The 112,194-nt window shown below is 70.4% G+C and carries 106 protein-coding genes, 5 pseudogenes and 1 riboswitch; of the genes and pseudogenes, 59 read left to right on the top strand and 52 right to left on the bottom strand.

Features of this window, described 5'->3' with window-relative positions; genetic code table 11:
- Positions 1-237: 237 nt before the first annotated feature.
- The gene (locus AC0680_RS20260; protein ID WP_478630532.1) at positions 238-864 is read right to left on the bottom strand and encodes a TetR/AcrR family transcriptional regulator; all 627 of its coding nucleotides are present in this window, start codon (positions 862-864) and stop codon (positions 238-240) included.
- A gap of 812 nt (positions 865-1,676) precedes the next feature.
- Here AC0680_RS20260 and AC0680_RS20255 point away from each other — a divergent pair.
- The 4 genes and pseudogenes from AC0680_RS20255 (at position 1,677) to AC0680_RS20240 (ending at position 4,634) form a co-directional block, all read left to right on the top strand.
- The gene (locus AC0680_RS20255) at positions 1,677-2,477 is read left to right on the top strand and encodes a VOC family protein (protein WP_478630506.1); all 801 of its coding nucleotides are present in this window, start codon (positions 1,677-1,679) and stop codon (positions 2,475-2,477) included.
- A gap of 56 nt (positions 2,478-2,533) precedes the next feature.
- Positions 2,534-3,415 carry a GNAT family N-acetyltransferase gene (locus AC0680_RS20250; protein WP_478630503.1) on the top strand — a complete coding sequence of 294 codons (882 nt, stop codon included), beginning with the start codon at positions 2,534-2,536 and terminating at the stop codon, positions 3,413-3,415.
- A 631-nt stretch (positions 3,416-4,046) separates the two neighbouring features.
- Positions 4,047-4,271, top strand: a pseudogene (locus AC0680_RS20245) (IS5/IS1182 family transposase); the annotation flags it as partial.
- Between the two features lie 69 nt (positions 4,272-4,340).
- A complete protein-coding gene (locus AC0680_RS20240; protein ID WP_478630500.1) occupies positions 4,341-4,634 on the top strand; it encodes a PH domain-containing protein in 294 nt (97 codons plus the stop codon).
- 39 nt (positions 4,635-4,673) lie between these two features.
- On the opposite strand, the gene AC0680_RS20235 is transcribed toward AC0680_RS20240, so the two are convergent.
- The 6 genes and pseudogenes from AC0680_RS20235 to AC0680_RS20210 form a co-directional block, all read right to left on the bottom strand.
- On the bottom strand, positions 4,674-5,237 hold the full coding sequence (locus AC0680_RS20235; protein ID WP_478630499.1) for a dihydrofolate reductase family protein: 564 nt from the start codon (positions 5,235-5,237) through the stop codon (positions 4,674-4,676).
- A 273-nt stretch (positions 5,238-5,510) separates the two neighbouring features.
- Positions 5,511-6,233, bottom strand: coding sequence for a hypothetical protein (locus tag AC0680_RS20230; protein WP_478630496.1), 723 nt, complete (start codon positions 6,231-6,233; stop codon positions 5,511-5,513).
- A 277-nt stretch (positions 6,234-6,510) separates the two neighbouring features.
- Positions 6,511-7,013 (bottom strand): annotated as a pseudogene (locus AC0680_RS20225) (IS5 family transposase); the annotation flags it as partial.
- 263 nt (positions 7,014-7,276) lie between these two features.
- Entirely contained in the window at positions 7,277-8,692 is a 1,416-nt protein-coding gene (locus AC0680_RS20220; protein ID WP_478630495.1) for a DEAD/DEAH box helicase, read from the bottom strand.
- Between the two features lie 542 nt (positions 8,693-9,234).
- The gene (locus AC0680_RS20215; RefSeq protein ID WP_478630531.1) at positions 9,235-11,181 is read right to left on the bottom strand and encodes a beta-N-acetylhexosaminidase family protein; all 1,947 of its coding nucleotides are present in this window, start codon (positions 11,179-11,181) and stop codon (positions 9,235-9,237) included.
- 65 nt (positions 11,182-11,246) lie between these two features.
- Entirely contained in the window at positions 11,247-11,618 is a 372-nt protein-coding gene (locus tag AC0680_RS20210) for a hypothetical protein (RefSeq protein WP_478630492.1), read from the bottom strand.
- An 826-nt stretch (positions 11,619-12,444) separates the two neighbouring features.
- On the opposite strand from AC0680_RS20210, the gene AC0680_RS20205 reads away from it, so the two are divergent.
- The 3 genes from AC0680_RS20205 to AC0680_RS20195 all read left to right on the top strand — a co-directional run bounded on the left by AC0680_RS20205 (position 12,445) and on the right by AC0680_RS20195 (position 15,842).
- Positions 12,445-13,209, top strand: a complete 765-nt coding sequence (locus tag AC0680_RS20205; protein ID WP_478630489.1) for an AraC family transcriptional regulator — start codon at positions 12,445-12,447, stop codon at positions 13,207-13,209.
- A 202-nt stretch (positions 13,210-13,411) separates the two neighbouring features.
- The gene (locus tag AC0680_RS20200) at positions 13,412-14,833 is read left to right on the top strand and encodes an L-lactate permease (RefSeq protein ID WP_478630488.1); all 1,422 of its coding nucleotides are present in this window, start codon (positions 13,412-13,414) and stop codon (positions 14,831-14,833) included.
- A gap of 172 nt (positions 14,834-15,005) precedes the next feature.
- Positions 15,006-15,842: an MOSC domain-containing protein gene (locus tag AC0680_RS20195; protein ID WP_478630485.1), complete on the top strand. Its 837-nt coding sequence runs from the start codon at positions 15,006-15,008 to the stop codon at positions 15,840-15,842.
- A 135-nt stretch (positions 15,843-15,977) separates the two neighbouring features.
- On the opposite strand, the gene AC0680_RS20190 is transcribed toward AC0680_RS20195, so the two are convergent.
- A complete protein-coding gene (locus tag AC0680_RS20190) occupies positions 15,978-16,274 on the bottom strand; it encodes an ArsR/SmtB family transcription factor (protein ID WP_478630482.1) in 297 nt (98 codons plus the stop codon).
- 82 nt (positions 16,275-16,356) lie between these two features.
- Between AC0680_RS20190 and AC0680_RS20185 the strand changes: the two genes are divergently transcribed.
- Together AC0680_RS20185 and AC0680_RS20180 are read left to right on the top strand one after the other, a co-directional pair.
- Entirely contained in the window at positions 16,357-16,734 is a 378-nt protein-coding gene (locus AC0680_RS20185; protein WP_478630480.1) for a VOC family protein, read from the top strand.
- 191 nt (positions 16,735-16,925) lie between these two features.
- Positions 16,926-17,426 carry a ribonuclease FAU-1 family protein gene (locus AC0680_RS20180; RefSeq protein ID WP_478630477.1) on the top strand — a complete coding sequence of 167 codons (501 nt, stop codon included), beginning with the start codon at positions 16,926-16,928 and terminating at the stop codon, positions 17,424-17,426.
- Between the two features lie 41 nt (positions 17,427-17,467).
- Here AC0680_RS20180 and AC0680_RS20175 read toward each other — a convergent pair whose 3' ends face one another.
- The gene (locus AC0680_RS20175; protein WP_478630475.1) at positions 17,468-17,890 is read right to left on the bottom strand and encodes an ATP-binding protein; all 423 of its coding nucleotides are present in this window, start codon (positions 17,888-17,890) and stop codon (positions 17,468-17,470) included.
- Positions 17,891-18,053: 163 nt separating this feature from the next.
- Between AC0680_RS20175 and AC0680_RS20170 the strand changes: the two genes are divergently transcribed.
- The 8 genes from AC0680_RS20170 (at position 18,054) to AC0680_RS20135 (ending at position 26,069) form a co-directional block, all read left to right on the top strand.
- Positions 18,054-18,821, top strand: coding sequence for an IclR family transcriptional regulator (locus tag AC0680_RS20170; protein ID WP_478630473.1), 768 nt, complete (start codon positions 18,054-18,056; stop codon positions 18,819-18,821).
- Positions 18,822-18,859: 38 nt separating this feature from the next.
- Positions 18,860-20,374 carry a glycerol kinase GlpK gene (gene glpK / locus AC0680_RS20165; protein WP_478630471.1) on the top strand — a complete coding sequence of 505 codons (1,515 nt, stop codon included), beginning with the start codon at positions 18,860-18,862 and terminating at the stop codon, positions 20,372-20,374.
- A 97-nt stretch (positions 20,375-20,471) separates the two neighbouring features.
- Entirely contained in the window at positions 20,472-20,933 is a 462-nt protein-coding gene (locus tag AC0680_RS20160; RefSeq protein WP_478630469.1) for a hypothetical protein, read from the top strand.
- A 250-nt stretch (positions 20,934-21,183) separates the two neighbouring features.
- A complete protein-coding gene (locus AC0680_RS20155) occupies positions 21,184-21,822 on the top strand; it encodes a metal ABC transporter ATP-binding protein (protein WP_478630467.1) in 639 nt (212 codons plus the stop codon).
- Positions 21,816-22,685, top strand: a complete 870-nt coding sequence (locus tag AC0680_RS20150) for a metal ABC transporter permease (protein ID WP_478630528.1) — start codon at positions 21,816-21,818, stop codon at positions 22,683-22,685. The genes AC0680_RS20155 and AC0680_RS20150 overlap by 7 nt, the downstream gene beginning before the upstream one ends.
- Positions 22,643-23,446 carry a metal ABC transporter solute-binding protein, Zn/Mn family gene (locus AC0680_RS20145; RefSeq protein WP_478630464.1) on the top strand — a complete coding sequence of 268 codons (804 nt, stop codon included), beginning with the start codon at positions 22,643-22,645 and terminating at the stop codon, positions 23,444-23,446. Before AC0680_RS20150 ends, AC0680_RS20145 begins: the two co-directional genes overlap by 43 nt.
- A gap of 289 nt (positions 23,447-23,735) precedes the next feature.
- Positions 23,736-24,389, top strand: a complete 654-nt coding sequence (locus AC0680_RS20140; protein ID WP_478630462.1) for a hypothetical protein — start codon at positions 23,736-23,738, stop codon at positions 24,387-24,389.
- Positions 24,390-24,566: 177 nt separating this feature from the next.
- Positions 24,567-26,069 carry a PepSY-associated TM helix domain-containing protein gene (locus tag AC0680_RS20135; protein ID WP_478630460.1) on the top strand — a complete coding sequence of 501 codons (1,503 nt, stop codon included), beginning with the start codon at positions 24,567-24,569 and terminating at the stop codon, positions 26,067-26,069.
- Between the two features lie 94 nt (positions 26,070-26,163).
- On the opposite strand, the gene AC0680_RS20130 is transcribed toward AC0680_RS20135, so the two are convergent.
- Together AC0680_RS20130 and AC0680_RS20125 are read right to left on the bottom strand one after the other, a co-directional pair.
- Entirely contained in the window at positions 26,164-27,882 is a 1,719-nt protein-coding gene (locus tag AC0680_RS20130; protein WP_478630457.1) for a class I adenylate-forming enzyme family protein, read from the bottom strand.
- Positions 27,879-29,663: a CoA transferase gene (locus AC0680_RS20125; protein ID WP_478630455.1), complete on the bottom strand. Its 1,785-nt coding sequence runs from the start codon at positions 29,661-29,663 to the stop codon at positions 27,879-27,881. The genes AC0680_RS20130 and AC0680_RS20125 overlap by 4 nt, the downstream gene beginning before the upstream one ends.
- Before the next feature lie 165 nt (positions 29,664-29,828).
- On the opposite strand from AC0680_RS20125, the gene AC0680_RS20120 reads away from it, so the two are divergent.
- Positions 29,829-30,995, top strand: a complete 1,167-nt coding sequence (locus AC0680_RS20120) for an acyl-CoA dehydrogenase family protein (protein WP_478630452.1) — start codon at positions 29,829-29,831, stop codon at positions 30,993-30,995.
- A gap of 62 nt (positions 30,996-31,057) precedes the next feature.
- On the opposite strand, the gene AC0680_RS20115 is transcribed toward AC0680_RS20120, so the two are convergent.
- The 4 genes from AC0680_RS20115 to AC0680_RS20100 all read right to left on the bottom strand — a co-directional run bounded on the left by AC0680_RS20115 (position 31,058) and on the right by AC0680_RS20100 (position 35,087).
- Complete coding sequence (locus AC0680_RS20115; RefSeq protein ID WP_478630450.1) at positions 31,058-32,137, bottom strand: sugar ABC transporter permease; 1,080 nt, start codon at positions 32,135-32,137, stop codon at positions 31,058-31,060.
- Entirely contained in the window at positions 32,134-33,264 is a 1,131-nt protein-coding gene (locus AC0680_RS20110) for an MFS transporter (protein ID WP_478630447.1), read from the bottom strand. The genes AC0680_RS20115 and AC0680_RS20110 overlap by 4 nt, the downstream gene beginning before the upstream one ends.
- 342 nt (positions 33,265-33,606) lie before the next feature.
- A complete protein-coding gene (locus AC0680_RS20105) occupies positions 33,607-34,059 on the bottom strand; it encodes an acyl-CoA thioesterase (protein ID WP_478630444.1) in 453 nt (150 codons plus the stop codon).
- A gap of 107 nt (positions 34,060-34,166) precedes the next feature.
- Positions 34,167-35,087: an NADP-dependent oxidoreductase gene (locus AC0680_RS20100; protein WP_478630525.1), complete on the bottom strand. Its 921-nt coding sequence runs from the start codon at positions 35,085-35,087 to the stop codon at positions 34,167-34,169.
- A 131-nt stretch (positions 35,088-35,218) separates the two neighbouring features.
- On the opposite strand from AC0680_RS20100, the gene AC0680_RS20095 reads away from it, so the two are divergent.
- The gene (locus tag AC0680_RS20095) at positions 35,219-35,641 is read left to right on the top strand and encodes a winged helix-turn-helix transcriptional regulator (RefSeq protein ID WP_478630443.1); all 423 of its coding nucleotides are present in this window, start codon (positions 35,219-35,221) and stop codon (positions 35,639-35,641) included.
- 91 nt (positions 35,642-35,732) lie between these two features.
- Complete coding sequence (locus AC0680_RS20090; RefSeq protein WP_478630440.1) at positions 35,733-36,104, top strand: maleylpyruvate isomerase N-terminal domain-containing protein; 372 nt, start codon at positions 35,733-35,735, stop codon at positions 36,102-36,104.
- 26 nt (positions 36,105-36,130) lie between these two features.
- Here the strand turns inward: AC0680_RS20090 and AC0680_RS20085 are convergent, their stop codons facing one another.
- A complete protein-coding gene (locus AC0680_RS20085) occupies positions 36,131-36,538 on the bottom strand; it encodes a winged helix-turn-helix transcriptional regulator (protein ID WP_478630438.1) in 408 nt (135 codons plus the stop codon).
- A 257-nt stretch (positions 36,539-36,795) separates the two neighbouring features.
- On the opposite strand from AC0680_RS20085, the gene AC0680_RS20080 reads away from it, so the two are divergent.
- Positions 36,796-37,293 (top strand): SRPBCC domain-containing protein, encoded by a 498-nt coding sequence (locus tag AC0680_RS20080; RefSeq protein ID WP_478630435.1) that lies wholly within the window; start codon positions 36,796-36,798, stop codon positions 37,291-37,293.
- Positions 37,294-37,483: 190 nt separating this feature from the next.
- Positions 37,484-38,272, top strand: a complete 789-nt coding sequence (locus AC0680_RS20075) for an ATP nucleotide 3'-pyrophosphokinase (RefSeq protein WP_478630432.1) — start codon at positions 37,484-37,486, stop codon at positions 38,270-38,272.
- Positions 38,273-38,420: 148 nt separating this feature from the next.
- Here the strand turns inward: AC0680_RS20075 and AC0680_RS20070 are convergent, their stop codons facing one another.
- Positions 38,421-38,993, bottom strand: a complete 573-nt coding sequence (locus AC0680_RS20070; RefSeq protein ID WP_478630429.1) for a TetR/AcrR family transcriptional regulator — start codon at positions 38,991-38,993, stop codon at positions 38,421-38,423.
- A 99-nt stretch (positions 38,994-39,092) separates the two neighbouring features.
- On the opposite strand from AC0680_RS20070, the gene AC0680_RS20065 reads away from it, so the two are divergent.
- Entirely contained in the window at positions 39,093-39,380 is a 288-nt protein-coding gene (locus AC0680_RS20065) for a putative quinol monooxygenase (RefSeq protein WP_478630427.1), read from the top strand.
- A gap of 179 nt (positions 39,381-39,559) precedes the next feature.
- A complete protein-coding gene (locus AC0680_RS20060; RefSeq protein ID WP_478630425.1) occupies positions 39,560-39,955 on the top strand; it encodes a TOBE domain-containing protein in 396 nt (131 codons plus the stop codon).
- Between the two features lie 12 nt (positions 39,956-39,967).
- Here the strand turns inward: AC0680_RS20060 and AC0680_RS20055 are convergent, their stop codons facing one another.
- The gene (locus AC0680_RS20055) at positions 39,968-41,488 is read right to left on the bottom strand and encodes a PucR family transcriptional regulator (protein WP_478630423.1); all 1,521 of its coding nucleotides are present in this window, start codon (positions 41,486-41,488) and stop codon (positions 39,968-39,970) included.
- Positions 41,489-41,716: 228 nt separating this feature from the next.
- Here AC0680_RS20055 and AC0680_RS20050 point away from each other — a divergent pair, with 228 nt between their 5' ends.
- Together AC0680_RS20050 and AC0680_RS20045 are read left to right on the top strand one after the other, a co-directional pair.
- Complete coding sequence (locus AC0680_RS20050; protein ID WP_478630421.1) at positions 41,717-42,550, top strand: FAD binding domain-containing protein; 834 nt, start codon at positions 41,717-41,719, stop codon at positions 42,548-42,550.
- Positions 42,547-45,351: a molybdopterin-dependent oxidoreductase gene (locus AC0680_RS20045; protein WP_478630418.1), complete on the top strand. Its 2,805-nt coding sequence runs from the start codon at positions 42,547-42,549 to the stop codon at positions 45,349-45,351. Before AC0680_RS20050 ends, AC0680_RS20045 begins: the two co-directional genes overlap by 4 nt.
- Before the next feature lie 32 nt (positions 45,352-45,383).
- Here the strand turns inward: AC0680_RS20045 and AC0680_RS20040 are convergent, their stop codons facing one another.
- Entirely contained in the window at positions 45,384-46,091 is a 708-nt protein-coding gene (locus AC0680_RS20040) for a M24 family metallopeptidase (protein WP_478630416.1), read from the bottom strand.
- A gap of 291 nt (positions 46,092-46,382) precedes the next feature.
- Between AC0680_RS20040 and AC0680_RS20035 the strand changes: the two genes are divergently transcribed.
- From AC0680_RS20035 to AC0680_RS20025, 3 genes are all read left to right on the top strand, one after another.
- Positions 46,383-47,159 carry a class I SAM-dependent methyltransferase gene (locus AC0680_RS20035; protein ID WP_478630415.1) on the top strand — a complete coding sequence of 259 codons (777 nt, stop codon included), beginning with the start codon at positions 46,383-46,385 and terminating at the stop codon, positions 47,157-47,159.
- A 37-nt stretch (positions 47,160-47,196) separates the two neighbouring features.
- Entirely contained in the window at positions 47,197-47,886 is a 690-nt protein-coding gene (locus AC0680_RS20030) for a M24 family metallopeptidase (protein WP_478630414.1), read from the top strand.
- A 169-nt stretch (positions 47,887-48,055) separates the two neighbouring features.
- Positions 48,056-49,354 carry an erythromycin esterase family protein gene (locus tag AC0680_RS20025; RefSeq protein WP_478630411.1) on the top strand — a complete coding sequence of 433 codons (1,299 nt, stop codon included), beginning with the start codon at positions 48,056-48,058 and terminating at the stop codon, positions 49,352-49,354.
- Here AC0680_RS20025 and AC0680_RS20020 read toward each other — a convergent pair.
- Positions 49,297-50,184: pseudogene (locus AC0680_RS20020) on the bottom strand (AraC family transcriptional regulator). The gene AC0680_RS20025 and the pseudogene AC0680_RS20020 sit on opposite strands and share 58 nt — an antisense overlap.
- A 76-nt stretch (positions 50,185-50,260) precedes the next feature.
- Here AC0680_RS20020 and AC0680_RS20015 point away from each other — a divergent pair.
- Positions 50,261-51,124 carry an alpha/beta fold hydrolase gene (locus AC0680_RS20015; RefSeq protein ID WP_478630410.1) on the top strand — a complete coding sequence of 288 codons (864 nt, stop codon included), beginning with the start codon at positions 50,261-50,263 and terminating at the stop codon, positions 51,122-51,124.
- Between the two features lie 14 nt (positions 51,125-51,138).
- The gene (locus AC0680_RS20010) at positions 51,139-52,380 is read left to right on the top strand and encodes an FAD-dependent monooxygenase (protein ID WP_478630407.1); all 1,242 of its coding nucleotides are present in this window, start codon (positions 51,139-51,141) and stop codon (positions 52,378-52,380) included.
- Between the two features lie 68 nt (positions 52,381-52,448).
- Here the strand turns inward: AC0680_RS20010 and AC0680_RS20005 are convergent, their stop codons facing one another.
- Positions 52,449-52,736: a MarR family winged helix-turn-helix transcriptional regulator gene (locus AC0680_RS20005; protein WP_478630404.1), complete on the bottom strand. Its 288-nt coding sequence runs from the start codon at positions 52,734-52,736 to the stop codon at positions 52,449-52,451.
- Positions 52,737-52,756: 20 nt separating this feature from the next.
- On the opposite strand from AC0680_RS20005, the gene AC0680_RS20000 reads away from it, so the two are divergent.
- The gene (locus tag AC0680_RS20000) at positions 52,757-53,242 is read left to right on the top strand and encodes a YceI family protein (RefSeq protein ID WP_478630401.1); all 486 of its coding nucleotides are present in this window, start codon (positions 52,757-52,759) and stop codon (positions 53,240-53,242) included.
- Between the two features lie 13 nt (positions 53,243-53,255).
- Here the strand turns inward: AC0680_RS20000 and AC0680_RS19995 are convergent, their stop codons facing one another.
- Positions 53,256-53,420 carry a hypothetical protein gene (locus AC0680_RS19995; protein WP_478630534.1) on the bottom strand — a complete coding sequence of 55 codons (165 nt, stop codon included), beginning with the start codon at positions 53,418-53,420 and terminating at the stop codon, positions 53,256-53,258.
- Positions 53,421-53,466: 46 nt separating this feature from the next.
- Here AC0680_RS19995 and AC0680_RS19990 point away from each other — a divergent pair.
- Together AC0680_RS19990 and AC0680_RS19985 are read left to right on the top strand one after the other, a co-directional pair.
- A pseudogene (locus AC0680_RS19990) lies at positions 53,467-53,811 on the top strand (TIGR03086 family metal-binding protein); the annotation flags it as partial.
- A 179-nt stretch (positions 53,812-53,990) separates the two neighbouring features.
- Positions 53,991-55,073, top strand: coding sequence for a hypothetical protein (locus tag AC0680_RS19985; RefSeq protein WP_478630399.1), 1,083 nt, complete (start codon positions 53,991-53,993; stop codon positions 55,071-55,073).
- Positions 55,074-55,233: 160 nt separating this feature from the next.
- Here AC0680_RS19985 and AC0680_RS19980 read toward each other — a convergent pair whose 3' ends face one another.
- Positions 55,234-55,773 (bottom strand): putative immunity protein, encoded by a 540-nt coding sequence (locus AC0680_RS19980; protein WP_478630398.1) that lies wholly within the window; start codon positions 55,771-55,773, stop codon positions 55,234-55,236.
- A 243-nt stretch (positions 55,774-56,016) separates the two neighbouring features.
- Between AC0680_RS19980 and AC0680_RS19975 the strand changes: the two genes are divergently transcribed.
- On the top strand, positions 56,017-56,739 hold the full coding sequence (locus AC0680_RS19975) for an SMI1/KNR4 family protein (RefSeq protein WP_478630396.1): 723 nt from the start codon (positions 56,017-56,019) through the stop codon (positions 56,737-56,739).
- Positions 56,740-56,870: 131 nt separating this feature from the next.
- Here the strand turns inward: AC0680_RS19975 and AC0680_RS19970 are convergent, their stop codons facing one another.
- A complete protein-coding gene (locus AC0680_RS19970; protein WP_478630394.1) occupies positions 56,871-57,044 on the bottom strand; it encodes a hypothetical protein in 174 nt (57 codons plus the stop codon).
- A gap of 136 nt (positions 57,045-57,180) precedes the next feature.
- On the opposite strand from AC0680_RS19970, the gene AC0680_RS19965 reads away from it, so the two are divergent.
- Positions 57,181-57,837, top strand: a complete 657-nt coding sequence (locus AC0680_RS19965) for a class I SAM-dependent methyltransferase (protein ID WP_478630390.1) — start codon at positions 57,181-57,183, stop codon at positions 57,835-57,837.
- Between the two features lie 65 nt (positions 57,838-57,902).
- Here the strand turns inward: AC0680_RS19965 and melC2 are convergent, their stop codons facing one another.
- The 6 genes from melC2 to AC0680_RS19935 form a co-directional block, all read right to left on the bottom strand.
- A complete protein-coding gene (gene melC2, locus AC0680_RS19960) occupies positions 57,903-58,721 on the bottom strand; it encodes a tyrosinase MelC2 (protein ID WP_478630387.1) in 819 nt (272 codons plus the stop codon).
- A 40-nt stretch (positions 58,722-58,761) separates the two neighbouring features.
- Positions 58,762-59,238, bottom strand: coding sequence for an apotyrosinase chaperone MelC1 (gene melC1 / locus AC0680_RS19955; RefSeq protein WP_478630386.1), 477 nt, complete (start codon positions 59,236-59,238; stop codon positions 58,762-58,764).
- Positions 59,239-59,653: 415 nt separating this feature from the next.
- Entirely contained in the window at positions 59,654-61,552 is a 1,899-nt protein-coding gene (locus AC0680_RS19950; protein ID WP_478630383.1) for a glycosyltransferase family 39 protein, read from the bottom strand.
- 111 nt (positions 61,553-61,663) lie between these two features.
- Positions 61,664-62,146 (bottom strand): poly-gamma-glutamate biosynthesis protein PgsC/CapC, encoded by a 483-nt coding sequence (locus AC0680_RS19945; protein ID WP_478630380.1) that lies wholly within the window; start codon positions 62,144-62,146, stop codon positions 61,664-61,666.
- The gene (pgsB, locus tag AC0680_RS19940) at positions 62,143-63,480 is read right to left on the bottom strand and encodes a poly-gamma-glutamate synthase PgsB (RefSeq protein WP_478630378.1); all 1,338 of its coding nucleotides are present in this window, start codon (positions 63,478-63,480) and stop codon (positions 62,143-62,145) included. The genes AC0680_RS19945 and pgsB overlap by 4 nt, the downstream gene beginning before the upstream one ends.
- A 13-nt stretch (positions 63,481-63,493) precedes the next feature.
- Positions 63,494-65,836, bottom strand: coding sequence for a HAMP domain-containing protein (locus tag AC0680_RS19935; RefSeq protein WP_478630376.1), 2,343 nt, complete (start codon positions 65,834-65,836; stop codon positions 63,494-63,496).
- Between the two features lie 990 nt (positions 65,837-66,826).
- Between AC0680_RS19935 and AC0680_RS19930 the strand changes: the two genes are divergently transcribed.
- A complete protein-coding gene (locus AC0680_RS19930; protein ID WP_478630374.1) occupies positions 66,827-68,116 on the top strand; it encodes an alpha/beta hydrolase family protein in 1,290 nt (429 codons plus the stop codon).
- Between the two features lie 65 nt (positions 68,117-68,181).
- Here AC0680_RS19930 and AC0680_RS19925 read toward each other — a convergent pair whose 3' ends face one another.
- Positions 68,182-68,658 (bottom strand): hypothetical protein, encoded by a 477-nt coding sequence (locus AC0680_RS19925; protein WP_478630372.1) that lies wholly within the window; start codon positions 68,656-68,658, stop codon positions 68,182-68,184.
- A gap of 65 nt (positions 68,659-68,723) precedes the next feature.
- On the opposite strand from AC0680_RS19925, the gene AC0680_RS19920 reads away from it, so the two are divergent.
- From AC0680_RS19920 to AC0680_RS19900, 5 genes and pseudogenes are all read left to right on the top strand, one after another.
- Positions 68,724-69,188 (top strand): nucleoside deaminase, encoded by a 465-nt coding sequence (locus tag AC0680_RS19920; protein WP_478630370.1) that lies wholly within the window; start codon positions 68,724-68,726, stop codon positions 69,186-69,188.
- Between the two features lie 430 nt (positions 69,189-69,618).
- The gene (locus AC0680_RS19915) at positions 69,619-70,746 is read left to right on the top strand and encodes a PP2C family protein-serine/threonine phosphatase (RefSeq protein WP_478630369.1); all 1,128 of its coding nucleotides are present in this window, start codon (positions 69,619-69,621) and stop codon (positions 70,744-70,746) included.
- A 418-nt stretch (positions 70,747-71,164) separates the two neighbouring features.
- Complete coding sequence (locus tag AC0680_RS19910) at positions 71,165-71,398, top strand: EF-hand domain-containing protein (protein WP_478630522.1); 234 nt, start codon at positions 71,165-71,167, stop codon at positions 71,396-71,398.
- 129 nt (positions 71,399-71,527) lie between these two features.
- Positions 71,528-71,646, top strand: a pseudogene (locus AC0680_RS19905) (transposase); the annotation flags it as partial.
- A 133-nt stretch (positions 71,647-71,779) separates the two neighbouring features.
- The gene (locus AC0680_RS19900) at positions 71,780-72,328 is read left to right on the top strand and encodes a DM13 domain-containing protein (RefSeq protein ID WP_478630366.1); all 549 of its coding nucleotides are present in this window, start codon (positions 71,780-71,782) and stop codon (positions 72,326-72,328) included.
- A 32-nt stretch (positions 72,329-72,360) separates the two neighbouring features.
- Here the strand turns inward: AC0680_RS19900 and AC0680_RS19895 are convergent, their stop codons facing one another.
- Positions 72,361-73,812, bottom strand: coding sequence for a membrane-associated oxidoreductase (locus tag AC0680_RS19895; protein ID WP_478630365.1), 1,452 nt, complete (start codon positions 73,810-73,812; stop codon positions 72,361-72,363).
- Positions 73,813-73,845: 33 nt separating this feature from the next.
- Here AC0680_RS19895 and AC0680_RS19890 point away from each other — a divergent pair, with 33 nt between their 5' ends.
- Positions 73,846-74,040 (top strand): hypothetical protein, encoded by a 195-nt coding sequence (locus AC0680_RS19890; protein ID WP_478630363.1) that lies wholly within the window; start codon positions 73,846-73,848, stop codon positions 74,038-74,040.
- A 170-nt stretch (positions 74,041-74,210) separates the two neighbouring features.
- Positions 74,211-74,615 (top strand): hypothetical protein, encoded by a 405-nt coding sequence (locus AC0680_RS19885; protein ID WP_478630361.1) that lies wholly within the window; start codon positions 74,211-74,213, stop codon positions 74,613-74,615.
- Positions 74,616-74,718: 103 nt separating this feature from the next.
- Here the strand turns inward: AC0680_RS19885 and AC0680_RS19880 are convergent, their stop codons facing one another.
- Both AC0680_RS19880 and AC0680_RS19875 read right to left on the bottom strand, forming a co-directional pair.
- Entirely contained in the window at positions 74,719-75,132 is a 414-nt protein-coding gene (locus AC0680_RS19880; protein ID WP_478630359.1) for a VOC family protein, read from the bottom strand.
- A gap of 191 nt (positions 75,133-75,323) precedes the next feature.
- On the bottom strand, positions 75,324-75,815 hold the full coding sequence (locus AC0680_RS19875; RefSeq protein ID WP_478630357.1) for a MarR family winged helix-turn-helix transcriptional regulator: 492 nt from the start codon (positions 75,813-75,815) through the stop codon (positions 75,324-75,326).
- A gap of 75 nt (positions 75,816-75,890) precedes the next feature.
- Here AC0680_RS19875 and AC0680_RS19870 point away from each other — a divergent pair, with 75 nt between their 5' ends.
- Positions 75,891-76,838 carry a quinone oxidoreductase family protein gene (locus AC0680_RS19870; protein ID WP_478630355.1) on the top strand — a complete coding sequence of 316 codons (948 nt, stop codon included), beginning with the start codon at positions 75,891-75,893 and terminating at the stop codon, positions 76,836-76,838.
- A 97-nt stretch (positions 76,839-76,935) separates the two neighbouring features.
- Here AC0680_RS19870 and AC0680_RS19865 read toward each other — a convergent pair whose 3' ends face one another.
- Positions 76,936-78,411: an MFS transporter gene (locus AC0680_RS19865; RefSeq protein WP_478630353.1), complete on the bottom strand. Its 1,476-nt coding sequence runs from the start codon at positions 78,409-78,411 to the stop codon at positions 76,936-76,938.
- Positions 78,412-78,496: 85 nt separating this feature from the next.
- Between AC0680_RS19865 and AC0680_RS19860 the strand changes: the two genes are divergently transcribed.
- The 3 genes from AC0680_RS19860 (at position 78,497) to AC0680_RS19850 (ending at position 80,872) form a co-directional block, all read left to right on the top strand.
- Positions 78,497-78,883 (top strand): MarR family winged helix-turn-helix transcriptional regulator, encoded by a 387-nt coding sequence (locus AC0680_RS19860; RefSeq protein ID WP_478630351.1) that lies wholly within the window; start codon positions 78,497-78,499, stop codon positions 78,881-78,883.
- Between the two features lie 282 nt (positions 78,884-79,165).
- A complete protein-coding gene (locus AC0680_RS19855) occupies positions 79,166-79,876 on the top strand; it encodes a hypothetical protein (protein WP_478630348.1) in 711 nt (236 codons plus the stop codon).
- A gap of 375 nt (positions 79,877-80,251) precedes the next feature.
- Positions 80,252-80,872 (top strand): sigma-70 family RNA polymerase sigma factor, encoded by a 621-nt coding sequence (locus tag AC0680_RS19850; RefSeq protein ID WP_478630346.1) that lies wholly within the window; start codon positions 80,252-80,254, stop codon positions 80,870-80,872.
- Between the two features lie 139 nt (positions 80,873-81,011).
- Here AC0680_RS19850 and AC0680_RS19845 read toward each other — a convergent pair whose 3' ends face one another.
- Positions 81,012-81,887: a LysR family transcriptional regulator gene (locus AC0680_RS19845; RefSeq protein WP_478630344.1), complete on the bottom strand. Its 876-nt coding sequence runs from the start codon at positions 81,885-81,887 to the stop codon at positions 81,012-81,014.
- 156 nt (positions 81,888-82,043) lie between these two features.
- On the opposite strand from AC0680_RS19845, the gene AC0680_RS19840 reads away from it, so the two are divergent.
- The 4 genes from AC0680_RS19840 (at position 82,044) to AC0680_RS19825 (ending at position 86,083) form a co-directional block, all read left to right on the top strand.
- Complete coding sequence (locus tag AC0680_RS19840; RefSeq protein ID WP_478630343.1) at positions 82,044-82,739, top strand: SDR family NAD(P)-dependent oxidoreductase; 696 nt, start codon at positions 82,044-82,046, stop codon at positions 82,737-82,739.
- Positions 82,740-83,024: 285 nt separating this feature from the next.
- A complete protein-coding gene (locus AC0680_RS19835; protein ID WP_478630520.1) occupies positions 83,025-84,323 on the top strand; it encodes an SLC13 family permease in 1,299 nt (432 codons plus the stop codon).
- A 5-nt stretch (positions 84,324-84,328) separates the two neighbouring features.
- On the top strand, positions 84,329-84,829 hold the full coding sequence (locus AC0680_RS19830; RefSeq protein ID WP_478630340.1) for a universal stress protein: 501 nt from the start codon (positions 84,329-84,331) through the stop codon (positions 84,827-84,829).
- A gap of 69 nt (positions 84,830-84,898) precedes the next feature.
- Positions 84,899-86,083, top strand: a complete 1,185-nt coding sequence (locus AC0680_RS19825; RefSeq protein ID WP_478630337.1) for a PP2C family protein-serine/threonine phosphatase — start codon at positions 84,899-84,901, stop codon at positions 86,081-86,083.
- Between the two features lie 77 nt (positions 86,084-86,160).
- Here the strand turns inward: AC0680_RS19825 and AC0680_RS19820 are convergent, their stop codons facing one another.
- Positions 86,161-86,685, bottom strand: a complete 525-nt coding sequence (locus AC0680_RS19820) for a MarR family winged helix-turn-helix transcriptional regulator (protein ID WP_478630335.1) — start codon at positions 86,683-86,685, stop codon at positions 86,161-86,163.
- Between the two features lie 119 nt (positions 86,686-86,804).
- On the opposite strand from AC0680_RS19820, the gene AC0680_RS19815 reads away from it, so the two are divergent.
- The 4 genes from AC0680_RS19815 to AC0680_RS19800 all read left to right on the top strand — a co-directional run bounded on the left by AC0680_RS19815 (position 86,805) and on the right by AC0680_RS19800 (position 90,821).
- Positions 86,805-87,647, top strand: a complete 843-nt coding sequence (locus AC0680_RS19815) for an NAD(P)H-binding protein (protein ID WP_478630333.1) — start codon at positions 86,805-86,807, stop codon at positions 87,645-87,647.
- 50 nt (positions 87,648-87,697) lie between these two features.
- Positions 87,698-89,101: an MFS transporter gene (locus AC0680_RS19810; protein ID WP_478630331.1), complete on the top strand. Its 1,404-nt coding sequence runs from the start codon at positions 87,698-87,700 to the stop codon at positions 89,099-89,101.
- A gap of 18 nt (positions 89,102-89,119) precedes the next feature.
- Positions 89,120-89,530: a MarR family winged helix-turn-helix transcriptional regulator gene (locus AC0680_RS19805; RefSeq protein ID WP_478630328.1), complete on the top strand. Its 411-nt coding sequence runs from the start codon at positions 89,120-89,122 to the stop codon at positions 89,528-89,530.
- A gap of 139 nt (positions 89,531-89,669) precedes the next feature.
- Positions 89,670-90,821 carry an FAD-dependent oxidoreductase gene (locus tag AC0680_RS19800; RefSeq protein WP_478630326.1) on the top strand — a complete coding sequence of 384 codons (1,152 nt, stop codon included), beginning with the start codon at positions 89,670-89,672 and terminating at the stop codon, positions 90,819-90,821.
- A gap of 24 nt (positions 90,822-90,845) precedes the next feature.
- On the opposite strand, the gene AC0680_RS19795 is transcribed toward AC0680_RS19800, so the two are convergent.
- From AC0680_RS19795 to AC0680_RS19730, 14 genes are all read right to left on the bottom strand, one after another.
- On the bottom strand, positions 90,846-91,745 hold the full coding sequence (locus AC0680_RS19795) for a TauD/TfdA dioxygenase family protein (RefSeq protein WP_478630324.1): 900 nt from the start codon (positions 91,743-91,745) through the stop codon (positions 90,846-90,848).
- 127 nt (positions 91,746-91,872) lie between these two features.
- Positions 91,873-93,240, bottom strand: coding sequence for an LLM class flavin-dependent oxidoreductase (locus tag AC0680_RS19790; RefSeq protein WP_478630322.1), 1,368 nt, complete (start codon positions 93,238-93,240; stop codon positions 91,873-91,875).
- Between the two features lie 43 nt (positions 93,241-93,283).
- Positions 93,284-94,216: an ABC transporter permease gene (locus tag AC0680_RS19785; RefSeq protein ID WP_478630319.1), complete on the bottom strand. Its 933-nt coding sequence runs from the start codon at positions 94,214-94,216 to the stop codon at positions 93,284-93,286.
- A complete protein-coding gene (locus tag AC0680_RS19780) occupies positions 94,213-95,064 on the bottom strand; it encodes an ABC transporter ATP-binding protein (protein WP_478630317.1) in 852 nt (283 codons plus the stop codon). Before AC0680_RS19780 ends, AC0680_RS19785 begins: the two co-directional genes overlap by 4 nt.
- A 3-nt stretch (positions 95,065-95,067) precedes the next feature.
- Entirely contained in the window at positions 95,068-96,165 is a 1,098-nt protein-coding gene (locus AC0680_RS19775) for an ABC transporter substrate-binding protein (RefSeq protein ID WP_478630316.1), read from the bottom strand.
- A 327-nt stretch (positions 96,166-96,492) separates the two neighbouring features.
- Entirely contained in the window at positions 96,493-96,576 is an 84-nt protein-coding gene (locus tag AC0680_RS19770) for a putative leader peptide (RefSeq protein ID WP_478630518.1), read from the bottom strand.
- A gap of 233 nt (positions 96,577-96,809) precedes the next feature.
- On the bottom strand, positions 96,810-97,937 hold the full coding sequence (locus AC0680_RS19765) for an LLM class flavin-dependent oxidoreductase (protein ID WP_478630315.1): 1,128 nt from the start codon (positions 97,935-97,937) through the stop codon (positions 96,810-96,812).
- Entirely contained in the window at positions 97,934-99,325 is a 1,392-nt protein-coding gene (locus tag AC0680_RS19760; protein ID WP_478630313.1) for an NtaA/DmoA family FMN-dependent monooxygenase, read from the bottom strand. The genes AC0680_RS19765 and AC0680_RS19760 overlap by 4 nt, the downstream gene beginning before the upstream one ends.
- A gap of 18 nt (positions 99,326-99,343) precedes the next feature.
- The gene (locus AC0680_RS19755; protein ID WP_478630311.1) at positions 99,344-100,600 is read right to left on the bottom strand and encodes an LLM class flavin-dependent oxidoreductase; all 1,257 of its coding nucleotides are present in this window, start codon (positions 100,598-100,600) and stop codon (positions 99,344-99,346) included.
- 151 nt (positions 100,601-100,751) lie between these two features.
- A complete protein-coding gene (locus tag AC0680_RS19750; RefSeq protein WP_478630308.1) occupies positions 100,752-101,288 on the bottom strand; it encodes a flavin reductase family protein in 537 nt (178 codons plus the stop codon).
- Positions 101,289-101,337: 49 nt separating this feature from the next.
- A complete protein-coding gene (locus tag AC0680_RS19745) occupies positions 101,338-102,075 on the bottom strand; it encodes a GNAT family N-acetyltransferase (protein ID WP_478630306.1) in 738 nt (245 codons plus the stop codon).
- Between the two features lie 145 nt (positions 102,076-102,220).
- A complete protein-coding gene (locus AC0680_RS19740) occupies positions 102,221-103,246 on the bottom strand; it encodes an ABC transporter substrate-binding protein (RefSeq protein ID WP_478630304.1) in 1,026 nt (341 codons plus the stop codon).
- 104 nt (positions 103,247-103,350) lie between these two features.
- Positions 103,351-104,274, bottom strand: coding sequence for an amino acid ABC transporter ATP-binding protein (locus AC0680_RS19735; protein WP_478630302.1), 924 nt, complete (start codon positions 104,272-104,274; stop codon positions 103,351-103,353).
- Entirely contained in the window at positions 104,271-105,353 is a 1,083-nt protein-coding gene (locus AC0680_RS19730) for an amino acid ABC transporter permease (protein ID WP_478630300.1), read from the bottom strand. Before AC0680_RS19730 ends, AC0680_RS19735 begins: the two co-directional genes overlap by 4 nt.
- 348 nt (positions 105,354-105,701) lie before the next feature.
- A riboswitch (SAM riboswitch) is annotated at positions 105,702-105,810 on the bottom strand.
- A gap of 332 nt (positions 105,811-106,142) precedes the next feature.
- Here AC0680_RS19730 and AC0680_RS19725 point away from each other — a divergent pair.
- On the top strand, positions 106,143-107,990 hold the full coding sequence (locus AC0680_RS19725; protein WP_478630298.1) for a PIG-L family deacetylase: 1,848 nt from the start codon (positions 106,143-106,145) through the stop codon (positions 107,988-107,990).
- A 227-nt stretch (positions 107,991-108,217) separates the two neighbouring features.
- On the top strand, positions 108,218-109,477 hold the full coding sequence (locus tag AC0680_RS19720; RefSeq protein ID WP_478630296.1) for a pyridoxal phosphate-dependent aminotransferase: 1,260 nt from the start codon (positions 108,218-108,220) through the stop codon (positions 109,475-109,477).
- 133 nt (positions 109,478-109,610) lie between these two features.
- Here AC0680_RS19720 and AC0680_RS19715 read toward each other — a convergent pair whose 3' ends face one another.
- Entirely contained in the window at positions 109,611-109,970 is a 360-nt protein-coding gene (locus tag AC0680_RS19715; protein ID WP_478630294.1) for a hypothetical protein, read from the bottom strand.
- 474 nt (positions 109,971-110,444) lie between these two features.
- Here AC0680_RS19715 and AC0680_RS19710 point away from each other — a divergent pair, with 474 nt between their 5' ends.
- Positions 110,445-112,046 (top strand): alpha/beta hydrolase, encoded by a 1,602-nt coding sequence (locus AC0680_RS19710; RefSeq protein WP_478630291.1) that lies wholly within the window; start codon positions 110,445-110,447, stop codon positions 112,044-112,046.
- The last annotated feature ends 148 nt before the right edge of the window (positions 112,047-112,194 follow it).

The raw sequence follows: 112,194 nt of genomic DNA, 5'->3' as shown, positions 1-112,194 counted from the left end.
GGCCGGTCCGGGCGCCTGGGTATGGCTACGTCGCGCTCAACGGATCGACCGCGGTCGTGTGCGCCTGCGTGCTGAGGGGTGTGGCTGGTGGCGTTGGATGGTGCCGGCGTCATCCAGCCAGATGACGCCGGTTACCGCATCCGCGCTGCGCGGGGCTGCCCGTCGATTCTGGCGAACGCGACAGCGCCTCAGCCGTCGGTACCGGAGCAGAAGCCGTCTGACGCGAACGCGGCGGGGTCACGGGGCTGCGGTGGTGGGGTGGTTGCCGAGGGCGGCCAGGAGGGTGCGGAGGTGGTCGGCCTCCGGGATCAAGGTGGCCTCGATCTCGTCGTCGGAGTGGCCGGCCAGAGTGAGTTCCTGGATGCGCCGGAACAGCAGACGGTCCGCTGCGGCGATCAGGGCCGCGGCGGCCCGGGGCACGATCGCTGGGACGGGATCCTGGGTGACGGCGGCCAGGGCCGCGGCAAGCGACTCCTCTCGCTGCTCGTGCAGTTCGCGCAGCCGGGCGCTGAGGGTCGGGCTGTCGGCGACCATGCGGGCGAACGCGGAGCCGGTGAAGCCGACGACGGGGCTGTGTTCCAGCAGGGCGGCGCGAAACGTCCGCTCCAGGGCGGTGAGCGGCTCTTCGCCGGGCTCTCGCTCGGCGACGACTTGGGCCAGGCCCTGGGTGAATGCCTCGTGGTGGTCGAGGGCCAGGTCTTCCTTGCGGGGGAAGTAGTTGGTGACCGTCTTCTTGGCGACGCGAGCCGCGGTGGCGATCTCGGTGATCGTGGTCTGCTCGAAGCCCTGCGCGATGAAGAGCCTGGTCGCGCAGTCGGAGATCAGCTGCCTGGTCTCCTGCTTCTTGGACTCACGGAGCCCCATCTCGGTACCCATGGAGCAATCTTACACCCGCTGCAAAAATACGCTTGACCTAGCTACGCATGCCTGGCTAAAGTTACGTCCGTCGTAAAGTTCGCCCCGAACGAACGGAGACAGGGATGCGCAAGCTCACCTACGTCATCGGCACCACCATCCACACCTTCCTCGCCGCCCCGACGGCGACCTCGACCTCTTCACGCCGTATCTCACCGAGGACTTCGTGACTTCGCCCCGCACCTGGCCCCGCACCTGATCGCCGAGTACACGAACGCCCTACGCCCTTCCGCCCCCGGGCCGCGTGGCCATCGGAGTCGCCGACGCACCCACCACTCGCTTCGACACCGCGCTCATGGGCCGCGGCACCCACTCCCCCGGACTGACCGCCGACCTCACCAACCCGTACGCCCACCTGCAGCAGATCACCCTCTCCCGCTCGCCCACCACCAGCCCGGACCCGGCCGACGTGCTCACCGCGGAAAACCTGGTGACGCTGATCCGCCGGCTCAAGCAGGAGGAGGACGGGCTCGGTGTCTGGATCTGCGGTGGCGCCGACCTGGCCGGCCAACTCCTGCCCGAAACCGACGAGCCGATCGTCAAGCAGTACCCGATCGTGGCCGCCTCCGGCATCCCGCTCTTCCGCACCGACTTCTCGCCGTCACCTTCAGACTCACCGACAGCCACGTGTTCGAGGTCGGGAACCTCGGAACCTCGTCCTCACCCACGCGAAGCCGGCCGACTAGCAGCACACCGGCTCCGCACCCGCATCAGAGCACCCACCCCCTCAGATTCACCACCCGAACCTGCCAGGAGCCCCCTTGCACGTCACCACCTCCACCCTGTCCCTCACCGTCGCCGACGTAGACACCTCCCGCGACTTCTTCTGCGTCCACCTCGGCTACCAGGTCGCCATGGCCACGGACGGCTTCGCGTCCCTGACCCGGGGCGATGACGCCGCGGTCGACATCGTGCTGCTGCGCAGCGGTACCGAGGTCCTCCCGCCCGAGCAGCGCGACCAGCAGGCCACGGGTCTGATCGTCGCGCTCACCGTCACCGGCATCGACGCCGAGGAGCAGCGCCTGCGCGAGGCCGGCGCCCCCATCACCATGCCGTTGCGCGAAGAGCCCTGGGGCGAGCGGCTGTTCCAGCTGACCGACCCGAACGGAATCGTTGTCCAGCTCGTCGAATGGGCCACCCCCGACGAGCCGGCACAGCCCGAGAGGCCCGAGAGACCCGAGAGGCCCACCGTGCACGTGATCAGCCCCGCCGCCGAGAACGTCACCGAGTCCCCGAACGCCCTTATGACCGGCCTGGCCGCTCCCAGCCGGGGCAGCGCGGAGCTGAGCACCTGGACCGTCGCGATGGAGGCCGGCCAGAGCGGCCCCGAGCACTTCATCAGCCGCGAACAGGTCTGGACGGTGACCGCCGGCGTCCTCGAAGTCACTTGCGACGGCCGCAGCGACAAGATCTCGGCCGGGCAGACCTTCGTCCTCCCACCGGACGTACTCCGCCAGATACACGCTCCGCGGGTGGCCGAGGCACACGTCGCCATGCGCGCGGACGGCGTGGCCTCCGTCCCCGGCACCGAGGGCACCCGCGTCCTGCCCTGGGCCCAGTGACGGCCTCGCGCAGGACGAGTCCGCCCCTCGTACATCCTTCTCGTAACGGAGACACCTTGTCCGTACGCATTACCGCCCTCACCGACCCCGCGGAGACCTCCGCCTTCCACCGCCTGGCCTGGCTGGCCGCCGACCCCGAGGGCCACCCCGTCGGGTCCGCCTTCCTGCGCCTGTTCACCAAGGACGGACAGCGTCACCTCGCCGAGCTGGACGTTCAGGTCCACCCGGCCGAACGGCGCCGACGGGCGGGCTCCCTCCTGCTCGCCGCGGCCGTCGCCGCTGCCCGCGAGGACGGCCGGCGCGCCGTCATATCCCAGGCCGAATCCGACTCTCCCGGCGCCGACTTCCTCCTCGCCGCCGGATTCCGCGCAGTGCTGAGCCTGGTCTATGCCCGACTCCCGCTGGCCGACGCGGACCTTGCCGCGCTCACCGCCGTCGCGGAGAACCGGCATGCCGGCTACCGGCTGGCGGCATGGGAGGGCATGGTGCCCGACGAACTCGCCGACACCTTTGTGGCCTCACGTCGCGCCATGGACGACATGCCGATGGGCACCGTCGACTACGGCACGGCCGTCTGGGACCTCGAACGGGTACGGGCAGCGGCCGCGGCCGTCGCCGCACGCGGGGACGTTCTCCACACCGTGGCGGCCATCGACCGGTCGGACGGCTCCATAGCCGGGTTCACCGAACTCGTGGTCCCCGGCAGCGGCACGGGTGACGCCCAGCACTATGGCACGGCGGTACTGCCCGAACACCGAGGCCGCGGCCTCGCCCGCTGGATGAAGGCCGCCTCGATCGTCCGGGCTCGCGAACGCCACCCCTGCCTCGGCGGCCTGCTGACCGACACCGCCGACAACAACCCGTACATGCGGCGCGTCAACGACGAACTCGGATACCTCCCGACGCACACGGCCTACGAGTACCAGCTCGACCTGTAGACGAATCGCGCAGCGGCCTTGCACGCCCGACACAAGCGTGAAGCCCCTGGTAGGACGGGTCTCACCACAAGATCAGGTCCGTAGCCACCAGGGGCTTCACGTGGTCACCCATGCCGCCAAGTTCGACGACCCGTGCCGCATCGTCGAGTTCCTCGCCCGCCTCCTGGCCGCCCTCCGCCGTCGGATGCGCACCCGCATGGTTCTCGAGCGCTCGGCCCCTTCCGTCAGTTTCCGTCAGTCCGTGCTCGCACTGCACTGGTTCCGCGGTTCCGCGAGGGCGGCTACGTCCAGCCCCTGGCCCGCGACGCCAACATCTCCCAGGCCACCGGTTGCCGCTACCTGGGCGAGGGAATCGTCGACGTCCTCGCCCTCCAGGATCCCGGCCAGCACGAGGCCCTGACACGTTGCCAGGAGTCCGGGACGACGCACGTCGTACTGGACGGCACACTCATCGAGAGCGACCGCGTCGCCGGTGTCCGCGACAACGGAAACGGCGGGTGGTGCAGCCCAAAACACACGGCGTTCGGCGGCAACATCCGGTTCCTGTCCGCACCGTACGGCTCCCCACCGTGGGAGCCGACGTCGAACGGGGTCTGTCCCGGACATCACCGCGGCCCACCTCCACGCACCCATCCCCGAACCGAAAGGCCAACGGGCCAACCGCACAAGGCGCGGGAGCAAGGGCGGCAGGCCCACCGGCTTCGACCGCGAAATCTACAAACGCCGCAACGAGGTCGAGCGCACGATCAACCGGCTCAAGAACTCCCGGGCCGTCGCCACCCGCTACGACAAAAGGGCCTACGTCTTCCATGGCACCGTCACCATCGCCGCAACCCGGCTCTGGCTCCGCCCTTGATGCACCTGCACCGGGATACCCCAGAATCCCTCAGCCGCCGGCAGCGTGGTCCCCTACAGTGCCGAAGGCATGACAGCACTTGCATCCTTCACTTTCGTACGCCACATCGACGGGCTCCGCTACACCTTCGCACGCGACGGCGAACGCAACGGCCGCCCCGCCTACCGCCGAACGGACGGGAACGTGTGGTGTGTCTGGTCGCCGACCGACGGCTGGCACTGCGAGATCGCTGACGGCCTCGTCACTGCCCATCCCCTCAACAGCCACGCTGACGAACCCCAACCTCCGACCACCGTCTGGCGCAGCTTCAAGAACGACCGCTCCTACCTCTACGACCTCCAGCCGCTCGCCCCCGAAGCATGATCCGCCAGACAGTGCCTAGAGCCCAGCGAAACAAGCCGGCTAGCGCGCCACGCGGTAGCGGAGGTAGACGACTCTCGAGCCGAATGTGCGGGTCTCGACGAGTTCGAGATCCACCCGGCGCTCGCGCTGGGGAAAGAACGGAATGCCACCGCCGACCAGCACCGGGTAGACCCTGGCCCGGTACTCGTCGATCAGACCCAACGCGGCCGCTTCTGCGGCGAGAGTGGCGCCGCCGATCGCGATGTCGCCCTCCCCCGGCTCGGCTCGCCACCGTTCGATCTCCCTCGCCAGGCCGCCGGAGGCCAGGCGGGCATTGCCCTGCACCGCCGAAAGCGTGGTGGAGAACACCACCTTTGGAAGCGCCTTCCAAATCGCGGCCCACTCAAGCATCGAGTCGTCAAGCGATGGATCCTGGTCGGCGGTCTCCCAGTACAGCATCGTCTCGTACAGCCGTCGGCCCAACAGGTGGACGTCGACCCCTCGAATCTCGTCGGTGACGAAGCGGAAGACCTCCTCGTCGGGCGCCGTCCAGTTGAAGTCGCCGTCCGGCCCGACGATATAGCCGTCAAGTGAGACGCCCATCGAATAGGTCACGCTGCGCATCGGAAGTCCTCCTCGGTAATGGGGTCGACAGTACGAGACCGCCGGACGCCGCAGGCTCAACACGGCTCGCGGGGTCCCCAGGGCCGAGTCACCGCACGAGATGATCATTTCGTTGAGAAGACCTCATCGACGACGACGCCTGTCCGACGGATCAGGTCGAGGGAGTCGAGCCCTTTTCAAGTGATCGGTGATCGCATCCCGTGTCCTCATCATCAACCGCCGGGCAGCTGGTCGGCAGAGTCCAGCCGCGGATGCCGCCATTGTGGTCCGGCTTCAGGAGATGTGGAGTTCCGTGCACGCCGGCCCGTGCTGGGTTTTGGCTTCGCATGCTCCCGGCTCGGACTCGTCTGGGTTAACGGCCGAAACCGCGACCACAGACGTTCCGGCCGGAGGTGAGAGCGGGATGTCGATCTGCTGCGCGATCTTCCCCTGATCGTCAGGTCTGAGCACACTCCAGTAGAGGTCCCTGCCCCACTTCCCGGAGGACAAATTCATAGGGCTTACGGACACCTCGACATGTGACCACTTCTGGACGCCGTCGGCATGCACGCCGAAGTGCAGCCGCATGTTGGAGCGAGGTCCGTCGAGTCTGACGTCGGTGAAGGTCGGGCGGCCGTTTCCGCCCGCGGCCTGAGCGGCGCCGACCACGGCAATGCTCAGGGACGCCATGTAGAAGACAACACCGAGGACGAGCACGCCCGTCTCCCACACGACCCCGCGGCTCGTGGGGCGGATGAGCAAGGCGGCGATGCTGCAGACGATGGAGATGATGGCACAGAGCGAGGCCACGTAGATGGGCCACGACCTGTTGTTGAGGGCGACGAACACGAACTTGCTGTTGAGTCCCAATGTCGTCATGATGCCGGCCACCGCCACGAGGGCACCGGCCAGGATCTTGGCCACGTCGTCCAGCCGCTTACCCAGCGTGGCCTGAATCTCTCCGATGGTCGGGGTTGGAGATTCCGTCGACTTCGAAGGCTCGTTTGCCCCGCCCATTGCGCGCTTCCAATCGTTGAGCCCTGCGGGCCAGGACAACTGTTGGACGACGTCAGGTTCGCATACGGCCCGGGGCGGGGCGGAGATTGTGATCGCGGGAAGCCGGGCAGTCGGGGCATGTTCCCCTGGTCGGTCCAGAGCACGGCGCCCGGTCGGCCCTAAGGACTGTCGAGCGGGGCACGAGCGGAGCCAGAGCCGGACCGCAGTCACAGTTACGTCGCCGTGAAGGGCATAAGACCGCTTGTCGAAGCGGGTCGCTACCGCAGCTGCGGCGCATCCCCCACCGTCCGGGTGTGTTCAGGATCGCCAGCGGGCGGCAGGCGCCGTCACCCGCCAGGTGGATCTTGGTAGTGAAGCCGTCGCATGAGCGGCCCACCGCCTCGTCGGGCCGATGCCGCGGGGGCCGACTACGCTGTCGTGGCACCCGTGCCGGCCTGTGACGGGCCCCGGCCGCGTGCTGATGGGCACGACACACCGTGGAATCCACGCTCACCGCACTCCAGTCGATCCGCCCTTCCGCGTCGGCGTCCGCATGGACGGCCCGCAGGATCTTCTCCCATGTGCCGGCCGCCGACCACCGTCGGTGGCGATCATGAACGGTCCTCCACTCACCGAAACGGGCAGGCAGGTCACGTCACGCCACGGGATGCCGATCCGCAGGCGGAAGAGAATGCCGTTGATGACAGTGCGATGACTCCTCCAACGCCCGCCCCGTCCCCCGTACTTCGGAAGGTGCCGGGGTCCGAGGACCACCTTGGCCGCCGCCTTGCGCTCCTGGATCGTCTGCGGGCAGTCGCACGCCTGGCCCACCCGCGGGTCCTCAGAGTCCGTGAACTCCTCACCGTCGCAGGCACTGGATGGGCTTGGCTACGGCCGGCCGATCGCCCCGTGATTGCCCTCCCGCTCCCCCGTTGAGCACCGTCCGATGCCCGGCCGTAACCAGGGCCGGCTCGAACTCGGGTCTGCGCGGTGGCCGGACTCAGCGCGAGGCGCTGACTACATCCCGAGCAGGCCCGTGCGCCACACGCTGTAAGCAGTAGGTCTCAGTTTCCGCGGCGGACCCGGGCCGCTTTGCGGGCCTCGGCGAGCTTTCGGGCCTCGTTGGCCTTGCGGGACTTACCGCCGGTGCCGCGGGAGGCGTCCTTGCTGGTGCCCAGGCCGCGGAAGGGTGCATTGGTGTTCTTGGCCCGCGGCGCGGCGGGTCCGCGGTCGAGCGGGGTACCGGAGGGGGCCTTGGCGCCGGTGATCCGGCTCAGCTCCGCCTCGCCCGAACGCACCTTGGTGATCGTCGGCTCGATGCCGGCCCCGGCCATCAGCCGGGTCATCTCGCGGCGCTGGCCGGGCAGCACCAGCGTGACGACGCTGCCGGACTCACCGGCCCGGGCGGTGCGGCCCGCGCGGTGCAGGTAGTCCTTGGGGTCGGTGGGCGGGTCGACGTTGACCACGAGATCGAGGTCGTCGACGTGCAGACCGCGGGCCGCGACATTGGTGGCCACCAGGGCGGTGATCTGGCCGTTCTTGAACTGCGCGAGGGTCCGGGTGCGCTGCGGTTGGGACTTGCCGCTGTGCAGGGCCGCGGCGTGCACTCCGCTGGCCCGCAGATGCCGGGTGAGCTGGTCGACCGCGTGCTTGGTGTCCAGGAACAGCAGTACGCGGCCGTCGCGGGCGGCGATCTCCGTGGTGACGGCGTACCGGTCGGGGCCGTGCACGACCAGCACATGGTGGTCCATCGTCGTGACCGCGCCCGCGGACGGGTCGACGGAGTGGACGACGGGGTCGTGGAGGTGGCGGCGGACCAGGTCGTCCACGTCGCGGTCCAGAGTGGCCGAGAACAGCATCCGCTGGCCGTCGCGATGCACCTGGTCGAGCACCTCGGTGACCTGCGGCAGGAAGCCCATGTCGCACATCTGGTCCGCCTCGTCGAGGACGGTGATCCGTACCCGTTCCAGGCGGCAGGCCCTGCGCTCGATGAGGTCGTGCAGGCGGCCAGGGGTGGCGACGACGACCTCGGCCCCGTCGCGCAGCGCAGCGGCCTGCCGGCCGATCGACATGCCGCCGACGACGGTGGCCATCCGCAGCCGGAGCGCGTCGGCGTACGGCGCGAGCGCCTCGGTTACCTGTTGGGCCAGCTCCCGGGTAGGTACCAGGATCAGGGCGAGGGGCTGCTTCGGCTCCGCGCGCCGCCCGGCCGTCCGTGCGAGCAGCGGCAGGCCGAAGGCGAGCGTCTTGCCCGATCCCGTGCGCCCGCGTCCCAGGACGTCGCGGCCGGCGAGGGCGTTGGGCAGCGTGGCTGCCTGGATCGGGAAGGGCTCGCGCACGCCGCGCTCGGTGAGCGTTCGCAGTACCTCGGCCGGCAGTTCCAGGTCGGCGAAGGAGGCGACCGGCGGCACTGTCGGGGTGGGGGTCGCCGGCTGGGCGAGGTCGCCGTGCGAGGTGCCGGGGCGGTCCGGGTGGTTCATGAAGAGCCTTCCGCATGGGGAACGTACCGAGGAAGGCCCGGCAGGAATGAGCAGCCGACGGACAGTGGGAACCGGACGGCCGGAGTCGCCAGCCGTCACAGCCGACCAAACGGTTGAGGGTAACACAAAGTGATAGTTCGATCCGGTGTTGTGGTGCCGAGCACTCCGCCCTCGTCGGTGACGCGATGCAGTCGGTGACGCGATACGACTGAGAGCCCTTTCCGACGTGTTTAGCCGAGCTCCCTGTGCGAGAAACAGCGCGAGATCGTATCGAAGGGGACACCCGGCCCAGGAAAAGGAACGGCCCACACTTCACGTCTGAAGAATCTTGCGAAGCTGGCCGCAAGGGTGCCGAAGCGAAGCAGGAAAAGCCGCCACGTCCGAGTAGCGGAACACCTCTCAATCAAACCGATCAAGCCCCCGCCAGTATTGGCCAAGACTTGAATTATGGGGTGCCGCGTCAGAAATCTCGCCCGATGCGATGCTCACCTGCACGGGCGATGATTCCATCGGGCAATGGAGCAATGGAGTAATGGAGCAGATCAGCGGAGTGACGGGGCTCGTTTGAGGAAGGCGTCGAGTACGCCGTCGGCGACTTTGATGGGGCCTTGGGGTCGGGTGGCGCCTGGGATGGTGCGCAGGTCTGAGGCCTGGTTCGCCTTGGCTCGGGAGCGGGTCAGCAGTTCTTCGGCCTGCTCTGCGTTCCCGTCGAGGCGTGCCTGGAGTGCGTCGCAGGTGGTGGTGAGAGCCTGGCCCCACAGGGCGAGAGCGTCCAGCCAGGGCTTGGCTTCTGTGGCCAGACCTCGGTCTTCGACGTGGGTTCTGATGCGATCGGGCGCTGCGGCCATCAGGCGGGCGTACGACCGGAGTTGTTCCACGGCCTGGTGCTTGCGATCGCTCTCCCACTGCTTGTCGAAACGCTCCAGTCGGGCGGCCAGTGCAGGGGCCTGTGGTTGCCAGGGGGCGCCGCTCCAGCTGGGGGCCATGTGCTGGGTGTCGAAGAAGACTTGCAATGCCCGGGTGGTCGCGGCGTCTCCGCCGGCGAGGTGGTCGGTGGCTGCCCGTGCGCTGGTCGTCGGGTCGTAGGCGTGGGTGTTCCAGGCGTAGTCGGCGCCGGTGAATTCGGCGACCTTGCTGGCCGAGGCTTGATTCATCGGGTTGACCACAACGCCCGACAGGTGCTGGTCGAGTTCCCGGGCACGCTTGGCATAGGGGGCGAGCAGGAGGCGTCCGGTGGTCTGGTCGGAGTCGTTGACGGGGTAGTTGTCCCACAGCATGACGTCGCGGCCCCATACCGCGACCGCGTCGCGCGCCTGGTCTGCCGTGACGCTGGTGGGAAGCACGTCGGTGCCGGTCCACATCATGCCGATGCGCCTGTGCAGTTGGTGGCGCAGCGTCTTCTTGTACAGGGTGTCGGACAGGTCGCTGTACTGGGTGGGCACCATCTGCAGCGTCCGCATTGCGCGGTGGGGGTCGATGAATTCCTTCTGTACGCGGTTGAGCAGTTCCGCCTGGGCAGCGGCCAGGGCCTGTTCGGTGACCGTCCCCCAACGGGCGAAGTCCGCGGCACAGCTCCACACCGGCAGTGGATGGATGTCGTCGAAGGCGATGGCGAAGTCGCGTACTCCCAGGTCGTACAGGGACTGGAGCTTGTCGATGACGGCCTGCCGGTCGTCGGCGGAGTTGTTGCAGATGGACTTGCCCGGGGAGAGTACGTAGGTGAAACGCACATGGTGGGCACGGGCGGCCTTGACCAGGTCGGCCAGCCGGCCCGCCTCGGCAGCGGGGTAGCGATCGCGCCACCGGTCTCGCTCAAACGGGTCGTTCTTGGGCGCGTAAAGGTAGGTGTTGAGCTTCATCCGCCCGTAGAACGCCAGCTGGTCCAGGCGCGCTTGATGGGTCCACGGTGTGCCGTAGAAGCCCTCGACCACGCCCCGTTGCGGCATGGACGGATAGTCGACGACCGATGCTCCCGCGATGGCGGAACGGTGGATGAGCTGGGCGAAGGTCTGGGCCGCGTAGTAGACGCCATCGGTGTCCTTGCCGGCCAGCAGCACGCCCGGGCGCCCTCGCAGCGAACCCGTGGTGATCTGGTATCCCTCTGCGGGGAGAGCGCCACGGCCGAAGGCGTTGCTGCGGTTGAGCAGGCCACACACCAGTTCACTGTCGATCCGGCCGACGACGACGGTCAGGGACTGCCGGCCGGTGGCGGTCGCAGCCTTGGGAGTGGAGACACGCACGTCGGTGGCGCCCGCCGCGTGCAGTGCCTGGGTGATGCGTCGCACCGCAGAGCTGTCGACGCCGTCACCGCGCACCACATCCACGGAGGCGGGCACCGCCAGATCCGGTCCCGTGCGACGGATCTGACGGGGTGTGGGCGAGACCCGAGGGAGCTCGGGGCCGTCCTGTTCAGCGGCCGCGACCGTCGGCGGAGGGACGCCCGGCTCGGACGCATCCCTGTGCGGAGGCGGTGCGCATCCCGTGAACAGGGCCACGGCCATGACCAGGATCGTCACCGTGAGCGCGCCTTGCCTCCTTGCACGCCGCGCCCTTGTCACTGCGGCTCTCCGCCGCGCGGTGCGTCCGCGGCGCCCAGCAGCGTCCAGGCGGCCGTCAGCAGCAGAAGGAACCAACTGCTCGGCACCAGAAGGAAGAGGGACGTGGCGATGGAGGAGACCGGGTCGCCCAGGGGCAGGATCAGCCAGTAGGTGGCGGCGCTGGTGGCTACCAGGCCCAGTGTGCACAACGGCCAGACCAGCAGCCCGGCCGTCTTGCTCCGGACGTTCCACCCTGGTGTGAGCAGCCATATGACGCTGCCGATCAGCCAGCCCGCCACTGGCAGCAGGTACCCGCCGAAGATCAGCAGCAGCACCGCGACGACCTGGCGACGGCTGCGTCCTCTCAGGCCCGTCCCGGAGGCGGTCACTGCGCCTGCCCTGATACGGGCTGTTGGCGCTTGATGAGCGAGTTGTTCGTTCATGAAGCTCATTCCAGTGGCAGTTCTGTTGGGTGACGGTGCCGTTCGCACCCCGGCACGGTCGCCGCCATTCAGGCGCATATCGCCCCGCAAGACGCTAAAAGGCCCGATCCGGTTCCGGCAGGTCAGGAACTCTCAAGCCGAGGGCCAGCGGCGCACATCTACCGCTTCTGGGTGCTTCAAAGTCCGCCGGATCCCATGACATCCGGCGCGGCGGGCTGGACGTGAACCCAGCTCAGCGTCGAGGGGCATGACGGATGTCCGCACGAGAAGACGCTTGATGGTGTGCAGACCAAGCTGGGCAACGGCGGGGACTATTTCCCACTCCGGGAGTTCCGGTCAGGCCGGTATGTGACTTCGTGGGCATTCCGGGAGGCATACCCGAGCATTGGAGCCCGCAGCGAAACAGTTCTTCTTCGTCGACGACGAGTACGCGAATGGAGATATCGCTACCTTCACCGCGAGAACCCACGAGCAGAACCGGCAGCTGCCCCGTGGCTCACTGCAGTAAGAAGAGCTCTCCCAAGGACGCTGACCCGCTCACCAAGTCCGTTCAGGCCGTGCCCGCCGCTGGGCAGATCCCCAGCAGCGGCTGCACTGATGGGGCTCGCCGGAGCGGGCCAGCGCGGGCCAGAGCGGGCCGCGTGGGAGAAGACCACCGGATCCAGGGGACGTGAGCAGGGCCATACGCCGGCGGACGCTGGTCTGTGATCATGCGTTGATGGGATCGGGAGGCGAGCACGCTCGGCTATGGACCGCAGCCGGCAGTGCGCGGGTGGATCTGCTGGCTGCTCGTTTCGAGCGCTTCGCCTTCGACCGGCACAGCCACGAGGAGCTGGCCGTCGGCGTCATCGAGCAGGGCGCGGAGGGACTGCACATGGCGGGCGGCAAGGTCGTGGTTCCGGCCGGGCAGCTTGTGGTCCTCAATCCCGGGCAGGTGCACACCGGTTTCGCCGCCGACGAGTCCGGCTGGCGGTATCGGATGTTCTATTTCGACACGGCGCTCGTGGACGAGTTGGCCCACGAGCGCTTGGGCGCCGCGGAGGTCTGGTTTCCGGAGACGGCCGTGCGGGACGCCACGCTGTTCGCCCGGCTGCGCCGAGTCCACCGGGAGCAGGAGCACGCGGGCGATCCCTTGACCGCGGAGTCCCTGCTGCTCGGCGGCCTGGGCGCGTTGCTGCGGCGGCACGCCCGTACCGGCCGGGTGTCCGCCATCGGCACGCCGCAAGATGTGCGCCGCGGTCCGGATCTGGCCCGGCAGTTGCTGCATGACCGCTGGACCGAACCGGTCACCGTCGCGGAGCTCAGCGCGGCGGCGAACATGCCGCGGGCCTCGCTCATCGCCGCCTTCCGCCAGGCGTACGGGCTGCCGCCGCACGCCTACCTGCTGCGGCTGCGCGCCAACCGAGCTCGCCGCCTGCTGCTGGCCGGGCAGCGGCCGGCCGAGGTGGCGGCCGCTACGGGCTTCGCCGATCAGTCGCATCTGACCCGCGTCTGCAAGCGCTACTTCGGGGTCACTCCGGGGGCCATCCGCGCCTGAGCGCAAGCGTGCGGCGGGGCGCAGCGGGGTGCAGCGGCGTTCCCGCGACTTCCGTGACCGTGATCGTGGTCCCGCGACTTTCGTTCAAGACCACCGCCGGTCGCGCCGCGAAGCTGTGCTCCAGCCGTGCAACGAGACACGAAAGGCGGCTGGAACGATGGTGTGGGCGATAGCGGTGTCCCCTCTCGTCATGGTGCTGGGGATGATTACTGGGTTGCGTCGGCCGGCGCACTGGGCAGCGCTTGCGGGCGTCGCCCTGGCGGCGGTCCTGATCTGGTGGCTGCCGGACTTCGCGCTGCCTGGAGGCGCGTTGACGGCAGCGGCAGGGGGAGCCGGTCTGCTGGTGCTCAACGCCGCCGCGGTGATGCTGCCCGGCGTCCACCTCAGCCAGGTGCTCACTCGCCGGGAGGTACACCGGTCGCTGCAGGAGTGGGTGCGCGGGCTGCCACTGCCCGGCCCCGCGAAGGTCGCCCTGGTGGTGGCGGGCATCGCCCCCACGGTGGAGGCGCTCACCGGCTTCGGGGTCTCGCTTCTGGTCACCGTGCCGGTGCTGCTCGCTCTCACGCCGCCCGCGACCGCGCTGCGGCAGGCGATGCTCGGGATGAACATCATGCCGTGGGGCACCCTCGGCCTCGCCACGGTCATCGGCGCCGCGCTCGTCGGCACGGACACGGCCGTACTGGGCACCGCCACCGCGGTCACCAGCAGCCTGGTCTTCCCCCTGGTGACCGTCTGGGCGGCGCTGCTGGCCCGCCCGCAACACCGGCTCCGTACCGCCGTCGTGGCCGCGGGCGCGGGCGGGACGCTCTCGCTCGGGTTGCTGCTGCTCAACCGGGCGGGTGTGGTCCAGCCGGCCGGTGTTCTGGCCGGGCTGCTCACGACGGCGCTGGGGCTGGTGCTGTGTGCCGCCCGCCGGGCTCGTTCCGGTGCGGGGACCGAGTCCGCCGCCGGTCGGCTGTTCCCACCACGCGCGGTCCTGCATGCGTACGGCCTCGTCCTCGGCGGCATCGTCGTCACCCGTACGGCCACAGCCCTCGGCGTTCCGCCCTTGGAACTGCACGCGGGCAACGCGAGCTTCGCGCTGCTGTCCTCGCCGGGCCTGCCGCTGCTGGCCGCCGCCCTGCTGCTGGACCGTGGCCGACTGCGCGGCACGGACGCCCGCGCCGCGCTGATCCGTGTCGGCCGACCGCTGCTGGCCCTGACCGGGTTCGTCGCCCTGGGTCGGTTGATGGCGGACAGCGGCATGATCGGGGAGATAGGTGTGGCGGTCGCCGCGGCGCCGCCGCTGGTCATCGCGCTTGCCTCTCCCGCGCTCGGCATGCTGGGCGGCTTCATCACCGGCTCCAACGTCGGTGGCAACGCGCTGATGATGCCGCTCCAGGAGCGCCTGGCCCCGCACGGCGACGGGCTCGACGTATGGTTCGCGGCCCTGCAGAACAGCGCGGCGGGCCATGCCGTCTTCACCTCGCTCCCCATGATCATGCTGATCCTGGCGGTGGCCGGCGACTCCGCGAAGAGCGCGGGTGTCGTGGAGTACGGCCTGCTGCGCTTCGGCCTGCGAGTGGCAGCCGCGCTGTACGCCGCCCTGGCGACGACGGCCGTCGCCCTGGTCTCGTTCGCGTGATCCTCGGCCGGCCTCTTGGGCTCGTGGTTCGGCGGGTGGGTGCGCCGGGCCGGGGTCATCGATGGCGCACCGACCGCCTCAGTCAGTCAGCCGGCCAGTCAGTCGATCAGTCAGTCAGTCGGTTTCTCAGCGGCGAGCCAGGACGGACACACAACGCGATGAAGGAGACACCGTGAAGGACGAACTCGGCACAGTGGAAGCTCTATGGCGCTACCCGGTCAAGTCGATGCTCGGCGAACCGGTGCCCTCTACGGCGGTGACCGACCACGGACTGGCGGGAGACCGCTGTCTCGCGGTCGTCGACCGGGTCTCGGGGAAGGTCGCCAGCGCGAAGAATCCGCGGCTGTGGCGGGACCTGCTCAAGTGCACCGCGACTCTTGAGCAGAGCCGTCCGCGTATCGAACTGCCGAACGGCAAGCTGGCCTGGAGCGACGACACCGACATCGACGACGTCCTGTCGGCCGCCGTCGGCCGGAACGTCACTCTGACCGACACGCTGCCGTCACAGGGCACGCTCGACCGTTCCGTACCGGAGCAGGTGCTCCGAGCAGGCGTCGACGCCGAGGTCCGGGCGGACGTCCTGCAGCTCGGCTCGCTGGCGCCCGCCGGCACGTTCTTCGACTTCGCCCCCGTACACCTGATGAGCACCTCCACCCTGCGCCAAGTGGCCGCGCTCAGCCCCCGTGGGACCGTGGAAGCGGAGCGCTACCGCCCCAACGTCGTCATCAAGACGGACGGCGTGGGCTTCGCCGACCAGGCCTGGGTGGGCAGGGAACTGAGCATCGGCGACCGGTTGATCCTCCGCGTGGTGGCCTCCACCCCCCGCTGCGCCGTCCCGACGCTCGCGCACGGTGCACTGCCTCAGGACAAGGCCGCCCTGCGCACCCTCGCCGAACACCACCGCGTCATCGCGATGCCCGGACGCCGCCCCGAGCCGTGCGCCGGCGTCTACGCCCAGGTGATCCGGCCGGGGCACATCGAACTGGGCGACGTGGTGCGCCTGTCGTGACCTCTCGTACGACGCCGTCGTGGGCGCGCGGTGACCTCGGCCCATGCGCCACGGCACGCGCATTCGCCACAGGGGATCCCATAGCTTTTTCAGGCCCTCGCGGGCGGTCTGCAGGTTCTCTCCCTGCTGCGGCACTCACGTCCTGTCTTCGGCGAGCACGGCGGCGAGGAGGCCCGGGAAGCGGGCGTCCAGGTCGGCGCGTCGCAGAGACATCAGACGAGCCTTTCCGACCTGGCGGGTCTCGGTGATCCCGGCTTCGCGCAGGATCCGCCAGTGGTTGGACAGCGTCGATCTAGGGACGTCCAAGCCCTCCGGGCTGCACGCGCTCTCGCCGGCGTCGGCCATTCCGCGGACCAGCGCCAACCGAATCGGATCACCCAGGGCATGGAGCACCGCGGCCATGTCCGGGTCCGCATGGTCGAGTTGTCCCACCGGCCCTCCTCGTCCTCGCTCGCTCACACCCGTAGTATGCAGTTCACTTCGCCGATTCGGGAATATCGAAATGATCTAGGAGATGACCATGACGGTGCTCGCCACCCTGGCCCGTGTCTACGTCGACGACCTGGACGCGGCATTGCCGACGTTCGTCGAACTGACCGGAGAGCAACCGCGATTGCGGTTCACCTACCGCGACCTGGAGCTCGCGAGCGTGGGTGGCTATCTGCTTCTCGCAGGCTCCGAGGAAGCCCTCGCGCCTTACCGCGGCACCCACGCCACCACGATCGTCGAGTCCATCGACTGGGTCCTGCGCATCACCGAGCTGCACGGCGGGGAAGTCCTCGACGGGCCCAACGAGGTGCCCACCGGCCGCAACCTGACCGTCCGGCACGCCGGCGGGGCGACCATCGAGTACGTGCAGTTCCACGCAAGCGCGCGATCAGCACTCGCATGAGTAGTCCCGGTCGGACGGCTTCGCGGCCGCCGTCGCCGCGTCGCCCCGTCGGTGCGAACCGTGCCGGCTGCGGCCCTCGCTCGCGCGCGGGTCTCGGGGGTCTGCTGCCGAACAAATCACTGGCCCGACGCTCCTCCTCCGGGAGACCGTGTCGATGTTCGCCGGACGAAGCAGCGGAGTGGGGAGACAGCATGAGCAGGGGCACTTTCACCGTGGGCCAGGGAGTGACCGTCCAATTGGTGAAGGCCGGCAGCACCAAGCTGCGCTATCCGGCGGTCGTCGCGAGCGATGACGGTATCCACGCCGTCGTGCGCGCCCCGTGGGGAAGGACGACGGTCCGTGACTTCGGGTTCGTGCGGTTCGAGCCGGGTGATGTGTTCACCGAGCACTACTGGCGCGACCGCTGGTACGCCGTCAAGGAGGTACGGGCCGCCGACGGCAGGCTCAAGGGCTGGTACTGCGATGTCGCCCGCCCGGCAGACATCAGGTCGGACGGCATCGTCATCGAGGACCTCGAGCTCGACTTGTGGCTATCCGCCGACGGAACGGCCGTCCTGCGTCTGGACGAGGAGGAGTTCGCGGCGAGCGGCATCGAGAGCCACGATCCGGTTGCGGCGTCCATGGCGCGGCGAGCCATGGACGAACTGGAGACCCTTGCCCGGGCAGGAGGCTTCGCGGAGCTGCTCGGCTGATCACGTTCGAGACGACCGAGCCTGCCGTCGGGCTTACCCGCTCACGCTGCGAGAAGTTGCGCCCACCGTGTGGTACCGCCCGCGTGGACTCGCGTGCCGCACTCGGTCGCCAGGGCGGCGACGATGGCGAGCCCGCGGCCGTGCTCGCCCGCGCAGGGCTCGACGACCGGCCGCCCGTCGGCCACCGCGGGCCCCGCGTCGGTCACCTCGACGCGCAGGGCCTTGCTCCCGTCGGCGACCTGCGACAGCCGCAGCACCGCCGGCGGCAGGGCGTGGACGACCGCGTTGGTGATCATCTCCGAGATCACCAGGAGCGCGTCCTCGGCGAGGTCCGGGGCCAGGTTCCAGTCGGCCAGGACCGTACGCGCCCGCCGGCGTACGACCGAGACGGCCTCGGGGATGTGCGGCAGCGGAAAGACATGCTCGACCGCCACCCGAACCACCGCTTCAAGCTGTGCCGTCATGCTGCCTCCTCCGAGGCCCCCTACCGGCTGAACGCCGGGCTTGAAAGGGACGCTATGGGGAACGGTGGAGGCGGTCAATGAACAGCGGTCGGCATTACCGAACGGCAGCCTGTGGACGGCCTTAACTTCTGGCAGATGCCGACCGCGGGACTACGATTGCCTCATGGCCGGCCCGGTCCAGTCGATCGAACGGGCGGCGGCGATCCTGCGTCTGCTCGCCAGCGGGCCCCGTCGGCTCGGGCTGGGTGAGGTGGCCGCGTCGCTCGGACTGGCCAAGGGGACCACCCACGGCATCCTGCGCACCCTGCAGAACATCGACTTCGTCGAGCAGGACCCGACGACCGGAAAGTACCAGCTCGGGGCTGCGCTGCTGCACCTGGGCACCAGCTACCTCGACGTGAACGAGCTGCGGTCCCGCTCCATCAACTGGGCCGACGCCCTGGCCGCCCGCAGCGGGGAGGCGGTCCGGCTGGGCGCGCCCCTGGAGGGCAAGGTGCTCATCGTCCACCACGTCTTCCGCCCCGACGACACCCTCCAGACCCTGGACGTGGGCACCCTGCTGCCGCTGCACGCGTCCTCGCTCGGCAAGGTGCTGCTGGCCTTCGGCAGCGTGTCCATGGAGCCGGCCGTGGAGGCGGGGCTGGAGGCGTACACCCGGCACACCCTGGTCACCCCGGAGCACCTCACGCGGGCGCTCACCGAGGTCCGGGAGCTTGGATGGGCCGCCGAAGTACAAGAGATGATCACGGGCGAGGCCGGCGTCGCCGCGCCGATCCGGGGCCACGGCGGCCTCGTGGTGGGCGCCATCGGCGTATCCGGCACGGTCGAGCGGATCTGCGACTCCAAAGGGGTCCCACAGCCGGCCCTGGTCACCCAGGTCCGCCACGCCGCCCGGGCGATCTCCAGAGATCTGGGGGCCGCCCGCTGGTGAGCCCCGCCGCCCTTGCGCACCACAACGGAAGGCTGATCATGGTTGAGCGGTATGTGATGTCCATCGACCAGGGCACCACCTCCACCCGATGCATCCTGTTCGACCACCAGGGGCGGCTGGTGTCGGTCGCCCAGCGGGAGCACCAGCAGCACTTCCCTCAGCCGGGGTGGGTCGAGCACGACGCCGTCGAGATCTGGCACACCCTGCAGCGCGTGGTGCCGCAGGCGCTCTCCGACGCCGATGTCGGCCCCGACGAGGTCGCCGCCGTCGGGATCGCCAACCAGCGCGAGACGACCGTGCTGTGGGACCGGCGTACGGGCGCCCCGCTGGGCAGGGCGATCGTCTGGCAGGACACCCGTACGGCTCCGCTGGTCGAGGACCTCAGAAGCCGGCCCGGGGACGACTTCTTCCTCCGGCGCTGCTGCCTGCCCCCTTCCACGTACTTCTCCGCCCCCCGGATCCGCTGGCTGTTCGACCACGTCGACGGGCTGCGGCAGCGCGCCGAGGACGGCGAGGTGCTGTTCGGCACGATGGAGAGCTGGCTCATCTGGAACCTCACCGGCGGACGGGCCGGGGGCCTGCACATCACCGACGTCACCAACGCCAGCCGCACCATGCTCATGAACATCAGCACCCTCGACTGGGACGAGGAACTGCTGGAGTTCTTCGGGGTGCCCCGCCCGATGCTCCCGGAGATCCACTCCTCGGCCGAGAACTACGGAACCGCGCGTTCCGTCCTCCCGGGCGTCCGCATCACCGCGGCACTCGGTGACCAGCAGGCGGCGCTGTTCGGGCAGACCTGCTTCGCCCCCGGCGAGGCGAAGTGCACCTACGGCACCGGCAGCTTCCTGCTGCTCAACACCGGCACCGAGCTCATACCGTCCCGGCACGGACTGCTCACCACCGTCGCCTACAAGATCGAGGACCAGCCCGCGGTGTACGCACTCGAAGGCCCGATCGCCGTCACCGGCGCGCTGGTCCAGTGGTTCCGCGACCGGCTGGGGCTGATCAGCACCGCCCCCGAGATCGAGACCCTGGCACGCACCGTCGAGGACAACGGCGGCTGCTACATCGTCCCGGCGTTCTCCGGCCTGTACGCGCCGCACTGGCGCAGCGACGCCCGCGGTGTCATCGTCGGCCTCACTTCGTACATCACCAAGGGGCACCTGGCCCGCGCCGTGCTGGAGGCCACCGGCTGGCAGACCCGGGAGGTGGTCGACGCCATGAACGCCGACTCCTCGCTCGCCCTGAAGGTGCTCAAGGTGGACGGCGGGATGACGTCCGACAACCTGCTCATGCAGTTCCTGGCCGACGTGCTCGACGTGCCCGTGGTGCGCCCCATGGCCGTCGAGACGGTCTCCCTCGGCGCCGCCTACGCCGCCGGGCTCGCCGCCGGCTACTGGCCCGACCTGGAGGTCCTGCGGCGCAACTGGCACCGGGCCGCCCAGTGGCTGCCGGACATGGACCCCCGGCGGCGGCAGTCGGAGTACGAGAACTGGAAGCGGGCAGTCGAGCGCTCACTCAGCTGGATCGCGCCGCCGAGCCCACCCTGACTTCACGAAGGATCGTCGCCCGCACCACCAGACGGTGCTGTCAAGACCCGGGATCTCGGCGCTGGGACGCCCGTCGGCCACCGGCCACGGTGAAGGCATGAAAGACATCGCGAAGTACACCGTGAAGTACGCATCCGGCGTTCTGGCCGCCTCCCTGCTGATCATCCCCCTGACACTGACCGCCCCGGCGACTGCCGCTGTCCCTGCCTCGACCGCCGATCCGATCAAGAAGTCCTGCAGCCGTTGGGTGAAGGTTCCCGGCGTGCCCATCGAGGCGAAGACATGCGTCGAGCAGAAGACCGATGCGAGCGGCCCGCAGAGCAGGATCTCGACGGGAGCCCGCTACCACTACGACGGCGAACATCCGGTCTGGAGCATCTTCACCGAGCAGTACCTCAACCGGAGATCCATCAGCAGCTGGCATCTGTGGGTCACCAAGGAGGACCCGGAGGACTGGTACACGACAGGCTGGCAACCCAAGCCCGCCTTCCGCACACACTCCTACGTCACCGCCACGGGCGACGAGGACGCTCCGATCAACATTCCCGTGTTCTTCTGAGGGGACGGGTGACCGCGGCTTCGGTGAACACCAGGTCCCCGGGAACCCGACGACGACTCCGTACGACTACGTGAGAGAGGTCGGTCGGGGCGCCGCCGTCCAGTTGCGCGGCTCGGCCGAACGGCACTGCGTGCGCGAGGAGTTGTCGATGCACGGGAACCCGACGGGCCAGTCGTCCGACTACTGGCGCGTGGGGAGGCGGACAACGGCCGCCGCACCCGTTCGGTTACGGAGGGTCGAAGGGCGTGTGATGGGCGGGCTGGACATACGGATGCGGGAGGTCGCCTGTCGCCACGGCCGAGTCGCGGCGGTCAGCGACGTGGATCTGGAGATCGCCGCGGGTGAGCGCGTCGCCCTGACGGGTACCAATGGCTCGGGCAAGACGACCCTGCTCCGGGCCGTACTGGGTCTGCATCGCCAGGTCGCCGGGGAGATCCTGGTCGGAGGCCGGGGCAGCCGTACGCCGGCGGAGTGGGCCTGGCGACGGCGGGCCTGCGCCTGGATTCCGCAGAAGCCGGCCGCCGGCCGATTCCCTCTCCTGGGGGCGGAGTTGCTCGCCAGCAGTCACGCGCCTGCGGAGGCGGGTGAGGCAGCGGTCCGGCTCGGTGTCGGAGGGCTGACCGCGCGTCCTTTGCACACCCTCTCCGGGGGGCAGTTGCAGCGGATGTACCTCGCCCGTGCGATCGGCTGCGTGGCCGCCGGGGCCCAGGTGCTGCTGGCCGACGAGCCCACCGCAGCCCTGGACTTCTCCGGTCAGGAGGAGGCGGCGGAGGTCCTCGCCGGGCTGCCGGTGACACTGGTGGTGGTCACTCATGACCGGGCACTGGCCGAGCGCTGCGACCGGGTGCTGGAGATGGCCGCCGGGCGCCTGCGGGAGGTGGCCTGGTGACCCTCGCCGTCGCCGATCTCGGCGCGCTCCTCCAGCTCGTGCCGGTGCAACGGGCCGGGGTCGCCCTGCTGCTGGCCGCGATCGGGCTGCCGGTGATCGGCGTGGTGATCGTCGGACTCGACATCATGCCGGTGCGGTTCGCGATGATGCACGTAGCGCTGCTGGGCATCGCGATCGGCCTGCTGACCGGCCTCGATCCGATGCTGTGCGCGCTGGTGGCGTGCGCCCTGGCCGGCGCCGGCGTGGCGCCGCTCGCCCGGACCCCGGACGGCCTGTCAGGGGCGATGGGCCTGCTGATGAGTCTGGCCATCGCGGCCGCGCTGCTGGTCCTCGCGGTCTCGGGCGTCAACGCCTCGGGCGCGTTCGCGCTGTTGTGGGGGTCGATCCTGTCCGTGGGTACGGCGGATCTGGTGGTACTCGGGGTTCTGGCGCTCGTCGTCCCCGGCCTGTTCTGGTGGCGGCGCCGGGACGTGGCGCTGTTGCTGTACGACCGGGAACTCGCGCTGTGCTCGGGCGTCCCGGTCCGCGTCCTCACCCTGGTGCTGCTCGTACTGGTCGCGGTATCGGTCGCCGGAGCGATCAAGCTCACCGGTGCCCTGTTGGTCGACGCCTTGACGCTGCTGCCCGCCCTCGCGGCCCGCCGCCTGGGCACCTCGCTGAAGTCGATCACTTTCTGGGCGATCGGCGTCGGGATCACCGTGAACCTGACCGGGTTCCTCATCGCTCTCTGGCTGGACTGGCCGCCGGGGCCGGTCCTCGTCCTGACCGCGGGGACGGTCGTCCTCGCGGTTCACCTCATACCCGAACGGAGAATCAGCTCATGGCGCGCACCCGCGTCCGTATCGCTTCCCTCCTCGCACTGAGCGCGGCGCCGGCCCTGGTCGCGGGCTGCGGCAGCGGCGCCGACAAGTCGGCCGACAGCGGCTCCGAAGGTACGAAGGGGAAGCCGGTCGTCGTCGTGACCACGACTTGGGAAGGTGCCTTCGCGAAGGCCGCGGGCGCCAAGGACGTCACGGTCATCGTGCCCCAGTCCGTGCACCACGCCCCCGACTACGATCCCAAGCCCTCCGACCTCGCGGCCGTCGCCAAGGCCGACTTCGTGCTGTACGCGCCCTTCGAGCCGTACGCGGAGAAGATCAAGGACGCCGCGGGGTCCAGGGCGAAGCCGGTCGAGGTGAATCTCGACAACGACGCCGACAAGGTCAGGACCGAAGTGGCGCGGCTGGGCAAGCTGTTCGGTACCCAGAAGGCCGCAGCGAAGTGGACGACCGCCTTTGATGCCGAATACGGGAAGCTGGCCAAGGACCTGAAGGCCGCCTGGCCCGGCGGCAGGAGCCCGAACGTGGTCAGCCAGGTCTTCACCACCTGGTCGGCGAAGCTGGCGGGTGCCACCACCGTCGGCACCTACGGGCCCGAGGCCGTCACCCCGGCGCAGCTGGCCGAGCTGTCGAAGAAGAAGCCGCTCCTGGTCCTGGACAACGCACATATGTCGACCGGAACGGTCCTGCCCGGCTCCGGCGCCAAGCAAGTGAAGATCGTCAACTATCCGGGCAAGGACATGGACCTGCTGCCCGTCTACCGCGATGCGGCGGCAGAGCTGAAGAAGGCCATGTCCGGGTCCTAGAGGGTGTCTTGTCCGGGTCCTGGGGAGCTTTCCGAGTGACCGGCGCCGTCCCAGGCGGCCGGGGCCGTATGGGACTCTGACCGGTTCGGCCCACCGGCGCCCCGTGTGATTCCCCTCACGGGGACCGGCGGCGCCACACCTGTACGTGGCCGCCGGCGTACCTGCCGCGCGCACAACGGCCGCTACGGAGCGCGGAGATGACTTCCCGCCATGAGCGGTCGCCTCCGCTCGTCCGGCTCGCTGTGCTGTACATGCACCTGATCGTCCGCGTGTACATGCTGGATAGGTTGTGCCGGTGCGCGGACCGGGACGAGGGGCCGGGCGGACCGGAAGGGGTCTGCTCTGCGCTTCCGCGTGCCTGCTGCTGGGCGCTGGGAGCCATGTCGCGGCCGGTGGCCGGCTGCCCGGCGCGGGCGCGCTGGGTGTTCTGTTCGCCGTGCTGGCCGTGCAGGGCGCGGTGCTCTTCGGTGGGCGGCGGCGCCGCTTCGATGTGATGACGCTGACGCTGGGCGGGACGCAGTTCGCCCTCCACCTCGCGTTCCATCACCTGTCGATGCGCGAGGCCGGCCACGCCATGTCCGTCGGGCGCGCGGCGCACCGCATGTCCGGGAGCATGGACGAGAGCATGGCCGGCCCGCACATGGGCGGCATGGTGCCGGCGGACATGGCGGGAGCCGGTGGCGGGCACGCGATGTCCCCGGCCATGACCCTGGCCCACGCGGTCGCCACGCTCGGGACCGCGCTGTGCGTCGTCCACGGAGAGCGGGTACTGCGAGGGCTGGCCGCTCTGGTCGTGCCGGATGTCTGCTTCCGCGCTCCTGCGGCGCTCCCTTTCACCCCACGCCTTCGGCCGGCGCTCCCGTCGTCGGCGCATCCCCGGTTCGGCGTACTGCTCGCACGTTCCCGGCCCCGGCGGGGCCCGCCCTCAGCTGCCCCGGTCTGACGGGCCCCTCCCGCCGTTCTCTCGCGTGCTCGTGCAGCGGCGCCGATGAGGCATGCGCCGGGGCGGAGTCGGAACGGGGCACCCGTGTCGTCCACACCGCCACCCCGGCGGATTCCCCTTCACGGTTTCGCGGCGCCTCCGGCCCGTCCGGCGGATGCCGCCCTCTGAGGAACGTGCATGTCTTCCAGAATCGAAGAACCACCACAAAGCGACCACGGTCGGATCGACGCCCAGCCGGCCGAGAACGCGGTCGCGGTCGCCGTCGCCGAACCCGAGGCCACCCCCGCGCCGGAGGAGTCCCGGTCCGGCCGCTCCTGGCAGGGCGTGCGGGCGCTGCTCGTCCGGCTGCACTTCTACGCCGGCGTGTTCGTCGCCCCCTTCCTGCTGGTGGCCGCCCTGACCGGGCTGGCCTACACCTTCACTCCGCAGCTCGACCAGCTGGTCTACGGCGACCGGCTGCACGTCGAGCAGGTGGGCGACGAGCCGCGTCCGCTCGCGGACCAGATAGCCGCCGCGCGGGACGCCCACCCGGAGGGCAGCCTGGCCTCCGTCGTCACCCCGCCCGGCCCGGAGGACACCACGCGGGTGGTGCTGTCGGTGCCGGAGCTCGGTGAGAAGCAGCGGACCGTGTTCGTCGACCCGTACACCGCCGAGGTGCGGGGTCAGCTGACCACGTCGTGGGGCGCGACGCCGCTCACCACCTGGCTCGACGAACTCCACCGCGATCTGCACCTGGGCGAGGCCGGCCGCCTCTACGCGGAGGTCGCCGCGAGCTGGCTGTGGGTGATCGTCGTGGGCGGCCTGGTGCTCTGGCTCGGACGCAGCCGGGGACAGCGCGCCAAGTCCGTACGCGGTGTGCTGCTGCCGGACCGTTCTGCCCGGGGCGTGCGCCGCACCCGGGGCTGGCACGCGGCCACCGGTGTGTGGCTGGCTCTCGGCCTGCTCTTCCTGAGCGCCACCGGTCTGACCTGGTCGAAGTATGCGGGTGAGCGGTTCGGGCAGCTGCTGGACGCGGTCCGGGGTCATGCTCCGGAGCTGGACACCGCGCTGCCCGGCGCGAAGCCGTCCGCGGGAGACGGGGGCGGAGAGCACGCGGGGCACGGCGCGGGCCATGGCACGGCCTCGGCGGATCCGGCCGGCTTCGACGCCGCGCTGGCGGTCGCCCGGGGCGCCGGACTGGGCGGCAAGGTGGAAGTGACGCCGCCCGCCGACGGCGCCGGCGCGTGGACCGTGGCGCAGAAGGACGACGAGTGGCCGGTGCACTACGACCAGGTCGCCGTGGACGCGGAGAAGGGCGAGGTCACCTCCCGCAGCCGGTGGGCGGACTATCCGCTCCTGGCCAAGCTCAGCAAGCTCGGTGTGCAGGGGCACATGGGGGTGCTGTTCGGGGTCGCCAACCAGATCCTGCTGGCCCTGGTAGCGCTCGGCCTGGCCGCCGTGACCATCTGGGGCTACCGCATGTGGTGGCAGCGCCGCCCGACCCGCGACGACCGCAGGGCGCTGCTCGGCAGGGCCCCGACCCGCGGGACGTGGCGCGGGCTGCCGCTGCCCGTGCTCGTCCTGGGCGTACCGGCCGTCGTCGCGCTCGGCTGGGCGCTGCCCGTCCTGGGCGTCACCCTGTCCGGGTTCCTCGTCCTGGACGTGGTGACCGGTCTCGTCCGGCGGAGCCGGGCAGCCTGACGCGGGAGGGCGGGCACGCCTCGCGGGTGCCCGCCCTCGCGCTGCTCGTCGGCGGTCGGCGTCCGTAGGGGGTGCCCGCCCTGCGGGCCGCGCGTCAGCCCGTAGGGGCGAGCGGAGACGCGGGGGCCGGGTGCACAGGGGTCGGCAGGGCCGGTGGCAGGCCTCCGGCCAGTCGCCGGCGCAGCCCTGCCCGGTCGGGTTTGCCCGCCGGGGTCAGCGGAAGCTCCGCGACGACCAGGAGGCGCTCGGGGTGCTTGCGCTGCTCCAGTCCCCGTCGCGTGAGGTGCGCGCACAGGGAGTCGAGGGTCGGGGGGTCGCCGGGACCCGTGGCATCGGTGGTACGGGGCACGACGCAGGCCGCGAGCCGCTCGCCCATCACCGCGTCCGGCACGCCGACGCACACCACGTCGCGGACGAGGGGGTGGGCGGCCAGTTCCCGCTCGACCTCCGCGGGGCTGATGTTGGCGCCGCCGCGGATGACGATGTCCTTGAGGCGTCCCACGATGTGCAAAGTGCCCTCGCCGTCGAGGAATCCGAGGTCGCCGGTGCGCACCCAGCCGTCGGGGGTGCGGTAGCGGGCGTCGAGTTCCGGGGAGGCGACGTAGCACATGGGGGTCATCGGACCACGCGCGATGATCTCTCCGATCGCTCCGTCCGGCAGCGGCGCGTGGGTCTCGGGGTCGGCGATACGGATGTCGGCCACGCGGGGGTCGGGGCGGCCGGCGACCACGCCCTGGCCGTCCGCGGTGGGCGTGTCGTCGTCCAGCGCCGTGTGGCAGTTGACGCCGTCGGCCGATCCGTAGAGGTTGACTACCGGGCAGCCGAATGCGCGGGCGGCGTGCGCGGCCGTGGTCTCGTCCAGGGCCGCGCCGCCGAGGACGAGTGCGGTGGGGGCGGGCAGTTTCTCGCCCGAGGTGTCGAGCCGGTCGAGCATCATGCGCACCATCGTGGGCACGCCCAGGACGTGCGTGGGTTCGTGCTCCCGTATGGCGGCGAGTGCGGCTTCGGGGGTGAAGTGGTCGAGCAGGATGAGCGTTCCGCCGTGTCGGGCGAGGGTGACGGCGGTTCCGTTGGAGCCGAAGGCCGAGGCGAGCGGCACCAGGAACAGGCAGCGCGGCGGGGTCTGGTCGGGCATGAGCGAGGCGAGGACGTTGCCGCGGCCGCCGGCCATCGCGTTGTGGGAGTAGGCGACCATCTTCGGCTCGGCTTCGGAACCGGAGGAGACGAGGATGCGGGCCGCGCTGTCCGGGTGCGGTCTGGCGGGGACGAACGCGGTCGGGTCGGACCGCAGCAGCTCCGAGAGCGCAGTCGTCCCCGGTGGGGCGCTGCCGGGTCGGCCGGCCGCGATGACATGGCTGAGTGCGGGCAGGACCGGGGCCAGGGCCTGCAGGTCGGCGGCGTGGTGGTTGCCGCGGTGCTCGACGGCCGCGATGACGGCGACGGCCTCGGCACGGCGGAGCAGGTGTTCGGCTTCCAGCCTTCCGCGGCCGACCGGGAAGGGCAGCGCGACGGCGCCGAGCGCGGCCAGGGCGAGATCGGCGATGACGGCGTTGCGGCCGTTGGGCAGTTGGACACCGACCACGTCTCCCGGGCGTATGCCGAGGCCGCCGAGTCCGGTGGCCAGACATCGCACCTTCCGGTCGAGCGCGGTGTAGCAGAGCTTTCCCTTGGCGTCCAGGACGGCGGTGCGGTGCAGGTCCGCGATCTGGCGGGCCCGGAAGAGGCTGTAGAGGTCGAGGTCGGGGCAGGTGCCGTCGATCACCCAGGAGCGGCGGAGGTCGACGGGCAGCAGGTCGTGCAGGGCGACGGTCATGCGAAGCTCCAAGGGTCGGGAACGGCGAAGGCACCGTGTGCGTCCCGGCTGATCGCGCAGCCGGCGAAGCGCGGATCGCGGTGCAGGTCGGCCAGGTCCGTGGTGACGGCCGTCGCGGTCAGACCGTGCTCGCCCAGCCGCGTCAGCGCCTCGTCGGTGGGCAGCCCGCTCAGGTCGTGGGCACGGGCGGCGGCCGCGCAGGCGTCGGCGGCGGCGATCCAGCCGTCCGCGGTGCGCAGGGGGCGGCGGAATCCGCCCGGCCGTCGTGCGTTGCCTCCCGCTGCGGCCCGGCGCAGTGCGGGGGCGGTGAGGAGATCGGCGGCACCCAGCAGGGAGGATTCCACCCGCACTCCCCGGCCGGTGCGTTCGCGCAGCAGCAGTCCGGCGAGCAGGGCCTCGGTGCCGAGGAGTCCGCCCAGGACGTCGAGCAGGGTCATCAGCGAGGGGGCGGGCGGCTCGTCCGCCGGGCGGACGGCTTCGCCGACTCCGGTGCGGGCCTGCACCATGAAGTCCGTCCCCATCGGGGCGTTCGGGAGACGGCCGGCCCAGCCGCTGGTGTAGGCGTAGACGAGTCCGGGGTTGACCGCGGCCAGGTCGTCCGCGTCGAGTCCGAGCTGGGCGGCCTTGCCCGGCGCCCAGTTGTGCAGGAAGACGTCGGCCTGCGCCGCCATCTCCCGCAGCCGGCGGCGGTCGGACTCCGCCTTGATGTCCACCTCCTCGGCTTTCTTGCCCCGGTTCAGCGCGAGCCAGCGGGCGGAGACGCCCGATGAGGTGGGCGGCATCCCTCGCAACGGATCACCGCCCGGCGGCTCGATGCGGATCACCTCCGCACCGAGCAGTCCCAGCAGGTGGGCGGCGAGCGGGGCCTGGATACGGCGGCCTGCCTCCAGCACGGTCAGCCCCGTCAGCGGCCGTGCCGCGGCTGCCGGAGGTCCCGTGACCCGGTGTCCCGATCCGTGGGGTACGAGGGTCCACGGGGCGGCGCCGTCCTGTTCGGTGGTGCGTTCGGCGAGGGTGCGCAGCCGGCAGACCTCGGCGCCGGACATCGACGCCGCCTGGCGGATGCGCTGCCAGCCGTGGGCGAGCGTGGTCGCGTGCAGTGCCTGCGGGAACGGGGCGCAGGCGGTGGCGTACCGGAACTGGAACGGCCGCCATCCGGCGCGGATGGCGTCGGGCGGTGCGTCCAGGGCCCGCCAGAAGGCGGCCCAGGCACCCGGGTCCAGCGTCTCCAGCTCGAAGAGCGTGCCCCCGGCCGCGGTGAACGGCGGGCCGCCCGGGGCGAGTTCGGATGCCTCGCCCTCGTCGGCTCCGGCCGCGGCAAGGTACTGGGAGACCGCCAGCAGTCCGGCTCGGTCGGCGCTCGTGGACACCTGCGCCGTCGGCCCGCCACGTGCCTGCCACAGCAGCCCGGCGAGGAGTCCCTGCACGGTGAGTGCGGCGGTCGCGGTGGCGGCGTAGTCGACGGCCAGGCCGCGTGGTTCCCCGTCGCGTCGACCGTGCACGGACATCATGCCCGTGGCTGCCTGCACGGTGGCCTCGTCGATGACCCCGCTTCCGGGCGCCGCCCACCTCACCTGGGCTTCTTGGCGGGAGAACCCGCAGCCGCCGACCGTGATCCGTGCGGTCGGGGCGTCCGCCCGGGCTTCGGGCTCCTGGTCCGTACGAGCTCCCAGCAGACGCAGATGCCCGGTGACGAGGCCGGTCGATTCCGGCGGCCCCGAGGTGGCGAGCCGCAGCCCGTCGAGCGGTCGGACCGTCTGCGTGAGGGCTGGTGACGTCATGCCTCTCCTCTCCTGGCACGGCGGCGGCCGGCGTAGGGGAATGTGCGGAACCCGGGAACCCGGCAGCGCGCGCATCCGACCAGTTCCACGAACAGACAGTCGGACTGTCATCCGCACGGGTTCCCGGCAGACTGGAGAAAAGTGGTGGAGAGTGGTGGTCACGCGGTGGCCGACCCTGAAGAGGCGCTCGGAACAGTCGAGTTGACGCAGCGGGTGACGGACTTCGTACGTCGGCGGGTGATGCCGTGCGAGCCCGTACTGGACGCCGGGGGCCCCGCTGCCGCGGCCACCCTGCGCGAGCTGCGCAGCCAGGCCAAGGAGAACGGTCTGTGGGCCATGCCGTTGCCCGTCGAGCTGGGTGGCCAGGGCCTTCCCCTGCGGCGGTACGCCCGGCTGGCCGAGGCCGAGGGAGCCAGCGACCACGGACCGGTCGCACTGGGCTCCGCTCCCCTGCTGGACGTCACGATGCTGCAACGCCACGGCAGCACACGGGTACGTGACCACTACCTCGAGCGGCTGGTCTCCGGGGAGCTCCGCACCTGCTACGCGATGACCGAACCCGATGTCCCGGGCACCGACCCGTTCATGACCGGCACCCGCGCCGTCCGGGAGCCGGACGGAGGCTGGACCCTCACCGGCCGCAAATGGTTCACCTCCAGTGCCGCCGACGCCGATCTCGTCACCGTCCTCGCCCGCACCGACGGCGGCACCTCCGATCGCGACGGGCTCTCCCTCCTCCTCGTCCCCACCAACTCCCCCGGCTTCCGACTCGTCCGCGAACTTCCCGTGCTCGGCGCCGGCGGGCAGTGGGAGATCGCACTGGACCAGGTCACCGTCCCGGACGACCATCTGCTCGGTGAGCGCGGCCAAGCCCTCACCATCGCCCGCGAACGACTCCAACTGGGCCGCACCCTGCGCTGTCTGCGCTGGCTCGGCCAGGCGCAGCGGGCCTTCGACCTGATGTGTGCGCGGGCCAACTCCCGTACGGGCTCCCGCGGTCCGCTCGCGGGCCACCAACTGGTGCAGCAGCACGTCTTCGAGTCGCTGCTCGCCGTGCGCACCACCCGACCGCTGGTCCACGAAGCGGTGGGCCGCATCGCCTCGGGCCTGGACGCACACACCGAAGTGGGCCTGGCCAAAGTGGCCGCTGCCCGCATGCTCCAACAGGTCGCGGACGCGGCCGTTCAGGTCCACGGTGCGGCCGGTCTCGGTCCCGACACCCCGCTGCCCGCACTCTTCCGTACCGGCCGCACCGCCCGGATCCTCGACGGCCCGGACGAGCTGCACATCACGTCCGTCGCACGCCGGGTCCTGCGCGACTACCCGACGTAGCTCCCCGGACCACGCCATCGGCCCAGATGCGCGCTCGGCACGAGATCCGGGCTGCATCCGGGCTACACATGCCGGATGTCGACCAGTCCGGTGAGCGCGGCAAGCCCGAGCGCGAGGAAGAAATCGCCCCACACCAGTTCGTGTCGTGGGGCGGTTCCCCGTACGGCGTCGTAGCAGCCGTCCAGCAGCATGCCGGTCGGACGGGTCTCCCCTGGCGCGGTGACGTGCGCGGTGACGAGACGATGCAGGATCGCGACGGCGCGGGCGGAGTACTCGGCCGCCCGTGGCCCAGGGAGGCGTGCGAGCTTCAGCAACGCGACCGCCGTGATGGCGGCGGCCGAGGTGTCCGGCGGACCATCGGGCCGTGCGGCATCGGCCGGCGGAACCAGGCGCCCGGCAGCCTCCTCCTGCAGATCGGCCAGCTGCGCCGCCGCGGCCTCCAAGGGGGCCGGCCCCCACGCCCCGGCGACGTCGCCGCGGTGCGGCGCATCGGCCACGGCCAGCAGCAGCCACGCACGTCCCCGGGTCCAGCCGGACGGCGGATCCTCGCACGGCCGCCAGCCACCGTTCATGTCGAAGCGCCAGGAGGGAATGAACCCCCCTTCGTGCAGGCAGAGTTCAAGATTCCGCCACAGATGGGAGGCGGCCGCCCCGACGCCCTCCGCTCCCGCTTCGGCGAGCAGCGGCACCATGCCGGGCACACCGTCCGCCCTGGTCAGCAGCCGCGGCCCGCCGAACGCCGATCCCCAGGGCACCAGGCCGAGTTCGGGATCCAGCGACGACAGGCAGGCCCGTGCGGCACGGCTGCGCAAGGCGGCGGCATCGGCAGCACCGTCGGCCAAGACGGTCCCGTACCAGAGGATCAGCCCACGGGTCGCGGTGTCGGCAGTCACCCACTCCGCCAGCCGCCCGGTACACGCGGCGGCCGCGGCCCGGTCGGCTCGCCCGCCGGTGTGCCCGGCCCGCAGCCACAGCAGTCCGGCCCAGAACCCACCCGTCCACGCACCGCGCCGGGTGGTCGTCCATCGACCGCTCTCCGGATCGGCGAACAGCGGGAAACGGTCGCCCACTTCGGCCGCGGTGCCGGCGACCCGGTCGAGCACATCCGACAGCGCGCGTTCCGCCCAGTCTCCGGACGTCACGCCGCACTCGCCGCCGTACGCTGCCGGCGCTCACGCCGCGCCCATACGTACGCCACCGTGCCGGCCGCGGCGAACTCCCCTGCGACCAGCAGCCAGCCGGGCCCGTAGTGGCCGGCTTCCGCGAGCACGCCGAAGACCGGCGGTCCCACGGCGAAACCGGCGAAGAACCCGGCCGATACGAGCGCCGAGTCCTGACCTGCCCGGCCCGGAGCGGCGCGCTGCATGACCAGCACCATGGAGACGGCGTTCCCGGACACGGCGAACACCCCCACCGCCACGGCCGCCGGCCAGGCCAGCGGATGCACGAGCAGCGCACCCGCCAGCAACAACGCCGCTCCGACCGCTCCGACCGCGAGCCACCCCGGGAGACGTTCGGCGCGTCCCGGAGTGGCCGCCCTCGACCAGCCCACCCGGCCGACGATGCCCGCCACACCCAGCACCGCCACGAGAGCCCCGGCGGCAGTGGGCCCCATGCCGAGTTCCCGAGCCCCGAACAGCGCCAAGTAGGTGTTGACGGAGGCTATTCCGCAGCCCAGCAGCAGGGAGAACGCCGCCAGCCAGGCGATGGCCCCGCGCGGCACCAGTGACGAGCGCGCCCCCGCCCCCTTCGCCGGAGGATCGGCGGGCAGCGTGTACAGAGCACAGAGGGCGGCCACCACGGCCGCGGCAGCTGCCGTCCACATCGCCCACCGCCAGCCGACACCTGCGGCCAGCGCCGCCAGAGGCAGCCCGGCCGCGAACGCACCCAGCTGCACACCCGACTGCTTCATCCCGGTCACCGAGCCCCGTGCGGCGGGCGGCACAGCGGCCAGAATCGTCTTGTTGGTCGCCGGATTGGCCAGCGCCTGGGGCACTCCGCCCACGGCGACCGCCGCGAGCAGAAACCCGGCCCCGGGCGCCGCACCGATCAGCCCGAGCGCCACGGCCGATACGAGCAACAGCGCGACAAGCGCACGCCGCGGCCCGATCCGGTCCACGATCCGGCCGCTCGACGGGGACAGCACGGCCGCCGCGCCGAATCCGATCGTCGTCGTCAGGCCCAATACCGTGGCGGAGATACCCAGTTCGTCCACCAGGCGGGGGCCGAGCGCACCAAGCAGGAAGAGCTGCAGCATCGAGAAGGCCATGGCACATGTGAGCAGCGCCGTCAGCCCTGCCTTCGTTCCCGCTGCCGGCACCCCCGCAACCACCCGTTCTCCACTCAACGGCGTCTCCGTTCCCCGCGGTCGGATGCGCTTCGCCGGATGCCCTTCGATGAAGGTCCTTCACCGAAGGGCATCCGGCGAGGGTTCTTCGCGTCACGTCAGCAGTCGGCCGAGACGGCACGGGAGTTCCCCACGGGGTCCGTGACGCACGTCACACCCGCTCGATGCGTCCTCCGCCATGACCCACGGCGTGAGGGCGCGGCTCCGCGGCGGACGGCGCGCCGTGAACAGTGCACCGTGAGCGGTGTGAGAGCCCAGCGGTGGTCACCGGGTTGCGGAGTGCGTGCCGCGGTGCCGGTCCTCCTCCCCTGCTGAGGCGTAAGGCTGGAGGGCCGCACGAACCCGGGTGGGCATCTCCGTCTTGCGGTGGGTCGCGGGATCTACGAACACGTGGCGCACTTCGCCTTCCGCGATGAGCCGTTCACCGGCCTTGAACACCGGGCGCACGATCATGCTCGTCGTTCCGAGATGGGTGATGGGCATCTCGATATCGAGCAGCTCGTCGAAGCGCGCTCCCTGGCGATAGAGAATGCGCGATTCCGCCACGACCAGGTCGGCTCCACCCTCGACCGTGGACGCGTAGTCCCCGATGACCTCTCGCCACAGCTCGGTCAAGGCGACGTCGTAGTAGAAGAGATAGTGACCGTTGAACACCACGCCCTGCTGGTCACACTCGCTGTAGCGCACCCGCAAGCGGTGCGTGAATGACTTGGCCATGGCGCGATCATAGTTACCTGCCGCACTGACGACCGAGGCCGCACGGCAGTCAGCGAGCGCCGCCACCGCCCAGTGCGGCGTCGTCTGGCCGGTCGCGGAACCCCGTCCTAGGGAACGAGGACGATCTTTCCCTTCACTCGCCCGCTCTCGATCAGACGGTGCGCCTCGGCCACCTCCGTCAGCGGCATACTGCGTTGAACGTGTACGCGTAGCCGCCCCTGCTCTATGAGCGCGTTGAGCTTCTCCAACGAGGCGTAGTCAGGCTCGACGCCGAGGGCGGCGAAGCGCGTCCCCCGCTCGGCCAGGCCCGGTACGGCCGCCGCACGGGTGGCGCTCACCATGATCCCGCCGGGCCGCAGCGCCTCCACCGCCCGCGTCGCGTCGTCACCTGGGACCAGGTCGAAGAGCACGTCGACGTCCCGTACCGCCGCACCGACATCGGTCGTGGTGTAGTCGACGGTCTCGTCCGCGCCGAAGCCGCGCACGAACGCGTGTTTCTCCGCCCGCGCGGTGCCGATGACGTACGCCCCGAGTGCCTTGGCGACCTGTACGGCCAGGTGGCCCGTCCCGCCGGCCGCCCCGAGAACCAGCACCCGCTGCCCGCTCGACACCCGCGCCGTGTCCACCAATCCCTGCCAGGCGGTGAGCGCCGCCATCGGCAGCGCCGCAGCCTCGACGTGCGTGAGGGCGGCGGGCTTGTGGGCCAAGTGGCGGGGCGGGGCGGTGACGTACTCCGCGTAGCCGCCGCCGCGCCACGGGAAGTGCACCAGTCCGTACACCTCGTCGCCCGGCGCGAATCGGGTGACGCCGGGCGTGACGGCCTCGACCACCCCCGAGACATCCCAGCCGGGGATGAACGGCAGCGTCCCCCAAGGGACCACGCCTGCCCGGAACTTCGCGTCCACCGGGTTCACGCCGGCCGCTTCGACCCGCACCAGCACCTCGGTGGCCACCGGCTCCGGACGCTCCACCTCCGTTACGCGCAGCTCCTCGGAACCGCCGAAGGCAAGCTGACTGACGGCGCGCATAAGCACACCCATGACGTACACCTCTTACTGATCGTCTTGCTGATCTCTCACGGTCGCCGCGCGGCGCACACCAGCCTGCGCCACACGGTGACACTTGAGAAGAAGGCACCCTTCTGATACCCAGGTTCCCTATGGATACCTGCAATGACCTGCGGCAATACGGTGGCGCCGACGCCTACTTCCAGACCTGCCCGTCGCGCCCGGTGCTGTCACTGCTCACCAGCAAATGGGCCCTGCTCACGGTCGGCGCCCTCCAACAGGGGCCGCTGCGCTTCAACGCACTGCGCCGCCGCCTGGACGGCGTCACACAAAAGATGCTCACGCAGGCACTGCGGACCCTGGAGCGGGACGGCCTGGTCACCCGCACCGTCTACCCCACGATCCCACCGAAGGTCGTATACGAACTCACCGAGCTCGGTCACAGCCTCACCGGCCTGCTGACGGCGGTCCAGGACTGGTCCGAGGAACACCAAGGTGAAGTACTCGCCGCCCGCCGGTCCTATGACCGGCGGGCGGCGGCCGAGGTGGAGCCGATGCGACCTGCCGGCGACTAAGGGCTGTCCGGCAGACCCGCGGCCGACGCCAGGCCCACCACCGTGCGTCGGATGGCTTCGCCGCACGGAACCCTCTTCGCTACTCCGCCACTTGCGCCGGGAACTGGACGCATTCCGGCGCTGCCTCGACGGGGACCTCACCACGCAGGTCGCGCACCGCGGCGACTGGACGCTGCTGGATCTGGCGGAGCATGTGGGTCGTTCGAACCTCTCGGCGGCCGCCGCGGTCACCCAGAGGCGCGGTGGCTACGAACCCCCCGCGGCGCCGCGCGAGCGAGCCGCTTTGGTGCGCTGGTCCGACGTCGCGTCGCAGACGCTGTACGAGGCACTGGACACCGATCCATCCGCCCCCGCCTGGACGTTCCGCCCGCCGCACACCGTCGGCTTCTGGCACGGGGTGTTCGCCTGGGACGGCGACGAGAAGGCGGGCCGTCGGATCCTGCAGGGGCCCCTCACCCCCTGAAGGGTGCGGCGGTGTCGCCCGTTGCTTCACGGTGCGTCAGAACCGGTTCCGTCGAAGACCTCACGGTTACGAACGATCTCGGTCTGGTGGTCCTGCACCCAACGCACCACGTGCGTGACCGTGTCGCTGAGCGATCGCCCCAGTGGGGTGAGCGCGTATTCCACGCGAGGCGGCACTTCGGCGTAGGCCGTCCGCGTGACCAGTCCGTCGCGGGTCAGCGAGCGGAGCGTCTGGCTCAGCATCCGCTGGGACACCCCGGCGACCCGCTCGTGCAGGGTCGTGAAGCGCAGCGGTCCGTCGGCGAGCGTGGTGATGACCAGGACGGTCCACTTGTCTCCGACGCGGGCGAGCACGTCGCGCACGAGTTCGATGGTCGTCGCGCACTCCGGGGTGACGCCGGCGGCCGCCAACTGGGAGCGCAGTGCGGATTCCATGTGTCGGTTCCCTCCGAGTGCGTAGCTGACGTGAAAGTGCGTGAGCGCCAGACCTTGATCGCGGCGGCCGCACCCCATTACATACGGATGGTAACCAATGGGCGCTCGCCCGATCCGTCACGATGCCATGTGAGGAAGAGATGGCCACCAACGCCGTCGGGACCAGTGCCGCAGCAGCAGACACAGACGTAGCCACAGCCACAGCCACAGACGTAGCCGCAACCGCTGAAGAGCAGGCCGGCAGCGCGGCCCCAGGAGTGCGGCACGACGCCTTCACGGTCGAAGTCCATCTGACCGCGCCTCAGAGCGCGGTGTTCGGGGCCTTCGCCGACACTCCGGTCCGGCGCCGCTGGTTCAAGCTGCCGGGCCACCAGGTGTCGTACCGCCATGACTTCGCCGTCAACGGCGGCGAGACGGCGTCCAGTGTCTTCATGGTTCCGGACGCACCGCCGGAACGGCTGGCGTACACCTCTCGCTACCTCGACATCACGCCGGGGTCGAGGATCGTGTACGCGTACACGTCCCGCGTGGACGACGTGCCGCGCTGGACCTCACTGGTGACCGTTGAACTGCACCCGGAGGACGACGGTACGCACCTGAGGTGGACCGAGCAGGCGGCCTTCCTCACCCCTTCCGCGGAGCCCGACCACGATTTCCCCCACCTGCGGGGCGCCACCCGCCTGCGGTTGAACGGACTCGCGGTGGCTCTGATGGCCACAGGGAACCCCGGCACCGGTCCGCGCACGAGGGGTTGACCCCTGAGAGGCAATCCGGGGCCAGGGCGTCGCGCCGGGCGAAGCTCCTCCACCAGCCGGGGTGAAAAACGGCGCAATCAGGACACTTTGTGTCGGGTGAGGCATAACTCCGCCCCGGAAAAGCCAGGATCCCTTCCGGATCACGTGGCAGTCGTATGAGTGCCGTGTCTAGGAAGGAACGCCGCAGACGATGAGGATCACAGCCAAGGTGTCCCGGGTCGTCACCGCGCTGGCCCTGAGCGCCATTGTGGGACTGGGCCTGGCCAACGGGGCGCAGGCCACGTCAGCACAGGACAACACGGCCCACCCCAGCGCCCGGTCGACCACCGAGGACGGAGGTTGGCAGGGTGAGGGCGGGCTGTCGCTGAGCCCGGCGGACAACGCGCGCGTGGACGCCTATCTGGAGCAGGCCAAGAAGGCGGAACGGTCCATCAGCCCGCAGGTGCGGGCGGCCGCGGCACTCAGCGACGCCGAGGTCATCGGCTTCGACCGCCGCCTGAAGTCCCCGGATTCGCTCAAGCGCAAGGTCGCCACCTCGATGAAGGAGAACCCGGGCCAGAACGTCGGCGAGGCCCTGGCGAGGATCAGCGACTCGGTGCGCTACACCCTGCAGTGGCCCGACCACCGCTACAGCGTCGGCGTCACCATCGCCTCGCACACCCTCGCGGCCTGGGGCAACGACAGCTCCAAGTGGACGAACCGCTGGACCGGCGCGAAGGGCTACAAGGGGCTCAACACCGGCTGGCGCGCACCGCGTTCCGGTCATCCGTTCGAGATCCAGTTCCACACGCCGACGAGCAAGTGGGCACAGGAGGAGACGCACAAGCTGTACGAGGAGCAGCGACTGCCCACCACCACCCCCGAGCGCGCCAAGGAACTCCAGGAACAGCAGGACGCGATCTTCGCAATGGTTCCCGTCCCGCCCGGCGCCGACCGCCTGACCGCTCCGCGCGTACCCGCCACCGCCACCCGCCACTGATCCACTCGCCCGACACGGGACCTCGAAGCAGGACGGCCTCGCACAAGCGGGGCCGTCTCCACGTGACTGCGAGTGGGGCCGCCTCCACGTGACTGGTGCTTCTTGAGCACCCCGGCGAGTTCGGCGGTTGCCAGGGGCCGGGAAGGGATCACCCGCCAGGGTTGCCCTGCTGGACGTCGAGGATGATGTCGGCGGCGCGAGCGATGACCGGGGCGCGGGTGCGGCCGGGGTGGTCGGCGGCGAGGAAGTGGCTGCCGATGGCCGTGCAGAAGGCGAGCAGGGCGCGGGCCTCGACCTCCTCGGGGTCGGCGCAGAAGGTGCCGATCGCGTCGCGGGCCAGCTGCATACGCTTGTTGTCCACGCGGCGCAGGCGGTCGGCGACCGCGTGGTCGCGGCGGGCCCACTCGCGGATGGCCAGGTCGATGGGGAGCAGGCGGTCGCTGGAGAAGGTGAGCTGTCCGGCCAGGCGGACCTTGTCCCGTGCGTCGCCGCCCTCCCGCTCGATCCGGTCCACCACGTCGTCCACGCTCTCGCGCTCCCAGGCGTCCAGCATCTCGGTCAGCAGCGCGTCGCGGTCGGCGAAGTAACCGTAGAAGCCGCCCTTGGTCACCCCCAGCGCCTTGGCGAGCGCCTCGACCCGCACCGCGTCCACTCCGCCTGCGGCCAGCACCCGAAGCCCTTCCTCGACCCACTTCTCGCGCGGTGTGCGCAATGCGCCCATGCGTGGCCCACCTCACCCAGTCCCACCTGTTGTACGGCTACGTATAACAGGTCTACCCTCACCTTGTACGGCATCGTATAACCCGAGAGGGGACACGCCATGTCATTCGGTTTCGTTGCCTTCCACTACCCGGCCGCCGAGCACGTCGAGGAGTTCGTCGGCGAGTGCCACAAGGTCGCCGAGGCGTCGCGGCGGCAGCCGGGCTTTCTGTCCGTCGGAGTCTGGGTCACGCCGGACGGCGAGGCCGTCGTCACCACCGGCACGTTCGAGTCCGAGGAGGCGTTCCGGGCGGCGGCCGAGGTGGGACGCGAGATGGGCGCGACGCCCGACGGCTTGAGCGACCTGGAGGTCCGGCCCCGTGAGGTCCACTTCCTCGTGTCGCGCTGACGATCCGGGCGGGGTCAGCTCCCCATTGAGAGTCAAATCCCTGTTGGGACGGGGGGTTTGGCGTCACAGGACGCCGAGCCGCCGGGCCGCCACGAGACGCGGTTGACGGACCTTCCGCGGACCGCCACGGACGCCCATGTCCCGGCGGGCAGACGCCGGGCCTTGGCTAGAGTGCGAGGGTGCCGTCGTACAGCATTGGGCAGGCAGCAGGGCTGCTGGGCGTGAGTTCGGAGACCGTCCGTCGGTGGGCTGACGGCGGACGGCTGCGCATGGACCGGGACGGTTCGGGGAACCGGGCGATCGACGGGGTGAGCCTGGCGGGCTTCGCCAAGGAGCGGGCCGCGGGGATGCATCCGGTACCGGACGCGGTGTCCACCTCCGTGCGCAACTCGTTCGCCGGGATCGTCACCGCCGTGCACGTCGACGACGTGACCGCACAGGTGGAAGTGCAGTCCGGTCCGCATCGGCTGGTCTCGTTGGTCACCCGGGAGGCCGTCGAGGAACTCGGCATCGCGGTCGGAGTCACCGTCACGGCCAGGGTGAAGTCGACCAATGTGCACATCGACCGCCACTGACCACTGGACGATTCAGTGGCAGAGCAGCGCGGCGCGCAGGTCGAGCTTGTCGTCGAGGCGGGAGAGATTGCGGCCGGTGAGGGCTTCGATGCGCTGGATGCGGTAGTGGACGGTGTTCACGTGCAGATGGAGGGCCTCGGCGGTCCTGGTCCAGGAACAGTTGTGCGCGAGGAAGACTTCGAGCGTCTCCAGCAGCATGGTGTGCGAGGCCGGTGAGCCGAGCAGCAGCGGGCCCAGGGTCCTGCTGCTGTAGGCCTCTCTCACATGGTCGGGGTCACCCGCCAGCAGCGACTCCAGGGTCGACAGGTCCTCGACCGCCGTCACTTGGGCGGTCCGCGGTTCCGTGGTCCGGGCCGCGGCCAGTGCGTAGCGCGCCTCGGCGAGAGCCGTTCCCAGCCCTGCCGGGGTCGATGCGAGGGCGCTGACGCCGGCGTGCAGGGCGGTGTCCGGCCGGCAGGCGTGGAGCAGCGGCCATGCCTCGCTCAGCCGGGTCCGGAGGTCGTCGTCGCAGGCGGCGTCGACGACGGCGATCGCCTCGCCGTCCGCGCCCGGTCCGACGGCGAAGCCTGTGGAGGGTAGGTGGTTCAGCGCCTCGACGAGCGCGTCGCCGGCCCGGGGGTGCCCGTCGGTCTCCATGGTGGCGACGACCGCCCGGTAGGGCCCTTGGGCGGTGAGGCCGCAGGCCCGCAGCGCATTGTCCACGGCGTTGGTGTCCGGCGCGGCGGTGCCGGTCAGGGCTATGAGGTCTTCGTGTGCCTGCCGCCGCGTCGCCTGCCGGCGGTCGAGTTGGTGGCGGAGATGAGCCATGATCTCGGCGATCTCGTGCAGGACCCGCGGCGGAGCCGCGACCGCCTGCGGTAGATGGAGGTGCCAGGCGTCGTAGGGGGTGCCGTCGGCCTGGATGCGCAGCGTGGTGCCGGAGGTGCCGTGCAGGCTCTTCGCGGCCTGTCGCGCGGGGAGGGGGGAAGCGGACGTGGTGCGGGCGACGGTGCGTCCGCTGCTGGTGAGGAGGTAGCAGGGCGGCGTGCCGAGATGGGCGAAGGCCCGGTCCAGCAGTTCGACCGGGGGCGCGCCGCGCTCGAGCAGCCGACTGAGTTCGATGCGTACGTTCTCCGGCAGCGCGTAGTGGGGTGCGGGGCGGCGGCTGAGGTCTCCCCACTGGCGGAGATAGACCGCTTCGGTGATGGCCCGGAAGCTGGTCCGCGCGGGGACGGCGAGCAGCGCGATCCGGTGTTCACGGCAGGAGTCGACGAGGTCCTCGGGCACCGTGCCGTGCGTTTCCTCGCCGGCGAGGAGGGCGGCGACGCCGACGGCCCGCAGCGCGGAGACAAAGCGATCGGTCTTGGCGCGACCGTCGTCCGGCGTCCACCACACCAGTCCGCTCAGCACGATCTCGCCCGGCTGCAGAAACCTGGTCGGGTCCTCCAGATCGGTGGCGGTGACTCCGCTGACCTCTTGGCCGAGAAGTGGCTCATCGCCCCAGACGAGACCGAGGTCGAGGCTGTCGAGCTGGAGGAGGTCTTCGACGTGCATACGGTGGCTCCTTGCGCGGCTGTGGGACGACCCCAGATCTCACATTCACTAGGCGATTACGAGTTATCCCATCGTAAATGCCAAGGATTTTCCACTGAAATCCTCTTGGTTGATCATCCAGTTCACAGGTGTCGACGATGGAGGTTTTCCGTGTGCGCAACCAGTCGTTTTCCGTCCCCGCCCTGGCTTCACTGAGGGGGAATCAGTGGCCGAAAGGCGTGGGGAGACATGGATCTGAACACCGTGATGGACGTGCTCGACGCACGCCGTCGTGAGCCCTGGCGGCCGGGTGACGCATGGCTGGGCGGGGGGACGTATCTGTTCTCCGAGCCGCAGCCGCAGCTGCGCCGCCTGCGGGATCTGAGCCGGATGGGCTGGGACCCGGTGACGTACCGGGAGGACGGGGCGCTGGAGATCGCGGCGACCTGCACGATCGCCCAGCTCTCCCGCTGCGGACGGAGGCTCCGTGCGCAGGCGGCGCCGTTGTTCGAGCAGTGCTGCAGGGCCTTCCTGGCATCCTTCAAGATCTGGAACATGGCGACGGTCGGCGGGAATCTCTGCAACGGCCTGCCGGCCGGGCCGATGATCTCGCTGACCGCCGCGCTCGACGGCAAGTGCCTGCTCCAGTCGCAGACCGGCGCGCTGCGTCGCGTCGACGTCGCCGACTTCATCACCGGCGCGGGCCGCAAGGACCTCCGCGAGGGCGAGCTGCTCTGCTCCGTCACCCTGCCGGCCCGGGCGCTGGACTGCCGTACGGCCTTCCGTCAGGCGTCGCTGTACGGCCTCGGCCGCTCCGGCGCGCTGGTCATCGGCACCCTCGACCCCGTGGACGGCTCGCTGGCGGTGGCCCTCACCGCGGCGACCGTACGGCCCTTCCGTCTCTGGTTCCCACTGCCTCCGGGCGAGGCGGAGCTGCGGGACGCGATCGAGGCGGCCGTCGGCGACGACGACTGGTTCGACGACATCCACGGGCTGCCCGAATGGCGTCGGCACATGGGATTCCGCCTCGCCGAGGAGATCCGGCGCGAACTCACCCAGCTCCCCCAGGACGGCAGGCGATGAGCTTCCACATCGAGGTCAACAACCGACCCTTCGCCGACGAACCGCGCGCCGGCCAGTGTCTGCGCACCTACCTGCGCGAGCGCGGCTGGTTCGGGGTGAAGAAGGGCTGCGACGCCGGGGACTGCGGGGCCTGCACCGTCCACGTGGACGGCGAACCCGTGCACAGCTGTCTGTATCCGGCGGTACGGGCCGAGGGCCGCAGCGTCACCACCGTCGAGGGCCTGGCCTCCCCGGAGGGGGAACTCCACCCCGTCCAGCAGAAGTTCCTCGACGCCCAGGGATTCCAGTGCGGCTTCTGCACCGCCGGCTTCCTGATGACCACCGCGGCCCTCGAAGCCGAGCAGGGCACCGACCACGACGACGGCAAACTCGACGACCTTCCGCGGGCCTTCAAGGGCAACATCTGCCGCTGTACGGGGTATCGGGCGATCGAGGACGCGGTGCGCGGCGTCAAGCACACCGACCGGCCGTGCGCCGGCAAGGCGGTCGGGAAGAGCCTCGGCGCCCCGGCCGGCCCGCAGGTCGTCACCGGCACCGCCCGCTACACGTTCGACGTCGAAGTCCCGGGAATGCTGCACATGAAGCTGCTGCGCTCCCCCCACCCGCACGCCCGGATCACCGCCATCGACGCCTCCGCGGCCCTGCGGGTGCCGGGCGTGCACGCCGTACTCACCCACGAGGACGCCCCCGAGCGCCTGTACTCCTCCGCCCGCCACGAACACCCCACGGAGGACCCCGACGACACACGCGTCCTCGACCGCACCGTCCGCTACGTCGGCCAGCGCGTCGCCGCCGTCGTGGCCGACAGCGAGCAGGCCGCCGAGGAAGGCTGCCGGCGCATCGAGGTCACGTACGAGGAGCTCCCGTACGTCACCGACCCCGAAACCGCGATGCTGCCCGGCGCGCCGGCGCTGCACGGCGACAAGGGCCCCGAGGCCCGCATCGCCCGCGCCGAGAACAACGTCGCGGGCGAGGTACACGGTGAGATCGGCGACGTCGAAGAGGGCTTCGGCCTGGCCGACGTCGTCTACGAGGAGACCTTCCGCACCCAGCGCGTCCAGCACGCCAGCCTCGAAACCCACGGCTGCGTCGCCTACTTCGAGCCCAAGGAGGACGGCACGGGCGAACGCCTGACGGTCCGCTCCTCCACCCAGACCCCGTTCCTGACCCGGCGTGCGCTCTGCGCGCTGTACGACCTGCCCGAGGACGAGGTCCGCGTGGTCGCGGGCCGGGTCGGCGGCGGCTTCGGCGGCAAGCAGGAGATGCTGACCGAGGACATCGTGGCCCTGGCGGCCCTGAAACTGCGCCGCCCGGTGAAGCTGGAGTACACCCGCGCCGAGCAGTTCTACGGGGCCACCACCCGCCACCCGTTCACGATCACCATCAAGATGGGCGCCCGCAAGGACGGCACCCTGACCGCCTTCCACTTCCGGGTGGTGTCCAACACCGGCGCATACGGCAACCACGGCCCGGCGGTGATGTTCCACAGCGTGGGCGAGTCGATGGCCGTCTACCGGGCCCCGCACAAGAAGGTCGACGCCTTCTCCGTCTACACCAACTGCGTGCCGGCGGGTGCCTTCCGCGGCTACGGCCTCGGCCAGGTCACCTTCGCGGTCGAGTCGGTGGTGGACGAACTGGCCCGCCGTCTGGACCTGGACCCCCTGGCCTTCCGCGAGAAGAACATCATCGGCCCCGGCGAACGCCTGCTCAGCCCGATCGGCGAGGAGGAGGACCTCCACATCGCCTCCTACGGCCTCGACCAGTGCCTGTCGGTCGTCCGCAGGGCCGTCGCCGAGGACACCAGCGCCGACCCGGCTCCGGAAGGCTGGCTGGTCGGACAGGGCACGGGCATGGCGATGATCGCGACGGGCCCACCCGGCGGCCATTACGCCGACGCCCGGGTCTCCCTCCTCTCCGACGGCACGTACGACATCGCGGTCGGCACCGCGGAGTTCGGCAACGGCACCACCACGGTGCACAAACAGATCACCGCCGGCGCCCTGAACACCACGGAGGACCGCATCGCGATCCGGCAGTCCGACACCGACGTCGTACGCCACGACACGGGCGCCTTCGGCTCGGCCGGCACCGTGGTCGCGGGCAAGGCGGTCCTCCTGGCGGCGACCGCCCTGGCCGAGCGGCTGCAGACCTTCGCGGCCCGGCACACGGGCGTGGCCCGGCATCTGTGCGAACTGGGCGCCGAGGCCTTCGACTGCGCAGGCCGGGTCGTGCCCCTGAAGGAGCTCGTCGAGGCCGCCCACACGAAGGGCGCCGCGGAGGAGCTGGCCGCGGACGGCCACTGGGGCGGATCACCGCGCTCGGTCGCCTTCAACGCCCAGTGGTTCCGCATAGCCGTCGACCCCGGCACCGGGGAGATCCGCATCCTGCGCAGCGTCCACGCCGCGGACGCGGGCAAGGTCATGAACCCGATGCAGTGCCGGGGCCAGGTCGAGGGCGGCGTCGCCCAGGCACTGGGCGCCACCCTCTTCGAGAACGTCCGCATCGACGAGCGCGGCGAGGTCACCACCGCCGCGTTCCGCCGCTACCGTCTCCCCCAGTACGCCGACATCCCGCGCACCGAGGTCCACTTCATGGAGACCACGGACGCCATCGGACCGCTCGGCGCCAAGTCGATGAGCGAGAGCCCGTTCAACCCCGTCGCCCCGGCCTTCGCCAACGCCCTGCGCGACGCCACCGGCCTCCGCTTCACGGAAATGCCCCTCACCCGGGACCGTGTCTGGCGCGCGCTCGACCGCCACGCTCGTGCCTCGGCCGCCGAGGGTCCGGCGTTCGATGACTGAACCAGGAAGGTGCTCCCGACCATCAACGGAAGTCAGGCGAGGTCGAGGAGTTGTTCGTAGAAGCCGCCGAAGCCCCGTTCCCGGTCCACCAGATGGAGTTCGAGGATCCAGTGGCAGGTCCGCCCCGCGCGGTCGGTGCGGCGCAGCGGGTTGCCGTTCTCGGGGGTGATGTAGGACTCGGACTTGGCCCCGTCATTGGTCTCGTGGGGGAACTCGCCGACGAGGTGGCCGGCGTGCCAGATGCCGATGGTCCAGCCGGCCTCGGTGGCGAGGCGCTCGACCTCGGCGTGCAACTGTCGGCCGGTGATGGCGGGATCGGCGGCGAAGAAGGCGCGCCCGGCGTCGAAGATGCGTGGCAGGTCCTTCAGCAGGCGGTGCTTGTGCGGGTCGTCGCCGAAGACGTAGGTGCGGCCGAAGTCCGCCTCGTACTCCTCGAAGATCGGGCCGAAGTCGGCGAAGGCGATGTCGTCGGGGCCGATGGTCCGGTCCGGCGGGTTGTCCCGGTAGGGCCGGAGGGTGTTGGGGCCGGAGCGGATGATCCGCTTGTGCCAGTGCTTGGTGGTGCCGAACATCTCGTTGGCCAGGTCGCGGATCAGGTCGCTGGCCTCGCGCTCGCCCCGGCCGGGCAGCACCAGCCCGCGCGCCTCCGCCTCGGCGAACAGCTCGACGGCCTTCTGCTGGGCCGCTACCAGCCCCTCGACCCGCCGGTCCTCCGGCACGCCTGTCGTCCCTACCGTCACGAGGCCCTCCCTCGATTGCGGGCGAACGGCCCGGTCCGGCTCGGCGACCTGCGGATGTACATCGTCGCTACCTCCAACATCCTCTTCACAAATGCGGCGTCCTTTGGGGAAACACCCAAGCAATTGCCAGGAGATTGTCGAACCCCAGCCGCATATGCAGGATAGATCGTGTCGTGCCGCGGAGGAGTCCGGTCGTAGCACCCTCATCCATTCCCCGCGCTCCCACCGGCACAACCGATGGCGTGCGGGGATCCGTTCCCCTGTTCCTGCTCACGAGGCGAGGTAGGCCCCATGACCACACGCACCCAGGACGGCAGCGTCGGCGACGTCGACTACGGCACCTTCGGCTCCGGGTACTCCTCCTACCGCCGGCCGGACGAACGGATCGCCCGGTTCATCGCCGAGGCCCTGGGCGACGCCCGGACCGTCCTCAACGTCGGCGCCGGCGCCGGCTCGTACGAGAGCGCGGCGCGTACGGTCACGGCCGTCGAGCCCTCGGAGTCGATGCGCGCCCAGCGGCCGGCGCAGCTCGCCCGGGCCATCGACGCCGTCGCCGAGGAGCTGCCCTTCGCCGACGGCGAGTTCGACGCGGCCATGACGCTGTTCAGCGTCCACCAGTGGTCCGACGTCCGGGCCGGCCTGCGCGAGATGCGGCGCGTGACCCGCGGCCCGGTGGTCATGCTGACCTGCGACCCCACCCTGGTCCGGGACTTCTGGCTGTACCGCTACGCACCCGAAGTCCTCGACACCGAGGCCCGCCGCTACCCGAGCGTCGAGGAACTGTCCGCCGCGCTCGGGGGCACCAGCACCGTCCGGACCGTGCCCATCCCGCTGGACTGCACCGACGGGTTCAACGAGGCGTACTACGGGCGCCCCGAGATGCTGCTCGACCCGGCCGCTCGGCAGGCGTGTTCGGCCTGGAGCTTCGTCGACGACCGCGTCCGCGAACACTTCGACCAGAGCCTGCGCCACGACCTGGACTGCGGTGCCTGGGACGAGGAGTTCGGCCATCTGCGCACGCGGCCGACGTACGAAGGATCGCTCGTCATCGTGCGCGCGACCCCGTAACAGGAAGAGGGAGAGCACGAGGGCGGTACCCGACCGGATGGACGAACGGCTGCGCGCCCTGGGGCTGGTGGAGACGCAGCGGATGGCTCAGACCCTGTTCGCCGAAGTCACCACCCGCGGCCTGATCGCACCAGGTCGCCGGGAACGCGAGGCGGGCGACCGGATCGGGGAACTGGCGCGTGAGGTGTTCGGTTCGGTCGCGTGCCGGCCCTGGCGGGTCGTCCGTTCGGGCCCGAACTCCGTGTCGCCCTACGGGCAGGAGCCGCCGGTGGACCGGGAAATCGGTACGGACGACATCGTGGTCGTCGATCTCGGACCGGTGCTCCCCGGCTACGAGACGGGCTTCGCCCGTACGATCGTCCTAGGCGAGGACCCGGACAAGCGCCGGCTCGGCGAGGACCTGCCGAAGGTGTTCGCCACGGCCCGCGAGGCGTTCCACTCGGACCGGGCCGTGACCGGTCGGCAGCTGCACGCCGAGGTCCAGGCCCTGGCCGCCAAGGCGGGCTGGACGCCGGCCGGATGGCATGTCGGGCACCTGGCCGGAGCGGCACCGGCCGCGCACGCCCATGACGCCCGGGCCGGCTCGTACATCGGTCCGGACAGCGACCTGCCCCTCCGCCGCATCGACGAGGGCGGGTGGCAGTCCCACTGGTTCCTGGAGATCCACTTGGTCGACGAACACCAGGGCTTCGGGGGCTCGTACAAGGAGCTCCTCGACCTGGCGTGAGGCCGGCTGCCGTCAGCCGGGCGTCAGGACCAGTCCACCCCAAGGTGAAGGCCCTTCCACCCCGAGATGAAGGCCCTTCCATGTCGAGGACCGCGCCGCGGTGCGGTGCGCGGCCCTCGGACGTGATGCGGGGAGGATCGAGCTGCGGCCGACTGTTAGGGTCGCGATCATGGGCTCTAGTCATCCGCTCACCCTCGTTGAATGGACGACCCGCAACGCCGTCCGTCTCGCCGCCCCCGCTCTCGATGACCCGCTCGACGACCTGGAGACCCTGCGCTGTCTCGTCGGCGACGCACGAGTGGTCGCTCTGGGGGAGAACTCCCACCAGGTACGGGAGTTCGGGCTGCTGCGCGAACGGATGCTGCGCTTCCTTGTCCGGGAGTGCGGATTCACCGTCTACGCCGTGGAGTTCGGGGCCGCCTCCGGTCGGGCTGTCGACGCCTGGGTGCAGGGTGGTGACGGCGACCTCGACGCGCTGCTCATGCCCCGCGCGGACGGCTACCCGGGCCAGTCCGCCGAGGGGCGCGACACTTTGCGGTGGCTGCGCGCCCACAACGCCACGGCATCGCACCCGGTCCGCTTCGCCGGACTCGACATTCCGGCCGCCGGGGGCTCGCTGGCGCCCGCACTGGAGCCGGTCGCCAGGTATCTGGCCGAAGTCGACCCCGGCGCGGTGCGCTATGCCCGTACTGCCCTTGAGCTGTCGGAGCCGCTCGCGGGCGGCTCGGGTCTCGTCTCCGCCCACGCCCGCCTCGCCCTCGGCCCCGAGGCCCAGGACCGGCTCTCGGCAACGCTCGGCCGGCTGCTCAACCGTGTTTCGGTCATGCGCGAGATCTACCTCCGGCGCAGCGGGCAGCAGGCCTACGAACGCGCCCTCTCGGACGTCTGGGCAGCCTGGCGCACCGACCAGATGCAGCGCGCGATGTCCGAACTGCTCGGTGGTGCACCGGACGCCGCCGACCTCGCCGCCCGCGACCGTTACATGGCCGAGAGCCTGCTGGAGCTGCTCGACCAGTCGGAACCCGGCACCCGCATCGTGGTCGCCGCACACAACGCGCACATCCAGCGCACCGCCAACCCCCAGGACAGCCCGCTCCCTTGTACACCCATGGGGCACGTCCTCGCCCAGGAACTCGGAACGGACTATGTGTCCGTGGCACTGACCGGCGGCAGTGGCCGGACCGTGCGGAACGCGCCCGATCCGGCACACCCTGCCGGGATGCGCCAGAGTCCGGCCGACGCCCCCGAGGCGACACCCGACAGCGTGGAGGCCCTGTTCGCCGGAGTGCCGGAGGCACCCGCGCTGGTGGACACCCGCGCCCTGCGCGCGCATGCCCGGCACCACGGCCTGCCGGAGCCCACCCGCATCCGCATGGACGACGGCTTCCTGCCCGTTGCGGCTCTGAACGCCTACGACGCAGTGGTCAGCGTGCCGCGCACCACGCTCACGGCGGACCTCGGCGAGTAGCCCCGGTGGGGCCATGCGATGTCGTCGACGGCGAGAAGCAGCTCGCCGGCCACGGTCGAGGGGGTTGCCCCGGTGAATTCCCTGACGTCCCGGTGCAGATGGGACTGGTCGACATAGCCGGTTTCGGCCGCGACGCGGGCCGCGCCTTCGCCCGCGACCAGACGGTGGGCGGCATGGTCGAAGCGGACCAGCTTCGCGGCGCGCTTGGGCGGCAGGCCGAGCTGCGACCGGAACCGTGACCACAGCCGCTTACGGCTCTACCCGACCTCGGCCGCGAGTCCGTCCACGCGGACCAGGCCATGGCTTGCGACGATCCAGCGCCAGGCCCAGGCCACCTCCGGGTCCACCGGCTGCCGCGCCTCGTGCCGGCGGGCGAGCAGCGCGTCCGTCAACGCGAAGCGATCCTGCCAGGGCGAGACTTCGCCGAGTTGCTCGCGGATCCGTGACGCCTCCCGGCCCCACAGGTCGCTCAGCGACACCACGGTGCCGTCGATGTCGGCGAGGGAGACGCCCAGAATCGCGCGTGCGACCACCGGGGACAGGCGCACCTGCACGCACTCGATGTTCTGTCCCCGTGCCCGGACCGCGCCTCCGGACCCGAGCCCGGGTCCGGCGACGAAGCTTTCACGCTGCTGCCGCCCGGCGGCACAGTCAAGGACGGGCGAACCGTCACCGAACTCCAGCAGCAGCGTCACGGCCGGGTGCGGGACCATCCGGAGCGCTTCCAGGTCACGGACACTGAACCCTGCCATGGTGACCCCGGCCACCCGGCTGGGCCGCCGTGGCGACTCGACGCCCCACCTGGCTGCACCGCGCACGAAGGTCCGCATCGCCCCATGCTACGTGAGCCGCCCGAAGGGAACATTCGTCCAATCCACCGGCGCGTGGGGCGGGGACATTGGGCTCATGACTGCTTCTGACGGCGATCCGTACGGGAACGGCGGATCCGGGGCCACCGGGACTTCCACGCTGTCGCTGTACGACGGCGACATCCACGTGTGCCAGGACGGCCCCCGCGACGCCCCCGCGCTCCTGCTCATCCACGGGTCCGCATCCTCGGCCCGCTCGTGGGCCCCGATGGTTCCACTGCTGACGGGGGCTCACCGTGTCATCCGGCTCGACCTGCTCGGGCATGGCCGGTCGGCCAAGCCGGCCGACCGCAGCTACGCGATCCCGGACCAGGCACGCAGGGTCGGTGCGGCACTGGACCGGCTCGGCGTCGAGCACGCCGTGGTAGCCGGTCATTCCAGCGGCGGCGTGGTCGCCACCGCCCTCGCCGAACGGCGGCCCGACCTGGTGACCGCGCTCGCGCTCGTCAACACCGGACCCGGCCTGGGCGCCCTGATCGCCCCGGAGTCCGCCGCCATCGACCTCTCGCAGTGGCCGCCGACCGACGAGCAGCTCCGGTGGTTCGCGAGCACGGGCTTCAGCCGGGAGGGCTACCAGATCCCAGAAGAGCTCCTGGACGACGTGCGCGGTATGACCCCTCACACGCTCACCACGACGATGGGGGCCACCCGTGCCTACCTGGAGCAGCGGGCGCTGCCTGATCGGCTGACGGTCCTGGGCAGGCCGCTACTGGTGATCTTCGGCGAGGACGACCGTAGATGGCGATCCTCATCCGCCTCCGACTATCGGGCCGTTCCGGGCGCGAAGGTCGAGTTGCTGTCCGGACTCGGGCACTCGCCCCTGCTCGAGGACCCACCGCGGACCGCCACCCCCCTGCTGGCCTTCACCGCGATCCACGCGCCGTACGGGCGGGCCGAATGAAGAGGAGGAGTGCCATGCGGATTCTCGTCTCCGGTGCCGGCGTCGCCGGCCCGGTTCTGTCCTACTGGCTCACCAGACACGGCTTTTCCGTCACCGTCGTTGAGCGCGCGCCGGCGCTACGAAGGACCGGAGGCCATGCGGTCGACCTGTTTCGGCCGGCGATGAACATCTCGGAGAAGATGGGCGTGCTCCCGCTTGTCGAGGAGCGAGCCGTCGGCACGCACCGAATGACCGTCTATCAGGAGGGCTCACGGCGTCCCGTCCGGGCGGATCTCGCCAAGATCTTCAGCGCCGGCTCCGACCGGCACGTCGAGATCATGCGCGACGATCTGAGCGAGATCTACTACGACGCCGCACGCGACGACACCGAGTACGTCTTCGACGACTCGATCACCGCGATCTCGCCCGACGGCGAGGTCCGGTTCGAAAAGGCCGCGCCGCGCCGCTTCGACCTCGTCGTCGGTGCGGACGGGCTGCACTCCAACGTGCGTCGCCTCGTCTTCGACGAGGAGTCCCGCTCCAACTCCTTCATCGGGGCCTACCTCGGGGTGCTGACCCTGCCGAACGTCGACGGGCTCGACGGCGAACTCCTCCTCCACGTCGGCGTCGGCCGCACCGCCGGCATGTACGGCGCGCGGCACCTCGGCGACGCGCGGGCGTTGTTCCTGTTCCGCAGCGAGCGCGAACTCGCCTACCACCACCGCGACACGCTCCGGCAGAAGGAGCTGCTGCGTGGTGCGTTCGCCGGCATGCACCCCCACGTGGACCGCTGGCTGGACGAGCTCGACCGCACCCCGGCGTTCTACTTCGACTCGATCACCCAGCTCCGCATGGACACCTGGTCGCAGGGGAGGGTGACGCTCGTCGGCGACGCGGGCTACTGCCCCGGTCCGGCCGTCAGCGGCAGCACCAGCCTGGCCGTCCTCGGCGCGTACGTCCTCGCCGGAGAGCTGGCGCGGGCGGGCGGCGATCACGAGCGAGCCTTCCCCGCCTACGAGCGCGTGATGGCGGAGCACGTGCGCGGCAGCCGCGCGGTCGCGCTGAGCGCGGCGAAGACCCTGATTCCGACGTCCCGCCTCGGCGTGTGGGGACTGGCCCAGGGCGCCCGCCTGATCTCCGCTCTGCCCGCGGGCCCCAGCCGCGCCCTCGTTCGCCTCACCACCAAGAGTGCACGCCTCTACGACTCCATGGCCGTCGACGACTACCCGCCGTCGCCCGCCACCTCAGGAGACCGTGGCGGCCTCGGTGTGGAGTGAGGAGTGCTCGCCGCCCTGCTGCCACCGGACCGAGGTGGCGTGCGGGCGTGGTAGCCAGAGCCGGTTCTTCAACCGCGTTGGCGCAGTGTCGCGCCGATGGCCTGGCTGATCTCGTACAACTGCTCCGCCTGCTCCTGCGTGAGGCTGTCGAACAGGCACTCCCGCACCTCGGTGACATGGCCGGCCGCGGCGTTCCGCAGCGCCTCGTACCCCTCGTGGGTGAGCTGGGCCACCGCGCCGCGCCGGTCGCCGTCGACCGCACGGCGACTCACCCAACCGGACTTCTCCATCGCGTTCATGGCGTGCGAGAGGCGACTCCGGCGCGGCTCGGTCTTCGGCGTGGAGTCGGTGGCCATGCCGTCGAGCGTACAAGTGGTTGAGCTCTCAACACGTCGCCTTCTCCGTCAAGCACTTGGGGATCGCCAAGGTGCGCGGCCGTTTCGACTCCTTCGAGGGGTACATCGTCACCGGCGACAACCCGCTCGACTCCTCCGTCGTCGCGACCATCTCCACCGAATCCGTCTCCACCGGCAACGTCCAGCGCGACGACCATGTGAAGGCCGAGGACTTCCTGCACGTCGAGGCGTTCCCGACGATGGCGTTCTCCTCCACCGGCATACGGGCAGGCGAGGGCGGCTTTCTGATCGACGGCGACCTCACACTGCGCGGGGTCACCCGCCCCGTGACGCTCTCCCTGACACTCAACGGTTTCGGCACCGGATTCGACGGCGAGCCCGCCGTCGGCTTCTCGGCGACCACCGAGATCAGCCGTTCGGACTTCGGCGTGAGCGCCGGGCCTGCCGGAGCCGTCATCGGCGACGAGATCAAGATCTCGCTCGAGGCGGAGGCGAACCGGCAGTGACAACAACGTCGACTCAGACCGCGCAGACCACCGCGGTGGCCCGGGCCGCGGCCGCACTCCGCCCGCTGGTCACCGTCCCCTCCTTGAGGGCGACGGGGAACTGCCCACGCCGTGCGAGGAGTTCACGGTCGACCAGCTCGGCACGCACCTGTTGGACGTGCTCACCCGCGGCACGCACGCGGCGCAGCGCACCCCCTGGCGGGCCGGCTCCGCACGGCTCATGGGACCGGTTCGACGAGGTCGCCGGGCGACTCGCCGAAGCCTGGTCCACACCGGAGGCATGGGAGGGCGAGGTCGACTTCTACGGCTCTGCGCAGGCGGCCCGGTTCGCCGGCGGCATCATGGTCATGGAACTGGTCGTCCACGGCTGGGACGTTGCACGGGCGCTGGGCGTCCCGTTCGGCGCCGATGCCGACCTGATCGAGATGGCGTTCGACGCGGCCCGCCAGAACGAGGCCATGGGCGCCCGCGACTTCGGCGCCTTCGCCGTTGCCCGCCTGCCGGAATCCTCCTCCGCGCTGGATCAGCTGGCTGCCTTCACCGGGCGGGACCTGGACTGGAGCCGCTGAGGAAGCCCCTTCACCCACCGCCCCGGCAGGTCGGCGTCCTGCTCATGCGATTATGCGGGCGGCTCTCGGTGGACCTGTGCACGGTCAACTGATCAGACGGTCGAGCCATCGGGCATCGATCCATTGGGTGAGAACAGGGGTGTGGTGTGAGCGGGACTGGGGGGCAAGACGGGTCATCCGTGTCGGACGAGGAGTGGGAGCGGTTCCTCCGTGAATCGGTGAGGGATGTGGCCGGTGCCCCCGTGGAGCCGTCGGCACGTGCCCGTGAAATGGAGCGGCGGCTGCGGGAGCGCTCGGGGCAGCCGGAAGGCTGGCGTACGTACTCACCGGCTCGGCCCCGGCGCAGGACAGGCTGGTACGTGACCGGGCTGCTGACGGCCGTGGTCCTCCTGGTCGTAGGGCTCTTCCCGCAGCAGGTCGTCGACTGGTTCGGTGGCGACGACAGTGGGCAGGAGCCGTTGGCCGCCGAGTCGGAACGCCCGCGGGAGGCGCCCGGCGCCGAGCCGGATCTGCGCCCCACCTTCGCCGAACCCTTCCGGGGTTCGCCCGCGGCGCGTTGGGCCGACGGAGCGGCAGGGATCACGGTGCCACCGGCCAAGGCGACCGGCTGGATGGACACCGCCCAGGTCGAGCGGACACTGAGGCAGAGCCGGGACTTCCTGGTGGCCGCGGGGCTCGACTCCCGTGTCCTGCGCGGCGAGCGGCCCACGAAGGCGATCGCGCTGTTGAACCCGCACCAGAAGGACGTCCAGGACTATCTCCGGACCGCCCTGTCGTCGACGGCGCCCACTCCCCGGACCGACCCGCTGCTGTTGTTCAGCCGCTTCCGGCCGGGACAGGCCCGGCTGGTCGGTGACGTGGTCAAGACGCGCGGTCGGCTCACGTACCGGGAAGGGGAACGGGGGGCGGTCGAGGTGACGGCGGACGTCACCTTCGTGTACCCGGTCACCCCGGCGGGCGACGGCGGGCGGGACGCAGAGGTCGTCCGTACGATCGTGCGGCGCAAGGTGGTGATGAGCTGGGACGACCCGGAAAAGGTGATCACCGAACCCGGTACGATGTCCCTCGTCTCGTACGCGCTGGACATGACCAACGGCGGCTGCTCCGACCCGACCGGCTACTTCGTGCCGCCCTTCGGCAGGGCCGACGAGCAGCCCGCCGAGGCTCACCACGTCGATCCGTACGACCGCAGCAAGCCGATCGAGGCGAGCAACGGCACGACGGCCGGAGGCGACGGCTGCGCGACCGCCACCCGCTCGTAGACGTCTCGTGGTGGCGTCAGCCGGACGGGCCGATGTGCCACGTCCGGCTGTTCTGCCGCTCCCACGGGTCGTGCTCGGAACGCGCACCGCGTCCCGTCCCCGGTCGACCGCCCGGCTTCACGAGCCGACGTCCCGGGACAACGCACCTGACGGGGATTCCTCAGCGCGATGCGCGCAGGGAAGCGTCCAAGGTGCTCATGAGGTGGGCGACGCGGCCCTTGCCTGTCGGCGCGAGCGGATACCGGCAGAGAACATCGATCAGGACCGGCGTGGCGCGTCGCCTGGCCTGCTCGATGGCCTTGTCTCCGACGTCGGGATCGTCGCCTGCGCGCAACTCGGCCACCCGCGCCGCACAAGCAGCCCCGCGCAGGATGTGTCCTACCTGGGTGGCCTTCGCGATGGGGTGCAGGTATGCGGCAGCCGCCGCGTCTCCAGCGGCGCGCGCGGCAAGTCGTGCGGCTTCGGTGTCCGCTTCCTTCGCGGCGCGGTGTGCGTCCAACGCGGCAACGCGCTGCAGCTTGGTCCTTCTCGCGCCGTTCACGAACTCCCACGCGGCATCAACTGCTGCGCGAGGCCGCGAATCATCGGGAACAGCCTCCTCGAACGCCGGAAGGACTTCCTGAACACTCTCCACCACATAGCGCGTCACGACGCGCAGCTCGTCCATGGTCAGCTCGAAGTCACCGGCTCCGGTCGTCATGACCCGAGTCTCCCATCGGCGCGGTGGTCGACGGCGACGGGGTAGGCGTCACCGCTCGCGAGGAGCGCAACCGTGCGAATCGGCAGGGACGAGTGCTCACGGAGCATCCTTTCGTAGCGGCGCGACGTTCCATCAGGGGCTTGCGCATGCCACCAGCCCGGCTGGCGGTACGGATTCCAGGAGCACCTGGTCGACCGTCAGGGTGCGAAGAGGGCTGATGAGCGGGACGGATATCGTCCTGACATGACACAAGGGTTCGATCTTGCCGCGTCGCTCGCCAGAGGCGTCGAAGGCCGCAGTGGTGCATGGGCCTTCGTCCAGGGCTTCGCCGCCCACTGGGTCGGCGCCGCCCTGGGAGACGATGACGGCTGGACGGAAGCCGATCTCGACGCTGCCGAGGAGAGACTGGGTCTCCGGCTGCCGACGGCGTTGCGCGAGGCGTATCTGCTGTTCGGACGCCGGCAGGAGCTCACCAGCAACCACGATGTGCTGCTCGGTCCTGCAGCGCTGTATGTCGACGACGCCAAGGAGGCCCTGGTCTTCCGTCACGAGAACCAGGGAGCCGCGTCCTGGGGCATCCTCCTCGACGGCCTCCAGGATGCAGATCCTGCGGTGTTCATCCGGCTTGACCTTGCCGACAAGAGCGCCGAGCGGTGGGAGGGCTGGCTGGAGCGTCTTTCCCTCTGCTTCGTCGAGATCATCTTGTCGGAGTCCCTGCAGGCCGACGAAGAGCTCTGCGACTTCCTCGACCCGGATGACGACAGCCTCGGGCTGCTGGAGGCGAACTCCGTCCGGCTGCCGTTCCCGGCGTACCCCATCGGCGAGGAGACCCGGTGGTTCCTGGGCCACGACGTCCTTCTGCGCGATGACGACGGCTCGGCCATCCTGGCGCGCGGCCGGACGGCAGAAGACCTCGATCGCGTTCGTGACCTGATCCCGGGCGACTGGCTCAACGACGATCGCTGATCACGTCCCAGACCCCTGCCGTGCTGCGGTGCCCGGATCGCGGGTCATCCCGCATGGTGAGCGGTTCGCCTTGTCACGGTTCACGGTTGCCTGTGGGGTTGCGGCTGCTTCTCCGGCTTTGCGGGGTGCTGTCAGCCCAGTGCGGCCGGGGACTCGGCGTTGGATACCAGCAGGCGGGGAGCGCCGGACCCGTCGGCCGGGACGGACCAGACGCCGGGGTCGCCGCTGCTGTCGCGAACGGTGTAGGCGACGGTGGTGTTGTCCAGCCAGGCCGCCTGGTCGTCGATGGTGCGGGGCTCGGCCACCGCGGCCAGCCCCACCCTCCGTGTGGAACAGTGCGCGCGCCGGGCCGACGATGCTCCGGATCAGCCGGCCGCGGGTCGGACTGAGATCTCCTCCAACGAGGAGACGCCGGCACGAGGATCCTGATGAAGTGACCGCATGCCGACACCGCTGCACCGCTTCCTCCGGGTTCTTGAGCAGTTCAATGCCGCCCACCCGTGGGACCACAACGCCCACTACCACTCCTGGATCCTGCGGCAACTCCCCCGGCGCTTCGGCAGCGCCCTGGACGTCGGTTCCGGCAGCGGCGACCTGGCCAGGCTCTTGGCCGGACGGGCCGACAGGGTGCACGGCATCGACTCCGATCCGCAGATCACCGCTCGGGCACGGGAACTGACCCCTCCGGCCACCCCCGTCACCTTCACGACGGCAGACGCGCTGACCGGGATCCCCGCAGCCTCCTACGACGTCATCACGTGTGTCGCCACGGTCCACCACCTACCGTTCGCCGACGCCCTCGCGGTCTTCCGCCGGCACCTGGCGCCCGGCGGATCCGTGGTGATTCTCGGACTGTCGCGCCCGACGACGCCAGGTGACCACCTGCTCGGAACCATGGCCGGCCCACTCAACGCCGCCATGGGCTGGCTCAAGACCAGGGGGCGCATCACACCTCGTCCGGTCTCGATGACGGCCAGGACCCAGCCGGCGGACATGAGCTTCCCCGAGGTCGTCCGCGAGGCTCGTGCGGTTCTGCCCGGCGCACGCCTGCGCCGCCGGCTGTTCTGGCGCTACACGCTCGTGTGGCATCACCGCTGAGCGGCGAAGCCGGCCGAACGCATCGAGCGCCAGTCCAGGATCAACGCCGGATCGTCATGCGCATGTCATGCATAGGTGTAGAACCGGGTGTGGTCCAGCATGTCCGCCGGTGTGACGTCGTTCCACGGCTTCATCGTGTCGTGGAGGTCGACGACGTCGGGGGTGTTGCCGGTCGGCAGATAGCCCGACTTGGGGTGCCTGCGCTGCCAGTCGGCCCAGAGCTTGTCGACGAAGCAGTGGTGCAGCCAGAAGACCGGGTCGTTGGGCGAGGCTCCGGTCGTCATCTGGCCACCGACCCAGACGTGCACCCGATTGTGCAGATTGGGACCGCGCCAGCCCTCGATGTTGTTGCGGAAGCCGTCGGAGGAGCTGTTCCAGGGGGCGGTGTCGTAGACGTTCAGTGCGAGCACCCGGTCGACCTCGGCCCGGGTCGGCAGTTCGCGGACCCCGGTGCCCAGGGAGCGGCGCAGGAACGTCCGGCCGTCGACGCGTATGTTCATCGGCCAGTTGCCGCTGCCGAAGGCGAACGGGCCCGACGTCACCCGGCCGTCGCCGCTCCGTCCGTCACCGCCGAGGAAGTCGTCGGCCCACAGCGAGCTGCGCGGCGAACGGTCGACGGTCCAGTCCCAGTAGGGCAGCATGACCGACGGCGTGATGCTCTGGAGGGCTGCTTCGAACTGGAGCAGGAACCTGCGGTGCCAGGGAAGGAACGACGGTGACCGGTGGCCGGTCCGCTCTCCGTCGTCGGTGTCACCGATGATGAAGGCGTTGTGGGTGCTGATGAACTCGTCGTAGCGGCCGGTGCGCTTCAGCTCCAGCACCGCGTCGACGAAGTCCCGCTTCTCGGTGGCGGTGAGGTCCGCCTGGTTCTTCCGGACTGCCATGTCGAGGACTCCTCGGTGGGGGGACGGTCAGGGGCGGGCCTCAGCCGGTGACGACGGGGACCAGGTCGGCGCCCTGGAGTGCACGGACGGCGGCGCGTGCCAAGGCGCGGGGCGTGGTGAACGTCTCGTAGTGGTTCACCAGGCTGATCCAGGTGCCGTCCGCGTTGCGCATCACATGCAGGTCGTCGTTGTCGATGCGGACGACGAAGTCCATGCCCTCGTGCGGGCCGGCCTGGCCGGAGTGGTGCTCGGCCCGGCCTCCATCGCTCTGGTGGCCTCCGTTGTGGGCACCTTCCGCGTCTGCCGGCCAGCCCTCTATGTGGCGGCCCTGGTACATCTCGTCGAAGGGTTCCGGTATCTCGTGGCCGGCGGAGCGCATGGCTCGCGCCGGGTGTCCTTGGCCGTCCGCGGGGACGGCGGCAGGGCTGTCGGCGAAGGCTGCCGGTGCGGTGAGCGCCGCTCCGGCCAGGGCCGCGGCGCTGCCGTGCAGCACCTGGCGTCGGGTGGGACGCGACATGTTCCCCTCCTCTGTTCGTGCGGCTTCCCCTCCGGGACAGGGCGCGGAGGGCTGTGGAAGCCGGCGCGCCGAAGGTCGGCCCGCGCCGCCACATGCTGGCAGGGACGAACGGATCATCAAGTCGCACCGTCTGAACGAGACAACACCTGGGCGGAGGTGCAGGATTCAACGGCGGAGATCGTGCTCCTGCGCCCGCCACGCGTCTTCGCGGAACGGGAAATTCCGCGATGCGAGCCGCTCTTCGCCGTAGATCCTTCACTCCCCCGGTCGAGACCGTGGGCCCCCGTGCGGCCGGAACTCGGCGTGAATGCAGGGGGCTTGGAGCAGCACGGGGTTTGAGGGCGGAGCCCGGCGACGAGGAGTCCGCGGGAGGCATCGGTGGGTTCACGTACGGGGCGCAGCCACGTGCGCCAGGTCAGTTGGCCCGTCGGGCGCAGTCGTAGAGGGTGAAGCTTCCGTCCGAGGTACGGCCGTAGGCGCTCGGGGAGATGGGGGTGCAGTTGCTCTTCACCCAGGAGGATGCCGGTGTGGGTGGGCGGCGCGTGGTCAACAGGGCGTAGCGCAGTCGGTGGCTGGAGACCAGGTCGCTGAGCTGTCGCGCGGCCGGATAGGGGGTCAAGCCGGTGAAGCCGCCCATGACCAGCGTCGGTTGGGAGGTGGCGCGCAGCAGCGGCTCGGCGCCGTAGGCGGCTTGGGTGGCGAGCAGGTACTTCTCCCCGGAACGGTGCGCGGAGAGGTAGTTCAGCAGCGCGGCGTCCCGAGCGGACGGCTTGCTCAAGGGGTATCGCCGGAACGTGGGCCGATGGTGGTGCCTGTCGCGGTAGTCGGGTCCCACCGGTCCGGCCAGCGGCGACAGCGGTGAGCCGGCATGGCGCGGGTCCAGGCAGGAGATGGCCCAGACCGCCGGGGCGAGCAGTATGGACGCCAGGGAAGCCGCCAGGGCACTGTGCACCGCCCTTCGCGTCGTGCGTGGTCCGCGGGTGCACAGGCCGACGACCCCGCACAGGCCGAGCATCAGCACCACCGGTAGCAGCCAGGGCGCGAATTCGCTGTGCCGGCCTTCGATCGCCGCAGCCCACAGAGCCGTGACCCCGATTGCGAGGGGCAGCGCCGCTCGACGTCGTCCACCGGCGCGGTACCCCGCCCAGAAGAGGGCGACTCCGCCACCGGTCAGCGCGGCGAGGGCCGGGGCCAGTACGGTGGTGTAGTAGCCGTGGTTGCCGTTGGAGTTGCTGAAGACCACGACGTGCACCGCCAGCCAGCCTCCCCAGAGCAGGAACCCCGCCCGCGGCCCGTCGGTGCGCGGCTGTCCGTTGCGCCACCACACCCCCAGCGCCAGGGCCAGTACGGCGAGCGGCAGGAGCCAGGCGATCTGCGGGCCCACGTCGTGGTTGACCAGCATGGTCCAACCGGTGTTGTCGCTGGTGCGACTGGCCGCGGTGCCGGCGACGGCGCCCAGCGCGTTCGGGTCGTGGCCGAAGCGGCTCAGCCCGTTGTAGCCGAAGACCAGGGTGAAGGGGTTGTTGTTGGTGGTGGCGTCGATGTAGGGACGGTCCGGGGCAGGGGTCGCCCACACCAAAAGCAGCCAGGAGCAGGAGACGACGAGTGCGGTGGCTCCGGCGAGCAGCAGCCGCCAGGCTCGGTGCCGCCGGGAGCCGGGCGCCGCCATCTGGTACACCGCGGCGAAGACCGGCAGGACGAGCCACGCCTGGAGCATCTTGGCCTGGAAGGCCAGTCCCACCCATGTCCCGCACATGAGCAGCGGCAGCAGTCTCCCGGTGGCGACGGCCTTCTGCAGCGATCCCGCTGCGAGGACCAGCAGCAGGACGAGCAGGGTGTCGGGGATGGTGTGCCGGTCGAGTACGACGGTGACCGGCGTGAGCGTGAGTACCAGCGCGGCGAGCAGCCCCGCCCGGGGGCCGGCCCAGGCACGGACGATCCGGTGCAGGACCCAGACGGCCAGTAGGCCCTCCAGCACCTGCGGCAGCACCGCGGCCCAGTTGTACGGTCCCAGGAGCTTGACGGAGAGGGCCTGTGGCCACAGCGCACCGGGGATCTTGTCCACGGTGATCGAGCCGCTCGGGTCGAGCCCGCCGAAGACGAAGGCGTGCCAGTTCGCGGCCATCGACCGCACTGCCGCGCTGTAGTACGGGTGCACCCCGGCACGGTCGATGCCCCAGGCGTAGAGCACCGCGGCAGTTGCCAGGATCAGCAGAAGGGCCGGCAACTCCCAGTCGGTGAGGAGGCGTTGACGGAACCCGGTGGTGCGCCGGCGGTGGTTGGCGCGGTCCCGGGCGAGGGCGGTCGTGGCCATGGCGGGGTCTCTCATGGGACGTCGGGCGGGGGCGGGGGGTCATTCGTGGGCTTCACGGGTGGCGGACCCTGCGCACCCTCGGGCGCGGCGGACGCGGGCGGTACGGCGGGATCAGCCGATGGGCAGCGCCCCCAGCAGCAACCCGGCGACGAGCACCACGTACGTGCTGAGGGTCACGGCCGTGGTGGAGATCACCGTGGCGGCCAATGGTTGGCGGACCAACTGATATGCGATGAGTCCGGGCACGATGAAGCCCAGGGTCTGGGCGGTGTAGAGGAGCGGGAACTCGTGCTGGAGCGCGAACAGCACCGTGGTCTGGAGCAGCACCGCGGACAGCACCACGGCGGCGAACAGCCGCTTCCCGTAAAGGATCACATGGCGCTGAAGGACTTTGGTGGCGAGGAAGGTGAGCGCGGTGACCCCGATCACCATGGCGGCTCGGACCACGTCGGTGACGAGGGTCAGCGCCAGCCAGCCGGGGGTGATCATGCCGCCGGGAGAGAGGTTGGTGGTCAGGTAGCAGACCAGCGAGAAGACCAGTCCGAGGGCTATCCCCAGCGCGATGGTCTGCGGGGTGACGTTGACGGGGATCACAGGGGGTTCCTTGTCGGCTGGTACAGGGCGTCGGCGTGGGCGGATGCGGGACTTGGGAGCTGTGAGCCGGTCCTGGGGCGGTTCAGCGACGCCACCCAGCTGTACGGCTGCGGCTCGGGCGGGTGCGCGACCGGAAGCGGCTCGTCGGCGTCGTCAGCGGGGAGCCTGCCGAGGTGCTCCAGGAACAGCTCGCCCTGGCCGTGGATGTTGCCGACGGCCACCAGCGAGGAATCCGGGCCCAGTTCGGCGAGGATGGCGTGGGTCAACTCCTGTGCGTCGCGCCGGTCGCCGCCCAGGTCCACCACCCGTCCCGACGACCAGCCCGGCGGGATACCGTCGCGGGCACTCTTGGTCGGATGCCCGATGAGCAGGACCTTCTCCGGGGCCAGGGCGGGGATGATCGCGCCCATCTGCCCATTGCGTTCGACCCGGTCCGGGCGGCAGTTGACGACCACGTTCAGCGGGCGGCGGATCGCACCGAGTTCCGCCAGCTGACGGACGTTCATCAACGTCGACTCGGGGTCGTTGGCGGCAAAGACGTTGGCGAAGCGCAGCCGTTTGCCGTCCGGTGTGCGGTAGCGCTCGACGGAGAGCACGCCGGGGTCCGGCGGTGCGTCCCACATGCCGCGCAGTGCGGTGGCCCGGTCCACACCGAGAAGTTCGGCCACGGCCAGGGCGACGGCGACGTTCTCCTTGAAGGTGAACCAACTGAAGCCGCGCAGCTCCTCGTCCGTGACAGACTCCGGATCCACCGCGATCAGGCGGCACCTCCGTTTGTCCGCCTCTTCCTGGAGTATGTGCAGCCGTTCCCTCTCGGCGGTGACACAGACGCCGCCGACCGGCATCGACCGGGACAGCGAGCGGGCCACATCGTCCAACGTCGGGCCCATTTCGGCAAGATGGTCCTCGCGAACGTTGCACAGCACGCCGATGGTGGAGCGGATCAGCTTCTCCTGATTGATCTCCTGGAGTGCGGGCATCACCGCCATGCACTCGATCACCAGAGCGTCCGGCCGGTATGCCGCCGCACGCCGGACGATGCCGATCTGCTCGACGACGTTGGCGATGCCCAACTTCCGGTAGACCGGTTCCTCGGTGGCGTCCGGGTGGATGAACCGGGCCGCGGTGCCGGTGGTCTTGGCCACGGTGACCAGGTCACCGCCGCGCAGCGCCCCCGCGCACAGCCGTGTGATCGAGCTCTTGCCGCGAATGCCGTTGACCAGCACCCGAGTGGGGATCTGCGCCAGCGCGGCGTAGTGGCGCCGCTGCTCCAGCACGCCGGCGACCAACAGCGCGGCACAGCTCAACAGCAGCACAACGTAGAGGAAAAGCACGTCAATTGGTCCTTCACTGCTGCGGCGGGACGCCGCTCCGGAACGATCGGGCAGGTACAGCGGCCGCGTAGGGTCCTTTGCCGTCGCGGTCCCGCTCCACCAGCGCGTGCCGGAGCAGTTCCAGACTGCGCGTGACCGAGCCGCACTCATCGTGGTGGACGGGGTACAGCACGGTGCGACGGTCACCGCCGGCCAGCCGCTCCGCGCACCTGGTGACGGCGCGCAGCGGCCTGACCACCACGATGTGCAGCCAGCCCAGGCAGGCCGCAGCGACGGACAGAGCCAGCAGGCCGGCCAGCATGGTGCGTGCCCGCACCTGAAATGCCGCCAGTTTGAGTGCGGCGGCAGGCTCGGCGGAGACCACTTGCCAGCCGAGTCCGGCGACCGGCCCCTTCTGTGCCAGTGGCGCTGCGGCCGCGACCGATGGGCCCTCGCCGGGGGTCGTCCCCGCGTGCAGTACGGCCGATGCCGGGCGGCCCGCGCTGCCGGAAGCTGCCTCGGTCCGGGCCGCCAGACGGGTGAGGCCCCGGTGGGGCAGAGCCTGGAAGGCTTGAAAGCCGACGCTCGCCGCGAGCACCCTGTGGCGCTCGTCGGTCAGCCACACACGGCCGAGTCCCGGCCGCGCGACCAGGGAGTTCAGTGCGTTCGCCGCGATCTCGGCGACGACGACGGCCGGGGCGGTGTCCGTGGCGTTGCCGGCCTTCCCGGACGCCGGGATCTGGGCGTAGGCGGCGATCGTGGGGATCGTGCCCGACGTGTTGACCTGGGTGATTCCGTCGCCGTGGGGCGCATGGACGAGGGCGCGCACCGGCTCCTCACCCACCCGCACCACGATGGCTCCGGTACGGTCCAGCACATACAGCGACCGGTACGTGGGGTGAGCGGCGCGTTCACGCCGAAGGACCTCCGTCGCCCGCTCGCGTGGCGCACCGGAGAGGGCCGACGCCGCCGCCGCGAGGTCGGTGCAGCTCCGGCCGAGGGACCGCCGCACCCGGTCAGCGGCGGCCTCGGTGCGTGCCTGCTGGTCGGCGACGGCGGCCGCCGGTACGGCCTTGGCTGCCGGTACGCGGTTGAGCAGGAACAGCAGCGGCACGCCCCATGCGGCGATCACGAGTACGCAGACGAGGAGCAGAGCCCGGACGCCGGGGCGGCGCCGCGCCGGCCGCACGGGCTCCGGTCCCGTCTCGCCGAGCAGTTGGCGGCGTATCGACTCCAGCGCCCGGCCGACCCTGCCGGGCTCGCCGAACGCGGCGACCGGCACCGGCCGTGCCAACTCCTCGCGGTCGCCGGGCGCCACGCCGACACTCCTGGCCAGCCGGGCGGCGGACAGGTGCAGCCGCAACAGCGGACGCTGCATGCTGCTCCACAGCGCCAGGGTGACCAGCACGGCGATCACCACCAACGCCCCCGCGGCGGTGAGGGCGAACCACGTAGGGTCGGCTCCCTCCTTCGCCGGGGGTACATCCCTGACCGTGAGGACGGTCAGCCCCAGGCCGGAGGTGTCGTCCTTGCCCTCCTCGTCGTCCTTGCCGTCCGCCGCGGCGACCGATGCCCACCCCGTGACCCTGCGCAGCCCTTCGTGACCGTCACCGAGCACGCTGCCCGAGACGTCGCCGGTGGGGAGACCGGCGTGCGCGGCGTTCGCCGCAGCGGCGGGCAGAGCGCGGTGGCCGGTGTGGGGCGCCGAGGCCGTGCCGGCGGCGCTGGCGGCCAGCACCTTTCCGTTCCGTTCCACCAGTTGCCCGGTGCGCCCATCCCCGTACACCACTGGAGCCGCGACCTTCTCCGAGACGACGAGCAGGAGTTCGCGCTCCGCGGCATCCTGATCACCTGTCAGGTCACCGGTCTGGTCGTGGTTCTCGTCCTGCTTGCCGCCCGGAGCGGCGACGGTCACCCGGGCGAAGAGCAACACCCTTGGCTCGCCACGGCCCGAAAAGGCCAACCGGGGCGCGATGTTCGCGGTACCGGCCCGCGCTACCGCCGCCACATCCACCCCGGACAGGGGCACCTTTTCCCCACTGGCGGCCAGCGGTCTGCCGGTGTGCGGGTCGAGCAGCACACCGCCGCCCGCAGGGTGCCCGGACGGAAGAAGGGACCGCAGCAGTGCGGCCGGATTGCTGCTGCCGGTACGCGGGTCCGAAGCCGCGGAGCGGCGCACCGCCGTGGCCCTCGCGTGGAGGGAGGTCCCGACCGAATCGGCGGCATCCTCGGCGATCTGGCGTTCCGCATCGCGTAAGGCCTGGGGGACATCCTCTTCGTGGACGGTCCCGAGACCGAGTGCGGTGAAACCGGCAACTGCCAGCAGGGCGCAGAGCAGTGCGGCGATCGGTGGGCGGACGCCTCCGAGCAGAGGCATGTCGGCGCGGCGTCGAGTGCGGTGCGGACGGGGAGCGCGGGCAACGGCGTGCAGGACAACGTCCTCTCGGCATGGGGGGAATGGCCGTGCGGCAACTCGACCAGAGTGAATACGGGAAGCACAGATAATCACAAGCCCGTTCGTGCTGGGTGCTTGTATACCGGCTCACGGGAACTTCGCTCAACTCCCCCTCGGAGGAAGTTGCTTATAAGACACCGCCTCATGCCGGGCGTGTCGAAATTCCCAAGTCCACTGCCGGGCCAGGGCGATTGCCCGCACGTTTCCGGTATGCATTCACCGCGTCACGCACAGTCGCAGGACCACTGGAGACCACGCCTGCAACACCCCCTTCTCAAGGGATCCACAAACTCGCAGGGGATGAGCGTCGAGGGCTAGATGATCACGAACTGGCGCGTAACAAAAACGCTCAGTGAAAACGGAGAGCAACGCCGGTGGAATTCCGGATCCGATGTCCGCCATCCGGCGGTGGCGTGAATCAGTCATGTCCCACAGAGGTCCGCTGACCGGGGAAGGTCCCCCGACGGCCGCCGCGCCGAGGCAACCGAACCGCCGCTCACCCAGGCACTCTTCCGGCTTGTGCCTTTGCTGCTGCGACCGGTTTCCTGAGGCTGCCGAGCCGCCGGTCACTGACAACTACGACCGCCCACATCAGGCCACTTCCCCGGCGCGTGTCCCGTATTGGCACTCGACACCGCTCGCCCCGATGACATACTCCACGAGCGCCGACAGGACGTTCTCGGCACATCCGAGTCCCGGGAAAGGCCGGTCGCAGACGCCCGGAAACGGACGGGACCCGAAGCCGACACCGCGCATTTCCGTACGCGTCGGCAGCGCTCATCTCACCAAGTATCGCGGGGGGAACTCCCCGCGAAATCAGGTGGGTTGGCGCGACCATGGCAAACTGCCTATACGATGCTCGCCAGCCGATCGCCGGTCCCATGGCGATCACCACCATGGAGGGGGCCGCCCATGAAGCATGCACGAAGGCGCCAGAGCCGGTTGCGCGCCCGGGTCGCCGGCACCACAGGACTACTGACCCTCGCCCTGGGCGCCGGGATCGCACCGGCCACCGCCGCGGAGAGGACTGCCAGTACGCCCATGGCCACGGCAGCGTCCCTGGATGCAGCGGCGCCCTCGGACACAGCGGCGCCCATCAACACGGCGCCGGCCCCGGGCGAGCTGACGCTCCCCGCCCCGACCGGCCGCCATCGCGTCGGAACGGTCGACCTCCACCTGCGCGACTCGACACGGCCGGATCCGTGGGTGCCGGGAAACCAGCCGCGCGAGCTGATGGTCTCGGTGTGGTACCCGGCCACCGACACCGACCGCCATCCCGCCGCGCCCTGGCTGCAACCCGCCGCCGCCGCGCACTTCTTGGCCCGCTCCCAGGTGCCGCCGGGCTCGGTGACCCTGCCCACCACTGCCGGGCACATCGGCGCGCCGGTCGACCGCAGCGCCGGCAAACTCCCGGTGCTGCTGTACTCGACCGGGCTCCACTCGCCCCGCGCGATGGGCACCGCACTCGCTCAGGACCTGGCCAGTCGCGGCTACATGGTCGTCACCATCGACCACACCCACGATGCGAGCGAGGTGGAGTTCCCCGGGGGACGGGTTGAGGTGAACACCATGCCGCCGGGTTCCCACTCGTCCGACACGATCGCCGTCCGGGCGGCGGACACCCACTTCGTGATCAACCAGCTGGCGTCGCTCGCCCGGGGCCACAACCCGGATGTGGACCACAAGCCGCTCCCTCAGGGGCTGTCCAAGGCCGTGAACGTGAACCGCATCGGGATGTTCGGCGCTTCCCTTGGCGGAGGAGCGGTGCCCGCGGCCATGCATGCGGACTCCAGGATCGACGCCGGCGCGAACCTGGACGGCCAATTCTTCGGGCCGTCGACCACCCAGCCGCTCAAACGCCCCTTCCTGCTGTTCAGTTCCCAGAACCACAACCGCAATACCGACCGGAGCTGGGCGAAGTTCTGGGACCACCTGCACGGAGAGCGCCTCGACCTGAAGCTGCTCGGCTCCGGGCACAACTCCTTCGTCGACAACCAGGTCCTCTTCCCCCAGGCAGCAGGCGCTTTCCGGCTGACCCCTGAGCAACTGGTGCAGATTCTCGGCACGATCGACCCCAACCGCTCCATCGAGGTCCAACGCACCTACCTCGCGGCCTTCTTCGACAAGCATCTGCGCCACCGGACCAGCCGCCTGCTCGACGGCCCCTCGCGTCATTTCCCGGAGATCGACTTCGTGCGCTGAACGCCGTTCCGAGGCACCGCGTCAGGTCTGGTCTGTTGGTGAGCCCGATCCGTGCTGCTCCGCGGCTACTCAAGCGGGGTGCCCACGATGAGGAGCACCGCGGCAAGGTGAGCTATCACCCAGGCCATCCGGTAACTGATCGTGCGCCGATTCCTGATCACGAGCAGACGCCTGAAGGAGTCCTCCGCTCGTTCGAACTCGTCCGTGTCCGTCCACTGGACCCAGACGACCGGCAGGCAGAGCACGGAGGAGGCGCCACTCGTCGCGAGCGCCGCGACGATCAACGCCTTGCCGGCGGAAGCGCCGTCCGGGACGACGGAGAGCACGATGGAGGCGGCGGCCATGAGGAGCGCGTCATAGCCGAGGAGGACCTGGGCCTTCGCATCGAGGACGCTCAGGCATGAGTAGAGGTACTCGTGCTCGTAGACCTCTTCCCTGCGTGGCTCGAGCCGTCGGATGGCGGCGAGGTGCAGTGGCAGATCGGGCCCCCGGTAAGTGCCTTGGAAGAGCCAGGACATCCAACGACCGCTCGAGTTCCGCACAGCGCTGTCCCCCTTCAGCCGCTGGCTCCATTGAGCACGAATCCCCCGAAGAGCACAATGGGGGCATGGATCTCATCCGTGAACGGGCCCTGCTCGCCGTCGCACTGGAGGAGGCCCGCAGTGGGCTGAAAGAAGGCGGCATCCCGATCGGGGCCGCGCTGTACGGCGCGGACGGTGCACTGCTCGGGAGTGGGCGAAACCGGCGTGTGCAGGACGGTGATCCCTCGATGCACGCCGAGACGGCCGCTTTCCGGGCAGCCGGACGGCAGCGCACCTACAGCGGAACGACCATGGTCACGACGCTCTCCCCCTGCTGGTACTGCTGCGGACTCGTGCGTCAGTTCGGCATCTCGCGAGTGGTGATCGGGGAGGCCCGGTCCTTCGACGGTGGTCAGGCATGGCTCGCGGAGCACGGTGTGCGGATCGTGGTGCTGGACGACGCGGAATGCGTGGCGCTGATGCGCGACTTCGTCGCGACCAGCCCGGAGCTCTGGCGGGAGGACATCGGGGAGCCGGAGCTGAAGCCGTAATCGACGCGGCGACCTCAGGCTCGACCTGGCCACGGCGGGCACGGCTACGCGGGGGGCGGCCTGATCGCCCTGGGCGCCCCGGTCCGCCCCGCCCCGGCGCCCTCCCCATGCAGGCACCAGGCGTGCCGGGCGGGGCCGTCCCCGCACTCCGGGCACGGATCGGACCCGCCGGCCAGGTAGTCGGCATCGACGTCAGGACCGGGTGCGCGACATCGACGTCGCGGCCAGGTACTCGGCATCGACGTCACCCGGCCATGCGGACGGCCGCCGCCCGCCACGCCCCCACTCGCCACGGTTACCCGCTGGCGGCCGGCCGCCCCCGGCCCGGCCTCAGCACCATCGCCCAGCAGGGTGCACCGTCAGGACGCAGGCGGCCGACTCCGGCTCAGCGGTCACACCATGTCCGCTTTGCGCATATATCCTGCGAAGTGTGATCAAGCCTGGACAGCTGCGCCTCCGCCGTCGCCACGGCCGGGGGCCACTTACTCTGCTGTCTCCGGTCATCCTGACTGTCATCATCGCCAGCCTGGCGTACGCCACTCCCCCGGAACTGGCTTTCAGCCGGCTCCTGCCCGCGGCCCCGACCCTCGCCGCCGCCATGTGGCCCGTGCTCCCCACCGTCCTGCTGGGGACGGTCTGCCTTCTCCTCATGATCGGCCTCAGCCTCGTCTTCCCCGGCCTGGGGACATGGTGGACGGCGGCGGGCATCGTCGCCGTCACCGTGGCGGCCGCGTACGGAAGCCACGTCCGGCTCCGGCGGGAGCGGACCCTGTTCCAGGTCCGGCTCGTCGCCGACGCGGCGCAGCAGGTGGTCCTGAGCCCGATGCCGCGCCGCTTCGGGGCCATCGAGATCGAGGCGCTGTATCTCGCTGCCGCGGCGGAGGCCAGTATCGGCGGCGACTTCTACGAGGTGGTCGACACGAAGTACGGGGTCCGGCTGCTCATCGGCGATGTGCGGGGAAAAGGGCTGCCGGCGGTGGGCTCGGCCGCGGCGATGGTCAACTCCTTCCGGGAGGCAGCCTACGACGAGGCCGACCTGGTCAATATCGCCCGTCGCCTGGAGGCCAGCAGTACCCGTTACAACGCCGCCTTTCCCCCCGAGGGCATGATGGAGCGCTTCGCCACCGCGCTTATCGCCGAGATCCCACGCGGGGGCGGCAGTATCGGAATCCTCAACTGCGGACATCCCCCGCCGCTGCTCCTGAACCGCGGGGAGGTCCGCGCCCTGGAGCCCACCGCTCCCTCGCCGCTGCTCAACCTCGCGGAGCTGATCGGTGATCACTACAGCATCGACACCTTCGACTTCGCCCCTGGTGACCTGCTGCTCCTCTATACCGACGGTGTCGCCGAGGCCCGCGACCGCGACGGCGAGTTCTTCCAGGTGGCGGCCTGGTTGCGCGAGCAGGCCGCAGAGCGACCCGGCGAACTGCTCAACGCTCTTCACCACGACCTCCTCCACTACAGCAGAGGACGCCACGACGACGACATCGCCGCCCTCGCCGTGCACTGGTACGCCTCTCCGGAGCCTCTTGACGGTCAGAGGGATCAGCCCGTTTAGCCTGGATCCGCCGGTCGCGATGCGGATGACCACAGGGCGGACGACGCCGCCCTCCTCTCGCCCAGGCGTACGGCTCCTTCTCCGTTCACTCGTGAGGCGGAACCGGGCGCCGGGTCGTCCGCTGCCGGGGCCTGCGCCTGGCACGCTGCGGCGGTATGACCACTACCAGCAACAACGCGCTCGTCGAGGAGTTCCGGCGGATGGACGCCGACAGCGACGGGGTCGTCGACCTCACCGACTTCCTGCGTGCGCCACGTAAGCTCCTCACCGCCCTCGGCATCCCGGAGGACTCCCCCAAGGCCCAGGCCCTGATCCGGGCCAACGAGACCCAGTGGGGCTCCCTCCTCTCTCTGGGCGACACCGACGGCGAAGAGGTCCTGACCGCTGACGAGTACGTGACCATCCGCACCTCGCCCGAATTCCGTTCCCCGAACCGTCCGGGCAAGGGGAGGTCTGCCAGACCCTCTTCGCCGTCCTCGACGGTGATGACGACGGCACCATCAGCCAGGACGAGTTCCTCCGCGCGGCCGACTTCCTGTGCATGCCACCGGCCGAGGCGTCGGACTACTTCGCGACGCTCGACACCGACAACGACGGGCAGCTGAGCGACAAGGAGTTCCTCAAGGCGGTCAAGCGCTTCTACACGAGCTGAACCGGACATCAGCAGTCCATGGAGGCCCCTCTCACAGGGGGCCTCCATCCTGTGGGCCTCCTGTGGGCCCCCTGTGGGGTGTCTCCGCGCCCGGCAGCCGAGCCGGAGCGTGAGGCGACGGGGAGCCGGATGGAGCCGTTGATGCCAGCCGATCCCGTGGGCGGCGGTGGGCCGACCACCGGCGCCCACTTGAAGCCATCCCGTGGAAGTACCGCACATGTTCGCCCTGGCGGGACTTGCCTGACGAGCCCCGCGGGACGCGATTACCGGAGTCTTACGAGGGACTCCGCAGCGGCCCCCGGCAGGGCCAAGCCTGGTTTCCTGGGCGCACGATGACGGGGTGGCCGCCGGGTCGCCCCGCCCGCACCTCAGGAGGCCCTTGTGCCGCGCCGTCTTCGGCTGTCCCGCCGTACCCTCGTGCCCACACTCGTCGTGCTGCTGCTCGCCGCCGGCTTCGGGCTCTACCTCTTCCAGCCGTGGAAGGCGTTCACCAGCACCACCGTGGACGAAGCGCTGCCGAGCGCCTCCGCACGCTCGATGAAAATGAAGGAGCCGGGCACGTCCGCTGCCCCATCAGCACAGCCCCGGGACCTCGCCGAGGGTCGCTTCGTCACGCATGAGCACGCCACGAGCGGTACCGCCCGCACCGTGCAGCTGGCGGACGGCGGTCAGGTGCTGCGCCTGGAGGACCTGAAGACCTCGGAAGGGCCCGACGTACGGGTCTATCTCTCGCCCCGGGACGCCTCCGCGGTGAAGACGGGACTCGGCGAGGGGGCCATCGAGCTGGGAAAGCTCAAGGGCAACCTCGGTAACCAGAACTACGCCGTTCCGAAGGGCACGGGCCTGTCGGAGTTCCGCTCCGCCGTGATCTGGTGCGCGAGGTTCTCGGTCCCCTTCGGCGCCGCCGATCTCGCTCCGGCTGCGAGCTGACGTCGCGTGGAGCGCATGCACGCATGCGGCCGCTACTGGCGGCTGAGGGTGCGGGTGATTCCGGTCGCGACGGTCGTGGCGAGAACCCAGCCCACGGCGATCAGCAGGTAGGACAACCACTGGTAGAGGCCGGTGGGTGCGAAGGCACTCTGCTGACCGAAGTCCACGATCGGCAGCAGGAGGTCCAGGGCGTACACGGGGGCGTTGAACCCTGGGCCTTTGCCCTGCTCGACCGGGGGTGGATGGTGCATGCCAAACACGACCGAGCCCAGGAGGAGCAGGGCCAGGAGCCAGCCGCCGGCCCGCGTGGGACGGAAGCCGTAGCCCACGGTCGCGTCCTGGAGGTGGCCCCACAGTCTGGCGTACCAGGGCAGAGTGGCCCGGCGTCGACGCTGCTTGGCCAGTTGGACGGTGCGGGCTTCGACGTCATCACCGACGCGACGGTAGGAGGCCGCGAGCTGCTCGTAGCTGTGAGGCACGAAGCCGTCGGAATCGCGTCGCAGCAATGCGAGCCGGTCCACGGCGGGAAGGCGTGGAGTAAGCGTCTCGTACGTCAGTCCCTCCAGGCGTACCTTGGTCGGCCAGACCTGTGGCTCCGCCTCGATGACCTTGAAGCCGGCGTGGTGCATTGTGACGTCGCCGGAGACTGGTGGGGCATCCCGCAGTGTCAGTTGTGTGGCTTCGCAGCTGCTGATGCCCAGGGCGACGCCGCCCGGGTTGCTGAGTCTGGCCTCGATGAACGAGATCCAGCCTGCGACCTTCGCGCCGGTGAGCCTGACCCGGCCCTCAGCCGTGAGGCCACCGGCGTTGAGGACGGTTCCGACGGTGAGCCGTGCGGCGTCGAGGGCATCGCCGTTCGCGTTTCCGACCCGGGCGTCTTCCAGATCGACGGCCCCTTCGACGCGCGCCGTGCCGAGGCGGATCCCACCCTGGGCCACCAGGCCGGGTGCCCATACATCGGCACCCACAGAGGCGTGATCGAGTTGGAGCGCCCATCCGTCACCAGACCCGAGATGTGCGCCGTCCAGGAAGATCCCGCCGGAGATCTCGGCGTTGCTCAGGCGGACGCTCCCGGCCGTCCGGCAGTTGGTGAGGCGGAGTGCGCCGTCGACGCGAAGGGATGTGGCCGCCATGGCCGGAAGGTAGGACCCGCTGAGGTCGAGCTGGCGGGTCTGCGCCCCGTCGAGCTCCACGCAGTGCTGGAAGTGGCACGAGGTCAGTCGGATCGGATGGCGTATCTCTGCGTGCTGGAGGTCGAGGGCACCGGTGATCCTCACCCCGGCGACGCGCAGAGCGGGCGCCTCACCGGGTTCGGACGAACCGCCCAGGAGGAGGGTCCGGATGACCTCGGCCCGAACGGTCCGTTCCGCACCCTGAAGAGTGGTGGGGTCTTCCTGCTCGTCGCGGCGAGCGTCGATCGCTGCACCACGTGGGAATGCCTGCCAGATGCGCCGTTCCAGAAGCGTCAGGTCGGTGATGTCCATCCGCAGGACCCTAGCCGTGGGTAGCCTCCCGCCATGACGCTCGCGTACTGGGAACGGCACCGCTTCGACGACGCGACGACGGCGGCCGACCGGGACGAACTGCTCAAGTCGGCGGACCAGCACCCGGACCCGTGCACCGCCTTTCTCAACCTGCTGCGCTCCGGGCAGCGGGACGCGGTGTGCACGGCGCTGGAGTACTTCCACTACGAGGACCGGCAGGCCCGGTGAGGCTTCGGCAATCCACTGGACGAGCACGCTGAGGAGGTGCTGGAGCGCGCCCGGTGGGTGCTGCGCGGGGCACCGCTGCCTGAAGCGCGGGGGCAGGACCGGGCCAGCGCGCTGTGGGCGATCCAGAATCTCGCCGAGGCTGCGGACGCCCCATTGATCACCGCCGCGCTGTGCGCAGTGGACGCGACGTCGTCGACGACGGCGCCGTGTCCGCCGCCGGGCAGTGTCTCCACGCCTGCGATGTGCCCGAAGACCCCGAACTTGTCGCCCAGCTCGGCGCGATGGCCCTGGACGAGAACCGCGCCCTGCGAGTCCGCGTGGCGTGCGCAGGGGCGCTGGCCTCGGCGGAGTCCGACCGGGCCGCCGAGATCGCGCTACGGCTGACCGGCCTCCCGGAACTCGAACTCCAACTGGCCGGCGCCCTTGTCCTGACCGCCCACCTCAACACGCACCGCCCCCTCCTCGAACGCCTGCTGGCCACCTGGCCCCCCGACACTCCCCAGGCGGACGACATCCGCGATGCGTTGGAGGAGGACGAGGTGGGTCGGGTGCCAATGCGCCAACTCGGTGAATGACCAGTCGAGTTGGCTCCGACAAATGCCGGTGCAGATGCGATGGGACAGGGCCACGCGAGCAAAGGCTGCGGTTCAGGACGTGCGGGGTCCGCCGGCCGTTCGTTCAGGCCTGCTCGCTGATGTTGACCAGCCAGGTGACGCCGAAGCGGTCCGTACACATGCCGAAGACGTCGCCCCACATCTGCTTTTCCAGCGGAACCGCGACCGTACCGTCCGCGGAGAGCTTGTCCCAATAGCCGCGCAGTTCGCCGACGTCGTCCCCGCTCAGGCTCACGGAGATGTTGTTGCCGGGCTTGTACTCCATCCCCGGCGGAGTGTCGGCGCACATGAGCGTGAAGCCGCTGTCGGTCTCGAGCATGCTGTGCATGATCTTGTCGGCGGCGGCTCCGGCCTCCTTCCCTCCGAAGTCACCGAAGGTGTTCATCGCCAGGGTGCCGCCGAAGACCTTCTTGTAGAACTCCATGGCCTGCCGGGCGTCGCCGTCGAAGCTGATGTACGGGTTGAGTCGAGAAGGCACAAGATCTTCCTTTCATGATGGGGCGTCACTTCTGGCACATTAAGGGCTGCACCGCCTGGGGTCGGGGCGACTCCCCGGGGCGTCGAACGCCGGACACGGGGGGGGCGACGGCGGCAGCGTGCGCTCGGCCCGGCCACGCACGGACCGGGCGCATGCGCGAAGCCCGCTGCAAGCCCGTGGCGGTCGCGTGCTCAGCTGGCGGGCGGGGCCGTGGCATGGCGTGTCTGCTGGACCAGGACGGTGGTGGCGCGTTCCAGAAGTTCGCAGAGTGCGGCGTGTTCGGAAGGCGTGAACGCGTCGGTGAGCGCGCGCTCAAGGACGACCACCTCCTGGTAGGCGCGGTCCAGCAGGGCTTGGCCCTCATCGGTGAGGGTGGCGATCTGCACCTTGGCGTGCACCGGGGACGTCTCGCGGCGGATGAGTTCCTTGTTCTCCATATTGGCCAGCACGCTGCCCATGCTCTGCTGCGTCACCCCGCAGGAGCGGGCCACTTGGGCGCCGGACATGCCGCCCTCGCGCGCGAGGGTCAACAGCACGGTGTACTGCGTCATGGTCAGCCCGTAGGCGCGCAGCACCGCCTCGTGGTGTGCCATCAACGCCTGCTCCGACCGCCTGATCCGCGTGCAGAGGTCGTTCTCAATCGGGGCTTCCACCGCGCACTCCCGCTCCATTGACAGGTCCATGGGTTGACTCAGGGACCTTATATACCTACCGTTGCCAACTATAAGGATACTGAGTCAACACAGGGGGCTGTAATCATGAAGGCTGCCGTTCTCGACACCGACGACCACTACCGGGTCGCCGAACTCGACGAGCCCACGCCCGGCCCCGGCCAAGTGGCGATCCGCGTCGCCTACGCCGGGATCCAGTGGGGCGACACCATGGTCCGGGACGGCCACTTCCCCGTGCAGCACCCCTTCGTCCCCGGCTTCGAGGCGTCCGGGCACATCGCCGCGGTCGGCGAGGGCGTCGACGCACACCGCGTCGGTGCGCCCGTCACCGCGCTGACCACGGCAGGCGCCTACGCCGAGGTGGTCCTGGCGCCCGCCGTGCTCACGTCGGGCATCGGCGACCTGCCGCTGCGGACGGCCGCGGGTCTCGGGTGGGGCGCACCGACCGCCTACGACCTCGTCAACACCGCCGCGCAGGTGCGGCCCGGCGACAGCGTGCTGATCCACGGGGCCGCCGGGTCGGTCGGTACGCTCGCCGCCCAGTTCGCCCGACTGGCCGGAGCAGGCCGGATCGTCGGCGTGGTCGGCAACGACCTCAGGGCCGACTACGCCGCCCAGTTCGGCTATGACCAGCTCCTGCTGCGCGAAGAGTTCCCGATCGGGCTCGGCGACGAGAGGTTCGATGTGATCCTCGACCCGGTCGGCGGCTCGACCCGTCACACCGGCCTGGAGCAACTGGCAGAGCACGGCCGACTGGTGGCATACGGCAACCTCAGCGCTGACGAGCCTGTGCCGGCCGACACCAACGACCTGCTCATGCACGGCACATCGCTCGTGACCTACAACAGCAACCTGCTCGGCCGGACCCACCCCGAGCGGCTCGCCGACAGCGTCCGCCGTGCGCTCGACCTCGTCGCCGACGGCCGGGTGCGCGTGGACATCACCGCGGAGTACGACCTGGCGGACCTGGCCATCGCCGTGCAGCGCCTCGCCGATGGCACAACCGTCGGCAAGAGCGTCCTGCGCGTCGCCTGACGGCACACGGGAAGCACCACGAGGACGGCGCATCCCGGCTTCGGCTGATGCCTCAGCCTCACACCGGGATGCGCCGCGACGGGACGGGTTGGACGGGTCAGTCGACGAGGGCGAGTTCCGGCTCACGCGATGAGTTCTCCGTCGACTCGTCCGCCGGGTTGTCGGTCTTGCGCCGTCCGAGCACTCCCGACAGTCCGATGACCAGGCCGATGGCCGAGAGGATCGTGACCGTGAGCAGCGCCGGGGTGAAGCCGGCGAGCAGGGCGTCGGGGCCGGTCTTGCCTTCCCCGCCGGCCGTGAGGACCGCGGTGACGACGGCGAGGCCGATCGCTCCGCCGACCTGCGTGGAGGTGTTCAGCAGGCCGCCGGCCAGGCCCTGCTCATGGTCCGGGATACCGGCGGTGGCTTGGATGTTGAAGGACGCGAAGGCCAGGGTGAAGCCGATGCCGAGCAGGATCATGCTGGGCAGCACACCGACGGCGTAGGGGGCGTCCCGGTCGATGACGAGGAAGAGCACGTAGGCGACGAGGTGGGCGATGACGCCGCCCGCGATGGTGCGCGAGGTGCCGATCCGCGCGATCAGCGGCTCCATCTGCGGCGAGCCGAAGGCGACGATCAGCGCGGCCGGAAGGAAGCCGAGCGCGGTCTGGATGGCCGACCACTGCAGCACCGACTGGAAGTAGAGCATGACCACGAACTGGAAGCCGATGTAGCCACCGAAGAACACCGATATGCCCAGGTTTGCCCGAGCCAACGAGGACGAGCGGAGGATTCCGAGACGGACCAGCGGATGTGCACTGCGGCGTTCGATCAGGACGAAGGCGAGCAGCAGCACCGCGGCGACCGCGAACTGGATCAGCGTGTTCGGTGCGGCCCAGCCGGCCTCCGGCGCCTCCACGACGGTGTAGACGAGCAGCAGCATCGCGCCGACCGAGGTGATCGCGCCGGGGATGTCGTAGCCGCCGGAGGAGCGGGGGCCGTCCTTGGGCAGCAGGCGGTTGGCCGCGATCCACGCGATCACCGCGACCGGCACCGGCAGGAAGAACGTCCACCGCCAGCCGACCTGGGTCAGCAGGCCGGAGAGCACCAAGCCGGCAGAGTAGCCACTGGCTCCGAAGACGGAGAAGATGCCCAGCGCCCTGTTGCGCGCGGGCCCTTCGGCGAACGTGGTGGTGACGATGGACAGCGCGGCGGGCGCGGTGAACGCCGCCGCCATGCCCTTGAGTATGCGGGTGGCGATCAGCAGGGCTCCGTCGTCGACCAGGCCGCCGAGGACGGAGGCGGCGGCGAACACGGCCACCGCGGTCAGGAACACCCGGCGGCGTCCGAGCAGGTCGGCGGCGCGTCCACCAAGCAGCAGCAGCCCGCCGTAGCTGAGGACATAGCCGCTGACGATCCACTGCAGCGCGCTGGTGGACAGGCCCAGGTCGGCCTGGATGGAGGGGAGCGCGACGCCCACCATCGAGACGTCGAGCGCGTCGAGGCCGATGACGAGGGAGACCGTGAGCAGAACTCCCCAGAGCTTTGCGTTCCACGTGGATGTGGAGGCGGACAGAGGTGCGGACGAAGTCATGCCGTGACTCTCACATGCACACGCATCGAATGCAAGCGCATTTAATCTTCGTGCATCAAATGCTGGCGCATGCTAACCTGGCCGCATGATCGGTGGCACGGAACAGGAATTGGTCGAGGAGTGGCACGGGCTTCTCGCCCGCCATGCCGCCGTGCACAACGCTCTCGAGCACGATCTGCAGGCACAGCACGGCATCAGCGTCAGCGAGTTCGAGGCACTCGAACTCCTCGCCTCCTCCGACCACGGCAAGTGCCGGGGCCAGGACCTCACCCATGTGGTGCACCTGAGCCAGAGCGCCGCATCCCGTCTGGTCGCCAGGCTGGAGCGAGGCGGTCTCGTCGAGCGCGTCATGTGCGATCTCGACCGCCGCGGCATCTTCGTCGTCCTGACCGACGCGGGCCACAAGCGTTACAGCGACGCGAAGCCGACCCACCGCTCCGTACTCGCACGGACGCTCCGCGGCGACGGCTAACCGGCCCCGCCCCATGACGAGTCGGTGACGGGGCAAAGGTCTGGGGCCCAAAGGCCCCTGGAGGCGGCGGGGTGTAGCGGTCGAGCCCGCGTCGGCGGTGCGGGCGCGCCGGGGGGGCGCAGAGGAGATCCGACGTGCGGAGGCGCAACGCCGGCCCTCCCCCTCAGGCGGTCTGGCACTCAACTGACCGCCCACGAGGCGCTTTAGCCGATCTTGACAACAACTGGGCCGACGCACCATGCCCTCTCCCGCGCGAGCGAACCGACTGGCACGATGTCGAACATGACTGCCGGGTCGGTTTCACGCGCCGTGCGCGCCGCGATCTTCGTGGCCGTGTGCGTGACGACCGCCGCCCTCGGGCACGCGCTGATGTCCTCTCAGCCCCTGCCCTGGTGGGCCCTGGTCGCCGCACTCGGCGTGACGGGCTCGGCTGCGTGGCGGCTGGCAGGGCGGGAACGCGGTGCGTTGGTCGTGACCGGTTCCACCGTCGTGGCCCAACTCGGCCTGCACTCCCTGTTCGGCCTGGCGCAGTCGTGGCGGGGCGGCCTCGACTTGGGGACCGTCCATGCGCCGCTGCCGACCCCACTGGGTGACGTGCCGGGGATGAGCGGTTTGGCGGGCATGGCCGACGCGGCCGCGGCCTCCGTCGCACAGGCCGGCGATATGGGTGCCATGCACCGCCACATGAGCCAGATGCCGATGATGCACTCCGGCCACGGCACCCTCGGCATGTTCTTCGCCCATGCGCTGGCCGCCCTGGTGTGCGGCTTGTGGATGTGGCGCGGCGAGGCGGCCGCGTTCCGGCTCGCCCGCAGCGTGGCCGCGGTGTGGTTCGCGCCCCTGCTGCTGGTCCTGGCGACGCTGGGCCGGACCGGTCTGAAACCGGCCACTCGCCCGGTGGCCGGTGCCGGTCATGTCCTGTGTCTGCGTGGGGTGTTCCTGCACCATGTCCTCTCGCGCAGGGGCCCGCCGAAGGTCTCCCCCTCCTGCTGACCGCCCGTCCTGGGACCTTCCCGGCACCGTCCGGGAATCCGCATTGCCGTCGTTGACGCCGATGCCGTCGACGACGCGATGTTGCCGATGTCGTCCGGGATCCCCCACTCCCCTGTTCCGCAAGGCGCATTGAATCGGTGGCGGGCGGAGTACCGGCGTGTCCGCACGGCTGCCTTCCTCATACCTCCGTGAGCACTGCCGTGCCCTGTACGCCGGCCCTGGCCCCGCGGCCCTCCGGCCTGCCCGTAGACGCACCCCGTCGGCCGTTGCCCTTGACGTCGACACCGCCCCTCCTACGGGTGCTCGGAGCGCCGCTCAGCGACGGGGACGTGCCATGCCCTGGTACGGCCCGCATTCTCCGAAGGACATGTGGCGATGATTCCTGCCCTTGTTGGTCCGGCCCGTGGCACGCGGACCACCGTGGACGATGAGCGGCTGACCAGCCTCGCGCTGGCCGCGCGGGACGGTGACCACGACGCCGTCGAGAGCTTCATACGCGGCTCCCACCACCATGTGTGGAGATTCGTGGCGCACCTGAGCGGGGACACCAACAGCGCCGACGACCTGGCCCAGGAGACCTTCCTGCGCGCCCTCACCAGCCTGCCGAATTTCGCCGGCCGCTCCTGCGCCCGCACCTGGCTGCTGTCCATCGCCCGCCGTGTGGTGATCGACCGCTACCGATCCGCCGCCGCCCGTCCGCGTATCGCCGACGTCGACGACTGGCAGGCGGTCGCGGAACACCGCCAGCCCAGCGGTCTTCCGGGCTTCGACGACGGCCTGGCGCTGCGCGAACTGCTCGACGCGCTGGACGGCGAGCGGCGCCAGGCATTCGTTCTCACCCAGTTGGTCGGGATGCCCTACGCGGATGCCGCGGCGGTGGTGGGCTGCCCGGTCGGCACGGTGCGCTCTCGGGTGGCCCGCGCCCGGGCCGACCTCACCAACTGGCTCAGGTCCGCAGAGACCTGCGCGCGGGCCTCCCAGGTGGTTGCGGCGTGACCGACCCCGGTCCGCACTGACATCACGCGCGTGGGAGTGCCTCGGCCAGTCGCCCTCGGACCGGAGGTGAGCCACCGGCGGGTAGGGCTCGTACTCCAGGGAGCGGACCCTCGTTCGTTCCCTGGAGCGCGGCTCTCGATCAGTCCGTGGACGCCACCTGCGCCAGGCTCGCGGCCCTGGCTTCCTCCCCGCTCTCCGAATCGCCGGCGGGCCCGCGTAGCGTTGCGGTGGCGATGTCCAGGAAGTCCGGTACGGGGCCGGCGCAGCTGCCCTCCGGTGCCGCCAGGCACGTCTCGACGGGCAGGGCGTCAGTGACCGTCAGGTAGACGAGGTCGGGGCGGGAGTACGAGCCCGCGACGCTGACGGGGACGAGTGCGATGCCCTGGCCGGAGGCGATCAGCTCGAACTTCTCCTCCAGCGAGGATGTCCGCCGCGTCCTGCCGTCGAGGATCGGTTCACCGTCGAGATCGGCCAGCGTGAGGGTGCGGCAGCCGGCGAGCGGATGCGTCACGGGCAGGCACGCGACCTTGGTCTCGTGGCCGATGGGGACGATGCGCAGCCCCGACTCGTCAAAGGGGCGCCGGAGGTACCCCACGTGTGCGCGGCCGTCGCGGAGCGGCGCGTCCCGTTCCCACCAGCGCAGCGGAAAGACATCGATCTCGACCTTCGGATGGCTCGCCGTGAACGCCCGGATCGCGTCCGACACGTGCAGGCCGGGCGAGAAACCGACGACGAGCCGCTGCTCGCCCCGCTGGGCTTCGTGCACGCGCCGTAGTGCCAGGTCCACCACCGTGGTGATCCTTGACGCCTCGTCATACAGCTGTTTCCCCGCGGGGGTCAGCTCAACGCTGCGCGTCGACCGCGTGAACAGCGGACATCCCAGCTCCTGCTCGAACGCGCGGATCTGCCGACTGAGGACCGGCTGCGCGATGAACAGCGCCTGTGCCGCCCGGCCGAAGTGCCGGTGCTCGGCCACCGCGACGAAATAGCGGAGCTTTCGCAGATCCAGATCCATACCGTGACGGTATCAATGCGGTCCGAAGGGTATTGGACGCGCGGCCGAACCACTCGGATGCTTGCAGCACGATCGCCACCACCACTCCGCCGGCCGACGACGGCTGTGAAAGACGCATCACGAAAGTCCTGACGCCCGGCCCTTGAGAGGACTCACATGCACAGCACCCGCAAGACAGCCGTCATCATCGGGGCTTCACGCACCCTGGGCCTCGGGCTCGCGGCCGAGTACCTCCGTCGCGACTGGGACGTCATCGGCACGGTCCGCGGCAGCCGGCGCACCGGCCTCCACGACCTGGCCGAAGCATCCGGAGGCCGGCTGACCGTCGAGTCACTGGAGATGACCGAGCCGGAGCAGATCTCGGCACTGCGCGACCGGCTGGCACGGCACACTCTCGACCTGCTCTTCGTCAACGCCGCCATCACACGCGGGGATTTACCCATCGGCGAAGTACCGACGGACATGTTCACCGAAGTCATGATCACCAACGCGCTCAGCCCGATGCGTGTCGTGGAGACCCTCGGCCCGCTGGTCGCGCCGACCGGGACCATCGGCGTCATGTCCTCCGATCAGGGAAGCATCGCCCTGAACACCGAAGGCGGGCAGGACCTGTACCGGGCCAGCAAGTCCGCGCTGAACCAGCTGATGCGCAGCTACGCCGCCCGCCACGCCGAGGACACGCGAACGCTGCTGCTCATGGACCCGGGCTGGGTCCGCACCGAACTCGGCGGACCCGACGCCGATCTCAGCGTGGAGGAGAGCACACCCGGCGTGGCCGAGACGATCGAGCGCCACCAGGGGGAGCCGGGCCTCCACTTCCTCGATTATCAGGGACAGGTCGTGCCCTGGTAGCCCGGGGCCCGCTGCGGCCGTACCTCTTCCCTCGCTGAAGGAGCACGGCGAACCCCGTGGAGGGGGAAGCGGTTCGTCGCTCCCCGCGCCCGGTGGCGGCGATGCCGCACACGCCTCCGCGTGGCCCGGCGGTTCCCGCACCGTCGGGCCACGTACGGGTCAGGCGAGGCCGATCTGCTGGCAGAAGGTCAGGTTGTCCCAGAAGAGGAACCGAGGGCCGTCGACCATCCCGATCGGGGATCATGCACAGGTAGTGGCCATCGTCGGTGCGGGACGCCGGTGGACATGGTCTGTTGTGGCGCCGCGCTCCCTGGAAAGGCCCGAATCCTGAACGTCTCCTGGGCGGAAGCCCTGTCTGTTGTGTTGCTCGTGGTGGTGCTGGGATGTGCGGTGGTGCGCCCGTTCGGCTGGCCGGAGGCGGTGGTCGCCGTCCCGGCAGCGGGTGTGGTCGTCGCCACCGGTGCGATCTCGCTGGAACACGCCCGCGCGGAGGCCGAGCGGCTGGGACCGGTGATCGGCTTTCTTGCCGCTGTGCTTGTCCTTGCCCAGTTGTGCGACGACGAGGGGCTGTTCCATGCCTGCGGGGCCTGGATGGCACGCACCGCCCAGGGGCGGCCGCGCCGGCTGCTGTTCCAGGTGTTCGCCGCCGCGTCGCTGATCACCGCGGTGCTCAGTCTGGACGCCACGATCGTGCTGCTCACCCCGGTGGTCTTCGCCACCGCCGCCCGTCTCGGTGTCCGGCCCAAACCACACGTCTACGCCTGCACGCATCTGTCGAACACCGCTTCGTTGCTGCTGCCGGTCTCCAACCTGACCAATCTGCTCGCGTTCACGGCCAGCGGGCTGAGCTTCACCCGCTTCGCCGCGCTGATGGCCCTGCCCTGGGTCGTCGCCATCGCCGTGGAATTCGCGGTGTTCCGCCGGTTCTTCGCCGCCGACCTGGACGCCGGCGCCTCGGCACCGGCCACCGCCGGGCACCGCGAGGTGCCGGTGTTCGCGCTGGCCACGGTGGCCGGCACGCTGGCCGGGTTCGTCCTCACCTCCGCGATCGGCCTCGACCCGGCCTGGGCGGCGCTGGCCGGTGCGCTGGTGCTGGCCGTGCGCGCCCTGGCCCGGCGCCGCACCACCCCCGCGGCGATCACCCGGGCCGCGGCGGTGCCGTTCCTCGCCTTCGTCCTGGCGCTGGGCATCGTGGTCCGCGCGGTGGTCGACAACGGCCTCGCCGACGCCCTGGGCAATGTGATCCCGTCCGGCACCACGCTCCCGGCTCTGCTGGGCGTCGCCGCGGTGGCCGCTGTCCTGGCGAACGTGATCAACAATCTGCCCGCCGTGCTGGTGCTGCTGCCGCTGACCGCGCCGAGCGGGGCCGGCGCGGTCCTGGCGGTGCTGCTCGGGGTGAACATCGGCCCCAACCTCACCTACGCCGGATCGCTGGCCACCTTGCTGTGGCGGCGCATCGTGCACCGCCACGAGCAGGAGGTGAACCTCGGCGAGTTCACCCGCCTGGGGCTGCTCACCGTGCCTGCCGCCCTGGTGGGTGCGGTGGTGGCACTGTGGGCCTCGCTGACCGCCATCGGAGGCTGATATTCGTGACCGTCATCGCCTGGATCACCGAGGGCACCTGGCCCGCCTGCGTGGATGCCGCCCGTGCCCACGCACCCGAGGACGCCGAGATCGTGCTGCTGCACGTCACCGGTCCCGAGGTGTCCGGCGCCGCGCACGGCGCCTACGCCGGTCTTCTCGGCCGGGCACGCCCCGAACGCGACCCCGGCACGGCGCTGGAACACCTGGCCGCCGCCTCCGCCGAACAACTCCTGACCGACGCGGCGGCGCGCCTCGGACGCCCCTGCACGCGCCGTGAACGATCCGGCCGCGCCGAACGCGAGGTCGTGGCGGCTGCCGACGGCGCCGACCTGCTCATCCTCGCCCGCGACGGCGACCACACCCACCTCGGCCCCCACAGCCTCAGCCCCGCCGGCCGCTTCATCGTCGACCACGCCCCCTGCCCCGTCCTGCTGGTCTGGCCGCAGCCCGCGCCGGGCATCGCCACCATCCCCCCGCCGCCTCCGCACCCGCCCCATCACCACTAGCGAGGGACATCGGGCCAGTGGTCCCGAAGCACGCTCGTCAGCCGCGCCCGAATGGTGCAGGGTAGAGAGGTGGCCGCCCGGCAGCGTTTCGCCGGACTGTGGCAGCCATGGCAGTCGAGCCACGCGCTGTTGCTGATCCCGCTCGTGCTCATAGTGGTGATCACGGTCGTCGACCTGCTGGTTCCGGCCGATGTCCACCTCGGCCCGCTGCTGGTCATCGCCCCCGCGATCACCGCGTCGTTCGCCGGTCCCCGCCTGACCGGGGTGGTCGGGGGCCTCGCGGTGGCGGCCCAGGCGTTCATCGGGTGGCACTTCGGCGTGCTGTTCTCCCGGAACGTGCTGGTGCAGATCCTCGCCCTGGCGGTGCTGTCCTTCCTGATCGTGTGCTTCTGCGTGGTGCGCGAGCGACGGCGCAAGGAGCTGGACCAGGTGCGGTCGGTCGCCGAGGCCGCCCAGCACGTCCTGCTGTGGCCGCTGCCCGAACAGCTCGGCCCGCTGCAGGTCGCCTGCCTGTACCTGGCGGCGGAGGACGAGGCGCAGATCGGCGGGGACCTGTACGCGGCCACCCGCATCGACGGCGGGGCCCGCGTGATGATCGGAGATGTGCGGGGCAAGGGCCTGGACGCCATCGGAGAGGCCGCCCTTCTGCTCGGTGCCTTCCGCGAGGCCGCCCACAAGCACGTCACCCTCCCCGAACTGGCCGCCGGCCTGGAACAGAGCGTGACCCACTACCTGCCCGACTTCGAGCGCGAGGAGGAGGCCGGGGAGCGCTTCGTGACCACCTTGCTGCTGGAGATCCCCGATGCCGACCCCCTGACCCGGATGACCAGCTGCGGCCACCCACCGCCCCTGCTGCTCCACCCCGGCGACGCCGACCCCGTTCCCGTCCACCCCGCACCGCCACTGGGGATCGGCTCCACCAGGCCCGAGGACTACACGCTGGACGTGTTCTCCTTCGAGCCCGGCGACACCCTCCTGCTCTACACCGACGGCGTCATCGAAGCGCGCGACGCCCGCGGCGCGTTCTACCCGTTCACCCAGCGCGCCGCCCAGTGGACCGACCACAGCCCCGAGAACCTCCTGCACCACCTCCGGCGCGATCTCCTCGCCCACGTCGGCGGTCGCCTCGCCGACGACGCCGCCCTGATCGCGATCCGCCGCACGCTGCCCGGGCACCCGGGCCGCCGCCACAGGAGGGCCCTCCACCCCGACGGGATCCGGCACCGCTCCCAGGCCGAACCGCCATCGCGCTGATCAGCTGCAACATGCCCCCCGCCCACGCTCGGCGGGCAGGCTGAGCCGTACGCCGTCCGGACAGGCGCCGGGACGGCTCAGTGCGGAGCGTTCCTGCCCGGGCTCCGGTGGCGGAGGGCGTCCTGGGAGTCGACGTACTTGAGCATGAGGCGGGCGAAGTCCAGGCGCTCCTGCTCGGTCCAGTCGGCGGTGATGGACTCGAAGGCCGAGCGCTGGTGGCGGGCGAAGCGGGCCATCAGCTCACGGCCCTCGGCGCTGAGGTGGAGGACGGTGCGGCGGCCGTCCCGCTGGGAGGCCGCGCGGATCAGATAGCCGGCCGAGATGCAGTCGGAGACCATGCGGCTGGCCACCGACGGGTCGACGCCCAGGTGCTGGGCGACCGCGCCGACGGTGATCTCACCGGCGTCGGACCCCTCGTCCGACTCGCCCTCCGTGGCGTCCTGTTCGGCCTCCAGGACGACTCTGAGCACCAGCGTACGGCTGAGGTCCTTCTGGGAAATCGGGTCCTCGACCTCCAGGAGCGAGGAGCGCCGCAGTCTCCCGAAGGCCGGGCCCACGGCGTCCAGCAGCTCGTCGGCGGTCTTCGACTCGCGCTTCGTCATGCCCCCATCGTACAGACATGAATGTCTCCACGAAGGCATGTGTTGACTTGCAATTGTGTGCGTGTCAGCATGCATATGCCTTCAGGCATCGAACTCCGAACATCGAACGGAGCACCTTCATGACCACCCTCATCACCGGCTCCCGCGGCAAGGTCGGTCAGGCCGTCATCAGCCGCCTGCACTCCGCCGGTCTCACCGTCCGCGCCGCCAGCGCCCACCCCGCCGAACTGACCACCCCGGACGGCGTCGAGGTCGCCGAGCTCGCCCTCGACCGACCCGAGACCTTCGACTCCGCGCTCCGCGGCGTCCGCCAGGTCTTCCTCTACCCCCAGCCGGCCGGCATCCGGGAGCTGGTCAAGGCCTCCGAGGCCGCCGGCGTCGAGCACATCGTCCTGCTCTCGTCCTCCTCGGTCCTGGGCCCGGACGCCGAGAACGACCCGCTCGCCGGCCACAGCCTCCACGTCGAGCGCGCCCTCGCCGACTCCGACCTCACCCGCACCTTCCTGCGCCCGGACGCCTTCGCCAGCAACTCCCTCGGCTGGGCCTACTTCATCGGCCGGTCGATGCCGATCCAACTCGCCTATCCGGACGCACACATCGCGCCCATCCACCCCGACGACATCGCCGACATCGCCGTCGAGGCGCTGACCGGCACCTCCCTCACCGGCCGCTCGGTCACCCTGACCGGCCCCGAGTCGCTCACCTTCCGCGAGCAGATCGCCGTGCTGGCCGAGGCCATCGGCCACCGGATCGCGGTCGAGCACATCAGCCGCACCGAGGCCGAGCAGCAGATGGGCCGCCACATGCCCGCGCCGATGGTCGCCTCGCTGCTCGACCTGTGGGAGGCCGCCAACCACGGTCCGGCGGCCATCGCCGACACCACCCAGACCCTCCTCGGCCGCCCCGCCCGCACCTTCCGGCAGTGGGCCCAGGAGAACGCCGGCTCCTTCACCCGGCACTGATCCGGACGGGCCGGCACCACACCGGTCCGTCCCCTCACCCAAGGAATTCCATGTCCACGGCCTTGAACCAGGCCCCCGCCACCCCGCAGAACAAGACCGACCGCCGACGATGGGCCGTCCTCGCCGTCGTCCTCTTCGCCGCGGTCCTCGACCTCCTCGACGCCACGATCACCAATGTCGCCGCCCCGACCATCGCCGACGACCTGCACGGCGGGGACACCCTCGTCCAGTGGCTGGGTGCCGGTTACGCGCTGGCCATGGGCGTCCTGCTGGTGGTCGGCGGCAGGCTCGGCGACAAGTTCGGCCGCCGCCGCCTGTTCCTGATCGGCCTGACCGGCTTCACGCTCGCGTCCGTCGCCTGCGGCCTGGCCGCGGGCCCCGCCTCCGTCATCGGGTTCCGCCTCCTCCAAGGAGCCTTCGGCGCCCTCGTGATCCCCCAGGGCTTCGGCATCCTCGGCGCGGTCTTCCCCCCGAACGAGATCGGCAAGGCGTTCGGCGTCTTCGCCCCCTGCCTCGGCCTGTCGGCGATCGGCGGCCCGGTCCTCGCCGGGGTGCTCATCGACAGCTTCGGCTGGCGCTCCATGTTCCTGATCAACATCGCACTCGGCGGCCTCGCGATCGCCCTGGCCGCCCGGCTGCTGCCCCGCGACGCAGGCGACCGGACGGTCACCGTCGACGTTCCGGGATCCGGACTGCTCGCCGCCACGATGCTCGGCCTGCTCTACGGCCTGATCGACGGCTCCAGCCACGGCTGGACCCTCGTCCCGCTCCTCTCCCTCACCGCCGGCGCCCTGCTCTTCGCGCTGTTCTGCCGGCGTCAACGAAGCGCCGCCGGCCCGCTCATCGAACCCTCGCTGCTGAAGAACCGCGGCTTCACCTCCGGCCTGATCCTCGGGCTCGTCTTCAACGCGGCGGTCACCGGTCTGCTCCTCGTGCTCTCCCTCTTCCTCCAGGACGGGCTGCACCGCACCCCGACCCAGACCTCCCTCGGCCTCGCCCCGGTCGCCGCCGGCATCATCGTCGCCTCGATCGCCGCGCACCGCCTGATGGCCCGCCTCGGCCGCACGCTCATCCTCATCGGACTGCTGCTCACGCTGACCGGCACGCTGTCGCTACTCGCCCTGCTCCACGCCACCGGCCCGACGACGTGGACACTCGTCGCCCCGGTGTTCGTCACCGGCCTGGGTCTCGGCACCTGCTTCGGCACCGTGTACGAGGTCACCCTCGGCGACGTCGGCCCGAAGGAGTCGGGCAGCGCCAGCGGTGCCCTCTCCGCCGTCGGACAACTCGCCAACAGCATCGGCGCCGCGGCCATCACCACCGTCTACTTCCACACCGCCGGCGCCCCCGCGACCGCGGCCGTCCACAGCCTCGCCGTGGTCGCCGTGGCCACCCTCGCCTGCTGCGCCCTCGTACGGCTACTGCCTCGCCGCGCCCGGGCCCGGCACCACTGACCCGCTCAGGAGCACGAGATGAAGCCCATCGGTTACTGGCTCAACCGCACCGACCACGCTCTCACCTGCCATATGAACGCCATGTTGGCCGAGTTCGGCCTCACCCGGATTGCCTGGCAGGTCCTCAACATCGTCGAGGACGATCCGACGGCCACCGACACCGAAGTGCTGACCCTTCTGGCCGCCAACGCCGACGCCGGCTGTCTGACCGCCGCCGTCGAGACGGTCGTCACCGACGGCTGGGTCGCCCGCCCGGAGCCGGGCCGGCTCGCCCTGACCGAAGACGGCCGCACCCGCCTCGCCCGCGTCGCCGAACGCGTCCACGCCTTCCGTGAGTTGTCGACGGCCGGTATCCCCCGTGACGAGTACCGGACCGCCGTCAGCGTCCTGGAACGGATGACCCGCAACCTGGAGGGCTCGGCTCGGTAGATGTCGGGACCGAGGTGCGGTGTCGGTCGTCTATCAGGGGCTGTCCCTCCGGTGTCGGCGGCCCGTCGGCAGGGCCTGACACCTTTCTGGGGACGGCCGGCCGGAGCCCACCGGCCGGCTCAGATCCCGAGGAGCCACCATGCACACCCCTGTCACGATCGTCGGCGCGGGGCTCGGCGGACTCACGCTGGCCCGCGTCCTGCACGTCCACGGAATACCGGTGACGGTCTACGAGGCGGATTCCTCCCCGGCCGCGCGTTCGCAGGGCGGGATGCTCGACATCCACGACTACAACGGGCAACTCGCCCTCGAGGCGGCCGGTCTGGTGGACGAGTTCCACGCCATCGTCCTGGAGGGCCGTCAGGCGATGCGGGTCCTCGACCGGGACGGAACCGTGCTGCTCGACCAAGCCGACGACGGCACCGGGGGACGTCCCGAGGTGCAGCGCGGCGAGCTGCGACAGATCCTGCTCGACGCGCTCCCGGCCGGCACCGTCCAATGGGGGCACAAGGTCAGCAGCACCCGCGCCCTCGGCGAGGGGTGCCATCAGGTGGCGTTCGCCGACCGCGGCAGCGTCGTCACCAGTCTGCTGGTCGGCGCGGACGGCGCGTGGTCACGGGTCCGGCCGCTGCTCTCCACCGCCACACCCGAGTACACCGGCACGTCGTTCGTCGAGACCTACCTGTTCGACGCCGACACCCGGCACCCGGCCGCCGCCAAAGCGGTCGGTGGCGGGATGCTGATGGCGCCCGCGCCGGGCAAGGAGATCTTCGCTCACCGGGAACGCGGCGACACCCTGCACACCTACGTGGCGCTGTCCAGGCCGCTGGACTGGTTCGCCGCCATCGATTTCACCGATGCCGCGGCGGCCACGGCGCGGATCGCCGGGGAGTTCGACGCCTGGGCACCGGAGCTCACCGCGCTGATCACCGACGGCGACACCGAGCCGGTCCTGCGCCCCCACTACGCCCTGCCGACCGGGCACCGGTGGGACCGGGTGCCGGGGGTGACCCTGCTCGGCGACGCCGCCCACCTCGCGGCCCCGAACGGCGAAGGCGCCAACCTGGCCATGCTCGACGGCGCCGAACTCGGCAAGGCCCTCGCCGCGCACCCCGACGACATCGAGGCCGCGCTCAGCGAGTACGAGCAGGCCATGCTCCTCCGCAGCACCGAGGTCGTCACCTATGAGGGTGCCGAGCTCCCCGCGATCGACTCCGACGACAACACAGCCCAGGGCCTGATCGACCTGTTCGCCGACAAGGGCCGATCGGCCGACCAAGCCCGGAACTGATGCTCTCCTTCCGGACCGCGGGCCTCAGGCCGCGGCTGGTGTGTAGTGGTCCGCGTCACCGCCTTCGAGAGCACGGCTGGAGGTGCCGTCGATGCCCACCGGGGCGTCCCCGGCGACGGTCACCCGGTGCAGCAGGCGCGGCAGGTCGCCGTAGTCGTCGGGGGCGTAGTGCTGGGTGCTGCGGTTGTCGAAGAGGACGAGGTCACCCGGTGTCCAGGCCACCCGGACGATGTTCTCCGGCCGCGTCACGTAGGACTGGAAGATGCGCAGCAGATCCCGGGACTCGGAGGGGCCGAGGCCCTCGATGGTCTGCGCGAAGCCCCCGATGAACAGGCCGCGCTCCCCCGTCTCGGGGTGCACGCGTACCACCGGGTGCGCGGTGCGGTACCTGCGCGAGACGAACTGCTTGCGGTGCTCGGCCGCCTTGTCGTTCTTCGGGGCGGCGTAGTCGTAGTCGTTGGTGTGCACCGCCCACAGCCGGTCCGCCAGCTCGCGCAACGCCTCGGGCAGGTCCTGGTAGGCCGCGGCCGAGTTGGCGATCAGCGTGTTGCCGCCGTAGGGCGGGACGACGATGCTGCGCAGCGTCGATGCCTTCGGGGGTGTGCGGACGAAGGTGACGTCGGTGTGCCAGTGGTTGGCGCGGATTCCCTCGTCCCCGTCGACGGGCAGGATGTTGGGCTGCCCGTCGACGGACGGGACGGTGGGGTGGGCGGTGGTGAGTCGGCCGAAGAGGGAGGCGAAGCGCAGCTGCCCGGCGTCGTCCAGCTGCTGGCCGCGGAAGACCAGCGCCTTGTGTTCCAGCAGCGCCGCGTTGATCTCGGCGACGATCGCCGGGTCGTGGTCGGCGGAGAGGTCGACGCCGACGACCTCGGCGCCGATGCGTCCGCCGATCCGGCGGACGTCGAAGCCTGCGTTGGTGCTCATGTGTGGGTTCCTTTCAGGAGTTTCGGCAGGTCGGAGGTTTGGGAGTGTGGGCGGGTCGGGAGTTCGCGGTCGCGGGATCCGGCGGTCTCAGGAGGGGGCGGGACGTCCGTGGTGAGGTCGGGCCCGGTCATGCCGGCTGTCCCTCGGCGGCGCCGACCGAGGGGGCGAGCCGGCCCGCGGGGCGGGGCAGGCCGTAGTGCTCGCGCAGGGTGCGGCCGGTGTACTCGGTGCGGAACAGGCCGCGCTCCTGGAGGATCGGCACCACGTGGTCGACGAAGTCCTCCAGGCCGCCCGGCAGATGCGGCGGCATGACGTTGAAGCCGTCGGCGGCTCCCTGGGTGAACCACTCTTCGAGATGGTCCGCGATCTGCTCCGGCGTCCCGGCGAGGACGCGATGGCCGCGCCCGCCGCCGAGGCGCGCGATCAGCTCGCGCAGGGTCAGCCCGTCGCGCCGGGCCAGTTCGGCGACCAGGGTGAATCGGCTCTTGTTGCCGTTGATGTCCCGTTCCTCGGGCAGCACGGGCAGCGGACCGTCCAACGGCAGGCCGGTCAGGTCGGTGCCGAGCATCCCCGACAACTGGGCGAGTCCGTACTCCGGCACCTGGAGATCGGTCAGCTCCTGCTCGAAGGCGCGGGCCTTGGCCTCCGTCGAGCCGATGACCGGGCAGATGCCGGGCAGGATCTTCAGGTCGTCCTCGGACCGTCCGTAGCGGGCGAGGCGGTTCTTCAGGTCCTTGTAGAAGGCCTGCCCGTCGGCGAGGGTCTGCTGTGCGGTGAACACGGCCTCGGCGTACTGGGCGGCGAAGTCCTTGCCGTCCTCGGAAGAACCGGCCTGCACCAGCAGCGGGTGCCCCTGCGGGCTGCGCGGCACGTTCAGCGGCCCCTGTACGGCGAAGTGCTCGCCGCGGTGATCGATGGGCCGGACCCTGTCGGGGTCCGCGTAGATCCCGCGCTCGCGGTCGATCAGGACCGCGTCGTCCGCCCAGCTGTCCCACAGCTTGGTGGCGACGTCGACGAACTCCCGCGCCCGGTCGTAGCGCAGGCCGTGTTCGAGGTGTTCGTCCTGCCCGAAGTTGCGGGCCTCGTCGACCGTGCCGGAGGTGACGATGTTCCAGCCGGCGCGCCCGCCGCTGAGGTGGTCGAGGGAGGCGAACTTCCGGGCGGTGTGGAAGGGCTCGTTGAAGGTGGTGGAGACGGTGGCGATCAGGCCGATGCGCTCGGTCGCCGTCGCCAGGGCCGAAAGGAGGGTGAGCGGTTCGAAGCCACCGAGCACGTTGTGCTGGACCTTGCCCCACAGGGCCAGGCCGTCGGCGAGGAAGACCGAGTCGAGCTTGCCGCGTTCGGCGGTCTGCGCGAGGTGCTGGAAGTAGCGCCGGTCGGTGACGCATTCGGGCTGGGTGCGCGGATGGCGCCAGGCGGCGTCGTGGTGGCCGGCGTTCATCAGGAAGGCGTTGAGGTGAAGGTGGCGGGGACCATGGGTGCTGGTTGCGGGCATGGAGGATCCTTCCGGGTTCCTTGCGCGGGGGCGATGAGGGGCGTCAGCTCGTCGTGGGGACGCGCCACGAGCTGAGCCGCTTCTCCACGGCCACCAGCAGCTGGTTGAAGGCCACGCCGATGACGGAGATCGTGACGATGCCGGCGTACATCTGCGGAATGGCGAAGTTGTACTGGGACGCGTTGATCAGATAGCCGAGGCCGGCCTTGGCGCCGATCATCTCGGCGGCGACCAGGACGACGATGGACACCGCCCCGGCCAGCCGGATTCCGGTGAAGATCGTCGGCACCGAGGCCGGCAGGATCACCTTCTGGAACAGCCGCGGGGCGGACAGGTCCATGGACTTGGCCAGCCTCAGCAGGGTGGGGTCGACGGTGCGTACCGCGCTGATGGTGTTGAACAGGATCGGCCAGGCGCACGCGTACACCACGATGGAGATCTTCGACGTCTCCCCGATGCCGAGGAGGAGGACGAACACCGGCAGCAGGGCGAGGGCCGCGGTGTTGAGAAAGACCTGCAGCAAGGGGTTGAGGAGATCGGCGACGGGTCGGTACCAGCCGATGAGCAGGCCCAGCGGTACGGACACCGCGACGGCTATGCCGAATCCGCTGAACGAACGCACCAGGCTCGCCTGTGCGTTGTCGGCGAGCTGGCCGTTGGCCACGAGTTCCCACCATGCCTGGGCGACCTCGCTGAAGGGCGGCAGGAAGGTCCGGTCCACCAGGCCGAAGCGGGGCGCCAGCTCCCAGGCCAGCAGCAGGGCGACGATCGCCGCGGACTTGGTGGCGCCGGTCAGTGCCGCGCGCAGGATGCGCGGCACCACCGGAGCACGGTGGAGCCGCGGCCTGCTCGGGGCGGTCGCGGGCTTCTCGGTGGGCTCCGCCAGGGTGCCGGCGGTCGGCGCGGCGAGTTCATCCGGAGCCGTGCGGTCCTCCAGGGCCGTGCGTCGGGTGCTCGAACCACTTGCGAGACTCATACGGAGACCTCTTCCTTCTCCAGCAGCTGGGTCCTGGTCACCTCGTCGTGCAGCAGCGTCCAGATCTCGTGTCGGTACCGTGCGAACTCGGGGCTGGACCGCAGGTCGTCCGTCGCGGTGCGGGAGTCGAAGCCGATCGGCACCACCTGCTTGATGCGACCGGGCCTGGAGGTCATGACGGCCACCCGTTGCCCCAGGTAGACGGCCTCCTCGATGCCGTGGGTGATGAAGACGACGGTCTTGCCGGTGCGCTGCCAGATGCGCAGCAGCTCGTCCTGGAGCGACTCCCGGGTCTGGGCGTCCAACGCGGCGAACGGCTCGTCCATCAGCAGGACGTCTGGGTCGTAGGCGAGGGAGCGGGCGATGGCCACGCGCTGGCGCATACCGCCGGACAGCTCGTGCGGGTGACGGTGCTCGAATCCGGAGAGCCCGACCAGGTCCAGGTACTCGCGGGCACGCGCGGCGCGCTCGCGCCGTGGCACGCCGGTCGCCTCCAGGCCGAACTCGACGTTGCCCAGGGCGGTGCGCCAGGGCAGCAGGGCGTACTGCTGGAAGACGATCCCGCGGTCCAGACCGGGCCCGGTCACGGGCTCCCCGTCCAGGAGGATCCGTCCGTCGGTCGGCCGGGCGAGCCCGCCCAGCAGGTCCAGGAGCGTGGACTTGCCGCATCCGCTGGGGCCGACCACGACGACGAACTCCCCGGCGTCGATCCGCAGGTCGACGCCGTCCAGGGCGGTGAACTCACCGTCCCCGTGCGCCGAGCCGCGTCGCTGGGCCCTCCCCCTCTTGGCGGGAAAGACCTTGCGTACCTGCTCGAACTCGATCTTCGGTGTGGCGGATCCGGACATGGGTCAGCTCCCGCTCTTGGAGGTCGGCTCGGCCGCGGACGACGTGTCATTCGGATGGTTCTTCCGGTCGTCCTTGCGGCTGTACGCGTTGAACTCGTTGGTGTAGAGGTCCGACGCCTTGACCTCGCCCTTGTCGATGTCACCGCGTTCGGCGAGCCAGTCGATCCACAGTTGGAGGTCCTTGTCGGTGATGCGCCCGCCGGTCTCGGCGACGCCGAAGGACTTCCAGTACTTCAGCGGAGCGGTGTCCTCGTTGCGGCCACGCTTCTTGACGATCTGGATCTGCCGCTCGATGACCTTTTCGCGCGGTGTGGCGCGGGCCCATTCGATGGCGCGCGCGATGCCCGTGACGAAGGTGCGCGCGGTGTCGGGGTTCTGCTTCAGGAAGCGGTCGTTGACCACATACGTGCCGGCGGAGAAGTCGCCGAGCAACTGGTGGTCGGTGAACAGCGGCCTGATGCCGCCGGACTGCAGGGCCTTGTCCCGCAGGATGTCGCCGAGGACGCCGACCTGGATCTGCTGCTGCCGCAGCGACTGCTCGGTGTTGACCGGGGGCACCACCAACGGCTCGACCTTCTTGATGTCCGCCCGCGACAGGCCGTGGCGTTGCAGGTAGATGTCGAGCATCGCCTCGGAGTGGGCGCCGAGCGTGTTCATCCCGACCTTCTTGCCGATCAGGTCACGGGCCGAATGGAGCGGGCTGTCCTTGAGGACGTAGAAGCCGTTGTAGGCGGCCTTGTCGACGCCGTAGTAGCTGATGACCGCCGTGATGGGCGCCTTTCTCGCGGCGAGTTTGACGACGGCTCCGTTGAACGCGCCGCCGAAGTCGACCTGTCCGGTGGCCGCCGACTGGATGTCCTGCGGCCCGCTGATCGTGTTGCCGACCCACTTCAGCTTCACGTCCTCCAGGAAGCCGAGGTCCTCGGCCAGTTCGGGCAGGATGACGGACCCCGCCCAGCCCTGGTACCGCAGGGTCTTGGTCTGGTCCTCGGCCGAGCCGCCGCCCCCGGCGCCGCAGCTGACCGCGACCGCCGAGAGGCCCAGCAGGGTGAGGAACTGTCGTCGGTTCGATGGGGTCGTCAGCGTGCTGAAGGAGCTCATGGAAGGGTCCTGTTCACATCGGTGGGTGGAGCACGGCGGTACGCGTACGGCGTGCTGTCGCGGACGCCGGGAGAGGGTGTGCGGCGGCCGGAACCGCCGTCCCGATTCCGGCGGGGCTCAATACCGGCCCGCGACACGAAACCGAAATGGGAAATACGAAGGGCGGGGTGAAACAAAGCGGCTCGCGCACCGAATTCCGCGGATTCCGGGTGGGGACGCGGCGAGAATCACCAGGCGACGGGGAATTCCCGGGCGAGCGGGTGCACCGGGATCAGGGGTCGCTCAGGAACTGACGCTGAGCGGCAGCTCCAGCGGCCGTCGGCAGCTCTAGCGGCCAGCGGCACAGATGGCACTGGCCTGGCGTCGCAGATCGACGTGCAGGCGTGCGGTGAAGTTCTGCAAAAGACTCACACTGCGAGGCTGGCAGCGAAATTCAGCCACGTCAATGACGCAACAGCCCTTGTCTCACCATCTGATTCTCCCGCCACGTACACGCAGCATTTCGTTCACAAAAGCAGTCACAGAAAGCCCCTGTGGACACGGGTCGGCGCGGCTGGACCGGCTGGAATCCGCCAGGCCCGTCCGCGGTGGGGCGGCCGCCGGGTGACCTCCGGGTGACCTCCCCACCGCGCACGGGCGCCCACTCATCTGCGCTGCCACTCCTCGGCCAGCAGCTCGTAGGACCGCACCCGGTCGGCATGGCCGTGCGTGATGGTGGTGACGAGCAGTTCGTCGGCTCCGGTGGCCTCCTGCAGCCGCTCCAGTTGGTCGGCCACCCGGCCCGGGGAGCCGACGAACTGGGTCTCGACGCGGTCGGCGACCAGCCCCCTGTCGGCCTCGGTCCACGCATGGGAGCGAGCCTGCTCGGGCGTGGGGAACTCGATCGCGCCCTCGGCGGTGCGGATGCTGCGGACCCAGAGGCCGTAGCCGGTGGCGAGTGCGCGGGCGGTCTCGTCGTCCTCGGCGACGACGACATCGGCCGAGACGCTCAGGTACGGCTTGTCGAGCACGTCGGAGGGCTGGAACGCGGCCCGGTAGCCCTCCGCCGCCTCCAGCACGGTGGCCGGGCTGACGTGGTAGTTCGCCGTGAACCGCAGACCGTTGCGGCCGGCGACCTCGGCGCTCTGTCCGCCGCTGCTCCCCAGGATCCACACCTCCACGTCGGCGCCCTCCCCCGGGATGACGTGCGCCTCGATGCCGTCCGCGGACCGGTAGGTGCCGGCCAGCAGCGCGAGGATGTCGTCGACCTGCTCGCCGTAGTCCTGGGACTCGGCGCCCGGCTGCTGAAGCAGCCTGCGCTGGAGGGCGATCCTGGGCGAGCCCAGCAGGTGCGCGAAGGAGAAGCGCTCCGGGATCCGCAGCCCGTTGGGGGCGCGTCCGTCGACGACGGGCGTCGCGGTCGGCAGCGGGGCGGCGGGCGGTCCGGCGGGGCGGCCGCCGGAGCGTCCGAGGCCCAGATCGAGCCGCCCGGGGTGCAGCGCGTCGATCAGACCGAACTCCTCGACCGTGGACAGAGCGGTGCGGTGACCGAGCTGCACGGCGCCGGAGCCGAGCCGGATCGTCGATGTCGCGGACGCGGTCAGGGCGAGGACGACGGCGGGTGAGGTGCCCGCCACGCCCGGATTGAGGTGGTGTTCGGCGAACCAGTAGCGGGCGTAGCCGAAGCGCTCGGCCTGCCGGGCCAGGTCGATGGAGTTGCGGAGCGCTTCGGTGGCCGTGGAGCCGGACGTGATCGGGACCAGGTCGAGGACGCCGAGGGGTGTGCTGCTCATGAGGCCTCCCGCCGGGCCGGCGCCCCGGTGTCCGGGTGGTCCAGGCCGAGGTGGTCGCGCAGGGTGGTGCCCTCGTACTCCGTGCGGAACACTCCGCGCTCCTGGAGCAGCGGGACCACGGTGTCGGCGAAGACGTCCAGGCCGCCGGGGGTGATGTGCGGGACGAGGATGAAACCGTCGGCGGCGTCCGCCTGGACGAGTTCGTCGATGCTCTCGGCGACGGTGGCCGGGGAGCCGATGAAGGACTGGCGGGTGGTGGTCTCGATGACCAGCTCGCGGATGGAGAGGTTCTTCGCCTCGGCTCGCTCGCGCCACTCCTTGGCGACGGCGAACGGGTCACGGAACTGCCGTACGCTGGCCCGGCCGAGGGCGATGGTGTTCTCGCCGGGGACCGGGTCGACCTCGGGCAGCGGGCCCTCCGGGTCGTACGCGGACAGGTCCCGGTTCCAGATGTGCTCCAGGTACTTGATCGCGGTCGCGCCGCTGACCTGCTGTCTGCGTACCTCGTGGGCGAGTTCCCGGGCCTCGGCGTCGGTGTCGCCGAGCACGAACGTCGCGGCGGGCAGGATCAGCAGCTGGTCGGGCCTGCGCCCGTAACGGGCGAGGCGGCCCTTGACGTCCTGGTAGAAGGCCTGCCCCTCCTCCAGCTTGCTGTACCGGCTGAAGATCGCGTCGGCGCTGGAGGCCGCGAACTCGCGCCCCTCGTCGGACTCTCCGGCCTGGAAGATCACCGGGCGTCCCTGGGGGCCGCGCGGGACGTTGAACTGTCCGCTGATGTCGAACTGCTCGCCCTGATGGACGAAGGCTCCGGCCTTGGCGTCGCGCAGGAAGGTGCCGGTCGCCTGGTCGGCGATGATCTCGTCGCCGCGCCAGGAGTCGAACAGCTCGTGGGCCGTGGTCAGGAACTCCTCGGCCCGGGTGTAGCGCTCCTCCTGTGGCAGGAAGCCACCGCGGCGGAAGTTCTCGCCGGTGAAGGCGTCCCAGGAGGTGACCACGTTCCAGGCGGCGCGCCCGCCCGACAGGTGGTCGAGGCTGGCGAACTGGCGGGCGACCTCGTAGGGCTCGTTGAAGGTGGAGTTGATGGTGCCGGTCAGACCGAGGCGTTCGGTGACGGCCGCGAGTGCGGTGAGGACGGTGAAGGTGTCGGGCCGTCCCACCACGTCGAGGTCGTAGAGCCTTCCGCCCTGCTCGCGCAGCCGCAGCCCCTCGGCGAGGAACAGGAAGTCGAACTTGGCTCGTTCGGCGGTCCGCGCGAAGTGCGCGAAGGAGCTGAACTCGATGTGGCTGCCGGCCTCGGGGTCGCTCCACACCGTGGTGTTGTTGACGCCCGGGAAGTGTGCCGCGAGGTGGATCTGCTTGAGCGGCTTGTCCGTTGACGACGTGCTCATTCGTTAAGTCCCTCCGGCTCAGGCGGTGGCGGTGGCGGTGGCGTAGCGGTTGGCGGGGCGGGCGAGTCCGAGCAGCCCGCGCAGGGTTCCGGCCTCGTAGGCGCGCCGGAAGGCGCCTCGGCTCTGGAGTTCGGGGACCAGGCCCCTGGTGATCGCGGGAAGGTCGTGTCCCAGGACGGCGGGGCGCAGCCGGAAGCCGGACAGTCCGGCCTTGCTCACCTCCAGCAGCAGATCGGCGAGTTGGGCGGGCGTGCCGGTGAAGATCCGGGCGTCGCTGGTGTAGGCGTGTCCCGCGAGGGCGTCGAGACGGTCCCGGCGGGCCTTCGCGGCGGCCGGAGTGTCGTCCAGGAACACCACCAGATCGCCGAACAGGCGCAGCGGCTCGTCCGCACGCCCCGCCGCGTCCTGTTCGGCCCGCACCGCGGCGACAACGGCGCGCGCCTGGTCCGTGTCGTGCGGCGTGAGGTACCCGACGTCGGCGGAGCGGGCCACCAGCCGGAACGGGGCACCGGTGGCGTTCTCGTGCGCCAGCGCGCTCACCAGGGGCTGGCCCTGCGGCGGCCGGGGTGTGATCGAGGGGCCCTTGACGCTGAAGTGCCTGCCCTCGAAGTCGATGTAGTGCAGCTTGTCGCGGTCGATGAAGCGGCCGGTGGCCACGTCCCGGATCTCCGCGTCGTCCTCCCAGCTGTCCCACAGCCGGCGCACCGCTTCGACGTAGTCGGCCGCCTCGTCGAGGAGGTCGGTCGTCAGGTCCCGTACGGTCGGGGTGTCGAGGTCCCCGAGCTCGAACCGGGGGAACGTACGGCGGCCGAAGTGCGCGGCCTCGTTCGGGCGCGCCGTCACCTGCACGCGCAGGCCCGCTCGACCGGTGCTCACGTAGTCGAGGGTGGCGATCGCCTTGGAGAGGTGGAACGGCTCGGTGTGGGTGGCCACCACGGTCGGCACGAGTCCTATGTGCCGGGTCAGCGGGGCGACGCGGGCGGCGATGAGGACGGCGTCGAGCCGTCCGCGCACCTGGTCGGTACGCCCGTCCGGTTCCAGGAAGTGCGAGGACTGTGGTCCGAGCGAGTCCTCGATCGTCACGAAGTCGAGCAGCCCGCGTTCGGCCTCGGCAACGAGGTCGGCCCAGTAGCCGGCGGTGAACAGGTCCCGGGGCCGGGCCACCGGCTCGCGCCAGGCGGCAGGGTGCCAGCCCGCGCCGTCGAGCGCGACGGCCAGGTGCAGCGGAGCGGAGGAACGGGCCGAAGAGGGCGGGGAGGAGGGGGATGAGGACACGATGGGGCGCCTTCCTGAAGGGTCGTGAGTACCGGGAGTGGGCTCGTGTACCGGGAGCGGGCTCATCTCGTCGTGAGCGGGATGGGCGTGGTGATCGGGGTAATCAGAGTGAGCGTGGTGATCAGAGTGATCGGGGTGATCGTCGCGCTGGTCATGAAGCGCGACGGATCGGTGGTGGGAGCAGTGGACGGGCCGCGGCGAAGGCCCCGTCGTGGTGCACCAGTGCCGTCGCGTCCTGACGCACCTCGCCGGTCTCGACCTCGCCGACGACCAGCAGATGGTCGCCGACGGGCTGACGCAGCGTCACCCTGGCAATGAGCCAGACGGGTACGTCGGCGAGGACGGGCAGGCCGTCCGCGTGCTCGGTCCAGTCGACGCCCTGGAACCGGTCGGTGCCACTGAGCGCGAACTGCCGTGCCACTTCGGCGTTCTGGGTGCCGAGGAGGTGGACGGCGAACCGGTCCGCCGCGCGCACGGCCGGCGCGGTCGAGGCGCCCAGGCTCAGGCAGAAGGACACGAGGGGCGGCCGCAGCGATACGGAGGTGAAGGAGGTGGCCGTGAAGCCGGCCGGGCCCGGCACGGTGATCACCGTGACTCCGGCTGCGTGGCGCCGCAGGGTGCGGCGGAGGATGTCGTCGGCGGCAGCGCCCGCGGAGGTTCGTGCGGGACGGTTCTCGGAGGTGATCATGTCGGTTCCCTTCGGCGTCTGGGCGTGGGCGGGCAGGGCGGCTGCCTGTTCACGGCGTCGGTGCCGGACGACCGTCCGGGGTGCGCACCAGCAGGAAGTTCGTGCGATGGCGCAGGGTGAAGCCGATCGACTCGTAGAGGCGGATGGCGGTGGTGTTGCCGGCGTGGGTGTGGAGGAAGGGGGTGTCCCCGCGCTCCCGGATCCCGGCCGCCACCGCCCGGACCAGTCGTGTGGCCAGGCCCTGTCCCCGGTGTGCCGGGTGGGTGCAGACCGCGCTGATCTCGGTCCAGCCCGGCGGACGCACGCGCTCCCCCGCCATGGCGATGAGCGCTCCCCGGTGCCGGATGCCGAGGTAGGTGCCGAGTTCGACGGTGCGGGGCAGGAAGGGGCCCGGCCTGGTCAGGGCGATCAGGTCCAGGATCTCGGGGATGTCTTCCGGTCCGAGGCGCACCGCTTCGGGGGCCGGTTCGGCGTCCAGCCCGGTGTCGACCAGTTGGACGCCCTGCCCGCTCTCCACGGTGTCCCATCCGTCGGGGGCGGCGCGCGCGCCCGTGACGGCGGTGGCGGTGTCCGGGCCGACCAACGCGGCCAGGTCCTCCCAGGCCTCCGGATCGGCCGGGTCGGCGAGGGCGGTGAAGGGGCACACGTCCAGGGGGTAGCGGGCAGCGCGGCCGAGGCGCTCGGCGAACCGAGCATGCGGCCCGGTCAGCGCGGCCCATACGGCGTTGTCCAGGACGTGCGGTTCTGCCGGGCTCTGCGCGGGGGAAGGAGAGACGCTGGTGGACATGGTGGTGAGAGGGCTCCGTGGAATCCGTGGCATCCGTGGGATTCGTGACATCGGTGTCATCCGTGGCGGACATGGCGGTTCGGTGCGCCCGGGACTCCGACGTGGCGCCGGCGTCCCGGGCGGCAAAGACCCGTGCGAGCGTTGATCAGGAGTTCTCGAGCGGCAGGCCGGGCGGGTTGACCTGGGAGGTCTTGACCGCCTCGTTGGAGAGGTTCCAGGCGGCCAGCCACTTGGCGTACTGGCCGTGCTCGATCAGGTAGTTGATCGCCTCGGAGACCGGCTCGGCCAGCCCGCTGCCCTTCTTCGAGGTCGCCGCGATCAACCCCTGGAGCTTTGCGCCGGCCCCGGAGAACTTGCCCGCACTACGCGTCGCGTTGGGGGTCCTCGCCGTCCGGGTGATGTGGTACGCGATTCCGGGGTTGGGGCCGAAGTGGGCGTCGATCTTCCCGCTGTTCAGCGCCAGGTAGACACTGTTGGCGTCCGGGTAGTACTTGACGGTGAGGTCCTTGCCCTCGTTCTTCAGCTTCGCCTTCCACTCCAGCAGGATCTTCTCCTGGTTGGTGCCCCGGCTCACCGAGAACGTCCTGCCGGCCAGGTTCCGGTAGTCGCCGTCGAAGTTCCAGGTGCTCTTCTTGGGCACCTCGAACCCCAGGTTGTCCTGCCGGTAGGTGGCGAACTCGTACTTCTTCTTGCGCTCCTCGGTGTCGGTGACGTTGGAGAAGGCCGCGTCGACCCGGCCGCTGTCGATGCCGACGAACATGTTCTCCCAGGTCGAGTTCTTCAGCTCGGGCTTCAGCCCGAGGACCGCGGCCACCAGCCGGCCGAAGTCCGGTTCGGCTCCGGTGAGGGTCTTCTGGTCGTCGCCCACGAAGGCCAGCGGCGGGAAGCCGGCCGGCAGGGCGCCGACGCCGATGACCAGCTTGCCCTTCTTGGCGATCGGCCGAGGCAGCTTGGCACTGATGGACTTGACCTCGGAGACCTTGAGGTCGGTCTCCTTGCCGGCTCCGTTGGAGAGGGCGCCCACGGCGACCGTCCCGGACGGCCTGCTGTCGGACCTGCCGGCCGCGTCGCTGTTGCCCCCGCAGGCGGAGATGCCGGTGGCGAGGGTGGCGACGGCGGTGCCCGTGGTGAGGCCGCGGAGGAGTCGGCTGCGGAGGCTGCGGATGCGCATGGCTGTCCTTGGTTCGGTGAGTGGCGGTGGCGGTGTGGTGTGGGTTCTTCGGTGGTGTGGGGGCGAGCCACGGCGGGGCCGCGGCAGTGGGACGAACGGCGGGGTCAGAGCACCTTGCTCAAGAAATCCCTGGTCCGCTCGTGCTTCGGCTGGTCCAGCACCTCGGTGGGCGGGCCCTGTTCGACGATCCGGCCCTCGTCGAGGAAGACGATCTGGTCGGCGACCTCACGGGCGAAGCCGATCTCGTGGGTGACGATGATCAGGGTGGTCCCGCTGGTGGCCAGGTCCTTGATGACGGCCAGGACTTCGCCGACCAGTTCGGGATCGAGCGCGGAGGTGGGTTCGTCGAAGAGGATGACCCCCGGCCGCAGGGCGAGGGCGCGTGCGATGGCGACCCGCTGCTGCTGGCCGCCCGACAACTGCCGTGGATGGGCGCCGACCTTGTCGGCCAGGCCCACCCGGCCGAGCAGTTCACGGGCCAGCTCCTGCGCCTCGGGCCTGGTCAGCTTCCCGGTGGCCACGGGAGCGGCAGCCACGTTGTCCAGCGCGGTCAGGTGCGGGAAGAGGTTGAAGTTCTGGAAGACGAAGCCGATCCGGCTGCGCTGGGCCAGGATGGCCCGCTCGCTCAGCTCCTTGAGCCTCCCCCGGCCTTCCGCCGGGGTGACCCCCGTCTTGCCGCGCTCGCCGAGCCCGCGCACACCGATCGGCTCGCCGTTCACACTGACGTACCCGACCTCGGGCTTCTCCAGGTGGTTGATCACCCGCAGCAGCGTGGACTTGCCGGACCCCGACGGCCCGAGGATCACGGTGACCTCACCGGGCCGCACGGTCAACTCGACGCCGTCCAGGACCCGGTGGGCCCCGTACCACTTGTGCACGTCGTGGACCTCGACGGCGGCCGGTCGTACCTCGCCGGTCTCAGTGGTCTCGACGGCCTCAGTGGTCCTGGGGGTCTCGACGGCCTTGGCGGCCCGGGTGGTGTCACCGGCCCCTGGCGTCCGGGAGACCTCGGTGGTCTGGGTGGTCATATCGCTGTCTCCCTCCGCGCTCGGGCCCGCAGATCACGCAGACCGGTCCGCAACTTCTGCAACGGCGTCGGCGGCAGGATGCGCGTCGCGCCCCGGGAGAAGTACCGCTCGACGTAGAACTGGACGACGGAGACGGCACTCGTGAGGAGCAGGTACCAGACGGTGGCGACCAGCAGCAGCGGGACGATGTCACCGGGGTAGGTGCTGCCCATGCTCTGCACGGAGCCGAACAGATCGAGCAGCGAGACGTAGAAGACGAGCGAGGTGCTCTTGATCAGGTTGATCAGCAGATTGACGTAGTTCGGGGTGATGGAGCGCAGGGCCTGCGGAAAGACGATCCTCGTGAACTGGTAGCCCTTCGGCAGGCCGAGTGCCGATGCCGCCTCGTGCTGCCCCTGGTCGACCGCGAGGATGCCGCTGCGCACCACCTCGGACGCGTACGCCGCCTCGTTCAGGCTGAGTCCGACGACCGCGACGACGATGTCGGTGGCGAGCCGGGACTCGTCGAACGTGAAGAAGGCGGGACCGAACGGAACCCCGAGGCTCAGCGTCTTGTACAGCGCGCTGAAGTTGTAGAGGAACAGCAGCACCACGATCAGCGGGACCGAACGGAACAGCCAGGTGTAGGTCCAGCTGACCGCCCGCAGCACCGGGCTCCGGGAGAGCCTGCCCAGGGCGATGAGGATGCCGCCGAGGAGACCGAGCACGGCGCTGTACGCGGTCACTTCGAGGGTGATGAGCAGACCGTCGAGGATCGTCGGGCGCAGGAACCAGTACTGGAAGCGGTCCCACTGGTAGAAGGGGTTGGTCACCAGTCCGTGGACGACCTGGGCGACCAGCACCAGCACGATCGCCGTGGCGATCCAGCGGCCCGGTCTGCGCAGCGGCAGCACCCGCTGTGCCGCCGGTGGCCGCGGTGCGGTGTCGTCGGCACCCGGCCGTTCGGCCTCGGAAGGTCCGGCTTCGGAAGGTCCGGCCTCGGAAGGCCGTACCGGACGAGGTGCGGAGGAGGGTTCGGGGATCTCCTCGGCAGGAGGCGCTGAGGCAAGGGATACCGCAGCGCCGGGGGATTCACTCATGGAGGGCTCCAGCGAATTCGGACACCCCGGACCACGGATGCGGCAACGGCACGGCGGCCCCGGAGGGGCTCTGCGTGACGATGCGCAGGGAGGCGCGGAACGGGGGCTGGGAAGGAAAGGAGCACACCGCGACAGCGGTGGGCGTCACAGATGCAGCGAACCGTCAGCCGTCAGTCTTGGCAGACGGCACGGCAGGTGCAGCTCAGCTGCCGGTACACAGTGCGCTGTTGACGCGGAGCAGATCGACCGACCGGTTGGCGCACAGCAGCAGGCAGCCACGGCGCCGCCATGCGGCCGTCCCGAAGGCTGCGTACATTTCCGTCACCATCACTGTTCTGGCCCGTGCGGGCCTCGCGCTTACCGAAAGTCTTCCGGTCCGGTCGTCACCTGGGGCACCCCACCGCGGTGCGAGGGTTGCCGGTCAGCAAGCCAGGGCTTGTCGCTGACGCTCATGACCGATCTACGGCGTAAGTTAGACAGACCTCGGACATGATTGTCAAAGCCTGCCCGACCTGTGGGACGACAAAACCGAGTCGGGAGAGTCCTGACGGCAAAACCGAGTCGGGAGAATCCTCGCGGGATGCAGCGGAACGCGCACAGCCATGTCACACCCCGTCAGGCAGGGTCCCCCTCCCTCCCCTTGCCGAAGCAGCGGATCGGCTCACCCCTGTTCGGGCGAAGGGAGGAAGCCGATTGCTGCTGTTCGGGGCAGGCTGCCCCTGTCGCTGATCATCGCCGCGCACGTCACACGTCCTGTCATCGTGCGTCTCCAAAGACAAGGATGGCCTCTTGACGGGATCGAAGCCTCGGCCTGCCCTGCCGGCCGCGTTCTGCGTGCTCGGCCTGGTCGGTAGCGCGCTCATCGCGACCGCCTGTGCGACAGGGAGCGGGCCGGAGACACGGGCCGCTTCCTCCACGAAGGCGGATCCGGCGCACACCGATGTGCTGTTCATCGGAGCCCATCCGGATGACGAGTTCCAGTCCCTGGCCACGTTCGGACAGTGGGGGGAGAACCCGGGGCTGAGCACCGGCGTGGTGACCGTCACCCGGGGCGAGGGCGGCGGGAACGCCTCCGGCGACCAGGAGGGCGCCGATCTCGGCATGATCCGTGAGGACGAGGAACGCAAGGCCGTCGGGCGGGCCGGTATCCGCAATGTCTTCTACCTCGACAAGCCGGACTTCTGGTACACACTGTCCGCCCCTCTGACCACCACCATCTGGAACCGAGCACCGCAGCCCCCGACGGACACCCTCTCGCGGCTGGTCCGGCTGATCCGGGCGACCACCCCGCACAAAGTGGTGACCATGGACCCGCGCCCGTTCAACCAGCACGGCAGCCACCAGGAGGCCGGTCGCCTCGCCGTCGAGGCGTTCCGTCTCGCCGGCGATCGCAACGCGTTCCCCGAGCAGATCGACGGGGAGAAGTACGCGGTGTGGAAGCCTTCCCAACTGCTGGCCCAGAGCTGGGGCTTCAAGGGGCCCGTAGGTGCCGCCTGCGCCACGGCGAAGTCCAGGGATCCGCACACCGGACTGCCCGTCGTGGGCGTGTGGACCGGCACGCGGTCCACCAAGAACCCGGGTAGGACGTGGGCCCAGATCGAACGGGACGCGGCCCGCGACTACGTCACCCAGGGATTCGGCTCACTGCCGCACACGGTCGAGACCAAGCGGGAGCGGCTGCCCTGCGAATGGTTCACCGTCCTGGCCGACCGCAGCAATCCGCCGGCACCCGCGGTGCGCGAGCAGTCCGGGCTGCGCCCGCTGTACGCGGGTTTCCGTGACTGGGCGCGGCGGATGAAGATGCCGTGGCTGGCCAATGACGCCCAGCCCTCCTACCCCGCCCACTCCTCCACCGACATTCCTGAAGTCGCCAAGACTCCCGTCGTGGACGGGGTGGCCGGCCCGGGCGAATACCCGGGTCCGAAGCTGGAGCTGCAGCACTGGGAGGGAGAGGAGTGCAAGGGCGAAAGGGACTGCGCGGCCGCCGTCGAATTCTCCCGCCACGGCGACGACCTCTACGCCATCGTCCACGTCACGGACGACATCAAGGGCTATGCGCTGGACGCCGCCGGCGACTGCAAACGCCACTGGCGCACCGACGCCGTCGAGATCGACCTCGACCCCCAGGGCCGCTCCGACGACACCTCGACCACCTTCAAGGCCGGCGTCCTCCCCTTCACCAAGGGCGGCAAGGTCCCCTGCGCCGAGCGGGACGGAGACAACCGCCAGGGGCCGGCGAACCGCAACGCCCCTGGTATGGCCGTGGCCTCCGTCGACACCGACCCGTACAAGGGCTACTCGGTCGAAGCGAGGATCCCGCTCGCCGATCTGCCCGCCCCGGCCGATCCTGATCGCCTCACCGCCAACGTGCTCCTCTACGACTCCGACACCCAGGACAAGACCGGCAAGACCCGCCTGGCCTGGTCCCCCTACGGCAGCGCCCAGGCCGACCCCTACGTGTGGCGCACCCTGCGCCTGCCCGGATACGTCCCGCCGCCCGGGCGTCCGACACGTCCCGCCGAGATCCCCCAGGACGCGGCGCGGAGCGCGAAGTCCCGGGCCTCCGTCGAGCAGGCCCGCCGCACGGGTGTCCCCCTCGCGGGCGGCCCCCGCAACCCGCCGAGCCAGACCCCCTGAGGCCTCCTCCGGCAGCGTCGCGTTGATCTGCCCGGGTGACTTCGTCTGAGGCACCGTTTCCCGCTGGTACGCCACGGATAACCGACCAAAGCGGACACTCCGGGCCGCAGGGGGTACACGCGCTGGAAGGGGCCACGGCCATCACTGCCACCGACGACGTCTCAGAGAACGCTGCCGCCATCCTGTACGGGATCACCGACCCCGAAGAGCGACTCGCCCTCCACCATGTGTCGCTGCCGGCACCGGTACTGAATCTGGCCGTCGCGGAGAACGTCCTCCTCTACGACTCGCTGAAGGAGGACGTCTTCAAGAACCCGGAGATCGGCCCGGAGGACATCCGCTACAAGAGGTCGTACGGCACGGACGAGCTGCGGCAGCACATCGCGCGACTGCTCAAGCAGACGATGTCACCAATCGTCGAGGCCGACGACATCTACGCCACCGCGGGAGTCTCCGGAGCACTGGAGTGCCTGGCCTTCGCCCTCGAACAAGGCGAGGTGCTCGAACCGGGCGACCGGGTGCTGCTGCCCGCCCCCTCCTGGCAGGGCTTCAAGTGGTGCTTCGAGCAACGGCCCGGCCTCCGGTGCGTGTTCGCCCCACTGCCGGTGACGGGCGCCCACCCGTTCCAGCTGACGCTGAAGGCCCTCCAGGACGCGTACGACAACGCACACCCCCACCCCAAGCTGCTCGTCCTGACCAACCCCAACAACCCGCTGGGGGCCAACTACAGCAAGGAGCTGCTGGAGAGCATCTACACCTGGGCGCTGACGAAGACCGACATGCACATCATCTCGGACGAGATGTACGCGCACAGCCAGGTCGCCGAGGCCAAGCCCGGCTTCCACAGCGCGTTCTCCCTCGGCCTCTACCCCCAGCACCAGGACCGTGTCCACGTCGTCTGGGGCCTGGCCAAGGACTTCGGCCTCTCGGGCTTCCGGACGGGCTTCGTCCTCTCCCGCTCCGCGTACGTCCGCAAGGCGATGCGGGGTGGCAAGGGGCTCAAGGAGATGTCGTGGTTCAGCCCGCTGGACTCGCTCAAGAACGTGATCGTGGGAAAGCTGTTCCGTAGGGGTGCGGACAAGGGGCCCTGGTACCCCGAGCAGCTGATGCACACCGTGTATCCGGAGCGACTGACCGCGAGTTACGAGGCGGTGAAGAAGGCGCTGAGCACGGCGGGCGTCCCCTTCCTGAGCAACAACACCGACAACGCGGCCCAGTTCTTCTTCCTGGACCTCCAGAAGTATCTCGGCAAGGTTCCGGCGGTGGCGCACGGCGGCGCGTGGTTGCCGGTGTTCCCGGAGATCGACGACCGGGAGGAGAAGCTGCGTGCGTACCTGGAGAAGGAGGCGCAGGTGCAGCTGCTGCCGGGGCAGACGCTGTTCTGCCCCTCCCCCGGTTACTTCCGGCTGTGCTTCACCGCGTACGGCCAGGACAAGGTCGTGCAGGCGGTGGAGCGGATCGGCGCAGCGCTGAAGAAGCTCGGCTGAGCAGGCGGCACGACGTACCGACGCGGTCCACGGAGGGCGTGCCGCGGCGCGAGGTGTCCGCGGAGCCGGGGCTCGGTGCCGCGCCCGTTCCGCCGATCCGTTCCCGCCGTGGACCGCGGTGCCGGGGGAAGGCTCAGCAGGTGACGACCTTGCCGTAGGAGCCCCTCCCCCAGTGCCAGGTCCAGGCCTCGCCGTGCTGGTAGGTCAGACACCGCGAGTCGGGCCCCCAGTCGATGACCACCTTCAGATGCATGGCCCGGCCGCAGTCGTTCCCCACCGTCACCTTCTTCTCGTGCTTGATGACGTCCCGCCGGACGCAGGCCGGGGCGGTGCCCAGGATGCCCGCGCCCTCCGTGACCTCTGTGGTGGCGCGGCCGCCGGGGCCCACCTGTGCGGGCGCGGCCACCGCGGGCCCGGCCGGCAGGGCGAGCCCACCGCCGAGCGCCGCCGCGGCGGCGGCCAGTGCGAGACGCTTACGGAGCGCGTTCCTCATGACGCGGAGTCCTTTCCTCTGGTGCTCCGGTGTTCCCTGACGTGAGGGAGGGCGGCGGGGCACGCCACCCGAGCTACGCCGTCGAGCGTGCGAGGCAGACCACCGCGATGGCCATCCCCACCGCGCAACTGCCGCAGTCCTGGGACGTCCCACCCGCTGACCAGCGCGAACAGCCCCAGCCAGGACGCCGACGTGGGACGCCGCGCGGTGCCGGCCGCTCACTCCGGACCGCCATGCCCCGCCCGACGGCACCGGCCCGTCACGAACGGGTTCCTCCAGCACCACTCACCGTGACCCCGGCCGAGGACCACCGCGACACCGCCGCCCGGCCCTCGCCGCTACCGGACACCGCCCACCGCCCCGGCGATTGCGGTGCGCGATTGCCCCACAGCGCTGCGTATACCCACCGCCACGACTGTGACGGAGCCGATAGCGGGCCGGTCCCGTCCGGGCGCATGCTTCCCAGGGGGAGCGATGAGAGCGAGAACGGTGATGCCCATTCCCCGCAAGTCCATACCCTTGACCGCCGGTGCGGCACTGGCAGCCGCCACGCTGGTGGTGACGGTCTGCGGTGTCAGCGGCGTCGCCGCGTCCCAGCCCGACGACGTCAAGGGCCTGAACACGTCCGTCCCGGCGCTGCCCGCACACTTCACGCAGCAGAAGGTCCACTGGGCGGCCTGTGGCGTGGACGTCACCCCCGACGCGGTGCCCGGCGCGCAGTGCGGCTGGGTGAAGGTACCTGTCGACTACGCCGCCCCGAACGGGGAGACCGTCAAGCTGCGGGTGTCGCGGGTTCCGGCCAAGGACCACAGTCGTCGGCTGGGGTCACTGTTCTTCAACCCCGGCGGGCCCGGCGCGGGCGGCGCCTCCGACGTGGCCAACGGGAACTGGCAGGCCGGCGGACAGGCTCGTGCCCGCTACGACCTGGTCGGCTTCGACCCACGAGGCATAGCCGGTTCCGGGCAGATCAAGTGCCCCGCGGGCGTGGCGCAGGGGCCCGAGAACCCGCCGCGCACCGTACCGGAGGCACAGAAGACGTTCGCCGATGCGACCAGGCGCGCCCAGGCTTGCCGGAAGGCGAGCGGCGCTGTCCTCGCGCACATGGACAGCGTGAGCGTCGCACGCGACCTGGATGTACTGCGTACGGTCCTGGGGGACGCCAAACTGAACTACACCGGCGTCTCCTACGGCACGTTCATCGGCCAGCAGTACATGAAGCTGTTCCCCGGCAAGGTGGGCCGGATGGTGCTCGACGGTGTCGTCAACCCCGCCGCCGACATGCGGCAGGTCGCCCGGCTCGACGTCAAGACCGCCGATGACGCGATGCGGCGGTACGCCCAGGACCTCGTCGCCCGCGGGGACGACCGGCTGGGAGCCACGGCCGGGGAGATTCTGCGCAGGCTCACCGAGCTCGGCAGGAAACTGGAGCGGGAGCCGCTGCGCGGGGCCGACGGCGAGGAGTTCACCGACGCCACCTTGTCCGCGTATCTGGCGACGGCCGTGACGACCGAGGAGAGCTGGAAGGGCCTGACCAAGGCGCTGGTGGCCGCTCTGAAGGGGGACGGGAGGGCCTTCGATCGCCTCGATGCCGAGATGTCCGGCGAGAGCGGTGGTCAGGAGCTGACACCGCAGGAGGAACGGGCCGAGGAGAACGAGTCCTCGATCATGCCGGCGGTGCTGTGCCTGGACTCCCCGTCCGCGCCGAAGTCCCCGAAGGAGATGCTCGACACCGCCGACGCGTTCGCCAGGCAGTCGCCGCTCTTCGGGCGCTACTACGCCTGGCAGATGATCGACTGCGCGACGTGGCCGATCGCCCCCACCGGTACGGTCGAGCCGATCAAGGCATCCGGGGCCGCACCGGTGCTGCTGGTGTCGTACACCGACGATCCACTGACGCCGCTGGCGAACGCGCGGTCGGTGCACCGGCAGTTGGACAACAGCTCGCTGCTCGTACGCAGGGGCCAGGGACACGGCGCGTACGCCTCGGAGGATCCGTCCACGTGCACCGACCGTGCCGTCGACAGCTATCTCGTCGAGGGAAAGCTGCCGGACAGGGCCGCTGACTGCCCGCGCTGACGTGTGGCTGCCGGCCGGGTGATGTGCGCGATCGGTTCGCGCGCCGGGGGGGGGGGGGGGGGGGGGGGGGGGGGGGGGGGGGGGGGGGGGGGGGGGGGGGGGGGGGGGGGGGGGGGGGGGGGGGGGGGCCGGGGGGGGGGGGGGTTGC

Source organism: Streptomyces sp. NPDC043738, from assembly GCF_056436545.1.
This window is presented reverse-complemented; position numbering and strand designations above follow the sequence as displayed.

What these genes read in the sequence shown, in the direction of transcription:
- AC0680_RS20260 (WP_478630532.1), bottom strand. Translation starts at nt 864, where the DNA reads ATGGGGCTCCGTGAGTCCAAGAAGCAGGAGACCAGGCAGCTGATCTCC.
- AC0680_RS20240 (WP_478630500.1), top strand. Translation starts at nt 4,341, where the DNA reads ATGACAGCACTTGCATCCTTCACTTTCGTACGCCACATCGACGGGCTC.
- AC0680_RS20235 (WP_478630499.1), bottom strand. Translation starts at nt 5,237, where the DNA reads ATGCGCAGCGTGACCTATTCGATGGGCGTCTCACTTGACGGCTATATC.
- AC0680_RS20230 (WP_478630496.1), bottom strand. Translation starts at nt 6,233, where the DNA reads ATGGGCGGGGCAAACGAGCCTTCGAAGTCGACGGAATCTCCAACCCCG.
- AC0680_RS20220 (WP_478630495.1), bottom strand. Translation starts at nt 8,692, where the DNA reads ATGAACCACCCGGACCGCCCCGGCACCTCGCACGGCGACCTCGCCCAG.
- AC0680_RS20200 (WP_478630488.1), top strand. Translation starts at nt 13,412, where the DNA reads ATGATTACTGGGTTGCGTCGGCCGGCGCACTGGGCAGCGCTTGCGGGC.
- AC0680_RS20185 (WP_478630480.1), top strand. Translation starts at nt 16,357, where the DNA reads ATGACCATGACGGTGCTCGCCACCCTGGCCCGTGTCTACGTCGACGAC.
- AC0680_RS20180 (WP_478630477.1), top strand. Translation starts at nt 16,926, where the DNA reads ATGAGCAGGGGCACTTTCACCGTGGGCCAGGGAGTGACCGTCCAATTG.
- AC0680_RS20175 (WP_478630475.1), bottom strand. Translation starts at nt 17,890, where the DNA reads ATGACGGCACAGCTTGAAGCGGTGGTTCGGGTGGCGGTCGAGCATGTC.
- AC0680_RS20170 (WP_478630473.1), top strand. Translation starts at nt 18,054, where the DNA reads ATGGCCGGCCCGGTCCAGTCGATCGAACGGGCGGCGGCGATCCTGCGT.
- glpK (WP_478630471.1), top strand. Translation starts at nt 18,860, where the DNA reads ATGGTTGAGCGGTATGTGATGTCCATCGACCAGGGCACCACCTCCACC.
- AC0680_RS20160 (WP_478630469.1), top strand. Translation starts at nt 20,472, where the DNA reads ATGAAAGACATCGCGAAGTACACCGTGAAGTACGCATCCGGCGTTCTG.
- AC0680_RS20155 (WP_478630467.1), top strand. Translation starts at nt 21,184, where the DNA reads ATGGGCGGGCTGGACATACGGATGCGGGAGGTCGCCTGTCGCCACGGC.
- AC0680_RS20145 (WP_478630464.1), top strand. Translation starts at nt 22,643, where the DNA reads ATGGCGCGCACCCGCGTCCGTATCGCTTCCCTCCTCGCACTGAGCGCG.
- AC0680_RS20135 (WP_478630460.1), top strand. Translation starts at nt 24,567, where the DNA reads ATGTCTTCCAGAATCGAAGAACCACCACAAAGCGACCACGGTCGGATC.
- AC0680_RS20130 (WP_478630457.1), bottom strand. Translation starts at nt 27,882, where the DNA reads ATGACCGTCGCCCTGCACGACCTGCTGCCCGTCGACCTCCGCCGCTCC.
- AC0680_RS20125 (WP_478630455.1), bottom strand. Translation starts at nt 29,663, where the DNA reads ATGACGTCACCAGCCCTCACGCAGACGGTCCGACCGCTCGACGGGCTG.
- AC0680_RS20110 (WP_478630447.1), bottom strand. Translation starts at nt 33,264, where the DNA reads ATGGCCTTCTCGATGCTGCAGCTCTTCCTGCTTGGTGCGCTCGGCCCC.
- AC0680_RS20105 (WP_478630444.1), bottom strand. Translation starts at nt 34,059, where the DNA reads ATGGCCAAGTCATTCACGCACCGCTTGCGGGTGCGCTACAGCGAGTGT.
- AC0680_RS20100 (WP_478630525.1), bottom strand. Translation starts at nt 35,087, where the DNA reads ATGCGCGCCGTCAGTCAGCTTGCCTTCGGCGGTTCCGAGGAGCTGCGC.
- AC0680_RS20095 (WP_478630443.1), top strand. Translation starts at nt 35,219, where the DNA reads ATGGATACCTGCAATGACCTGCGGCAATACGGTGGCGCCGACGCCTAC.
- AC0680_RS20085 (WP_478630438.1), bottom strand. Translation starts at nt 36,538, where the DNA reads ATGGAATCCGCACTGCGCTCCCAGTTGGCGGCCGCCGGCGTCACCCCG.
- AC0680_RS20075 (WP_478630432.1), top strand. Translation starts at nt 37,484, where the DNA reads ATGAGGATCACAGCCAAGGTGTCCCGGGTCGTCACCGCGCTGGCCCTG.
- AC0680_RS20070 (WP_478630429.1), bottom strand. Translation starts at nt 38,993, where the DNA reads ATGGGCGCATTGCGCACACCGCGCGAGAAGTGGGTCGAGGAAGGGCTT.
- AC0680_RS20065 (WP_478630427.1), top strand. Translation starts at nt 39,093, where the DNA reads ATGTCATTCGGTTTCGTTGCCTTCCACTACCCGGCCGCCGAGCACGTC.
- AC0680_RS20055 (WP_478630423.1), bottom strand. Translation starts at nt 41,488, where the DNA reads ATGCACGTCGAAGACCTCCTCCAGCTCGACAGCCTCGACCTCGGTCTC.
- AC0680_RS20050 (WP_478630421.1), top strand. Translation starts at nt 41,717, where the DNA reads ATGGATCTGAACACCGTGATGGACGTGCTCGACGCACGCCGTCGTGAG.
- AC0680_RS20045 (WP_478630418.1), top strand. Translation starts at nt 42,547, where the DNA reads ATGAGCTTCCACATCGAGGTCAACAACCGACCCTTCGCCGACGAACCG.
- AC0680_RS20035 (WP_478630415.1), top strand. Translation starts at nt 46,383, where the DNA reads ATGACCACACGCACCCAGGACGGCAGCGTCGGCGACGTCGACTACGGC.
- AC0680_RS20030 (WP_478630414.1), top strand. Translation starts at nt 47,197, where the DNA reads ATGGACGAACGGCTGCGCGCCCTGGGGCTGGTGGAGACGCAGCGGATG.
- AC0680_RS20025 (WP_478630411.1), top strand. Translation starts at nt 48,056, where the DNA reads ATGGGCTCTAGTCATCCGCTCACCCTCGTTGAATGGACGACCCGCAAC.
- AC0680_RS20015 (WP_478630410.1), top strand. Translation starts at nt 50,261, where the DNA reads ATGACTGCTTCTGACGGCGATCCGTACGGGAACGGCGGATCCGGGGCC.
- AC0680_RS20010 (WP_478630407.1), top strand. Translation starts at nt 51,139, where the DNA reads ATGCGGATTCTCGTCTCCGGTGCCGGCGTCGCCGGCCCGGTTCTGTCC.
- AC0680_RS20005 (WP_478630404.1), bottom strand. Translation starts at nt 52,736, where the DNA reads ATGGCCACCGACTCCACGCCGAAGACCGAGCCGCGCCGGAGTCGCCTC.
- AC0680_RS19980 (WP_478630398.1), bottom strand. Translation starts at nt 55,773, where the DNA reads ATGACGACCGGAGCCGGTGACTTCGAGCTGACCATGGACGAGCTGCGC.
- AC0680_RS19975 (WP_478630396.1), top strand. Translation starts at nt 56,017, where the DNA reads ATGACACAAGGGTTCGATCTTGCCGCGTCGCTCGCCAGAGGCGTCGAA.
- AC0680_RS19965 (WP_478630390.1), top strand. Translation starts at nt 57,181, where the DNA reads ATGCCGACACCGCTGCACCGCTTCCTCCGGGTTCTTGAGCAGTTCAAT.
- melC2 (WP_478630387.1), bottom strand. Translation starts at nt 58,721, where the DNA reads ATGGCAGTCCGGAAGAACCAGGCGGACCTCACCGCCACCGAGAAGCGG.
- melC1 (WP_478630386.1), bottom strand. Translation starts at nt 59,238, where the DNA reads ATGTCGCGTCCCACCCGACGCCAGGTGCTGCACGGCAGCGCCGCGGCC.
- AC0680_RS19950 (WP_478630383.1), bottom strand. Translation starts at nt 61,552, where the DNA reads ATGGCCACGACCGCCCTCGCCCGGGACCGCGCCAACCACCGCCGGCGC.
- AC0680_RS19935 (WP_478630376.1), bottom strand. Translation starts at nt 65,836, where the DNA reads ATGCCTCTGCTCGGAGGCGTCCGCCCACCGATCGCCGCACTGCTCTGC.
- AC0680_RS19930 (WP_478630374.1), top strand. Translation starts at nt 66,827, where the DNA reads ATGAAGCATGCACGAAGGCGCCAGAGCCGGTTGCGCGCCCGGGTCGCC.
- AC0680_RS19920 (WP_478630370.1), top strand. Translation starts at nt 68,724, where the DNA reads ATGGATCTCATCCGTGAACGGGCCCTGCTCGCCGTCGCACTGGAGGAG.
- AC0680_RS19895 (WP_478630365.1), bottom strand. Translation starts at nt 73,812, where the DNA reads ATGGACATCACCGACCTGACGCTTCTGGAACGGCGCATCTGGCAGGCA.
- AC0680_RS19890 (WP_478630363.1), top strand. Translation starts at nt 73,846, where the DNA reads ATGACGCTCGCGTACTGGGAACGGCACCGCTTCGACGACGCGACGACG.
- AC0680_RS19875 (WP_478630357.1), bottom strand. Translation starts at nt 75,815, where the DNA reads ATGGACCTGTCAATGGAGCGGGAGTGCGCGGTGGAAGCCCCGATTGAG.
- AC0680_RS19870 (WP_478630355.1), top strand. Translation starts at nt 75,891, where the DNA reads ATGAAGGCTGCCGTTCTCGACACCGACGACCACTACCGGGTCGCCGAA.
- AC0680_RS19865 (WP_478630353.1), bottom strand. Translation starts at nt 78,411, where the DNA reads ATGACTTCGTCCGCACCTCTGTCCGCCTCCACATCCACGTGGAACGCA.
- AC0680_RS19860 (WP_478630351.1), top strand. Translation starts at nt 78,497, where the DNA reads ATGATCGGTGGCACGGAACAGGAATTGGTCGAGGAGTGGCACGGGCTT.
- AC0680_RS19855 (WP_478630348.1), top strand. Translation starts at nt 79,166, where the DNA reads ATGACTGCCGGGTCGGTTTCACGCGCCGTGCGCGCCGCGATCTTCGTG.
- AC0680_RS19850 (WP_478630346.1), top strand. Translation starts at nt 80,252, where the DNA reads ATGATTCCTGCCCTTGTTGGTCCGGCCCGTGGCACGCGGACCACCGTG.
- AC0680_RS19845 (WP_478630344.1), bottom strand. Translation starts at nt 81,887, where the DNA reads ATGGATCTGGATCTGCGAAAGCTCCGCTATTTCGTCGCGGTGGCCGAG.
- AC0680_RS19840 (WP_478630343.1), top strand. Translation starts at nt 82,044, where the DNA reads ATGCACAGCACCCGCAAGACAGCCGTCATCATCGGGGCTTCACGCACC.
- AC0680_RS19835 (WP_478630520.1), top strand. Translation starts at nt 83,025, where the DNA reads ATGGTCTGTTGTGGCGCCGCGCTCCCTGGAAAGGCCCGAATCCTGAAC.
- AC0680_RS19820 (WP_478630335.1), bottom strand. Translation starts at nt 86,685, where the DNA reads ATGACGAAGCGCGAGTCGAAGACCGCCGACGAGCTGCTGGACGCCGTG.
- AC0680_RS19815 (WP_478630333.1), top strand. Translation starts at nt 86,805, where the DNA reads ATGACCACCCTCATCACCGGCTCCCGCGGCAAGGTCGGTCAGGCCGTC.
- AC0680_RS19810 (WP_478630331.1), top strand. Translation starts at nt 87,698, where the DNA reads ATGTCCACGGCCTTGAACCAGGCCCCCGCCACCCCGCAGAACAAGACC.
- AC0680_RS19805 (WP_478630328.1), top strand. Translation starts at nt 89,120, where the DNA reads ATGAAGCCCATCGGTTACTGGCTCAACCGCACCGACCACGCTCTCACC.
- AC0680_RS19800 (WP_478630326.1), top strand. Translation starts at nt 89,670, where the DNA reads ATGCACACCCCTGTCACGATCGTCGGCGCGGGGCTCGGCGGACTCACG.
- AC0680_RS19795 (WP_478630324.1), bottom strand. Translation starts at nt 91,745, where the DNA reads ATGAGCACCAACGCAGGCTTCGACGTCCGCCGGATCGGCGGACGCATC.
- AC0680_RS19790 (WP_478630322.1), bottom strand. Translation starts at nt 93,240, where the DNA reads ATGCCCGCAACCAGCACCCATGGTCCCCGCCACCTTCACCTCAACGCC.
- AC0680_RS19785 (WP_478630319.1), bottom strand. Translation starts at nt 94,216, where the DNA reads ATGAGTCTCGCAAGTGGTTCGAGCACCCGACGCACGGCCCTGGAGGAC.
- AC0680_RS19780 (WP_478630317.1), bottom strand. Translation starts at nt 95,064, where the DNA reads ATGTCCGGATCCGCCACACCGAAGATCGAGTTCGAGCAGGTACGCAAG.
- AC0680_RS19775 (WP_478630316.1), bottom strand. Translation starts at nt 96,165, where the DNA reads ATGAGCTCCTTCAGCACGCTGACGACCCCATCGAACCGACGACAGTTC.
- AC0680_RS19765 (WP_478630315.1), bottom strand. Translation starts at nt 97,937, where the DNA reads ATGAGCAGCACACCCCTCGGCGTCCTCGACCTGGTCCCGATCACGTCC.
- AC0680_RS19760 (WP_478630313.1), bottom strand. Translation starts at nt 99,325, where the DNA reads ATGAGCACGTCGTCAACGGACAAGCCGCTCAAGCAGATCCACCTCGCG.
- AC0680_RS19750 (WP_478630308.1), bottom strand. Translation starts at nt 101,288, where the DNA reads ATGATCACCTCCGAGAACCGTCCCGCACGAACCTCCGCGGGCGCTGCC.
- AC0680_RS19745 (WP_478630306.1), bottom strand. Translation starts at nt 102,075, where the DNA reads ATGTCCACCAGCGTCTCTCCTTCCCCCGCGCAGAGCCCGGCAGAACCG.
- AC0680_RS19740 (WP_478630304.1), bottom strand. Translation starts at nt 103,246, where the DNA reads ATGCGCATCCGCAGCCTCCGCAGCCGACTCCTCCGCGGCCTCACCACG.
- AC0680_RS19735 (WP_478630302.1), bottom strand. Translation starts at nt 104,274, where the DNA reads ATGACCACCCAGACCACCGAGGTCTCCCGGACGCCAGGGGCCGGTGAC.
- AC0680_RS19730 (WP_478630300.1), bottom strand. Translation starts at nt 105,353, where the DNA reads ATGAGTGAATCCCCCGGCGCTGCGGTATCCCTTGCCTCAGCGCCTCCT.
- AC0680_RS19715 (WP_478630294.1), bottom strand. Translation starts at nt 109,970, where the DNA reads ATGAGGAACGCGCTCCGTAAGCGTCTCGCACTGGCCGCCGCCGCGGCG.
- AC0680_RS19710 (WP_478630291.1), top strand. Translation starts at nt 110,445, where the DNA reads ATGAGAGCGAGAACGGTGATGCCCATTCCCCGCAAGTCCATACCCTTG.